The 114,805-nt window shown below is 63.9% G+C and carries 105 protein-coding genes and 1 tRNA gene (2 of these 106 only partly in view); 50 read left to right on the top strand and 56 right to left on the bottom strand.

What is annotated here, in order from left to right:
* The 3 genes from BSG08_RS05750 to BSG08_RS05760 all read left to right on the top strand — a co-directional run.
* Positions 1-982 carry the 3' portion of a hypothetical protein gene (locus tag BSG08_RS05750; RefSeq protein ID WP_245770606.1) on the top strand. The gene continues 551 nt to the left of window position 1, outside the view, so only the last 982 of its 1,533 coding nucleotides appear in the window; the start codon falls outside the window, past its left edge; its stop codon occupies positions 980-982.
* Positions 979-1,950 (top strand): site-specific tyrosine recombinase XerD, encoded by a 972-nt coding sequence (locus BSG08_RS05755; RefSeq protein ID WP_093033493.1) that lies wholly within the window; start codon positions 979-981, stop codon positions 1,948-1,950. Before BSG08_RS05750 ends, BSG08_RS05755 begins: the two co-directional genes overlap by 4 nt.
* A 110-nt stretch (positions 1,951-2,060) precedes the next feature.
* Positions 2,061-3,368, top strand: coding sequence for an HlyC/CorC family transporter (locus tag BSG08_RS05760; RefSeq protein WP_093033496.1), 1,308 nt, complete (start codon positions 2,061-2,063; stop codon positions 3,366-3,368).
* Positions 3,369-3,383: 15 nt separating this feature from the next.
* On the opposite strand, the gene BSG08_RS05765 is transcribed toward BSG08_RS05760, so the two are convergent.
* The 9 genes from BSG08_RS05765 to BSG08_RS05800 all read right to left on the bottom strand — a co-directional run bounded on the left by BSG08_RS05765 (position 3,384) and on the right by BSG08_RS05800 (position 12,448).
* Positions 3,384-4,478, bottom strand: a complete 1,095-nt coding sequence (locus BSG08_RS05765; protein ID WP_093033499.1) for an ABC transporter ATP-binding protein — start codon at positions 4,476-4,478, stop codon at positions 3,384-3,386.
* Positions 4,479-4,606: 128 nt separating this feature from the next.
* A complete protein-coding gene (gene lpxB, locus BSG08_RS05770; RefSeq protein ID WP_093033502.1) occupies positions 4,607-5,758 on the bottom strand; it encodes a lipid-A-disaccharide synthase in 1,152 nt (383 codons plus the stop codon).
* Complete coding sequence (locus tag BSG08_RS05775; RefSeq protein ID WP_093033505.1) at positions 5,755-6,663, bottom strand: LpxI family protein; 909 nt, start codon at positions 6,661-6,663, stop codon at positions 5,755-5,757. The genes lpxB and BSG08_RS05775 overlap by 4 nt, the downstream gene beginning before the upstream one ends.
* A 2-nt stretch (positions 6,664-6,665) precedes the next feature.
* Positions 6,666-7,460, bottom strand: coding sequence for an acyl-ACP--UDP-N-acetylglucosamine O-acyltransferase (lpxA, locus tag BSG08_RS05780; protein WP_093033508.1), 795 nt, complete (start codon positions 7,458-7,460; stop codon positions 6,666-6,668).
* Positions 7,461-7,463: 3 nt separating this feature from the next.
* The gene (fabZ, locus tag BSG08_RS05785) at positions 7,464-7,928 is read right to left on the bottom strand and encodes a 3-hydroxyacyl-ACP dehydratase FabZ (protein ID WP_093033511.1); all 465 of its coding nucleotides are present in this window, start codon (positions 7,926-7,928) and stop codon (positions 7,464-7,466) included.
* 77 nt (positions 7,929-8,005) lie between these two features.
* Positions 8,006-8,608, bottom strand: coding sequence for an OmpH/Skp family outer membrane protein (locus tag BSG08_RS05790; RefSeq protein ID WP_093033514.1), 603 nt, complete (start codon positions 8,606-8,608; stop codon positions 8,006-8,008).
* 1 nt (position 8,609) lies between these two features.
* On the bottom strand, positions 8,610-10,859 hold the full coding sequence (gene bamA / locus BSG08_RS05795) for an outer membrane protein assembly factor BamA (RefSeq protein ID WP_245770617.1): 2,250 nt from the start codon (positions 10,857-10,859) through the stop codon (positions 8,610-8,612).
* A gap of 174 nt (positions 10,860-11,033) precedes the next feature.
* The gene (locus BSG08_RS19795) at positions 11,034-11,159 is read right to left on the bottom strand and encodes a hypothetical protein (protein WP_281248258.1); all 126 of its coding nucleotides are present in this window, start codon (positions 11,157-11,159) and stop codon (positions 11,034-11,036) included.
* A 134-nt stretch (positions 11,160-11,293) separates the two neighbouring features.
* Complete coding sequence (locus BSG08_RS05800; protein WP_093033520.1) at positions 11,294-12,448, bottom strand: pyridoxal phosphate-dependent aminotransferase; 1,155 nt, start codon at positions 12,446-12,448, stop codon at positions 11,294-11,296.
* A 76-nt stretch (positions 12,449-12,524) separates the two neighbouring features.
* On the opposite strand from BSG08_RS05800, the gene BSG08_RS05805 reads away from it, so the two are divergent.
* Positions 12,525-13,850: a M48 family metalloprotease gene (locus BSG08_RS05805; protein WP_093033523.1), complete on the top strand. Its 1,326-nt coding sequence runs from the start codon at positions 12,525-12,527 to the stop codon at positions 13,848-13,850.
* Positions 13,851-13,858: 8 nt separating this feature from the next.
* A complete protein-coding gene (locus tag BSG08_RS05810; protein WP_093034258.1) occupies positions 13,859-14,614 on the top strand; it encodes a DsbA family protein in 756 nt (251 codons plus the stop codon).
* Positions 14,615-14,630: 16 nt separating this feature from the next.
* Here the strand turns inward: BSG08_RS05810 and gndA are convergent, their stop codons facing one another.
* The 4 genes from gndA to BSG08_RS05830 all read right to left on the bottom strand — a co-directional run bounded on the left by gndA (position 14,631) and on the right by BSG08_RS05830 (position 19,714).
* Positions 14,631-16,031: an NADP-dependent phosphogluconate dehydrogenase gene (gene gndA / locus BSG08_RS05815; protein ID WP_093033525.1), complete on the bottom strand. Its 1,401-nt coding sequence runs from the start codon at positions 16,029-16,031 to the stop codon at positions 14,631-14,633.
* Between the two features lie 75 nt (positions 16,032-16,106).
* Positions 16,107-17,033, bottom strand: a complete 927-nt coding sequence (gene argF, locus BSG08_RS05820; protein ID WP_093033528.1) for an ornithine carbamoyltransferase — start codon at positions 17,031-17,033, stop codon at positions 16,107-16,109.
* A 74-nt stretch (positions 17,034-17,107) separates the two neighbouring features.
* A complete protein-coding gene (locus BSG08_RS05825; RefSeq protein WP_093033531.1) occupies positions 17,108-18,283 on the bottom strand; it encodes an aspartate aminotransferase family protein in 1,176 nt (391 codons plus the stop codon).
* Between the two features lie 171 nt (positions 18,284-18,454).
* Positions 18,455-19,714, bottom strand: coding sequence for an MFS transporter (locus BSG08_RS05830; RefSeq protein WP_093033534.1), 1,260 nt, complete (start codon positions 19,712-19,714; stop codon positions 18,455-18,457).
* 178 nt (positions 19,715-19,892) lie between these two features.
* Here BSG08_RS05830 and BSG08_RS05835 point away from each other — a divergent pair, with 178 nt between their 5' ends.
* The 3 genes from BSG08_RS05835 to BSG08_RS05845 all read left to right on the top strand — a co-directional run bounded on the left by BSG08_RS05835 (position 19,893) and on the right by BSG08_RS05845 (position 22,203).
* Complete coding sequence (locus BSG08_RS05835) at positions 19,893-20,798, top strand: DMT family transporter (RefSeq protein WP_093033537.1); 906 nt, start codon at positions 19,893-19,895, stop codon at positions 20,796-20,798.
* 62 nt (positions 20,799-20,860) lie between these two features.
* Positions 20,861-21,253 (top strand): hypothetical protein, encoded by a 393-nt coding sequence (locus tag BSG08_RS05840; RefSeq protein ID WP_093033540.1) that lies wholly within the window; start codon positions 20,861-20,863, stop codon positions 21,251-21,253.
* On the top strand, positions 21,250-22,203 hold the full coding sequence (locus BSG08_RS05845) for a sterol desaturase family protein (RefSeq protein ID WP_093033543.1): 954 nt from the start codon (positions 21,250-21,252) through the stop codon (positions 22,201-22,203). The genes BSG08_RS05840 and BSG08_RS05845 overlap by 4 nt, the downstream gene beginning before the upstream one ends.
* 3 nt (positions 22,204-22,206) lie before the next feature.
* Here the strand turns inward: BSG08_RS05845 and BSG08_RS05850 are convergent, their stop codons facing one another.
* The 3 genes from BSG08_RS05850 to cysS form a co-directional block, all read right to left on the bottom strand.
* Complete coding sequence (locus BSG08_RS05850; protein ID WP_093033545.1) at positions 22,207-23,004, bottom strand: squalene/phytoene synthase family protein; 798 nt, start codon at positions 23,002-23,004, stop codon at positions 22,207-22,209.
* Positions 22,967-24,580 carry a citramalate synthase gene (cimA, locus tag BSG08_RS05855; RefSeq protein ID WP_093033548.1) on the bottom strand — a complete coding sequence of 538 codons (1,614 nt, stop codon included), beginning with the start codon at positions 24,578-24,580 and terminating at the stop codon, positions 22,967-22,969. Before cimA ends, BSG08_RS05850 begins: the two co-directional genes overlap by 38 nt.
* Positions 24,581-24,895: 315 nt before the next feature.
* Positions 24,896-26,302 carry a cysteine--tRNA ligase gene (gene cysS / locus BSG08_RS05860; RefSeq protein ID WP_093033551.1) on the bottom strand — a complete coding sequence of 469 codons (1,407 nt, stop codon included), beginning with the start codon at positions 26,300-26,302 and terminating at the stop codon, positions 24,896-24,898.
* 390 nt (positions 26,303-26,692) lie between these two features.
* Here cysS and BSG08_RS05870 point away from each other — a divergent pair, with 390 nt between their 5' ends.
* The gene (locus BSG08_RS05870) at positions 26,693-28,231 is read left to right on the top strand and encodes a trimethylamine methyltransferase family protein (protein WP_175544705.1); all 1,539 of its coding nucleotides are present in this window, start codon (positions 26,693-26,695) and stop codon (positions 28,229-28,231) included.
* Between the two features lie 64 nt (positions 28,232-28,295).
* Here the strand turns inward: BSG08_RS05870 and BSG08_RS05875 are convergent, their stop codons facing one another.
* On the bottom strand, positions 28,296-28,943 hold the full coding sequence (locus BSG08_RS05875) for a TetR family transcriptional regulator C-terminal domain-containing protein (protein ID WP_139274539.1): 648 nt from the start codon (positions 28,941-28,943) through the stop codon (positions 28,296-28,298).
* 198 nt (positions 28,944-29,141) lie between these two features.
* On the opposite strand from BSG08_RS05875, the gene BSG08_RS05880 reads away from it, so the two are divergent.
* The 6 genes from BSG08_RS05880 to BSG08_RS05905 are packed head-to-tail and all read left to right on the top strand — an operon-like array spanning position 29,142 to position 36,055.
* Positions 29,142-30,758, top strand: a complete 1,617-nt coding sequence (locus tag BSG08_RS05880) for a phytoene desaturase family protein (protein WP_093033562.1) — start codon at positions 29,142-29,144, stop codon at positions 30,756-30,758.
* On the top strand, positions 30,745-32,298 hold the full coding sequence (locus tag BSG08_RS05885; RefSeq protein WP_093033565.1) for a phytoene desaturase family protein: 1,554 nt from the start codon (positions 30,745-30,747) through the stop codon (positions 32,296-32,298). The genes BSG08_RS05880 and BSG08_RS05885 overlap by 14 nt, the downstream gene beginning before the upstream one ends.
* Positions 32,295-33,479, top strand: coding sequence for an aminomethyl transferase family protein (locus BSG08_RS05890; protein WP_093033568.1), 1,185 nt, complete (start codon positions 32,295-32,297; stop codon positions 33,477-33,479). Before BSG08_RS05885 ends, BSG08_RS05890 begins: the two co-directional genes overlap by 4 nt.
* Positions 33,479-34,621 (top strand): aromatic ring-hydroxylating oxygenase subunit alpha, encoded by a 1,143-nt coding sequence (locus BSG08_RS05895; protein ID WP_093033571.1) that lies wholly within the window; start codon positions 33,479-33,481, stop codon positions 34,619-34,621. Before BSG08_RS05890 ends, BSG08_RS05895 begins: the two co-directional genes overlap by 1 nt.
* Positions 34,618-35,835 carry an aromatic ring-hydroxylating oxygenase subunit alpha gene (locus BSG08_RS05900; RefSeq protein WP_093033573.1) on the top strand — a complete coding sequence of 406 codons (1,218 nt, stop codon included), beginning with the start codon at positions 34,618-34,620 and terminating at the stop codon, positions 35,833-35,835. Before BSG08_RS05895 ends, BSG08_RS05900 begins: the two co-directional genes overlap by 4 nt.
* Positions 35,828-36,055, top strand: a complete 228-nt coding sequence (locus tag BSG08_RS05905; RefSeq protein WP_093033576.1) for a hypothetical protein — start codon at positions 35,828-35,830, stop codon at positions 36,053-36,055. Before BSG08_RS05900 ends, BSG08_RS05905 begins: the two co-directional genes overlap by 8 nt.
* A 46-nt stretch (positions 36,056-36,101) precedes the next feature.
* Here the strand turns inward: BSG08_RS05905 and BSG08_RS05910 are convergent, their stop codons facing one another.
* Both BSG08_RS05910 and BSG08_RS05915 read right to left on the bottom strand, forming a co-directional pair.
* Positions 36,102-36,800: an anti-sigma factor family protein gene (locus tag BSG08_RS05910; RefSeq protein ID WP_093033579.1), complete on the bottom strand. Its 699-nt coding sequence runs from the start codon at positions 36,798-36,800 to the stop codon at positions 36,102-36,104.
* Complete coding sequence (locus tag BSG08_RS05915) at positions 36,797-37,327, bottom strand: sigma-70 family RNA polymerase sigma factor (RefSeq protein ID WP_093033583.1); 531 nt, start codon at positions 37,325-37,327, stop codon at positions 36,797-36,799. The genes BSG08_RS05910 and BSG08_RS05915 overlap by 4 nt, the downstream gene beginning before the upstream one ends.
* 190 nt (positions 37,328-37,517) lie before the next feature.
* On the opposite strand from BSG08_RS05915, the gene BSG08_RS05920 reads away from it, so the two are divergent.
* From BSG08_RS05920 to eno, 4 genes are all read left to right on the top strand, one after another.
* Positions 37,518-38,855 (top strand): S8 family serine peptidase, encoded by a 1,338-nt coding sequence (locus BSG08_RS05920; protein ID WP_245770607.1) that lies wholly within the window; start codon positions 37,518-37,520, stop codon positions 38,853-38,855.
* Positions 38,856-38,928: 73 nt separating this feature from the next.
* Positions 38,929-39,249, top strand: coding sequence for a hypothetical protein (locus tag BSG08_RS19430; RefSeq protein ID WP_175544706.1), 321 nt, complete (start codon positions 38,929-38,931; stop codon positions 39,247-39,249).
* Between the two features lies 1 nt (position 39,250).
* On the top strand, positions 39,251-40,510 hold the full coding sequence (locus tag BSG08_RS05930) for a PqqD family protein (protein WP_093033589.1): 1,260 nt from the start codon (positions 39,251-39,253) through the stop codon (positions 40,508-40,510).
* Positions 40,511-40,606: 96 nt separating this feature from the next.
* A complete protein-coding gene (gene eno / locus BSG08_RS05935) occupies positions 40,607-41,884 on the top strand; it encodes a phosphopyruvate hydratase (protein ID WP_093033591.1) in 1,278 nt (425 codons plus the stop codon).
* A 445-nt stretch (positions 41,885-42,329) separates the two neighbouring features.
* Here eno and BSG08_RS05940 read toward each other — a convergent pair whose 3' ends face one another.
* The 4 genes from BSG08_RS05940 to zwf form a co-directional block, all read right to left on the bottom strand.
* On the bottom strand, positions 42,330-42,605 hold the full coding sequence (locus tag BSG08_RS05940) for a glucose-6-phosphate isomerase (RefSeq protein ID WP_093033594.1): 276 nt from the start codon (positions 42,603-42,605) through the stop codon (positions 42,330-42,332).
* Positions 42,606-42,845: 240 nt separating this feature from the next.
* On the bottom strand, positions 42,846-44,444 hold the full coding sequence (gene pgi, locus BSG08_RS05945) for a glucose-6-phosphate isomerase (RefSeq protein WP_093033596.1): 1,599 nt from the start codon (positions 44,442-44,444) through the stop codon (positions 42,846-42,848).
* Positions 44,444-45,127, bottom strand: a complete 684-nt coding sequence (pgl, locus tag BSG08_RS05950) for a 6-phosphogluconolactonase (protein WP_093033599.1) — start codon at positions 45,125-45,127, stop codon at positions 44,444-44,446. Before pgl ends, pgi begins: the two co-directional genes overlap by 1 nt.
* Complete coding sequence (gene zwf / locus BSG08_RS05955; RefSeq protein ID WP_093033602.1) at positions 45,124-46,578, bottom strand: glucose-6-phosphate dehydrogenase; 1,455 nt, start codon at positions 46,576-46,578, stop codon at positions 45,124-45,126. Before zwf ends, pgl begins: the two co-directional genes overlap by 4 nt.
* A 204-nt stretch (positions 46,579-46,782) precedes the next feature.
* On the opposite strand from zwf, the gene BSG08_RS05960 reads away from it, so the two are divergent.
* The 6 genes from BSG08_RS05960 (at position 46,783) to BSG08_RS05985 (ending at position 53,788) form a co-directional block, all read left to right on the top strand.
* Positions 46,783-47,475 (top strand): M48 family metalloprotease, encoded by a 693-nt coding sequence (locus BSG08_RS05960; protein WP_093033604.1) that lies wholly within the window; start codon positions 46,783-46,785, stop codon positions 47,473-47,475.
* Positions 47,476-47,668: 193 nt separating this feature from the next.
* Positions 47,669-48,985 carry a glutamine synthetase family protein gene (locus BSG08_RS05965; protein ID WP_093034264.1) on the top strand — a complete coding sequence of 439 codons (1,317 nt, stop codon included), beginning with the start codon at positions 47,669-47,671 and terminating at the stop codon, positions 48,983-48,985.
* Positions 48,986-49,043: 58 nt separating this feature from the next.
* Positions 49,044-49,721: a type 1 glutamine amidotransferase gene (locus tag BSG08_RS05970; protein ID WP_093033607.1), complete on the top strand. Its 678-nt coding sequence runs from the start codon at positions 49,044-49,046 to the stop codon at positions 49,719-49,721.
* Position 49,722: 1 nt separating this feature from the next.
* The gene (locus tag BSG08_RS05975; protein WP_093033609.1) at positions 49,723-51,090 is read left to right on the top strand and encodes a glutamine synthetase family protein; all 1,368 of its coding nucleotides are present in this window, start codon (positions 49,723-49,725) and stop codon (positions 51,088-51,090) included.
* Between the two features lie 47 nt (positions 51,091-51,137).
* A complete protein-coding gene (locus tag BSG08_RS05980; protein ID WP_093033612.1) occupies positions 51,138-52,442 on the top strand; it encodes an NAD(P)/FAD-dependent oxidoreductase in 1,305 nt (434 codons plus the stop codon).
* A 134-nt stretch (positions 52,443-52,576) separates the two neighbouring features.
* The gene (locus tag BSG08_RS05985; protein ID WP_093033614.1) at positions 52,577-53,788 is read left to right on the top strand and encodes a DegT/DnrJ/EryC1/StrS family aminotransferase; all 1,212 of its coding nucleotides are present in this window, start codon (positions 52,577-52,579) and stop codon (positions 53,786-53,788) included.
* A gap of 63 nt (positions 53,789-53,851) precedes the next feature.
* Here BSG08_RS05985 and BSG08_RS05990 read toward each other — a convergent pair whose 3' ends face one another.
* Positions 53,852-54,427, bottom strand: coding sequence for a YceI family protein (locus tag BSG08_RS05990; RefSeq protein WP_093033616.1), 576 nt, complete (start codon positions 54,425-54,427; stop codon positions 53,852-53,854).
* Positions 54,428-54,509: 82 nt separating this feature from the next.
* Entirely contained in the window at positions 54,510-55,055 is a 546-nt protein-coding gene (locus tag BSG08_RS05995; protein ID WP_093033619.1) for a hypothetical protein, read from the bottom strand.
* Between the two features lie 232 nt (positions 55,056-55,287).
* On the opposite strand from BSG08_RS05995, the gene rpsF reads away from it, so the two are divergent.
* From rpsF to BSG08_RS06020, 5 genes are all read left to right on the top strand, one after another.
* Entirely contained in the window at positions 55,288-55,695 is a 408-nt protein-coding gene (gene rpsF, locus BSG08_RS06000; RefSeq protein WP_093033622.1) for a 30S ribosomal protein S6, read from the top strand.
* A gap of 28 nt (positions 55,696-55,723) precedes the next feature.
* The gene (gene rpsR, locus BSG08_RS06005) at positions 55,724-55,951 is read left to right on the top strand and encodes a 30S ribosomal protein S18 (protein WP_093033625.1); all 228 of its coding nucleotides are present in this window, start codon (positions 55,724-55,726) and stop codon (positions 55,949-55,951) included.
* A gap of 11 nt (positions 55,952-55,962) precedes the next feature.
* On the top strand, positions 55,963-56,583 hold the full coding sequence (gene rplI / locus BSG08_RS06010; RefSeq protein WP_093033628.1) for a 50S ribosomal protein L9: 621 nt from the start codon (positions 55,963-55,965) through the stop codon (positions 56,581-56,583).
* A gap of 189 nt (positions 56,584-56,772) precedes the next feature.
* Positions 56,773-57,504 carry an autoinducer binding domain-containing protein gene (locus tag BSG08_RS06015; RefSeq protein WP_093033631.1) on the top strand — a complete coding sequence of 244 codons (732 nt, stop codon included), beginning with the start codon at positions 56,773-56,775 and terminating at the stop codon, positions 57,502-57,504.
* 123 nt (positions 57,505-57,627) lie between these two features.
* On the top strand, positions 57,628-58,440 hold the full coding sequence (locus BSG08_RS06020; protein ID WP_093033634.1) for an acyl-homoserine-lactone synthase: 813 nt from the start codon (positions 57,628-57,630) through the stop codon (positions 58,438-58,440).
* A 124-nt stretch (positions 58,441-58,564) separates the two neighbouring features.
* On the opposite strand, the gene tig is transcribed toward BSG08_RS06020, so the two are convergent.
* Both tig and BSG08_RS06030 read right to left on the bottom strand, forming a co-directional pair.
* Positions 58,565-59,896: a trigger factor gene (gene tig, locus BSG08_RS06025; protein ID WP_093033637.1), complete on the bottom strand. Its 1,332-nt coding sequence runs from the start codon at positions 59,894-59,896 to the stop codon at positions 58,565-58,567.
* A gap of 140 nt (positions 59,897-60,036) precedes the next feature.
* Positions 60,037-60,121: transfer RNA gene (locus BSG08_RS06030), tRNA-Leu, on the bottom strand.
* Between the two features lie 174 nt (positions 60,122-60,295).
* Between BSG08_RS06030 and BSG08_RS06035 the strand changes: the two genes are divergently transcribed.
* Positions 60,296-60,793: a Hint domain-containing protein gene (locus tag BSG08_RS06035; protein ID WP_093033640.1), complete on the top strand. Its 498-nt coding sequence runs from the start codon at positions 60,296-60,298 to the stop codon at positions 60,791-60,793.
* Positions 60,794-60,795: 2 nt separating this feature from the next.
* Here the strand turns inward: BSG08_RS06035 and BSG08_RS06040 are convergent, their stop codons facing one another.
* On the bottom strand, positions 60,796-62,319 hold the full coding sequence (locus BSG08_RS06040) for an NAD(P)H-hydrate dehydratase (RefSeq protein ID WP_093033643.1): 1,524 nt from the start codon (positions 62,317-62,319) through the stop codon (positions 60,796-60,798).
* A 172-nt stretch (positions 62,320-62,491) separates the two neighbouring features.
* Between BSG08_RS06040 and BSG08_RS06045 the strand changes: the two genes are divergently transcribed.
* From BSG08_RS06045 to BSG08_RS06060, 4 genes are all read left to right on the top strand, one after another.
* On the top strand, positions 62,492-62,830 hold the full coding sequence (locus tag BSG08_RS06045) for a P-II family nitrogen regulator (protein WP_092837247.1): 339 nt from the start codon (positions 62,492-62,494) through the stop codon (positions 62,828-62,830).
* Between the two features lie 32 nt (positions 62,831-62,862).
* Positions 62,863-64,269: a type I glutamate--ammonia ligase gene (gene glnA / locus BSG08_RS06050; RefSeq protein WP_093033646.1), complete on the top strand. Its 1,407-nt coding sequence runs from the start codon at positions 62,863-62,865 to the stop codon at positions 64,267-64,269.
* A gap of 214 nt (positions 64,270-64,483) precedes the next feature.
* Positions 64,484-65,374 (top strand): hypothetical protein, encoded by an 891-nt coding sequence (locus BSG08_RS06055; protein ID WP_245770608.1) that lies wholly within the window; start codon positions 64,484-64,486, stop codon positions 65,372-65,374.
* Positions 65,375-65,464: 90 nt separating this feature from the next.
* On the top strand, positions 65,465-66,280 hold the full coding sequence (locus BSG08_RS06060) for a lytic murein transglycosylase (protein WP_093033649.1): 816 nt from the start codon (positions 65,465-65,467) through the stop codon (positions 66,278-66,280).
* Between the two features lie 42 nt (positions 66,281-66,322).
* Here the strand turns inward: BSG08_RS06060 and BSG08_RS06065 are convergent, their stop codons facing one another.
* Both BSG08_RS06065 and BSG08_RS06070 read right to left on the bottom strand, forming a co-directional pair.
* Positions 66,323-67,087 carry a heme-dependent oxidative N-demethylase family protein gene (locus BSG08_RS06065; protein ID WP_093033651.1) on the bottom strand — a complete coding sequence of 255 codons (765 nt, stop codon included), beginning with the start codon at positions 67,085-67,087 and terminating at the stop codon, positions 66,323-66,325.
* An 18-nt stretch (positions 67,088-67,105) separates the two neighbouring features.
* The gene (locus BSG08_RS06070; protein WP_245770609.1) at positions 67,106-67,564 is read right to left on the bottom strand and encodes a DUF6314 family protein; all 459 of its coding nucleotides are present in this window, start codon (positions 67,562-67,564) and stop codon (positions 67,106-67,108) included.
* A 97-nt stretch (positions 67,565-67,661) separates the two neighbouring features.
* Here BSG08_RS06070 and purB point away from each other — a divergent pair, with 97 nt between their 5' ends.
* Together purB and BSG08_RS19435 are read left to right on the top strand one after the other, a co-directional pair.
* Positions 67,662-68,969: an adenylosuccinate lyase gene (gene purB, locus BSG08_RS06075; RefSeq protein WP_093033658.1), complete on the top strand. Its 1,308-nt coding sequence runs from the start codon at positions 67,662-67,664 to the stop codon at positions 68,967-68,969.
* Positions 68,970-69,003: 34 nt separating this feature from the next.
* The gene (locus BSG08_RS19435; protein ID WP_175544707.1) at positions 69,004-69,171 is read left to right on the top strand and encodes a hypothetical protein; all 168 of its coding nucleotides are present in this window, start codon (positions 69,004-69,006) and stop codon (positions 69,169-69,171) included.
* An 82-nt stretch (positions 69,172-69,253) separates the two neighbouring features.
* Here BSG08_RS19435 and BSG08_RS06080 read toward each other — a convergent pair whose 3' ends face one another.
* On the bottom strand, positions 69,254-70,414 hold the full coding sequence (locus BSG08_RS06080; RefSeq protein ID WP_093033661.1) for a M20 aminoacylase family protein: 1,161 nt from the start codon (positions 70,412-70,414) through the stop codon (positions 69,254-69,256).
* 170 nt (positions 70,415-70,584) lie between these two features.
* On the opposite strand from BSG08_RS06080, the gene BSG08_RS06085 reads away from it, so the two are divergent.
* Positions 70,585-72,816, top strand: coding sequence for a DEAD/DEAH box helicase (locus BSG08_RS06085; RefSeq protein ID WP_093033664.1), 2,232 nt, complete (start codon positions 70,585-70,587; stop codon positions 72,814-72,816).
* 112 nt (positions 72,817-72,928) lie between these two features.
* Here the strand turns inward: BSG08_RS06085 and argE are convergent, their stop codons facing one another.
* Together argE and BSG08_RS06095 are read right to left on the bottom strand one after the other, a co-directional pair.
* On the bottom strand, positions 72,929-74,095 hold the full coding sequence (gene argE, locus BSG08_RS06090) for an acetylornithine deacetylase (protein WP_093033667.1): 1,167 nt from the start codon (positions 74,093-74,095) through the stop codon (positions 72,929-72,931).
* A gap of 2 nt (positions 74,096-74,097) precedes the next feature.
* Positions 74,098-75,918 (bottom strand): ABC transporter ATP-binding protein, encoded by a 1,821-nt coding sequence (locus tag BSG08_RS06095; RefSeq protein WP_093033670.1) that lies wholly within the window; start codon positions 75,916-75,918, stop codon positions 74,098-74,100.
* Between the two features lie 305 nt (positions 75,919-76,223).
* On the opposite strand from BSG08_RS06095, the gene BSG08_RS06100 reads away from it, so the two are divergent.
* From BSG08_RS06100 to BSG08_RS06115, 4 genes are all read left to right on the top strand, one after another.
* On the top strand, positions 76,224-77,927 hold the full coding sequence (locus tag BSG08_RS06100; protein ID WP_093033673.1) for a peptide ABC transporter substrate-binding protein: 1,704 nt from the start codon (positions 76,224-76,226) through the stop codon (positions 77,925-77,927).
* A gap of 89 nt (positions 77,928-78,016) precedes the next feature.
* Positions 78,017-79,024, top strand: a complete 1,008-nt coding sequence (locus BSG08_RS06105; RefSeq protein WP_093033676.1) for an ABC transporter permease — start codon at positions 78,017-78,019, stop codon at positions 79,022-79,024.
* Positions 79,017-79,955, top strand: coding sequence for an ABC transporter permease (locus tag BSG08_RS06110; protein ID WP_093033679.1), 939 nt, complete (start codon positions 79,017-79,019; stop codon positions 79,953-79,955). Before BSG08_RS06105 ends, BSG08_RS06110 begins: the two co-directional genes overlap by 8 nt.
* A gap of 2 nt (positions 79,956-79,957) precedes the next feature.
* Entirely contained in the window at positions 79,958-80,344 is a 387-nt protein-coding gene (locus BSG08_RS06115) for a hypothetical protein (protein WP_093033682.1), read from the top strand.
* Between the two features lie 11 nt (positions 80,345-80,355).
* On the opposite strand, the gene BSG08_RS06120 is transcribed toward BSG08_RS06115, so the two are convergent.
* Positions 80,356-81,246: an NAD(P)-binding domain-containing protein gene (locus BSG08_RS06120; protein ID WP_139274540.1), complete on the bottom strand. Its 891-nt coding sequence runs from the start codon at positions 81,244-81,246 to the stop codon at positions 80,356-80,358.
* Positions 81,247-81,314: 68 nt separating this feature from the next.
* Between BSG08_RS06120 and BSG08_RS06125 the strand changes: the two genes are divergently transcribed.
* Positions 81,315-83,792, top strand: a complete 2,478-nt coding sequence (locus BSG08_RS06125; protein ID WP_093034270.1) for a penicillin acylase family protein — start codon at positions 81,315-81,317, stop codon at positions 83,790-83,792.
* 81 nt (positions 83,793-83,873) lie between these two features.
* On the opposite strand, the gene BSG08_RS06130 is transcribed toward BSG08_RS06125, so the two are convergent.
* The 7 genes from BSG08_RS06130 to BSG08_RS06160 all read right to left on the bottom strand — a co-directional run bounded on the left by BSG08_RS06130 (position 83,874) and on the right by BSG08_RS06160 (position 92,058).
* Complete coding sequence (locus BSG08_RS06130) at positions 83,874-84,662, bottom strand: FAD binding domain-containing protein (RefSeq protein ID WP_093033688.1); 789 nt, start codon at positions 84,660-84,662, stop codon at positions 83,874-83,876.
* 11 nt (positions 84,663-84,673) lie between these two features.
* Positions 84,674-87,037, bottom strand: a complete 2,364-nt coding sequence (locus BSG08_RS06135) for a xanthine dehydrogenase family protein molybdopterin-binding subunit (RefSeq protein WP_093033692.1) — start codon at positions 87,035-87,037, stop codon at positions 84,674-84,676.
* A 124-nt stretch (positions 87,038-87,161) separates the two neighbouring features.
* Entirely contained in the window at positions 87,162-87,647 is a 486-nt protein-coding gene (locus BSG08_RS06140) for a (2Fe-2S)-binding protein (RefSeq protein ID WP_093033695.1), read from the bottom strand.
* Positions 87,648-87,763: 116 nt separating this feature from the next.
* Positions 87,764-88,756, bottom strand: coding sequence for a molybdopterin-binding protein (locus tag BSG08_RS06145; RefSeq protein WP_093033698.1), 993 nt, complete (start codon positions 88,754-88,756; stop codon positions 87,764-87,766).
* Positions 88,753-89,718 carry an XdhC family protein gene (locus BSG08_RS06150; protein ID WP_093033701.1) on the bottom strand — a complete coding sequence of 322 codons (966 nt, stop codon included), beginning with the start codon at positions 89,716-89,718 and terminating at the stop codon, positions 88,753-88,755. Before BSG08_RS06150 ends, BSG08_RS06145 begins: the two co-directional genes overlap by 4 nt.
* Positions 89,719-89,786: 68 nt before the next feature.
* Positions 89,787-91,046: a vWA domain-containing protein gene (locus tag BSG08_RS06155; protein WP_093033704.1), complete on the bottom strand. Its 1,260-nt coding sequence runs from the start codon at positions 91,044-91,046 to the stop codon at positions 89,787-89,789.
* A gap of 58 nt (positions 91,047-91,104) precedes the next feature.
* A complete protein-coding gene (locus BSG08_RS06160) occupies positions 91,105-92,058 on the bottom strand; it encodes an AAA family ATPase (RefSeq protein WP_175544708.1) in 954 nt (317 codons plus the stop codon).
* A 229-nt stretch (positions 92,059-92,287) separates the two neighbouring features.
* Between BSG08_RS06160 and BSG08_RS06165 the strand changes: the two genes are divergently transcribed.
* The 4 genes from BSG08_RS06165 (at position 92,288) to BSG08_RS06180 (ending at position 96,785) form a co-directional block, all read left to right on the top strand.
* Positions 92,288-93,229 carry a phosphoadenosine phosphosulfate reductase gene (locus tag BSG08_RS06165; RefSeq protein WP_093033709.1) on the top strand — a complete coding sequence of 314 codons (942 nt, stop codon included), beginning with the start codon at positions 92,288-92,290 and terminating at the stop codon, positions 93,227-93,229.
* A 51-nt stretch (positions 93,230-93,280) separates the two neighbouring features.
* Positions 93,281-94,318: a dihydroorotase gene (pyrC, locus tag BSG08_RS06170; RefSeq protein ID WP_093034273.1), complete on the top strand. Its 1,038-nt coding sequence runs from the start codon at positions 93,281-93,283 to the stop codon at positions 94,316-94,318.
* A 76-nt stretch (positions 94,319-94,394) separates the two neighbouring features.
* A complete protein-coding gene (locus tag BSG08_RS06175; protein WP_093033712.1) occupies positions 94,395-95,072 on the top strand; it encodes an orotate phosphoribosyltransferase in 678 nt (225 codons plus the stop codon).
* A gap of 225 nt (positions 95,073-95,297) precedes the next feature.
* Positions 95,298-96,785, top strand: coding sequence for a replicative DNA helicase (locus BSG08_RS06180; protein ID WP_093033715.1), 1,488 nt, complete (start codon positions 95,298-95,300; stop codon positions 96,783-96,785).
* 21 nt (positions 96,786-96,806) lie between these two features.
* Here BSG08_RS06180 and BSG08_RS06185 read toward each other — a convergent pair whose 3' ends face one another.
* The 13 genes from BSG08_RS06185 to pyrH form a co-directional block, all read right to left on the bottom strand.
* Positions 96,807-97,646 carry an ATP-binding protein gene (locus tag BSG08_RS06185; RefSeq protein WP_093033718.1) on the bottom strand — a complete coding sequence of 280 codons (840 nt, stop codon included), beginning with the start codon at positions 97,644-97,646 and terminating at the stop codon, positions 96,807-96,809.
* Positions 97,647-98,549, bottom strand: coding sequence for a twin-arginine translocase subunit TatC (gene tatC / locus BSG08_RS06190; RefSeq protein ID WP_093033720.1), 903 nt, complete (start codon positions 98,547-98,549; stop codon positions 97,647-97,649).
* Positions 98,546-99,040 carry a Sec-independent protein translocase protein TatB gene (gene tatB / locus BSG08_RS06195; protein ID WP_093033721.1) on the bottom strand — a complete coding sequence of 165 codons (495 nt, stop codon included), beginning with the start codon at positions 99,038-99,040 and terminating at the stop codon, positions 98,546-98,548. Before tatB ends, tatC begins: the two co-directional genes overlap by 4 nt.
* A 7-nt stretch (positions 99,041-99,047) precedes the next feature.
* Positions 99,048-99,272, bottom strand: coding sequence for a twin-arginine translocase TatA/TatE family subunit (locus BSG08_RS06200; protein ID WP_093033724.1), 225 nt, complete (start codon positions 99,270-99,272; stop codon positions 99,048-99,050).
* 159 nt (positions 99,273-99,431) lie between these two features.
* Entirely contained in the window at positions 99,432-100,559 is a 1,128-nt protein-coding gene (gene prfB, locus BSG08_RS06205; protein ID WP_093033727.1) for a peptide chain release factor 2, read from the bottom strand.
* Positions 100,560-100,623: 64 nt separating this feature from the next.
* The gene (locus tag BSG08_RS06210; RefSeq protein ID WP_093034276.1) at positions 100,624-103,131 is read right to left on the bottom strand and encodes a penicillin-binding protein 1A; all 2,508 of its coding nucleotides are present in this window, start codon (positions 103,129-103,131) and stop codon (positions 100,624-100,626) included.
* A 109-nt stretch (positions 103,132-103,240) separates the two neighbouring features.
* Complete coding sequence (locus tag BSG08_RS06215; RefSeq protein WP_245770610.1) at positions 103,241-104,476, bottom strand: N-acetylmuramoyl-L-alanine amidase; 1,236 nt, start codon at positions 104,474-104,476, stop codon at positions 103,241-103,243.
* A 116-nt stretch (positions 104,477-104,592) separates the two neighbouring features.
* Complete coding sequence (gene rseP / locus BSG08_RS06220; protein ID WP_093033730.1) at positions 104,593-105,942, bottom strand: RIP metalloprotease RseP; 1,350 nt, start codon at positions 105,940-105,942, stop codon at positions 104,593-104,595.
* 9 nt (positions 105,943-105,951) lie between these two features.
* Positions 105,952-107,124 carry a 1-deoxy-D-xylulose-5-phosphate reductoisomerase gene (gene dxr, locus BSG08_RS06225; RefSeq protein ID WP_093033733.1) on the bottom strand — a complete coding sequence of 391 codons (1,173 nt, stop codon included), beginning with the start codon at positions 107,122-107,124 and terminating at the stop codon, positions 105,952-105,954.
* On the bottom strand, positions 107,121-107,900 hold the full coding sequence (locus BSG08_RS06230; protein ID WP_093033737.1) for a phosphatidate cytidylyltransferase: 780 nt from the start codon (positions 107,898-107,900) through the stop codon (positions 107,121-107,123). The genes dxr and BSG08_RS06230 overlap by 4 nt, the downstream gene beginning before the upstream one ends.
* Positions 107,897-108,637, bottom strand: a complete 741-nt coding sequence (locus tag BSG08_RS06235) for an undecaprenyl pyrophosphate synthase (protein ID WP_093033740.1) — start codon at positions 108,635-108,637, stop codon at positions 107,897-107,899. The genes BSG08_RS06230 and BSG08_RS06235 overlap by 4 nt, the downstream gene beginning before the upstream one ends.
* A gap of 2 nt (positions 108,638-108,639) precedes the next feature.
* On the bottom strand, positions 108,640-109,203 hold the full coding sequence (frr, locus tag BSG08_RS06240; protein WP_093033743.1) for a ribosome recycling factor: 564 nt from the start codon (positions 109,201-109,203) through the stop codon (positions 108,640-108,642).
* Between the two features lie 48 nt (positions 109,204-109,251).
* Positions 109,252-109,983, bottom strand: coding sequence for a UMP kinase (pyrH, locus tag BSG08_RS06245; protein WP_093034282.1), 732 nt, complete (start codon positions 109,981-109,983; stop codon positions 109,252-109,254).
* Positions 109,984-110,439: 456 nt separating this feature from the next.
* Here pyrH and miaA point away from each other — a divergent pair, with 456 nt between their 5' ends.
* Positions 110,440-111,321: a tRNA (adenosine(37)-N6)-dimethylallyltransferase MiaA gene (gene miaA / locus BSG08_RS06250; RefSeq protein WP_093033746.1), complete on the top strand. Its 882-nt coding sequence runs from the start codon at positions 110,440-110,442 to the stop codon at positions 111,319-111,321.
* 34 nt (positions 111,322-111,355) lie between these two features.
* On the top strand, positions 111,356-111,964 hold the full coding sequence (locus BSG08_RS06255) for a DUF1989 domain-containing protein (protein WP_093033750.1): 609 nt from the start codon (positions 111,356-111,358) through the stop codon (positions 111,962-111,964).
* Here BSG08_RS06255 and BSG08_RS06260 read toward each other — a convergent pair.
* Positions 111,948-112,562 (bottom strand): histidine phosphatase family protein, encoded by a 615-nt coding sequence (locus BSG08_RS06260; RefSeq protein ID WP_093033753.1) that lies wholly within the window; start codon positions 112,560-112,562, stop codon positions 111,948-111,950. The two genes, BSG08_RS06255 and BSG08_RS06260, sit on opposite strands and share 17 nt — an antisense overlap.
* Before the next feature lie 286 nt (positions 112,563-112,848).
* Between BSG08_RS06260 and BSG08_RS06270 the strand changes: the two genes are divergently transcribed.
* A complete protein-coding gene (locus BSG08_RS06270) occupies positions 112,849-113,049 on the top strand; it encodes a hypothetical protein (RefSeq protein ID WP_093033759.1) in 201 nt (66 codons plus the stop codon).
* A 408-nt stretch (positions 113,050-113,457) separates the two neighbouring features.
* Here the strand turns inward: BSG08_RS06270 and BSG08_RS06275 are convergent, their stop codons facing one another.
* Positions 113,458-114,805: the 3' portion of an acyl-CoA synthetase gene (locus BSG08_RS06275; RefSeq protein ID WP_175544716.1), read on the bottom strand. Its footprint extends 329 nt past the window's final position; only the last 1,348 of its 1,677 coding nucleotides appear in the window; its start codon lies off the right edge, out of view; its stop codon occupies positions 113,458-113,460.

A 114,805-nucleotide genomic window follows, 5' to 3' on the forward strand; every position in this document is an offset into this window, starting at 1 on the left:
CGCCCTTGCGCGCCAGCCGCATTTGACCAACAGCCTTGCATCAAGGATTTTCTGCACCGCAAGGGCGGGCGATTGGGGAACCGCGGCGCTGACATACGACTCGGCCATTGCTCTTGGCGATCTTGAACCCGCCGATCAGACCTTGCTTGCCCTCTTTCTTGATCCTGAGCTTGTCGAGACAAATCCCCCGCCTGCGGTTCCCGACAGCCTCACGCCGCTTCAGTTCCGGCTGTTCGAGGCAATCGGCGCCCCCCTGCCGACCCACAACCTTCCAAGGGTATTCGCCAATGCCGATCTGCGCGGGACGGCGGGCTGGAAAGCTGAACTCGAGGCAGCCGAGCGCCTTGCCCGCACCGGCGCCCTGCCCGCAACACAACTCTTCGGCCTTTATACCGCCCGCAAACCGGCCGCATCGGGCGGCGTATGGGACAGGGTGGCCGCGATCCAGGTGCTCGATGACGCTTTGAACCGCAATGATACAACCGCCCTGACCCGAATTCTGCCAAGAACCTGGACGGCGATGCAATCTCAGCGGCTCGAGGTGGCCTTTGCGGATCTGTTTGCGCCACGTCTCAAGGGGCTGGACCTGCCGGCTGAAATCGAAGATCTGGCGTTCCGGATCACCTTGTTGTCCGGCTCATATGAAACCGCTGCGGAACACCTGAGCACAGTGAATGCACAGCATCGTTTTCTTGCCGATCTGGCGACCGGCCAGCCGCAGGCTGCCCAGGCCACGACCGCACTGGAACAGGCAATCGCCTCGGGCTTTGCGGCAACCGAAGCCGCGGCAGCCCACAAGCCGCTTCTGGATCGTGCCCAACTCGGCGAGGCAATCCTGAGCGCCGCGGCACAACTCGATCAATCCTCCGGCGGCGGGCGCGAGGATATCTCGGCGGCGATCGCCACCCTGCGCACCGTCGGACTGGAAGAGACCGCGCGCCGGGCGGCGATTCAACTGCTGTTGCTCGGGGCGCGGGGATGAGCCGGGACCAGCATTGGATCGCACTCTTTCTCGAGGCGCAGGCCGCCGAACTGGGTGCCACCCATAACACACTCCTGGCCTATCAACGCGATCTGCGTGATTTTGTGAACTGGCTTCGGAATCAGGGGCTTGGTCTCGAAACCGCGACGCAGGACAATGTTGAATCCTATCTGGTGCATTGCGATGAACAGGGTCTGGCCCGCGCCACCCGCGCGCGCCGGCTATCCGCCGTGCGGCAACTCTACCGCTTCGCCTTTGACGAGCGCCTGCGCGCCGACAATCCCGCGATTCGCATCAAGGGGCCGGGACGGGCGCAACGCCTGCCCAAGACGCTGAGCGAAGACGAGGTTAACCGACTGTTGCAGGCGGCACAGCAACATGGCCGGACCGCAAAGGACCGCGTCCGCAACACCTGCCTGATGGCGCTGCTTTACGCGACGGGGATGCGGGTGAGCGAACTGGTATCGCTGCCGGTATCGGCAGCGCGGGGTGATCCGCAGATGCTGCTGATCAGGGGCAAGGGCGGCAAGGAACGCATGGTGCCACTCTCGCCGCCGGCGCGCGACTCTCTTGCCGCATGGCTGGCGCTGCGCGACAGAGACGAAGACCTGGCGCGCAGCAACGGCAAGGCCCCTTCGACATTCCTGTTTCCATCGACCAGCACCGGCGGATATCTCACACGACACGGATTCTACACGATTATCAAGGAACTGGCAGTCAACGCCGGTGTGTCGCCCGCCAAGGTCACTCCGCATACCCTGCGCCATGCCTTTGCCACGCATCTGCTGGCCAACGGCGCGGATCTGCGGGTGATCCAGACCTTGCTGGGCCACGCCGACCTGGCGACAACCGAGATATACACCCACGTGCTGGAGGGACGCTTGCAGGCCCTCGTCGAGGAACATCATCCGCTGGCCAAAGCAGCCCGGCGCAAACAGGCGACCGATGCCGCATCCGATGAGCCATGACAACCGTTCGATCCGCATCGGCAACCAGGCCTGCCGGGTTTGCAACCACCCCTTGAAGCACCCCCGCGCGCCCTGCATAACACCAAGAGGAAAAACCGAAAGCTGCGCCAATGGACCCCGAAACCGCCATCCTTGACCTGACCTTCTGGATCACGATCGGGGCCATCCTCGGGCTATTGGTCCTGTCCGCGTTCTTTTCCGGCAGCGAAACCGCGCTCACCGCCGCCTCGCGCGGCAAACTGCGCGCTCAGGCCGAAAAGGGAAGCAAGGGCGCCGGATTCGCCCTTAAGATAACCGAGGACAACGAACGGCTCATCGGTTCCGTTCTGCTGGGCAACAACCTCGTCAACATTCTTGCCGCCTCGCTGGCGACGGCCCTTTTCACGCGGATATTCGGCGAGAGCGGCGTGGCGCTGGCGACGCTGGTGATGACCCTTCTGGTGCTGGTCTTCGCCGAGGTTCTGCCCAAGACCTATGCCATCACCAATGCCGAATCCGCCGCCGCCCGAACAGCACCGATCATCCTTTTGGTTATAAAGGTTTTTTCACCGGTCGTATCGGCGGTCCGCCTGTTCGTGCGCGGCGTGCTGGCCCTCTTTGGTGTCAAGACCGACCCGGACATCCACATTCTCGCACTCAAGGAAGAAATCGCCGGCGCGCTCTACCTCGGGCAATCCGAGGGCGTGGTCGAAAAAGAGGATCGCGACCGCATACTTGGCGCGCTCGATCTGGGACAGCGGGCAGTCGAGGAAATAATGCTGCATCGCAGCCGGATCGAGATGATCGACGCAGAGGCCGATCCCGAAGCCATTCTTGCACAATGTCTCGAGAGCAACCACACCCGGTTGCCGCTCTATCGGGAAGATCCGGACAATATCATCGGCGTGGTGCATGCCAAGGATCTGTTGCGTGCAATGCACAAACTTGTCACCGGATCAAAAGAGGGTGCCAAGGCACTGAAAGATTTTGATGTTTGCAGCATTGCACGCAAGCCGTATTTCGTACCAGAAACGACCACGCTCGACGATCAGATGCGACAGTTCCTGCGCATGCGCAGTCATTTCGCCCTTGTGGTAGACGAATACGGCACGCTTGAGGGCCTGATCACGCTCGAGGACATCCTGGAGGAAATCGTCGGTGAAATCACCGATGAATTCGATCCGGACGGCGAATATACGATCCGCAAAAGTGAGGACAACCAATTCATCGTCGATGGCGCGATGACGATCCGCGATCTCAACCGCGCGACCGACTGGACCCTGCCGGATGACGCCGCGAACACGGTTGCGGGGCTCGTCATCCATGAGGCGCAGATGATTCCGGCGGTGGATCAGGTGTTCATCTTCCACGGCTTCCGGTTTCAGGTGCTCGCCCGCAAGGACAACCGGATCACCAAGCTCAAGGTTCGCAGACTGTGACCTGACCGCCGCCGTTCAGCGCCGCCTTGCGCCTGCGGGAAAGACGAAACAGCGGTCGCGCCGGATCATCAGCCAGAGCGGCTTGCCGGGTTTGGGCAGAAACACGTTCGGCACCGTCGCCTTGAGAACGGAACCGTCGTGATCCATGCGAAACTCGACCAGGCTTTCCGAGCCCATGAACCGCGCGCGCTCGACCACGCCGCGGGCGGGCGTGCCATCCTGCGACGTCGGGTTGGGTCCACGCCCGTTGCGGTCAAAGTCGATCTTGATGTGCTGCGGGCGGATGACGATCTCGACCTCCTGCCCGTCCGGCACGCCGGGGGCAAGAAAATGACCAAACGGCGTTTCTGTCAGCGCACCGCGCACCGTGCCGCGAATGACATTGATATCGGAAAAGAACGCCACCGCGCTGCGATCCACCGGCGCGTTGTAGATGTTGTAGGGCGCGCCCTGCTGCACGATGCGCCCGTCGCGCATCAGCGCGATCTCATCGGCCATGCGCATCGCCTCTTCGGGTTCATGCGTGACCAGCAGGATCGCGGTATCCTGTTCGCGCAGGATATCGAGCGTCTCGTCGCGGATACCGTCGCGCAGGCGGTTGTCGAGGCCGGAAAACGGCTCGTCCATCAGCATGATGCCGGGTCGGGGCGCAAGCGCACGGGCAAGCGCCACGCGCTGCTGCTCGCCACCAGACAACTCATGCGGATAGGCATTCAGGTAACGGCCCATCCCGACGCGCTCCAGCAATTCCACCACACGGGCGGATTTGGCGGTTCTGTCCCCCGACAGGCCGAAACCCACATTCTGCGCCACGCTGAGATGCGGGAACAGCGCAAAATCCTGAAACATCAGGCCGATATGCCGCCGCTCGGGCGGCACGCGAAAGACCGTGTCGCAGACCAGCCTGCCATCGACATAAATCTCGCCTGAATCCTGCATCTCGACGCCCGCGATCATCCGCAGCGTAGTGGATTTTCCACAACCCGAGGGGCCAAGCAGGCAGGTCACCTGCCCCGGCATCACACTGAGCGACACATCATCCACCACTAGGCGCCCGTCATAGCGCCGCGTGAGGTTCCTGATTTCCAGCCGGGGAGATTGCGTCTGCACCGGGGCCTCTTGTTCTATCCGATCAATTTGATCGGGTTTTTCCCTGTCGCAGATAGCAATCCTGCCCGCCCGGTGCAAGCCATCGGATAGTCCGGTGAAAATATGCCGACCCCGGCCCTTGGGGCGTATCACGCCACCCCGGCACGCCCAAGCACCGCGCGCGCCGCGCGCAGGCCCGGAGGGTCGCCGCCCTCGCCCAGACGCTGCATGGTCAGATCCATCGCCTGCCGCTGACAGTCAGGACGCCCCATGAGGTCGATGAGCGCAGGTGCAATGCGATCAGGGCGGCAATTTCGACCGATAAACTCCGGCACCGCGCGGCTGTCGCTGACGAGATTGACCAGCGTGAGCGTATCGACGCTCAGCAGCCGCGAGATGATCGCACGGCTGAGCCAGTTCATGTCATAGGCGATGATCATCGGGGTACGCGCCGCGGCCAGTTCCAGCGACACCGTGCCCGAGGCGGCAAGCGCCCAGTCGGCGGCGTGAAAGGCGCAGGCCTTGTCCAGCGCGAAATCCGGGCCGGATGGCGCCAGGATCAGCGGCTGTATGGCCCAGTCGCGCGTCAGATCGCGCACCAGGGGGGCGACATGCGCCGTTGTCGGCAGCACAAGGCGGATGCCGGGGCGCGCCGCTGCAATTCGGCTGGCCACTTCTCCGAATACCGGCGCAAGGCGCGTCACCTCGCCCCGGCGCGAGCCGGGCAAGACCAGCAGGAACGGTTGATCACCGAGCGCATGGCGGGCACGGAACTCCGCCTGCTGCTCCGCGCTCGGGTGCTGTTCGGCCACCACCGGGTGACCGACAAAATCGCATTCCATCCCCGCCGCCTGCATGTAGGGCGGCTCGAACGGCAACAGGGCAAGCACATGGTCGATCACGCGGGCCATTTTCTGCGCCCGCCCCGCCCGCCACGCCCAGACCGAGGGGGCAACATAATGCACGGTGCGGATGTCGTTCCGCGCGGCCTTGACGCGCCGCGCCACGCGCAGACAGAAATCGGGACTGTCGATGGTGATAAGCAGGTCAGGCGCGGTGTCGAGAACCGCCGCGACGGTCTGGTTCAGGCGGCGCTTGAGATGCGGATATCTGGGCAGGATTTCCGCAAGACCCATGACGCTGAGATCCTCCATCGGAAACAGGCTGCGCAGGCCCTCGGCCTGCATCAGGGGACCGCCAACACCGTGAAATTCCGGCGTGGCAAGCGATGCGAGCCCCGCCATCAGCGCCGCCCCCAGCTTGTCGCCCGACGCTTCGCCGGCGATGACAAAGACCTTCACGGATCCGCTCCGGGACGAACCCACAGAAACATGCCGCGCGCGGCGAGTGCCGCGCAGACATTCTCGGGTTCCAGCACCATCACGCCACCCGCCACGATCACGATGCCGTCCAGCCCGGCTTCGGCGGCGCGCATCGCTGTCTCGGGACCGATCAGCGGCATGTCTGCGCGCAGATCCTGCCCCGGCTTGGGCGCCTTGTAGAGCAGACCGCCCGCAGGCCGGTCGGGCCCGTTATCCGTGGCACTGAGCCAGTCGGCCACGCCGCCAACCGCCCGCTCCGCAATATCGAACGGATCGAGCGACCAGCCGTCATCTGCCCCCGGCCGGACAAGATCACCCAACATGGCGTCGGTGCCACGATCGTCCTCGCGCGCAATGATGCACCCCGCCCGCACCACCACCGCCTGCCCCAGATCCGCACGCCCCATTTCGGCGAGGACCGCCTCGGCCATTTCGATATCGGCGTCGATCCCGCCCGGCAGCGCACCGCTGAGCAACCCCGGCGCGGGCAACAGCTCCGGCGCAAGCTCCGCCGCGCCGACCACGGCGATACCCTGCTCTTCGACGATGGCGATGATCTCGCGCAGCGTGCCGTCATCGCCCCGCGCCAGTGCCGATTGCAGACGGGGAACGAGAGGCGCGGTGGCAAGGTCGATACGCGCGGCATCGACCGGCGGTCGACGCATGGCCCCGGCCATGCACAGCCGGCTCACCCCCCTGTCGCGCAACGTGTTCAACAGCGTGCCGAAGGTCTCCAGCCGAAAGCCGAGGCGCGGCAGATCGCCGGTGACCTCCGAGGGAAACTGCTCGACCTCGCACAAGAGCGGCACCTCGCCCCGCGCCAGCAGGCTGCGCACCAGATGCGGCGGCAACCCGCCCTGCCCAGCGATCAGCGCCAGCCCCATCCCTACCCCTGACCGGGCGTGAGATAGGAGCGATCGGAATGCGCGGTCACGAAATCGACGATCTGCCGGACATAATCGCTTTCGGTCTCCTCGCCCAGACGGCGGGCGCGATCCTGAAACGCGCCCTCGCCCTGCGCCAGCATCTGAAACGCAGCGCGCAGCGCGGTAATGTCGCTGCGCGACACGCCACGGCGCTTGAGCCCCACAAGGTTGAGACCGTCAAGCTGCCCGCGCGGCGCCTGCACCAGACCGTAGGGGATCACGTCGTTGGTGACCATCGTGACCGCGCCGATGATCGCCCCCTGCCCGATCCGCACCCATTGGTGAATACCCGACAGTCCGCCGATGATGACATCGTCCTCGACAATGCAATGCCCGGCCAGCGCGGCGTTGTTCACCACGATCACCCGGTTGCCGATCTGCACGTCATGCGCCACATGACAGCCCGCCATGAACAGACCGTCATCGCCCACACGGGTGATGCCGCCGCCCCCCTCGGTGCCGGTGTTCATCGTCACATGCTCTCGGATACGATTGCGAGCGCCGATCTCCAGAGATGTCTTCTCACCCCTGAACTTCAGATCCTGCGGCACCTCGCCGATACAGGCAAAGGGAAAGACGACCGTATCCTCGCCAACCTGCGTGTCGCCGGTCACGACCACATGCGACTTGAGCGTCACCCGCGCACCAAGCCGTACCTCGGGGCCGACATGGCAGAACGGGCCGATATGGCAACCCGCGCCGATCTGCGCGCCCGGCTCCACACAGGCCGAGGGATGGATGAGCGTCTCTGTCATGGCTCAGTCTTTCTGCAGGTCCATCATCGCGGTGAATTCGGCCTCGGCGGCCATCTCGCCGGCCACCTCGGCCACGCCCGCGAATTTCCAGACCTTTCCGCCGGGTTTGCCACGCAGCGTGCGCAGCTTCATTTCCAGAACGTCGCCGGGCAACACCATGCGGCGGAACTTGGCGTTCTCGATGGTCATGAAATAGACCAGCATGCCGCGATCCTCCATGCCAAGCGCCGTGCCGACCATGACCGCCGCGGTTTGCGCCATTGCCTCGATGATGGTCACGCCCGGCATGATCGGATGCCCCGGAAAATGACCCTGGAAATGCGGCTCGTTCATGGTGACATTCTTGATCCCACGAGCCGATTGATAGCCGTCGATATCCAGCACCTTGTCCACCAGCAAAAACGGGTAGCGATGCGGGATCAGCCGCTGGATCAGGTGGATGTCCGCAGATTTGAGCGGCTCGGTCATAGGCTATCCTTTCGCGTCGTCACCTGCATCGGTCCCTAGCAACAGCGCCCGGTCGAGGCAAGGCAGGCCATGTTCGGCTAATCTCCGGATACGGTCGGCTCTGCCGGATCCGGGGTCACGTCCTGTGCGCCAGAGAGGGGGGGACCGCTGCCGATCCGTTCATTGATCCGGGCAATCGCCAGATCCGACACATCGGCCACCTCCGAGCGCAGGAGCACGCTGCGCACATCCAGCATCACCACGGCTTCGGTCTCTTGCAGCAGCTCGGACAGAATCGGCTGAATGAGGCGCATGAACTGGATCGGTGCCATATCGCGGCGCCGCTCAAGCTCGCGCGCCATCCGCTCGGCGTCAAGGCGCAACTGCTCGACCTTCTGGTCAAAGGCATCGGCCATCTCGCGGAACTCGTCAGGCGGGATAGTCGCCCGTTTCTCTGTCAGAGCCAGTTCCTCGGCCTCCAGATCCTGCGCCACGCGGTCATTCTGCGCAATAAGACGGTCGCGCGCCGCCTGAAGCTCGGATTGCAGGCGCTGGCCATAGAGCGTCTCGGTCAACAACCGCTCGGGGTCGATCACCACCACGTCGCTCTGCACCACACCCATCTGCTGCGCGCTGATCGGTGTCGGTGATCCAAATGCCAGCAGCGCCGCCAGCCCGGTCAGAGCAAGCGCCACGCGCATGTCAGAAATCCGTTCTGACCGTCAGGTCGAACTGCTGCTCGAAATCGCCCGGCTCTTTCTGCAGCGCGTTGGAAAAATTCATGCGGATCGGGCCAAAGGGCGAGGACCAGAAGACCGAGAAACCGATCACATGGCGCGCCTTGAATCCGGTAGAGGCCAGCGGTCCGGTCGCCGCCGCCTGGTTGCCGATCCCCCAGATCGAACCCACATCATAAAAGGCACCGCCGGTGATTCCGTATTCATCCGGCAACCCGAGCGGAAACTCGGCCTCAAGCTTCAGCGCGGCAAAGTAATCACCACCCAACTGCTCATTACCTTCTGTCGGCCCCATGCCATTCACTTCGAACCCCCGAATGACCTGGCCACTAAAACGGTTGAGGAACCGGCTGTTCTGGCCACTCGAAAATTCGAACGCGCCGCCCTCAAGAATGGCGCGCAGCGTAACCTCTTCGTTCAGCACGGTGGTCTGACCGACAAGCCGGGCCGTCGTCTTGATGAACTCGTTGTCACCGCCAAGCCCGGCATATTCCTGGCCAAAGGACAACAGCACCCCGGCATTGGGATTGAGGCCGGTGCGGCGGGTGTCATAGCTGAACTCATAGCCGACCGAACTGGTCCAGAGCCCCCCCTGATTAACCTCGCTCTGCAGAATGCCCGAAGTGCCGTTGTAATCCGACATTTCCTCGTAGCTTGCATTGTAGAACACACCAAGGCGCGTGTTTTCGCCGGTCGGAAACGTCAGACTTGGCCGGAATGTACCGATAGCGGTGTCGAACAGGCTGTTATCATTGTCGGTTTCCCGAAACGCGAAATCGAGACCAAAGGCAACATCGCGCCCCAGAAAGGCCGGTTCGACAAATCCGAGATTGTAATTGATCGTGTCACCCGTTGCGAGAATCTGTGCGGTCAGTTGCTGGCCGCGACCGATGAAATTGCGCTCGCTGAACCCCAGTTGAATGCCCAGTCCCGCATTGGTGGAAAAACTGGCCCCGACAGAGACGGTGCCGGTTGTGGTTTCCTCCACGTCGGTCTCGATGACAACCTGATCGGGCCGCGAACCTTCGCGGGCATTCACGTCCACATCCTTGAAATAGCGCAGGGCGCGAATCCGGTCTGCGGCCTGACGGATCGCGCGTGGATTGAACGGGTCTCCTTCGACAACGTCGAACTGACGCCGGATCACCCGGTCGAGCGTGGTGGTGTTGCCTTCGATGTCGATGCGCTCGACAAAGACACGCGGGCCGCGTTGCAGCACGAATTCCACGTCAAGCGTTAGATCGCGGTCGTTGCGGGTGATACGCGGCTCGACCCGCAGGAAATCGACGCCGTTCCTGATCCCGAGCCGTTCCATCCGCGCGATGGAATTCTCCACCAGCGTCGGCGAATAGATCACGCCGGGGCGAATTTTCAGGGTGCTGTGATAGTCCTCGGCCTCGACCCCGTTCATCTCGCTGACGGTGGTGATCTCGCCAAAACGGAATTGCTGCCCTTCCTGAACGTTGAAGGTGACGAAATAGGCATCGCGCTCCCGCGCCAGCTCGGCGTTGGTTCCGGTCACGCGAAAATCGACATAGCCACGCGAATTGTAGAAATCGGTCAGAACCTGACGATCGAAATTGATCCGGTCCTCGACAAAGGTATCGCGCTCGATCAGCGCCCGCAAAAGCCCGGTCTGCTTGCTCTCGATCACCCGGCGCAGGCGGCGGTCGGAATAGGCGCGGTTGCCGACAAAGCCGATGCGCTGCACCTCGATCTTGCGGCCCTCGAATATCTCGAAGATCAGATCGACCCGGTTGTCGCTGCGGCGGATCACCTTGGGTGTCACGCGCGCCGCGATACGCCCGTTCTGCACATAAGCCTCGGCAATCGTTCCGGCATCCCGCTCGGCCTGAGAGGGGCTGAAGACCTGACGCACCTTGCTCTGGATGAAACCTTGCAGATCCTCGTCCTTGATCCTGTTGTTCCCTTCGAACGCGATCCGGTTGATGGTGGGAAACTCGATCACCCGGATCAGCAGGGTATTGCCCTGCGGCACCAGCTCCACCTGCTCGAATAGACCCGAGGCCAGGATTTTCTGATAGGCATCGTTCAATTCGCCAGCCGATATGGTGGTGTTGCGCTCAATGCCTGCAAAGTTGAGGATCGTCGCCGGTTCGATCCGCTGGTTGCCCTCGATCACGACCGACGAAAAATTGTAGGACTGCGCCGTTGCGGGCGTGACCGCCCCCAGCAGGATGAACGCCAGAAGCATCACGGCGACTGTGCCGGACAGGGTTTTCACAAAGCAGGAGAGCAAGGGGCGCGAAGGCCCGTCAACGTTATCGTGATTCATTATTCAAACCCGGTCAGACATGCAGATGCAGTTGTCACTACCGCGTCTGTCTGGGCTTGTCAAAACGCGAGTTACCGCAATACCCGGCGGGGTTCAGATGGTGCCGAGATAGCTCACCGCAGCGAGCGCCAGCCCGAGCGTCATCAGGAAAAGCAGCAGATCGGTGTTGATCTCGATCAGCACTCTCAGCCCGCGATATCCGTTTTTCAACTGTTCCATGGCGCTGCCGTGTCTCTTGGATCTTTGCGACTGCTTAACTTTTGCCCCCGAATTTTGACAATATACCGAACGAAACGTGACAGAATTTGGGCAAATACCCATTCACTTTCCTTCAAGTACTCAATTTCCCGGCCTCACCCCACCGCGCTACGCGCCGCCATGAAACGTGCAAGCCGCGCCAGACCTTCCTCGATATCCGCCGTGGCGCGGGCATAGGAAAACCGCAGCGTGCCGGCACCGCGCGCAGGGTCGAAATCGAGACCGGGGGTCACCGCCACGCCTGCATGTTCAAGGATTTCGGCGGCAAGCGCGCGGCTGTCACTGGTCAGGTGACGCACATCGGCATAGATATAGAATGCCCCGTCCGGCGGCGCGATCCGGTCAAAGCCTGCGCGTGGCAAACCGTCGAGCATGAGTGCGCGGTTACGTCGGTAAACCGCCATGTTGGCCTCCAGTTCCGGCGCGCAGTCCATCGCGGTCAGGGCGGCAATCTGACTGGCATGAGGCGGGCAGATAAAGAGATTCTGCGCCAGCCGCTCGACGCTGCGCACATGATCCTCGGGCACCACCATCCAGCCGATACGCCAGCCGGTCATCGAGAAATACTTGGAAAACGAATTGATGACATAGCAGTCATCGCTGATCTCGAGCGCGCTCACCGCCTTGGCCTCATATTCGATACCGTGATAAATCTCGTCGCTGATGAAACTGGCCCCCTGCTCTGCCGTTGCGTCAATCAGACGGGCGAGCGCTGTGCGGTCGAGCATCGTGCCGGTCGGATTCGCCGGGCTCGCCACCAGAAGCCCGCGCAGATCGCGGCCCGAAAGATCGGAGGCGACCGGTTGCAGGCGGTTTTCCGCCGCAGTTTCGATATCGACGGGCACCAGATCGAGCGCCCGCAGGATCTGGCGATAACTGGGATAGCCGGGGGCGCCGATGCCCACACGGTCCCCCGCATCGAACAGCGCCGTAAAGGCCAGAATGAACGCCCCCGACGACCCCGGCGTGATCACCACCCGGTCGGGATTGAGATCAAGCCCGTACCACTCTGCATATAGCCGGGCGATGCGACTGCGCAGTTCCGGCAGGCCAAGTGCCACGGTGTAACCCATGGCGTCAGTGCCCAGGGCGCGACCGAGCGCATCGCGCGCGCCCCGTGGCGCGGGCGTGCCCGGCTGGCCAACCTCCATGTGGATGATGTGGCGGCCTGCCGCCTCGGCGCGGCGGGCCGCCTCCATCACATCCATCACGATGAAAGGGTCAACCTTGGACCGGGCCGAGTTTCGCATTACATTCCTCTCAAGTTTAAAGACATCAGACTAATGACCGTGGCGACGGTTTCACTGGGAAAGGTAGCGCGCGTCAATGCAACTTGTTCGTTTTCTCGCCATTTCGCTGGTCCTGAGCCTGCTGGCGGCGGCTCCGGCCCGGGCGCTGACGCTGCTGCGCGATCCCGACATCGAGCACGCCCTGGGCGAACTGGCCGCTCCCATTCTCAAGGCTGCGGGGCTTAGCCCCGCACGGGTGGGTATTCTGGTGATCGACGATGCCGGGATGAACGCCTTTGTCGTCGATGCCGATACGATCTTCATCCATTCCGGCCTGATCCTGCGCATGCAGACCCCGGCCATGCTGCAATCGGTCATCGCGCATGAGGCCGCGCATATAGCCAATGGCCACCTGATGCGCCGCCCGATCAATGCCCGCAATGCCCGCACCGCCGCCGGCATCGGCAGCGCCCTTGCCGCTGCCGCCGGGATCGCCGCCGGCAGCGGCGAATTCGCCGCCGGGGCGGCGGCGGGGATACAGGGAGCCGCGCTGCGCAGTTTCTTTGCCCATACCCGCGCCGAGGAAAACGCCGCCGATTCGAGCGGCATGCGCTTCATGGCCGCCGCCGGGGTCGATCTGCGCGGCGCGGTCGAGGTGATGGAGATTTTCCGCGGACAAGAGGCGCTTTCGGTCACCCGGCAGGACGCCTATGCGCGCACGCACCCGCTATCGCGCGATCGTTTCCGGCGCATCCAGCAACTGGCAGAGGCGCAGGGCGCCACCGTCCGGCCCGATCCGCAGGCAGAGTATTGGTTCGCCCGCGCCAAGGGCAAGCTCTCGGCGTTCCTGCGCTCGCCGAAATGGACCCTCACACGGGCCGGGGAATCGGGCCACGAGGATATCAGACTGATGCGGCAGGCCATCGCCTATCACCGGCAGGCCGATCTGAAACGCGCCATGGCGGCAATCGACGGCGCCGTCGCGCGCCGTCCCGAAGATCCCTATCTGCACGAGTTGCGCGGCCAGATCCTGATGGAGGGCCGCCAGATCAAACCTGCGGTGGCCGCCTATGCCCGGGCAACCAATCTCGCGCCCGGCAATGCGCTCATTCTGGGCTCTTACGGGCGTTCCCTGCTGGCCGACGGGCAGGTTGCCAAGGCGCAGGAGTTTCTGGAACGCTCGCGCAGCCAGGACGGGCGCGATTCGCGCATTCTGCGCGATCTGGCGGTCGCTTACGCCAAACAGGGCAACAACGGCATGGCTTCGGTCCTGACCGCCGAGAGATATGCGATGGCAGGACGCCTGAAAGATGCTAAGATCCACGCCGAACGCGCGACAGCGCTGCTGCCGCGCGGCTCTGCCGCCTGGCAGCGGGCACAGGACGTGCTTGCCGCTGCCGAAGCCGACGAAAAACGGAGATAGTGAACCTGATGATACGTCCTCTTCTGACCGCCTCTGCACTCGGCTTCGGCCTGGGCATGGCCCTGCCCGGCCACGCCCTCGATCTTGAGAGCCTGAGCGCCAGCGAACGCACGCTCCTGCACGCCGAGATCCGCGCCTACCTGCTGGAAAACCCAGAGGTCATCATGGAAGCGGTCGCAGTGCTCGAACAGCGGCAGGCAGCCAATCAGGCGCAGGCGGATGTCGATCTGGTGCGCGTCAATGCCGAGGCCCTCTTCAACGACGAACGCGATTGGGTGGGCGGCAACCCGGAGGGCGATATCACTCTTGTCGAGTTCATGGATTACCGCTGCGGCTTCTGCCGCCGCGCGCATGACGAGGTGACGGGGCTGCTGGCGGCGGATGGCAATATCCGTTTTGTCGTCAAGGAGTTCCCGATTCTGGGCGAGGAGTCGGTGCTGGCCTCACGCTTTGCCCTTGCCACGCGGCAGGTCGCGGGGGATGACGCCTACAAGGCCGTGCATGACGCACTGATGACCTATAACGGCACAATGAACGAGGTGGGATTCACGCGCCTGGCCGATACGCTGGGGCTTGACGCCAACGTGATCCTGGCCGCGATGGACAGCGAGGCCGTGACACAGGTGATTGCGGCCAATCACGCGCTCGCCCAGCGGATGCAGATCAATGGCACGCCATCCTTCGTGATGGGCGACCAGATGCTGCGGGGTTATCTGCCGCAGGATGCGATGCAGCAGATCGCCGATGAGATACGTTCGCAGTAAAACACCGTGCCTTCGCTCAGCCCCACCACGGCCCGTGATATGTGCCCGACTGCCCCAGACGCTCGAAACCGTGCCGCCCGAATATGTCGCGCTGCGCCTGAATGATATTGGCGCTGCCATGACCTAGACGCATCGTGTCATACCACGCCAGACCCGCCGATAACGCAGGCACCGGATGGCCGCCATGCACGGCGGCGCAGACCACCTGCCGCAAGGCGGGCAGACAGCCCGCAAGAGTTCGCGCAAATCCCGGCGCAAGGATCAGTTCGCCCTGCGGCAGGTCGCCCTGATACGCGGTCGCTATGTCATCCAGCAGCGCAGAGCGGATGATGCAGCCCGCCCGCCAGATGCGCGCGATCGCCGCGAAATCGAGAGACCAGCCAAAGTCTTCAGAGGCCGCGGCCAGGACACGGAACCCCTGCGCATAACACAGGATGCGCGCCGCCAGAAAGGCCTCGGCCAGCGCCTGCGTGCTGCCGTCAAAGGCGCCCACCGCCCCTCCCAGTATGGTCTCGGCAGCCTGGCGCGTGTCCTTCTCGGACGACCAGCCGCGCGCCCCCACGGCGGCCTCGATCATGCTGGCGGATTGCCCCAGGCGCAGCGCCTCGATCACGGTCCATCGCCCGGTGCCCTTTTGCCCGGCGGCATCCTTGATCACGTCGACCATGGGATGGCCGGTGTCGGGATCGGTATAGGTCAGCAATTGGGCGGTGATCTCGACCAGATAGGATTTGAGCGGCCCCCTGTCCCACTCCGCGAACAGCGCCGCGATCTCGGCGGGGGCCATGGCGGCGCCATTGCGCAACAGGCTGTAGATCTCGGCGATCACCTGCATGTCGGCATATTCGATCCCGTTATGCACGGTCTTGACGAAATGGCCCGCCCCGTCAGGCCCCAGGTGCGCCACGCAGGGCACGCCCTCATAGTCGGCGGCAATGGCGGTCAGGATGGGGCGCAACTGCTGCCAGCTGTGATCGCTGCCGCCCAGCATCATCGAGGGGCCATGCCGTGCCCCCGCCTCGCCACCAGAGACCCCCAGACCGACGAAATGCAGGCCTAGCCCGGCCAGTTGCGCGGCGCGGCGGCGGGTATCGTGGAAATCGGCATTGCCGCCGTCGATCACCGTATCGCCGGGGCTGAGCAGCGGGGTGATCTCGGCCAGCATGGCGTCAATCGGCGCGCCGGAGGGGATCATGAACAGGATCACCCGCGGCGTCTTCAGGCTGCCGACGAATTCCGATAGCGCCTCATGCGGATGCAGCCGCACCGCCAGATCGCCCGCTTCTTTCACGAAGACCGCGATCCAGTCGGTCTCGCGGTTGGTCACGGCCACGTCAAAGCCATGCTCCGCCATGTTGAGCGCCAGCGCGCTACCCATGGTGCCCAGACCGTAAACGCCAATCTGCGCCTGCCCCATGCGCCCTCCTGCTATCGCTAACGTCCTTGCGTCAGGCTAAGCGCTTTGGCGCAGGGATTGCAAGCAGCGCCCCGCTCAAACGCCCAGACACCAGCGCAGGATCGCCTTTTGCGCGTGCAGGCGGTTTTCGGCCTCGTCAAAGATCACCGAGGCGGGGCCGTCCATTACCTCCGACGTCACCTCCTCGCCGCGATGCGCAGGCAGGCAATGCATGAACAGCGCATCGGGGTTGGCGGCCTGCATGAGCCGCTCGTTGACCTGATAGCCGCGCAGCATGTTGTGGCGGCGCTCTTTGGTGGACTGGCTGTCATGCATGCTGACCCAGGTATCCGTCACCACCAGATCGGCCCCCTCAACGGCCTTGAGCGGATCACGCTCGATGGTGATCGTGCTGCCCGCCTTGCGCGCCAGACCGATGAATTCCCCCTCGGGATCAAGCTGCATCGGCCCGGTAAAGGTCAGATCAAAACCGAACTGCCCGGCCGCATGCAGAAACGACGCACAGACATTGTTGCCGTCGCCGGACCAGACCACCTTCTTGCCCCTGATCGGGCCGCGATGCTCCTCGTAGGTCATGATATCGGCCATGATCTGACAGGGATGGGTGCGGTCGGTCAGGCCGTTGATGACCGGCACATCCGCATGTTCCGCCATTTCCAGCAGGACGGATTCGTCAAAGGTGCGGATCATGATCAGATCGACATAGCGGCTCATCACGCGCGCCGTGTCGGCGATGGTCTCGCCATGGCCAAGCTGCATGTCCGCCCCCGAGAGCACCATCGTCTGCCCGCCCATCTGCCGCACGCCCACGTCGAACGAGACGCGGGTGCGCGTCGAGGGCTTCTCGAATATCAGAGCCACCATGCGACCTGCGAGCGGCAGATCGTCATCCGGCGTGCCGCGCGGACGGCCCGCGCGCGCGTCCTTCATCGTGCGGGCATTGTCGATGATCCGCCGCAGCTCTTTGGCGGGGGTCTTGTGGATGTCAAGGAAATGGGTCATGTCCGTGTCGCCTCGTTTTGATCGGTGAACCGGGGGCCGACCCCCGGACCCGGAATAATCGGAGCCAATGGAAATCAGGCGGTTTCAAGCTGTGTGGCGGCGGCATCAAGGCGGTTGACAGCCTCTGATATCTCGTCGTCGGTGATCGTCAGCGGCGGCAGCAGGCGAACCACGTTGTCGGCGGCGGGCACGATGGCGACCAGCGCATCATAACCTGCCTGCACCACATCGGCGTTGAGCGCCCTGCATTTCAGACCCAGCATCAGACCGATGCCGCGCACCTCCTCGAAAATCTCCGGATGACCGGCCACCAGCCCTTCGAGCCGCTGACGCAGCAGCCCCGCCTTGCGCGAGACTTCGGCGAGGAATTCGGCATTGGCGATCTGCTCCATCACCGCGCAGCCCACGGCGCAGCCCAGCGGATTGCCGCCATAGGTGGATCCATGCGTGCCCGCGGTCATGGCCGAGGCCGCGTGTTCCGTGGCCAGCACCGCACCCAGAGGAAAGCCGCCACCGATCCCCTTGGCCACCATCATGATATCCGGGGCAATCCCGGCCCATTCATGGGCAAACAGCCGCCCCGTCCGCCCCATGCCGCATTGCACCTCGTCGAGGATCAGCAACATGCCGCGCTCATCGCAGAGCGCACGCAGACCCTTGAGGCATTGATCGGGCAGCGGGCGGATACCGCCCTCGCCCTGCACCGGCTCGATCAGGATGGCGGCGGTATTGTCGTCAATGGCCGCATGCAGCGCATCATGATCGCCCCAGGGCACATGCCTGAAACCGGGCAGCAGGGGGCCAAAACCCTTGGTCATCTTCTCGGACCCCGCCGCGGCGATGCCCGCCGAGGAACGCCCGTGAAACGAACCCTCGAAGGCGATGATATCCGTGCGTTCAGGCTGCCCCGCGTCGTGAAAATGCCTGCGCACCATCTTGACCGCCAGTTCACAGGCCTCGGTGCCCGAATTGGTGAAAAACACCGTATCGGCAAAGGTCGCCGCGACCAGCCGGTCGGCAAGTTCCTGTTGCCGGGGAATCTGATAGAGATTGGATGTGTGCCACAGCGCGCCCGCCTGCTCGGTCAGCGCCGCGACCAGCGCCGGATGCGCATGCCCCAGAGCGTTGACCGCAATCCCCGCCCCCAGATCGAGAAAGCGTCGCCCGTCCGCCTCGATCAGCCAGCTCCCTTCACCTTTGACAAAACTGAGAGGGGCACGATTATAGGTGGGCAGGATCGAGGGGATCATGACGGTTTCCTTGTCAAACAGGCCCTTTGAGTGCCGTAAGGCCGCGGGCAAGTCAATGATATGAGAGGGATTTGGCGCAGACGCGCCGGGATCACAGGCAGCGGTACGTCAGGCGCGAAGGCGTCGGCGTCGGGTCGTGGAATATGAAACACCAGTGATCATGGCCGCGCTTTAGCCGGTTTTGCCCGAGAGGGGAAGCGGAATATGCAAGACCGGCGCCGGCTCCATCTGCACCCGCGCAGCGCCCAGCCTGGGATGCAGGTGCCGCGCCAGATGCCAGCACCCCCAGAGCGCCGCGCCCGCGACCGCGAAAACGCCCGGCAACGGGGCCACCAACAGCACAAGCCAGGCGGCACCCGGCGTCAGGATGCCCGAAACGTCGCGGAAACTGGCATAGACCGCCGACATCTCGGTGCGCTCGGCAGGTCTGACCGCCATCAGAAAGGGCAGGCCCGCAGAGACATCCAGAAGCACCAGAAAGACCGAGGCAAGCGCCAGACAGGCCACCGCCACCCAGGGCAGACCGCCAAGAACCGCCCCAAGGACAAAGAGCGCGCCCGAGAGCAGAAATCCCGTGCGCACCGCATGCCGGATCGAGTGCTGCTGCATCCAGCGCAACATCAGCGGCGTCACGAACAGCATCCCGTTGGAGACCGACAACAGCATCCCCCCCAGATCCTCGCCCAGCCCCCGCTCGACCGCAAAGATCGGCAGATAGACCACATAGACCCACCAGCCGCAGGAGCGGATCACCGCAAAAGTCCATCCCGCCACCAGCCGCGGCTGCGCGAAGAACCGCGGCAGCCATGCCAAAGGATTGGGCGCCGGGCGGCGCGCGCGGGTGATCAGCCGGCCATTGCCAAGACGCATGTAAAGAAAGAGCGCCATCATCGCGAGCGCCGCACCGCCCGCGATCAGGAACGGCAGCGGCCGCCACATCGCCAGAAGCGTCACGCCCAGAAATGGCCCAACCGTCCAGCCCAGGGCACTGTAGAACATGCGCGATGTCTCGCATTGGCCCAACTCCGTCTTGGCGATGTAGTCGAGCACATAGGCGTTGAAACACACAAAGACGGTGACCGTGGCCGAGGTGATCAGCGCAAGCGCCGCGATCATCGCCGGCGCGCCGCCCTGCGCACCCAGGATCGCACCGCAGGCGAACATCGCGCAGCCGGTGACATAGATCCAGCGCCGCGGCAGGAAGCGGCTGACAAAGGGCACCATCAGCCCGACGATCAGCGACAGCAGACCGACAAGAAAATAGACCTCCGAGACGGTGCTGGCGTCCCTGAGCGCGCGGTACATCTCGAGCGGCATCACCGAAATGAGAATGCCGCGCGCCATCGCCTCGGTTCCGGCCAGCATGGCAAAGCCGCGCACCGAGGGTGCGGGCGCATGGCGCAGCCATTCGGGAATACGACGTTGATGCATGCTCTCTCTCGTCCGTCTTTTCGCAGGCTTTTCGCAACGCTGATCACGGATCGCAGCGGCGCGATTGGCAAACGACGACATCCTGTCGTTTTTGGATCGCCTCCCACGAAATTTTGTCGATCGGTGGGGGACGTTTCCGGCTTGCAGCTCCGCTTGCCACGCGGCAATTCTGGCCGCGATGTTCACGCCACGCCCCCATAACCCGGTCCTTGCGGCCCTGCTCACGCTGCTGGCGGCGGCGCTTCTGGCAGGCACGACGCTTCTGGCCAAGGCGCTCGGCACCGGGGCGCTCGGACAGCCGATGCACCCGCTTCAGATCAGCCACGGGCGGTTTCTCTTTGCGCTCATGGCAATCGGGCTGGTCTCGGTCATTGTGCGGCCGCGCTGGACCCGACCGGATCTTGCCACCCATGTCGGCCGGTCCTGTCTCGGCTGGGGCGGGGTCACGCTGATGTTTGCCGCCGCAGCCTTCATTCCGCTGTCGGACGCGACCGCCATCAGCTTTCTCAATCCGGTGTTCGGGATGATTCTCGCCGTGCCGCTCCTGGGCGAGCGGGTCGGTCCGGTGCGCTGGGGCGCGGCGGGCATCGCGCTCGTCGGTGCCGCGATCCTGACCCGGCCCGGCGGCGGGGTGGTCGAGGCCGGCGCGCTTCTGGCGCTTGGCGCGGCGGTCTGCCTGGGGGCGGAACTGATCTTCATCAAGCGCCTGTCGGGGCGCGAGGGCCCCTGGCAGATCCTGCTCATCAACAATGCCGTGGGCCTCGTCATCGCAAGCCTCGCCGCAGTCTGGGTCTGGATCGCGCCCTCTGCCGCGCAATGGGCGGCATTGCTGGGCATCGGCCTGCTGATGGCGCTGGCGCAGACCTGTTTCGTCAACGCCATGGCACGTGGCGATGCAAGCTTTGTCGCACCATTCTTCTACACGGCGCTGGTCTTTGCCGCGCTCTATGACGGGCTGGTATTCGGCGTCCGGCCCGATGCTGTCTCGGTGATCGGTGCGGCGGTCATCCTGTGCGGCGCTGGCCTTCTGGCGTGGCGCGAGGGGCGCAGGCGTCAGACCCCGGCCCCGGTGCCGCCCGCGTGACGCAACGCTACCTTTGACAAATCAACCCGGCTTTTCGCAAATCATCGGCGAGGGAGGACACCATGCCGCTGAGCATTCTTCTGCCGATGGTCGTGACCGGCATCGCGGGAATCGTGGTGCTGTTGCACCTCCTGGGCCTGTCGCGCACCGCAACGCTGACCGATGAAGCGGCGGCAGAGCGCGCATGGCTGCGCGAGTTCCCCGACGACCGCCCCACCCGCATCATCCTCTGCCAGAACAGAACCGCCGCGCTGATCGAAACCGAGAAGGGGCGCGGTCTTGTCTGGCCGATGGGCGCCGATACCACCGCGCGCTACCTGCGCGGGGCGCGGATCACCCGCACCGCGACCGGGCTGTGCATCGCCCTGCCCGATTACACCGCCCCGCGCATTCGCCTGCATCTTGCCGCGCAAGAGGCCGATCAATGGCCCGATTATCTCAAGGAGCCCGCATGACCGACATGATCAGCTTTCCCGACGTGGTGAACTGGGCGGTGCCGTTCTTCATCGCGGCGGTCCTCGCGGAACTTCTCTGGATCGTGATCCGGGGGCGCGGCGGACGGTACGAGACACGCGACGCGCTCACCTCGCTGATGCTGGGGGCGGGCAATGTGGCCGAGGGCATCCTGCTCGGTTTCATTGCCTATGGGTTCTTCATGGTGCTGTGGGAAATAACGCCGCTCGATCTGGGCACATCGCTCTGGGTGATCGCGCTCTGCTTCGTGCTGGACGATCTGCGCTATTACTGGGTGCACAGGTTCGGCCACCGCATCCGCTGGGTCTGGGCCAGCCACGTCAATCACCACTCCTCGCAGCACTACAACCTGACCACCGCGCTGCGCCAGACATGGACCGGCACCTTCACCTTCATGATGATCGTGCGTGCGCCGCTGATCCTTCTGGGGTTTCACCCCGCCATGGTGCTCTTTGTCGGCGGGCTGAACCTGATCTATCAGTTCTGGATCCACACCGAGGCGATCGGACGCATGCCCCGCTGGTTCGAGGCGGTGATGAACACGCCAAGCCATCACCGGGTGCATCACGGGCGCAACCCGCGCTATCTGGATTGCAACTATGCCGGGGTCTTCATCGTCTGGGACAAGCTTTTTGGCACCTTCGTGCCTGAACTGGATGAGGAAAAGGTCGATTACGGGCTGGTGCACAACCTGGGCACGTTCAACCCCATCCGGGTGGCTTTTCACGAATGGGTGGGGATTTTCCGGGACGCCACGCAACCGGGGCTGACATGGCGCGAACGGCTGAACTACTGCGTCATGCCACCGGGCTGGAGCCATGACAACAGCCGCGGCACGTCCGAGACGATCAAGGCGCGCTACGTGGACGCGCATCCCGAACTGGCCGGCACGCCGGGGCTGCCGCCGCGTCCTGCACTGGGCCCGGACTGACAGTCACCACCGGCCTGTCGCGGCGCGCCACATCAGCATCAGACGACTGCGCGCCGCTGAAATCCCCAGCGTGCCCTCAGCCACGGCACGCGGATGGCGGCGGGCCTGTCGCAGGACCGGCCCCGCCTCCCAGAGGGTCAGCAACGCCGGACGCGCGGCAGACGAAACCCCCGACCTGTGCGCACGGGCGCGCGCCAGCCGCCCCAGACCATCAGCGGCCAGCGCCTGCACCGCCGCGGCGCGACCGTCCGGCAGAGGCCTGCGCCCGGCCGCCTCCAGCGCCGGAATGGCGCGAAACCAGTTGGCAAGCCCCAGGGCATATCCGGCATCCCGGATCACCTCCGCCTCCGCCGGGCCCAGCGCCCGCGCCGCCACCTGCATCAGATTGACCGACGTGGCCTCGATATAGCGGTTGAAATCCGCCTCATCGGCAAACGGATCACGGGCGATATCCCATCGCCGCGCCTCGATCAGATCGTCGAGCAACGCCGCCCCCCGCGCATCGAGCACCCGCGCCAGCGGCGTTGCCACCTCATGGCGGCGCACCGAACCACCCGCGCGGATTTCGCCCAGCACATCGCGCCACCATTGCAGGCGCATCTCGGCGATCATCGGCTCTGCCGTGACCCACGGCGCGCGCGCCACCTCGACATTGAACGCATAGATCGGAAACAGCATCGCCCGCGCCGCCACCGGCGCCGCCATCACCGCCTGAAATCGCGGCGGATCGGCCCGGCGCACGATCTCAGCGCAGGCGATCACGTCATCGGTCAGCACGCAGCAGCTTCCAGTTGATCGCATCCAGCAGCGCCTCGAACGAGGCATCCACGATGTTCGGGCTGACCCCCAGCGTGGACCAGCGGCGGCCCTGCCCGTCCTCTGAATCGATGATCACGCGGGTCGCGGCCTCGGTGCCGCCCTGGGTGATGCGCACCTTGAAATCCACCAGCCGCATATCGGCGATCTGCTCCTGATAGGGGCCGAGATCCTTGGCCAGCGCCTTGGCCAGCGCGTTGACCGGCCCCCGGTCGCAACCCGCCTCGTCCATCGACTCGCTGACCGACAGCTTCTTTTCGCCATCGACCTTGACCACGACAACCGCCTCCGACAGGCTGACCATCCGGTCATACTTGTTCTTGCGCCGCTCGACGGTGACCTTGTAGCGCTTGACCTCGAAGAAATCGGGCATCTGCCCCAGTTCCTTGCGCGCGAGCAACTCGAAACTCGCCTGCGCGCTGTCATAGGTATAGCCCTGCTCCTCGCGCGCCTTGATCGTTTCAAGCAGCCGCGCCAGCGCCGGATCGTCCGGTTTCACCACGATCCCGGCCTCGCTCAGCCGCTGGCGCAGGTTGGATTGCCCGGCCTGGTTGGACATCGGAATGATGCGCTGATTGCCGACCGTCGCGGGATCGACATGCTCGTAGGTGCTGGGATCCTTGAGGATCGCGCTGGCGTGCAGCCCGGCCTTGTGCGCGAATGCCGAAGCCCCGACATAGGCCGCCTGCCTGAGCGGCACACGGTTGAGGATTTCATCCAGCTGGCGGCTGATCGCCGTCAACCCGTGCAAGGCCTCCGGCGTCACATCTGTCTCATAACGGCTGGCATAGGGCTCTTTCAGCAGCAAGGTCGGAATGAGCGTGGTCAGGTTGGCATTCCCGCAGCGCTCGCCCAGACCGTTCAGCGTGCCCTGCACCTGCCGCACCCCCGCATCCACCGCCGCCAGGCTGCCCGCAACCGCAAGGCCCATGTCGTCATGCGTATGGATGCCCAGCCGCTCGCCCGGAATACCCGCCGCGATCACCTCGGCCACGATCCGCCCGATCCCGGAGGGCAACGTGCCGCCATTGGTGTCGCACAGCACGATCCAGCGCGCGCCCGCGTCATGCGCCGCCCGCAGACACTCCAGCGCATAGCCGGGATTGGCCCGGTAGCCGTCAAAGAAATGCTCGGCGTCGAACAGCGCCTCGCGCCCCTGCCCCGCCACATGGGCGATGGAGCGCGCGATGTTGTCGGTATTCTCCTCAAGACCGATCCCGAGCGCGGCGGTGACGTGGAAATCGTGGGTCTTGCCCACAAGGCACACCGCCTTGGTGCCCGCGTTCAGCACCGCCGCCAGCACCTCGTCATTCTCCGCCGAGCGGCCCGCCCGCTTGGTCATGCCAAAGGCGGTCATGGCGGCGCGCGTCGCGGGCACAGCCTCGAAAAACGCGCTGTCTGTGGGGTTGGCCCCCGGCCAGCCACCCTCGATATGATCCACCCCCAAACGGTCGAGCGCCTGCGCGATCTGGATTTTCTCGGGCGTGGAAAAACTGACGCCCTGCGTCTGCTGCCCGTCTCGCAGCGTGGTGTCGTAGAGCCAGAGGCGTTCCCTAGCCATCACAGGCCACCCCCCTGCTTCTTCTTGGCGAAAATACCCCGGGGAGCGTGAGGGGCAGGCCCCTCACTCCGCCGCGCGCCACGGGCGGTGTCGCGGCATCCCTTGGACTCCGCCCGCAACTCGCCCGCGCGGAATCAAGGCGCGGTACGCGCCGCCGCGCAGCGCCCGACCGCCCCCCGGGCGGGCGCTTTTGCAACGCTGCACCATGCAACACTGTCGCAGTAGGAGGCACCATAAAGTGCCCGGCAAAAGCGTCGCAGCGCCCCCCCGCGGTCGGACCCTGCGCGGCAGACAGACGTCGTGCAAAAACGCGCGTCACTTCAACGCCTCCAGCTTGGATGCATCAATACTCATGCTCATGTAAGCACTCACGCCTGCGGCTACCGCTCTAAGTTCAACTCCAGCGTCAGAAAGCTCTGTGCGAAGCTTGTCAGCCTCAGAAAAGTGCCTTTCTTTGCGCAATTCTTGCCAACGTTTTGCAACAGAGCGCACGGTCGCAACATGGTCCCATTGTCCTTGTGAACCTGCGACAAATACTCCATCTAGAAGTTCTTCTTTCCACCAATAACCAGTGTCCGGCAAAAGAAGTCCAAGCAGATTTGCCGAAGCAACAAATTGCGCGGGATCTCCCTCGTCTGCGATATCCCTAAGTGCTGTCAGAGCCAAGGAGGTGTTTAGGTCATCAGCAAGGAGCGCAACGAACCAATTTGGCGGGCTTGAGGGTGTGTGTCCCCGAGCAATTTTCTGGAACTCAATCAAAGATTGTTCCGCCTCCCGCGCCTTCTCCGCCGTCCAGTCCATCGGCTTGCGATAGTGCGTCGAGAGGAAAACAAACCGGATCACCTCCCCCGGCACGCCCTGATCCAGCAAATCCCGCACCGTAAAGAAATTGCCCAAACTCTTGGACATCTTCTTGCCCTCGACCTGCAACATCTCGTTATGCAGCCAGTAGCGCGCGAACAGCCCCTCGGGATGGGCACAACAGCTTTGCGCGATCTCGTTCTCGTGGTGTGGGAACATCAGGTCATTGCCGCCCCCATGAATGTCGAAACTCTCCCCCAGCAACTCATGCGCCATCGCCGAGCACTCGATATGCCAGCCCGGCCGCCCCCTGCCCCATGGGCTCTCCCACCCCGGCAGATCATCGCCCGAGGGCTTCCACAGAACGAAATCCATCGGGTTGCGTTTATACGGCGCCACTTCGACCCGCGCACCCGCGATCATGTCATCAACCGAGCGCCCCGACAGCTTGCCATAATGCTCACGCCACGAATCCACGGCAAACAGAACATGTCCCTCCGCCTCATAGGCATGGCCCTTGACGATCAACCCCTCGATCATCGTCACCATCTGCGGAATATACTGCGTCGCGCGCGGCATGTGGTCCGGCTCCAGCGCCCCCAACTCCGCCATGTCGTCCAGAAACCACTGCGTCGTTTCCGCCGTGATCTCGCCAATCGCCCGCCCGCTCTCGGCGGCGCGCGCGTTGATCTTGTCGTCCACGTCGGTGAAATTGCGAACATAGGTGACGTGATCCGCCCCGTAGACATGCCGCAGCAGCCGGCAAAGCACGTCGAACACCACCACGGGCCGCGCATTGCCCAGATGCGCCCGGTCATAGACCGTCGGGCCACAGACATACATCCGCACATTGTCCTTATCGAGAGGCTCGAAAACCTCTTTTCGGCGGGTTCTGGTATTGTGCAGCCTGATCGTCGTCATCTTGTCCTCGCGCGCGGTCCCGCGGCGGGCTTAGCAACTTCGTGATCGCTTGGAAACACAAGACCGGCCCGCCTGAGAGAACTCAGCGGATAATGCAGCAGATAATGCAGGTTCCGGTCGTCATGTCCCCGCTTTAGGGCCATGCTGCGCGTCGGTCAAGCGCGTCGTATCACGGCGCGTTTGCGACATCGGTCGGAAACGGAACAGACAGGCCGCGCAGAATCGGGTGGGCTGATCACGACACAAGGGAGTGGCCACATGCATCCTCGCAGCAAGATTGCGCTGGTGATCCGCACCATCGGGGCGGAACGCGGTCGTGCGGCGCGCGGGCGTCCGGGGCGCGTCTGACGCCCCCACCCTGCCCTGACATTCCATAGGATTTCCAGACCCATGACCGAAACCCAAACGCGCCGCGCCGGTGGCCGCGCCGCCCGCCGTGAAGCCCGCTCCAACCCGCTCGACGCCGCCCTGCGCCCGGTGCGCCCCGGACAGGAGGGCGGCACTTACCACCCGCTCAGCCCGGCGCAGATGGACCGCATCCACCACGCCGTCCTCGACGCGCTGGAAGAGATCGGCCTAGCCGATGCGCCACCCTCGGGGGTGGCCTACCTGACCGGCGCCGGGGCGATCCTCGGCAGCGACGGGCGCATCCGCTTTCCCCGCGCCCTGATCGAGGACACGATCGCGCGCGCCAACAAATCCATAACCCTTTTCGGCCGCGATCCGCGCCATGACATGACCCTTTCGGGCAACCGCGTGCATTACGGCACGGCGGGGGCGGCGGTGCATGTGGTCGATGTCCAGACGCGCACCTATCGCGACAGCACGGTGCAGGATCTGCACGACGCGGCGCGGATTGCGGATCAACTGGACAACATCCATTTCGTGCAACGCCCGATGGTCTGCCGCGACATCACCGACAACCGCGAGATGGATCTGAACACGCTCTATGCCTGCTGTGCGGGCACCACCAAACATGTCGGCACCTCCTTTACCGAACCGGGTTTCGTGGCCGACGCGATGGCAATGCTGCACCTCATCGCGGGGGGCGAGGACAAATGGCGCGAGCGGCCATTTGTCAGCAATTCCAACTGCTTTGTCGTGCCGCCGATGAAATTCGCCACCGAATCCTGCCTGGTGATGGAGGAATGCATCCGCGGCGGCATGCCGGTGCTCCTGCTCAGCGCGGGTCAGGCCGGGGCCACCGCCCCCGCCCCCATCGCCGGGGCAATCGTGCAGGCCACGGCAGAATGCCTGGCCGGATTGGTCTATGTCAACGCGATCAAACCGGGCTTTCCGGCGATCTTCGGCACATGGCCCTTTGTCAGCGACCTGCGCACCGGCGCGATGTCGGGCGGCTCGGGCGAACAGGCGCTGCTGACCGCGGGCTGCGCGCAGATGCACAAGTATTACGGCCTGCCCGGCGGCGCCGCAGCGGGCATTGCCGATGCCAAGCTGCCGGACATGCAGGCCGGCTGGGAACAGGCCACCTCGAACGTCATGGCGGGGCTGTCGGGCCTCAACATGGTCTACGAGGCGGCGGGAATGCACGCCTCGCTCCTCGGGTTCTGCCTCGAATCGCTGATCCTCGGCGATGATCTCATCGGCCAGGCCCTGCGCTGCACACGCGGCATCGAGGTGGACGAGGACACGCTCAGCCTCGACGTGATCCGCGCGACCTGCATGGGCGGTCCGGGGCATTACCTCGGCGCGGCGCAAACCCTCGGGCGGATGCAGACCGACTATCTCTATCCCTGCCTCGCCAACCGCTCCTCTCCCAAGGAATGGGATGAACTGGGCAAGCCGGACCTGATCGCACAGGCGATCGCCAAAAAGGAAAAAATCCTGACCCAACGCGCCGCAGCCCGGTTCGATCCGGCAACCGATGCGGCAATCCGCAAGAGGTTCAAAATCCACCTGCCCGCCTGAGCATCGGCAGGATGACCTGAACCCGCCGCCTCAACGCATCTGACAGGATCGCTTGGGCGCGCGTTCAGGCGTCCTGCATGCTGAAGTGATCGGGAAAGCACAGCGCCACGCCCATCCGCACCGTCCTGAGCGCCTCTTCGCGGGAATAGGGCACGGCCATGGTCATCATGTCCAGCCACACCCCCTCGATCGCAACCCGGATCAGGCGGGCGGTGTGAACCGGATCGCGGCCATAACCGCCCTGCTCCGACAGGCGCGCGCAGATACCCTCAAGCACACGGGTATAGGCGTCGTCCTTGTCGCCACAGCTTGCCTGGTACATCGGTCGGCTCTGCGCCTCGCCCCAGAAACTGCACCATGCCGCAAGCCGCGCGGGCGTGCAGATCCTGGGGTTGAAATCCGCCTCGATCATCGCCCGCAACTGATCCGCAGGATCAGAACCGGCCGCGGCAAGCGCCTCGGTCCAGTTCTGGCGGTATTCCTCGGCCAGATAGGTCAGTGTTTCGGCCAGCAGGTTTTCCTTGGTCGCGAAATGAAACAGCACCAACCCGTGCGAGATGCCGGCAGTGCGTGCAACCTCCGTCAGGGTGGTCCGGGAATAACCACGGGACGCAAGGGTTTCAATCGTTGCTTCGATCAACTGGATGCGCCGCGATTCGCGGCTCATGGTGCGCGGCGGACGCGGGTCATCGGCGTGTTCGGGTCGGGTCAAGCGGGCCCCCTGCGTTGTGCTGACCCCTTTCTAGCGAATGGCGTGCCGGGCCGAAAGGGGATTCTCTGATTGACAATCCAGTCAGTCAAATGGCATCCTGATCCCACACCCCGTTCGCGAGCCTCCCATGTCCGCCACGCCACGCCGTGATCCAGACCAGCCCGGCAGCGCGCGCAGCGCAACCCCGCAGACCTCCGCATGACCTATGACGCGGTCATCATCGGCGCGGGGCATAACGGCCTGGTCGCCGCCTGCTATCTGGCGCGCGCGGGCCTCAGGGTCTGCGTGGTCGAGAAAAACGACTGGATCGGCGGCGCCGCGGTCAGCCGCGAGCTTTACCCCGGCTTCACCTATTCCAACTGCTCTTATGTCTGCAGCCTGTTTCGCCCCGAAATCATGCGCGATCTGGAACTGCCCCGGCACGGGCTTCAGATCCTGCCCTACGAGGGTGGCGCGATGTTCACCGAAACCGGCGGCTATCTGGGCATGTTCCGCGACCACGAGGCCAACCGCCGCGAAATGGCCCGGCATTCGCCGCGCGATGCGGAAAACTATGACCGCTACCTGCGCGACCTCATGCGCCATTGCCGGTTCATCCGCCCGCTTCTGATGCGCCGACCGCCCGACCTGGCCAGCTTCCGGCCACGCGATCTGTCCGAACTGGCATGGCTCGGCAAGCAGATTTCCGGCATGTCAGAGGCCGCGATCTGCGACATGCTGCGGTTCTGGACTATATCGATCTCCGACTATCTCGACGAATATTTCGAGAACCCGGTGGTCAAGGCCTATCAGGCAGTGGGCGCGATCATCGGCACCGCACTGGGGCCGATGTCGCCGGGCACGGCCTATGTGCTCCTGCATCACGCGATGGGCGATGTGGATGGCAATGTCGGCGCCTGGGGCTATGCGCGTGGCGGCATGGGGGCGATCACCCGCGCGCTTGCCGACAGCTTCAGGGCCTCGGGCGGCGAATTGCGCGCGGGCGTGGGCGTCGAGCGGGTTCTGGTGCGCGACGGGCGCGCCACCGGCGTCGTTCTGGCCGATGGCGACGAAATCCGCGCATCGCGGGTGGTGTCGAACATGGACGTGCGGCGCACCTTCCTCGGCCATGTCGAGGCCAACGATCTGCCCGATGGTTTTCTCAAGCGGGTGCGCACCTTCAAGACGCGCGGCTCCTCGGGCAAGCTCAACATCGCGCTTGACGGCCTGCCCCGCTTTACCGCGCTGCCCGAGGGCGCGCCGATGATCCGGGGCGATCTGCATTTCACCGACTCCATCGAAAGGATGGAACTGGCCTATGACGACTGGAAATCCGGTCACTTCAGCCGCGATCCGTTCCAGGACATGATGATCCCCACCACGATTGATCCGACAATGACCCCGCCGGGCAAGCATTTCATGTCCTCCTTCGTGCAATATGCCCCGCCGAAAATCGCGGGAAAGGACTGGACGCATGCCGACCGCGACGCCTTTGGCGAGGCCTGCATCGCGCAGATCGAACGCGCCGCCCCCGGTTTCCGCGATCTCATCCTGCATGTCGAGGTGCGCACCCCGCGCGAGCTTGAGGCCGAGGTCGGGCTGACCGAGGGCAACATCTTTCAGGGCGAGCTGACCTTTGATCAGATGTTCTTCAACCGCCCCGTGCCGGGCTATGCCGATTACCGCAGCCCGATCCGCGGCCTGTGGCTCTGCGGCTCGTCCACCCATCCGGGCGGCGGCGTGATGGGCGCGCCGGGGCGCAATGCGGCGGCAGAGATCCTGCGCGACATGAAACGGCCTCTGGATGACATGAGGGACGCCTATGCCGTCCTTTGACACCATTGTCATCGGCGCGGGGCCGAACGGGCTTGCGGCGGCGCACCGCCTGGCCTCGCGCGGCGACCGGGTGCTGGTGCTGGAGCGCGGGACAACTCCCGGCGGCGGCGCGGCGGGCGCGGAATTTGCCCCCGGATTTGCCGCCATGCCCCTCGCGCATCTGAGCTACAATCTCGATGCCCGCGTGGCCCGCACGATGGATCTGCCGCGCCACGGGTTGCGGTGGGCCAATGCAAATCTCGCCACCACGGCGCTCTCGGCCACGGGCGCGCATCTGCGGCTCGAAGGGCCGCTGGGCCTGACGCTCACGGGCGAGGTCAGCGACAGGGACCGCGCCGCCTGGGCCGGACTGCGCGCGCGTCTCCTGCGCTTTGCCGGGGTGCTGGCGCCGTTGCGCGGGATGACCCCGCCTCGGCTGGCAAAGGGCGTCGGCAACCCGATGGGACAGCTTGCCAAAATCGCCCTGCGCGCGCGCATGATGGGGGCAGACGAGTTTCGCGAGTTGGGCCGCATCTTCCTGACCAATGTGCATGACCTGCTGGACGATGAACTTGAAACGCCGCTCCTGAAGGGCGCGCTTGCCCTCGATGCGACGCTGGGCATCTGGCTGGGGCCGCGCTCACCCAATTCCGTCCTGCCCTGGCTCGATCGTCTGGCGGGGGCCACTGACGGCGCGCAGGCGGCCCTCGGTCTGCCCATGGGCGGAATGGCGACGCTTGGCGCGGCCATGGCGCGGGCGGCAGAGGCGGCGGGGGCGACAATCCGCTGCAACGCCGCCGTGGCGCAGATCCTGACCGACGGCGACACGGTGCAGGGCCTGCGCCTCGCGGATGGCGAGGAACTGAGCGCGGCGCGCATCGTGTCGTCCCTCGCCCCGAAAACCACGCTCCTGTCGCTGGTCGGCGCGCGGCATCTGGATGCGGGCCAAACCACCCGCGCGCGCCACCTCAAGACGCGCGGCGGCGCCGCCAAACTGCATCTGGCACTCAGCGCCGCACCGGACTTCCGGGGTGCCGCTCTTGGCGACCGGCTGGTGATCGCAGGCTCCGAACACGCTGTCGAACGCGCCTTCAATCCGGCGAAATACGGTCGCACACCCCAGGCCCCGGTCATGGAAATCGTGATCCCGACGGTGCATGACCCCACGCTTGCCCCGGCGGGTCAGCACATCCTGTCGGCCATCGTGCAATACGCCCCCCCTGCCCCCGCCGATCCCGACGCCGCGCGCACCGCGATGCTGGACGCGAGCCTCAGGGTGCTGGAGGACCATGCGCCGGGCATCGGCGCGCTGATCCTCAAGGCCGAGATGCTGATGCCCCATGACATCGAGACCCGCTGGGGCCTGCCCGGCGGCAACTGGCATGCCGGAGAACTGAGCGTCGAGCAGATGCTGTTCCTGCGTCCCCTGCCCGGTCTGTCGCAATATCAGGGACCGATCAAGGGCCTGTGGCTCGCCTCGGCAGGCTGTCATCCGGGCGGCGGCGTCTCGGGCACGGCTGGCTGGAACGCGGCGCTGGCGATGGAAAGGGCGGGCAAATGACCGATCTGCGCCATTACCAGACCCCGCTGCGGCAGACCCCGTTTCACCCCCGCACCTCAGCCGCCAACAGGCTGCACGCCTGGGCCCCCTGGGCGGGCTATGCAACGGTCCAGACCTATGACGACCTCGCGATGGAACATTCGGCGATCCGCAATGCGGCCACGCTCTATGACCTCTGCCCGATGATCAAGTACCGCATCGAGGGAACCGACGCCGCCGCCTGCCTCAATCGCCTGACGGTGCGCGACGCGGACAGGCTGGCTGTGGGCGGCGTGCATTACACCGTCTGGTGCGACGATGCGGGCCACCTGATCGACGACGGCACGCTCTTTCGCCTCGCGCCCGACCGCTACCGGCTCTGCTGTCAGGAACGGCACCTGCCCTGGCTGCTCGACTCGGCCTTTGGCTTTGACGTGCGGATCACCGACGAGACCGGGGAAATCGCGGCGCTGGCATTGCAGGGGCCGACCTCGGCCGTGGTGCTGCGCGCGGCGGGGTTCGACATCGACACTCTGAAACCGTTTCGCATGGCCGAATTTCCCTTTGCGGGCGGGCATCTGACGATCTCGCGCACCGGCTTCACCGGCGATCTGGGATATGAATTGTGGACCACTCCCGATCTGGCCCTGCCGCTCTGGGATAGCCTGACGGACGCGGGCGCGCTCTACGGCCTGCGCCCGGTCGGCTCCGAGGCGCTCAACATCGCGCGACTCGAGGCCGGGTTCATCATCGCCGGTCAGGATTTCACCCCCGCCCCGCACTGCCTGCGCGAGGATCGCCTGCGCAGCCCGCTGGAAATGGGGCTTGGCTGGCTGATCGACTGGGACAAGGGACAGTTCACCGGTCGCCGCGCCCTCCTGCGACAGCGCGAGCGCGGCCCGCACTGGGCCTTTGTCGGTCTCGAAATCGAGGGGAATGTCGCCGCCGAGGGCGCGATCCTCTACCACAACCGCAAGACCGAGATCGGCGTCATCACCGGCGCCTGCTGGTCGCCCACGCTCAAGACCAGCATCGCACTCGCGCAGGTCAAGGCGCGGCATGCCAAGGGCGGCAATCTCTGGGCCGAGATCTACGCCCTGCGCGAATTGCACTATGCCCGGATGATGATGCCCGCGCGGGTGGTGGCGCGGCCATTCTTCAACCCGACGCGCAAACGCCAGACACCACCGGGAAAACTGTGATGACCGATCCGCAAACCCCTGCCCGCTCGCCCCGCCTTGATCATTGCCCCGAGGGGCTGCCGCGCGCCGCCTATATCGACCCGGACTGGTTCGGGCGCGAAATGGCCGGGATATTCTCCCGCCACTGGGTGATGGCGGGCCGACTGGCCGATCTGACCCCCGGCACCATGCGCCGCGTTCGCGTGGGGGCCGCCGAGGCCATCCTGTGCCGAAACGCATCAGGTCATCTCGCGGCCTTTCACAACCTCTGCCGCCACCGCGGGGCCGAACTCTGCCGCGGCGAGGTCGAACCCCTGGGCCGCCTCATCACCTGCCCCTATCACGCCTGGGCCTATGCGGCGCAGGACGGGCGGCTGGTCTCGACCGCCTTTGCCAGACCAACCGGGGATTTCCGGCCCGAGGATCACGGCCTCATCCCGCTCTGCCTGCGGATCTGGGCCGGGTTCGTCTTTCTGTCGGCGGCGACGAACCCGCCTGACCTCTGGTCGGACGTGTCGCTTTCCACCCTCGACAACTGGCCGATGCAGGATCTCGTCACCGGGCACCGGCACACCGTCGATCTCGCCTGCAACTGGAAGGTGTTTTGGGAAAACTACTCCGAATGCCTGCACTGCCCCGGCATCCATCCCGAACTCAGCGATCTGGTGCCGATCTATGCCAGCGGCCTGATGGCGCCCTCGGAATCTCTCGACTGGATACCCGGCACAGCCCCCGAACCCGCCCTGAAACCGGGCGCGCAGAGCTGGACCATGACCGGCGCCGCCTGCGGCCCCGCCTTTGCCGACCTGAACGACGAGGAACGCGCCGCCGGTCACAGCTTTGTCACGCTCTGGCCCTCGGCCTTTGTCGTCGCGCATGTGGATCATGTCCGCTCGGTGCGCCTGACGCCGCTTGGCCCGGACCGGACCCGGCTGACCGCAGAGTGGTATTTTGCGCCCCAAACGCTGGCCCGGCCCGATTTCGACGCCGCAGAGGTCGCGGCCTTTGCCAGAACCGTTCTCGCGCAGGACGGTGCCGCCGCCGAGATGACACAGCGCGGCATGGCCTCGCCCGCCTTCACCCATGCGCGCCTCATGCCCGAGGAATATGAAATCCACCGATTTCACCAATGGATCAGGACAGAAATGGAGAACCCGTCATGACCAGACTCCCCTATCCCACCCTCCCCGTGCCAAACGACTGGGACCGCAGGGGCCTGCCGGCATGGACCTATCACTCCGAGGCGATGTTCGCGCTGGAACGCGAACAGCTGTTCCTCACCCACTGGCAACTGGCCGGACACGAATGCGACATTCCCGCCCCCGGCGACTGGCTGGGCTTTGACCTGCTGGGCGAGCGCGCGGTGGTGATGCGCGGCGCGGACGGGGTGGTGCGGGCATTCCACAACCTCTGCCGTCACCGGGGCGCGCGGGTCGTCGCGGGGGACTCGGGCCATTGCAAGGGGGCCATCGTCTGTCCGTTCCACGGCTGGGTCTATGATCTTGACGGGGGCCTGCGCGGCCCCGCCCGGCCATCCTCCTTTGGCGAGATGGAGCGCGCGCAATTCGGCCTCAAGCCGGTCGAGATGGAGATATTTCACGGCTTCATCTTCCTGCGCTTTGCCCCCGGCCCGCAGCCGCCCGTCGCCGATCTTCTGGCCCCCTTCGCCAAGGATTTCGCAGCCTACAAGATATCCGATGTCCTGCCCGCAGGCAGAACGAAATGGGAAAACGATCTGCCGGTGAACTGGAAATCCGTCCGCGACGTGGACAATGAGGGCTATCATGTCGCCATGGCGCATCCCGGCCTGCAAGAGCTTTACGGGCGCACCTACCGCGATCTCAATCTGGCCAACGGGCTGACCGTTTCGGTGGGATGGTTCGGCGATGCGCCGGGGCGCGGCTGGTCGGTGCGGCATTATATCCGCCTGGCCCCGGACCGCCCGGACCTGCCGAAACATCTGCAACGGGCCTGGACCTACTATGGCCTTTTCCCCAACACCGTCATCGCGATGACACCCGAAGGCGCGCAGTTCTATCAGGATCTGCCCCTGTCGGCCAGCGTGACGCGGCTGACCGGGCGGCTCTACCGCCACCCCGACGAAACCCGGCAGGCGCGACTGGCGCGCTATCTGTCCTATCGCATCGACCGCGACACCTCTGTCGAGGATCAGCAGCTCTCGATCTGGTCCAACGAATCGATGAAATCCTCCTCCTTCGAGGGATTTCATCTCTCGGATCTCGAATACGGCCTGCGTTGCCACCATGACGGGCTGCGCCACCTCATGCCGGTCATGACGCTGCCCGACGCTCCGCCCGAGCACGATATCGCGCGACGGAATGCCGAAATGTCACAACTTTCAGCACCCGATGCATAGGCAGCGCCGCGTCACCCCGTCTGATCCATTCACCCTCCTGCGCACGCCTCTGGGCAAGGCCGGATCGGGGCGGGTGCGCTATGGCGCGGCAATGGCGCTCTGGCGCGACGGGCATATGAACGAGGCGCAGTTGGAGGTCTATCGCGAGGCCTCCGCCCATGACGACCGCAATCCTCTGGTCATGCTGCACGATCGCGGCCTGCCCGCAGTATCGACATGACTCGAAACTCGCCCCCTCCAGCCCGCACCGGATGACAGCCCGCGCCTCAGCGCAATGCTTCAGCCTCGGCAACAGGGTCCAGCGCGGCACCGGCGCCAAGCGCGTCCAGAAAGCGGTCGATCATTTCGGTCCCAACCTCTGACGCCGCGCGATAGCCCTCGCCGCCGCCGTCCGAAACGCTCAGCGCCACCTGCCACCCTTCCGGCGTCTGGCAGGCGACAAGCCGCGTCCGCCCCGCCTCCGCCGCGATCAGGCGGCAGAGACCGCGCTCCGTCTCGAACGTGCCCAGCACCCGCGCCGTGCCCAGCCCCGCCACATCGGCGGTTTCACCAGTGGAAACCCCGGCGAGCGCCTCCGCCACCTCCTGCAGGCCCGTCGCAGAGGGCGGCGCATCCCGCAGACCCCACCCGATCCCGACCCCGACGACCAGAGAGGCGGCCAATGCCATCGGCCAGACCGCACGAACCAGGCGATGCGGTCGAATCTCGACCACGCGCGGCGCGGTGTCGTCCCGTGCGGCAGATACCGCATGAACCGCCGCGACCAGCCGCCCGGGCACCGGCCCCTGGACAAAGGCGTCGCGCAACGCCTCTCGGGTGTCGGCAAATACCGCGTAGCGCGCGGCCAGCGAGCCGTCCCGCGCGATCCGGTCGCGCAACGCCATGGCGTCGGCATCCTCCATCTCACCATCCGCAAGGGCCATCAGCATCTCGTCACTCACTTCTTCCTGCATGCGCTCGCTCATCGCGCCTCTCCTTTTCTGCGCCTGCCCTCCGCGCGACGCGCGTCAAGACCAATATCTCCGGCCAGCGTCATGCGGGCGCGCGCCAGACGGCTCATCACCGTGCCAACCGGCATGTCGAGCGTCTCCGCCACCTCCCGATAGCGCAGACCCTCAACACAAACGAGCATCAGAACTTCGCGCTGATCCTGCGGCAGCCGATCCATCGCGGCCCGCACCCGCGCCAGATCCAGCCGTGCCTCGGTCACCTGCCGCCCGTCCACGCCCATCAGCTCGCCTGTAGACTCATCGTCCAGACGCACCATCGGACGCGCCGCCCGATACTGATCGATCCAGGTGTTGCGCATGATCCGGAACAGCCAGCTGTCAAGCCGCGTGCCCGGCTTGAAACTGTCAATACTGCGGAGTGCCTTCTCGACTGTCAGCTGCACCAGATCATCGGCCTGATCCCAGCCCGGGGCGAGCGAACGGGCAAAGGCCCGCAGCCGGGGCAGCAGGATCACGATCTGATCTCGAACAGTCTCGGCCACGCGCTATTTCCTTCACGCAGGGTTGGCTGACATGCACCACAAAGGGAACAACGCTGCCGATACAGGTTTAATCCCGATCTCACCGGAGAAATAGTTTGACGGGACGTGAATGAAACCGGGCGTTTTCGCGTTACTGTCTTTCGGGGAGCACCGCACTGTGCGCACCGCGCAGGAAAGGAACCGATGACCGATGAACGATGACCAGAATGATCGCCCCGACCCGCGCCGCCGCCAACTGCTCCAGCGTATCGGCCTGGCCGGTGTGACAGCCTACACCGCCCCCGCCCTGACACATCTGGGCATGGCACATGCCTCCGGTGGCGGCGGCAGCGGCGGTAGTGGCGGCGGCGATCAGGGCGGCTCCGGGCCATCGCGACCATGGCCATTCCAGCGGCGCAGGCGCATCCAGCGGCGCGCGCCCCAAAGGGCTACGCCCCCGCCACCGCCCGAAATCATCCTTTACCTGCCCTCTGGCGCAACCGTAGACGCCGCTGTCGCGGAGGGCTACGCCATACGCGACAGCGCACCGAACGCGGCGATGGCAGGCACGCTCTACCGCCTGTCCCTGCCCGAGAACCGCAGCCTCGACGCAGCCCGCGCCGAGCTTTCGGCCTTGCTCCCCGCCGGGATTGCGGATGAAAACCACTATTACACCCCGGATGATTTCCTCTGCGACACCGACGGCTGCGCAGCCCACGCGATGATCGGCTGGGATGGCTGGCCCGGCATCCATGCCCCGCGCATCGGGATGATCGACACCGGCATCAATGCCGACCACCCGGCGCTCGAAGGCCAGGCGCTGACCGTCCATCAGGCCGATCTGGGCGGGCGCGATCCCGCCGGACGAAAACATGGCACGGCGATCGCCTCCATGCTGATCGGGCGGCTGGATTACCGCGTGCCCGGTCTCCTGCCCAACGCCGAACTGATCGCGGTCGAGGCCTTCCACAACGGCTATTACGGCGAACAGGCGGATGTGTTTTCGCTGGCCGGAGCCATCGACATTCTGCTCGGCAGCAATGTCAGCGTCATCAACATGAGCTTTTCCGGCCCGCACAACGCGGTGCTGGAGCAGGTGATCGCCCGCGCCGCCGAGGCCGAGGTTGCCATCGTCGCCGCCGCGGGCAATGACGGACCCGGTGCCGACCCGGCCTATCCCGCCGCCTTCGAGCGGGTGCTGGCCGTGACCGCCATCGACGCGCAACAGCGCCCCTACCGGCAGGCCAATCGCGGCCCCTACATCAATTTCGCCGCCCCCGGCGTCCGAATCTGGGCGGCCGCTTCGCTGTCGGGCGGGCGGTTGCATTCCGGCACCTCCTACGCAGCCCCTTTCGTGACTGCCTCGCTGGCGGTTCAGCGGTTGCGCGCGCCCGCCCTGCCTCTCGGCCAGACCATCGCCGAGATGTCGCGCTGCGCGCGGGATCTGGGGGATCCGGGGCATGATCCGGTCTTTGGTCATGGCCTGGTGGCCGCACCCGGGCAATGTTTCGCCGATGACGCACAGGTTCTTCCGGCCTCGGGGGAATAAACGGGGATCAGGGCCGTTTTCATGAGGACCACCGGATGCGGTGGCCGGAATGAAAACCAGGGAGATTGATAGGATGACACAGCAAGATACACCCGACCTGTCGCGGCGGCGCGCGCTGACCCGGCTGGGCCTCGCAACCGGGCTGGCCTATGTGGCGCCGGTGATGATGCATCTGGGTGCCGCCCACGCCTCTGGCGGCGGCGGTGGAGGCGGCGGAGGTGGTTCCGGCGGCGGCGGCTCCGGCGGAGGTTCAGGCGGCGGTTCCGGGGGTGGTTCCGGCGGCGGTTCAGGCGGTTCCGGTCCCTCGGGCAGAGGGCGGGACGGGCGCGCGGGAACACGCGGCGTCGTCGACGGTGTGCGCGGCGCGCTTCGCGGTCTGGGGGTCATACGCTGACATGCCCGACCTCGTCCGCACCATCACCGCTCTGGGGGCGCGCCATCACCGCGCCCCCGATCCGCGACTAGGCCACCTGACAACCGGCAAAGCGCCCCACGCGATAGCCCTGCAGGGGGCCGCGCGGATCGGCCCTGCACTCCAGACGGTCATGCCCGGCTGGGGCCTGACCGTCGTGCCCGACGCCGCGCCGCCCGACATGCCTGCCAGCACCATCCGTCAGAGCGGCCCCCGGCACTACGAATTCCGGTCCTGGTGGGGCGGCGCCCCGCTGACCGGGATGGGCCTTGCCGGGGCCACCTGCGGCGCGGTGGCCGATCTCTGCCAGAGCTATTGTGACAACCGCCCCGGCATTCTTGGCCTGCACTGTGGCGCTGTGCGTATCGGCACGCATCTGGTGGCCTTCACCGGCCCTTACCGGGCTGGCAAGACCACTCTTGTCACCCGTCTGGGGGCGGACCCCGACGTGACCCTCTTTTGCGATGACGTACTGCCGGTCCTGCCCGACGGGCAGGCCGTGGCGCTTGGCATCCAACCCCGCCTGCGCCTGCCGCTGCCGGGGGGCATGTCGCCCGCCTTTCGCCGCCATGTCGCGCGCAACCTGACCATCCGCGACCGTCGCTACGGCTATGTCCGGACCTTGCATCAGGCCCCCCATGGCACCCGCGCACCGCTGACAGCGCTGATCGTGCTGTCGCGGCAGGACGATGGCCCCGCCCGCCTGCACCACATGCAGCCCGGCGATGCCGCCGCCCACCTGATCCGTCAGAACCTGGCCGATCCCGGCGAGACCGAGACCCATTACGACCGGCTTGCCGCCATGGTGGAACGGTTGTTCTGCCTGACGCTGGTCTATTCCGATCTCGAGGACGCCGTCGCCCTGATCCGCCGGACCTTCGACAGCGCCCGCCTGCCTGCCCCCGGCATTGAAATCGGCCCGCCCCTGCCCCCCGCTCCGCTCGAATCGCCCGCCCCCGCCGCCGACCTGCGGCAGACCTTTCACCGCGCACAGGACGTGACCGACCGGGTGATCGGCGGCGACACCTTTCTGTGGCAGATGGCCGGGCGCAACTTCTTTCGCCTCAACCCGGTGGCGGGGGCGGCATGGACCCTGCTGGAATGCTCGACAACGGGCGCCCGGATCGCCGCAACGCTGACCGAAGTTTTCCCCGACACCCCGCCCGAGAGAATCTCTGGTGATCTGGCGGATCTGCTGGGTCACATGATGTCGCGCGATCTGATCCGCGCAACGAACAGATAGGCCCGCAGCGCGCCCCCTCACGGCCTGCCGCGTTTGCAAACCCCGCAAAACTTGCTAAGGCAGGCGCAACCCTTTCCCAGCCAAGGATTCCCGCCCATGAGCAGCATCATCGATATTCACGCCCGCGAAATTCTCGATAGCCGGGGCAACCCGACGGTAGAGGTGGACGTGACGCTTGAAGACGGCACCATGGGCCGCGCCGCCGTGCCCTCGGGGGCCTCGACCGGCGCGCATGAGGCGGTCGAACGCCGCGACGGCGACAAGACGCGCTATCTGGGCAAGGGCGTGCTCGACGCCTGTGCCGCCGTCAATGGCGAGATCGCCGAAGCACTTGCCGGCATGGACGCCACCGAACAGGTGGCCATCGACATGGCGATGATCGACCTCGATGGCACCCCCAACAAGGGCCGCCTCGGGGCCAATGCCATTCTCGGCGTCAGCCTCGCCTGCGCCAAGGCGGCGGCGGATTACTCCGGCCAACCGCTCTATCGCTACGTGGGGGGCACCTCGGCGCGGGTGTTGCCGGTGCCGATGATGAACATCATCAACGGCGGCGAGCATGCGGACAACCCGATCGACATTCAGGAATTCATGATCATGCCGGTCGCGGCAGAGAATATCCGCGACGCGGTGCGCATGGGCGCAGAGGTATTCCACACGCTGAAAAAGGAATTGTCTGCGGCAGGTCTCGCCACCGGCGTGGGTGACGAGGGCGGCTTTGCCCCCAACCTCAACTCCACCCGTGACGCGCTTGATTTCATTCTGAAATCCATCGAAAAGGCAGGTTACAAGCCGGGCGGGGACATCTGCCTTGCCCTCGACTGCGCCGCCACCGAATACTTCAGGAACGGTCAGTATCTTATTGCCGGTGAAGGGAAAACACTGACATCTGACGAAAACGTCGCCTATCTTTCCGCACTGGTGAACGATTATCCGATCATCTCGATCGAGGACGGCATGGCCGAGGATGACTGGGACGGCTGGAAGGCCCTGACCGACGCCATCGGCGACCGCGTGCAACTGGTGGGCGACGATCTCTTCGTCACCAACCCCGACCGTCTCGCCGTGGGGATCGAACGCGGCTGCGCCAATTCGATGCTGGTCAAGGTCAACCAGATCGGCACCCTAACCGAAACCCTGAAAGCTGTCGACATGGCGCATCGCGCCCGCATGACCAATGTGATGTCGCACCGCTCGGGCGAGACCGAGGATGCCACCATCGCCGATCTGGCCGTGGCCACCAATTGCGGTCAGATCAAGACCGGCAGTCTCGCCCGCTCGGACCGGCTGGCGAAATACAACCAGCTGATCCGCATCGAGGAAATGCTGGGCGAGACCGCGCAATACGCCGGACGCGCCATCCTGCGGGCCTGAGACACTCCGCAACACATGTGAAAGGGTGCCCATATTTCAGGGGCACCCTCAGATGGCTGACACTCCCCTGCTGTTCCTTCGAGGGGCTGACGCGCCGGATATCCGCCGTCTGAGTCCTGCCTGCCCCCCTCGGGCTCTGGACCGTTCAGCGACTCCAGCCCTGTCCTTTTGGTCCCGACCCTTGCCACCTGCCTGACATGACATGTCATATATGACATGTCATCCGGGACAGGTCACAGCCCCCTGCCATTTCCGGCAGGGGGCCGGTGCGTTGGAGGGGCTGCCGCTTGAGTCCGCCTGCGTCCTGTCCGGAGCTTTTGCCCCCGGCCTTTGTCAACGACACGAAAAGGCCCCTATATCAGGGCACCCTTTCGTTGGCCCGCAATTCTGATATCGACTCATGCCCCGACTGTTAACGCCGGGGCATGCTGAGAGCGTTTTGAGATCACGGGCAGGGCGCACGGTAATAGGTGCCATCGCCCCGGGCATAGGCGCAGTTTCCGGTTGCGGTATTCTGCGCCACCACGGTCCCGGCTGCGGCCCCCGCCAATGCGGAAATCAGGCGCCAGTTGCTGTCGGCACCCAATGCCTCCGCCGTCAACAGCCCGGCTGCAGCGCCACCCGCCACCCCGGCAACGGTTCGCGACTCCGGTGTCATGTTTTCGCAGCCCGCCAGAGCCAGAATAAAAATGCCTGCCGAAATTACCTTGTGATGTAGCATTTGCCTTTCCTTTCCTTCTTGGTGACGCCTCAATCCGGGCGATCCAATAGATCGGGGCGCTGCCCCCGAGACAATATAGCGATCATTGCAGGACTTTGCTTTGCGCCGGGCAGGTTGCGCCCAGGATGCGCCGGAATCCGCCGGTCGTCTGTCCTGAATTTATCTGTTTGCAATCAATGTGGTCCCCTGGCAGCGCCGATCCGGCGATTCCGAAGACCGGACCGGACCCTGCCCGATTCCTCAACGCGCGGCGCGGACAAACTCCACCAGCGCCCGCGTCGATCCGTCCTTGCCCGATGTATCCCCGCCATCCAGCAGCGGCTCCATCTCCTGCGCCAGCACCTTGCCCAGTTCCACCCCCCACTGATCGAACGAATTGATCCCCAGGATGACACCTTCGACAAACACCCGGTGCTCGTAAAGCGCCAGGATCTGCCCCAGCCGCCGCGGTGTCAGCCGGTCGCAGATCAGCGTCGTCGAGGGCCGGTTGCCCGGAAACACCCGATGCGCCGCCTGCCGCTCCAAGTCCGCGCCGTCAAACCCCGCCGCGCGCATCATCTCGCGCGCCTCGTCCATCGAGCGCCCGCGCATCAGCGCCTCGGACTGCGCCAGGCAATTCGCCACCAACAGCCGGTGATGATGTGCCAGATCCGGCTCATGCCCCGTCGCGGCCAGGATGAACTCGCAGGGAACCACCGCCGTCCCCTGATGGATCAGCTGATAGAACGCATGCTGCCCGTTGGTCCCCGGCTCGCCCCAGACCACCGGACCCGAGGACCGTTCCAGCGGCGCCCCCTCCATCGTCACGCCCTTGCCGTTACTCTCCATTTCCAGCTGCTGAAGATAGGCGGGCAGACGCCGCAGCCGCTGGTCATAGGGCAACACCGCGCGCGTCGCGTATCCACAGCCCTGATGGTGCCAGATACCCACCAGCGCCAGCATGACCGGCATGTTCTCCAGCGGCGGTGCCTCCTGAAAATGCCGGTCCATCGCTTCGGCCCCGGCCAGAAACTCGCCAAACCGTTCCGGGCCGATCGCGATCATCACCGGCAGGCCGATCGGCCCCCAGACCGAATAGCGCCCGCCCACGTAATCGCCAAATCCGAACACCCGCTCCGGCGCGATACCCCAGTCGGCGGTCCGCTCCGGCGCCGAGGACACGGCGACGAACTGCGCGCCGGGATCGTCCACCGCCCGCGCCATCCAGTCGCGCGCGGTGGCGGCATTGGTCATCGTCTCGATGGTGATGAATGTCTTGGACGCCACGATCACCAGTGTCCGCCCCGGATCGAGACCGGCCAGCGTGTCGGCAATATCCGCCCCGTCCACGTTCGACACGAAATGACAGCGTGGCCCGTCGTGACAGGGGGCGAGCGCCAGCGTCGCCATCTCCGGCCCCAGATGCGAGCCGCCGATGCCGATATTGACCACATCGCTGATCGGCCCGCCTGCACCCGTGATCCGGCCCGCGCGGATATCTCCGGCGAATGCCGCCATCCGCGCCCGTGTTTCGCGAATGCCGGGCATGATGTCGCGGCCGTCCACCATCACCGGCCCGCCCGTCAAATTGCGCAGCGCCGTGTGCAGCACCGCGCGTCCCTCGGTCTGATTGATCGGCTCCCCCGCGAACATCGCCGCACGCCGCGCCGCCAGATCGCACGTCCCGGCCAGCCGGATCAGGGCCGCGCGCGCCTCCAGCCCCAGCGCGGTCTTGGAATAATCGAACAGCATCCCGTCAAAGCGCACCGAAAACGCCGCCGCCCGTCCCGGCTCGTCAACGAGCCCCAGGATATCCGTGTCCCGCGCCGCGCGGGCCAGCTGCTCGATCTCCGGCCACATCACTCGCCTTCCTCGGGCGCCCAATGCACCACCGCCCCGTCCAGCACCGCCGCCACCGGGGCTTCGATGGGCCGCATGTGCCGCGCCCGCTCGATCGCCGCGCGTTTGCGGGCGCCGGTGATCACGATATGCTTGGCGATCGCCCCGTCCAGCACCCGCGCCGACAGCGTCACACGCGGCTCTTGCGCCCCCGGCGCGCGCATCGCCACCAGAACCGGCGCGTTGCGGCTCAGCGCCTCTTCCAGCCGATCCGCGCCGGGAATGAGCGAGGCCGTGTGCATATCCGCCCCCATCCCCAGCAGACAGACCGCAATCGGCAAGGCGGGCACGATATTGGCCTCCAGTTCCGCCAGCACCGCCTCGGGCTCCGCCGCCTTGGCATAGAGCGGCAGATACCGCGCCGCCGCCGCACGCCCCACAAGCAGCCGCTCGCGAATCAGCCGGGTGTTGGAACGCACATGCACCTCCGGTCGCCAGCGTTCGTCAGACAGCAGCACATCCACTCGCGCCCAGTCGAGATCGGCGTCACAGAGCGCGTCAAAGACCGGACCCGGCGTGGTGCCCCCCGGCACGACAAAGAGCGCGCGATCATTTGCCCCGAGAGCGACACGCAACTCGCCTGCCAGCACATTCGCCAGATCGATCGCCATCATCTCGGCATCGGCATATTCTGTCAGATTCATGGTCTTATCTCCCGCCAGCGACGTCCGTCCCGATGCATCAGCATCAGCGCATCATCCGGGCCGGACGACCCGGACGCATAGGGCAGCGGCGCCGCGCCCTCATCTTCCCACTCTGCAATCACCGGATCGGTCCAGGCCCAGGCCGCCTCGACCTCGTCACCGCGCATGAAGAGCGTCTGATTGCCCCGGATCACATCCATGATGAGCCGCTCATAGGCGTCCGGAAAATCGGCCTCCTCCGGCCCCAGCGCCTCGGCGAATGTCATGTCGAGCGGCACGTCGATCAACCGCATACCCCCCGGCCCCGGTTCCTTGATCGTGACACCCAGTTCGATCCCCTCGTTAGGCTGCAACTTGATCGTCAGGATGTTGCGGTGCCGGCCGGCCTCGGGGCCGAAAATCGAATGTGGCGCATCCTTGAATACCACCGCGATCTCGCTCGCGCGCTCGCGCAGCCGCTTGCCGGTGCGCAGATAGAATGGCGTGCCCGCCCAGCGCCAGTTGCTGATATGCACCTTGAGCGCCACGAAACTCTCGGTCGTGCTTTCCGGGTTGTCCACCTGCACGCGATAGTCGGGCTTGTCCTCCTGCGCCTCATACTGGCCGCGCACCACATCCGCGCCTTTCACCGGATCGAGCGCACGAATGACCTTGAGCTTTTCATCGCGCACCGCATCGGGATCGAACTTCGCCGGCGGCTCCATCGCGATCAGGCACAAAAGCTGCATCATGTGATTCTGCACCATGTCACGCATCGCACCCGATTTGTCATAATAGTCACCGCGCCCGCCCACGCCCACGGATTCGGCCACCGTGATCTGGATATGATCGACATACTGGCTGTTCCACAGCGGCTCGAACAGGACATTGCCAAACCGGATCGCCATCAGGTTCTGCACGGTCTCCTTGCCGAGATAGTGGTCGATCCGGTAAATCTGGCGCTCCTCGAAATGCCGGGCCAGCACGCGATTCAGGTCGCGCGCGGTCTCCAGATCGCGGCCAAACGGCTTTTCCACCACGATCCGGCTGGCCGCATCGGCCATGCCGTGCTTGTGCAGCCGCTTGGCAAGATCGCCAAAAAGCGCGGGCGCGACCGAGAAATAGAACGCCCGGATGCGGTCCTTGCGCATCTTGCCCGCCAGATCTGACCAGCCCGCCGTGCCGCGCGCATCGACCATCACGTAATCCAGCAGGTCGAGAAAGGCCGCCAGATCCTTCTTGCGCCTTGCCTCCTCGCCGCCGAACTCGGCGATCGCTGCGCGGACCATGGCACGGTAAGCGGCGCGATCCATCTCGCTGCGCGCCGCCCCGATCAGGCGCACGTCGCCCTCGATCTGACCGGCCACGAACCGCCGGAACAACGCCGGGAATATCTTGCGCCGCGCCAGATCCCCGGTGCCGCCGAAAATCACCAGATCGAACGGATCGACCGGGATCACCCGAGACGCCATGTGCTGCCTCCTTGCCTGGCGCATGCCCGTTCCGCGAACAGCGCGTGTCGCGACAACTCTAACATGTCGTGAAGGCTTCACAATGGCATCGGCGACGTTTACGCCTCTGCCTTGGACAATCTGGCGATGGCATGAACGCCTGCTGCCGCCGATGCTGCTTCGCTGGCGCTTGCCAGCCTCCTCCGGTCACCCCATATTCCGCTCATGTTCAAGTTCACGCCAATCCTGCTCGCAATCCTCTACGCGCTCGCCATGTATCGCTTCTCGGTCTGGCGCACGACGCGCGAGCTGGACGCGCGCTCGACCGAACTGGCGGATCCGAATCTCAAGGCGATGACCGACCGTCTGGCGCGCGCCCTCGATATCCCCCGCGTTCGCGTCCATATCTACGAGATCGACCCTGTGAACGGCCTCGCCGCCCCGGACGGGAGGATTTTCATCACCCGTGGCTTTTACCGCAAGTTTCAGACGGGCGAAGTCACCGCCGGTGAAATGGCCAGCGTGATCGCGCATGAACTCGGTCATGTCGCCTTGGGCCACTCCCGGCGGCGGATGATCGACTTTTCCGGTCAGAACGCCCTGCGCACCGCGATGGCCATGTTGCTCTCGCGGTTCCTGCCGGGCGTCGGCGTCTGGATCGCCAACATGCTCACCACGCTTCTCGCCGCCCGCCTGTCGCGCGGCGACGAATACGAGGCCGACGCCTATGCCGCCGCCCTGCTGACCAAGGCAGGCATCGGCACCGCGTCTCAGAAATCACTCTTCACCAAACTCGAGGCGCTGACCAGCGGCGCGGGCGGCGCGATGCCCGCGTGGCTGCTCAGTCACCCCAAGGCGCCCGAGCGGATCGCCGCCATCGAACGGCTCGAGTCCCGCTGGCAGCGCACCGTCACCTGAGCGGCGCGAAAGGCTGCTGCGCACGCACCGTCATCCCTCGTGATTCCCCGCCTCAGAACCGCGTACCAAACCCGCGTACCGGCAGTGCGCGATGAACCTTTTCCGTTGTTGCAATTTTTTGATCAAATTATCATTGGCAAATGATATACCGGCGAGGTAGGTTGTGAAAATCAACGATCAGGACGATTTTCAAATGGATCTTTCACAGTTCCAGACCTTCCGCGTGGCCGCCTGCGATCTCAACGGCCGGATGCGCGGCAAGCGTCTGCCCGGCAGCCATGCCAACAAGCTGCAGGACGGCAGCGTGCGCATGCCGCTCTCATCACTCAATGTCGATATTTTCGGGGCGGATATCGACGACTCGCCACTGGTTTTCGACAGTGGCGACATCGACGGACGGCTCCTGCCCACCGATCGCGGCCCGGTGCCACTGCCCTGGCTCGACGTGCCGCAGGGCCTGGTGCCGATGGTGATGCATAACGAGGACGGCACCCCCTTTGCCGGCGACCCGCGCCATGCCCTCGCGCGGGTTCTGGAGCGCTACGCCGCACGCGGCTGGAAAGTCTATGCCGCCACAGAACTGGAATTCACGCTGGTCGACGACAAGGGCCGCGACCTCAAAACCGTGCGCGATCCGCGCAGCGGGCGACGGATGCGGGCGCCGGGCATCCTGTCACTGGGCCAGATGGATGCCTTTGACGAGTTTCTGAGCGAGCTCTACAGGGCCGGGGCCGAAATGGATCTGCCGGTGGAAACCGCAGTCAGCGAGGCCGGCATAGGTCAGTTCGAACTGACCCTGCATCATCAGCAGGCGATGCGTGCCGCTGATGATACATGGCTCTTCAAGACAATGATCAAGGGGCTGGCGCGAAAACATGGGTTTGTGGCCACCTTCATGGCCAAACCCTTTGCCGACGATACCGGCAATGGGCTGCACATGCATTTCTCGGTGTTCGACGCCGATGGACGCAACATCTTTGACGATGGCGGAGACGCCGGCACCGATCTGCTGCGCGCGGGCGTCGCCGGGTGCCTCGCCGCAATGCCGCCCTCGACGCTGATCTTCGCACCACATGCCAACAGCTACACAAGGCTGGTGCCCGGTGCGCATGCACCCACCGGCGCAGGCTGGGGCTATGAAAACCGCACCGTGGCGGTCCGCATCCCCGGCGGCCCGCATTCCGCACGCCGGATCGAGCATCGCGTGGCGGGCGGCGACATCAATCCTTACCTCACCTTCGCCGCCATCCTGGGCGCGGCAATCACCGGGATCGAGGACGGCATGATCCCGCCACCGCCCATCAGCGGCAATGCCTACGAGCAGAAGATGCCGCAACTGGCCCCCGACTGGCGCAGCGCCATCGACCTGTTCGAGAAAGATCCGTTGATCGCGCGGATCTTCGACGCCGAACTGATCCGCAACCTTGTGATGACCAAACGGCAGGAGTTGGACCGCATGTCGGACATCCCGCGAGATCAGCACTGGAAGACCTATCTCGAAACGGTGTAGCGTCGCGGATGAAGGCCCGATAACGGCGTCGATAATTTGATCATATAACGAGCGGTCCATGAAAATAGGAATTCTCAAAACCGGCCACGCCCCCGACATCGTGTTGGGGGAACTGGGCGATTACGAGGTGATGTTCGCCGACCTTCTGGCCGGTCACGGCTTTGAGTTCGAGGCATACAACATCGTCGATGAGGAATTTCCTGACGGACCGGACGCTGCCGACGGCTGGCTGATCACCGGATCGAAACACGGCGCTTACGAGGATCACCCGTGGATCCCGCCGCTTGAACAACTGATCCGCGACATCTATGCGGACGGACGCCCCCTGGTGGGGGTCTGCTTCGGGCATCAGATCATTGCACAGGCGCTCGGCGGCAAGGTCGAGAAATTCGCCGGCGGCTGGCAAGTGGGCGTGACGGACTATGAAATCGAGGGGCAAACCCTGCCGCTCAACGCCTGGCATCAGGATCAGGTGACCGCGCTGCCGGAGGGGGCCGAGGTGGTGGGTACCAGCGATGCCTGCCAATACGCGGCCCTGCTTTATGGCAACCGCATCTACACGGTGCAGCCGCATCCGGAATTCACCGCCACCATGGTGGACCGGCTGATTCACCACCGCGCGCCCGGCGTGGTTCCGGATGATTTGCTGAAAGAGGCGGTGGCAAAGCTCGATCGGCCGACCGCAAATGATGTTATTGCCGCCCGCATGGCGGAATTTCTGAAACGAGGTGCCTGACATGGCCGACCTGACCGATCTGACCAATGCCCTGCCCGCTCCGGCGCGGGCCTATCTTGAAAACCGCCGTCTGGATGAGGTGGAATGCATCATCTCCGACCTGCCCGGCATCGCCCGCGGCAAGGCCGTGCCCGCATCCAAATTCACCCGCCAGGCCTATTTCCACCTGCCGGATTCGATCTTTTACCAGACCATCACCGGCGATTGGGGCGAGGCGGCAGGCGAGGACGGGTTCATCGAACGCGACATGATCCTGAAACCCGACATGTCCACCGCCACCGCGGCCCCCTGGACCGCCGACTGGACATTGCAGGTGATCCACGACGCCTATGACCGCGAGGACGCGCCAATTCCCTTCAGCCCGCGCAACGTGCTGCGGCATGTGGTGGATCTCTACAAGAAGCACGGCATGAAACCCGTGGTCGCCCCCGAGATGGAATTCTTTCTTGTTGCCCGCAATCTGGATCCGGCGCAGGAAATCAAGCCGATGATGGGCCGATCCGGTCGCCCCGCCGCCGCGCGTCAGGCCTATTCGATGACCGCCGTGGACGAATTTGGCCCGGTGATCGACGATATCTACGATTTCGCCGAGGCGCAGGGGTTCGAGATCGACGGGATAACTCAGGAGGGGGGCGCCGGACAGCTGGAAATCAACCTGCGCCACGGCGATCCGATCAAGCTTGCCGACGAGGTGTTCTATTTCAAACGCCTGATCCGCGAGGCGGCGCTGCGCCACGATTGCTTTGCCACCTTCATGGCCAAACCGATCGAGGACGAACCAGGCAGCGCCATGCATATCCACCACTCGATTCTCGATATCGAGACGGGCCGCAACCTCTTCGCCGGACCGCAGGGTGGCGAGACGGATGCGTTTTTCCACTTTATCGGCGGGTTGCAGAAGCACCTGCCCTCGGCCATCGCGGTGCTGGCCCCTTACGTCAATTCCTATCGCCGCTACGTCAAGGATCATGCCGCCCCGATCAATCTGGAATGGGGCCGCGACAACCGCACCACTGGCATTCGCGTACCGCTTTCTGGGCCAGAGGCGCGCCGGGTCGAGAACCGGCTGGCGGGAATGGATTGCAACCCCTATCTGGGCATCGCGGCAAGCCTCGCCTGTGGCCTTTTGGGCATTCTCAAGGAGGAATGGCCGCGCAAGCAGTTCAGGGGCGATGCCTATTCCGGCGAACCGGATATTCCCAACGTCATGGGCGACGCGCTCGACATGTTCGCGGAGGCGACGGATCTGCATGACATTCTTGGACCGGAATTCGCCCGCGTCTACGGTATCGTGAAACGCGCCGAATACGTCGAATTCCTGCAGGTCATCAGCCCGTGGGAGCGCGAGCATCTGCTGCTCAACGTCTGATCCGGTGGTGATCGCGGGACAATGGGTATTTTTGCCAAGAAGAAACAATGAACCTGCTCTATGCCAATGACCGGCGCGGCGAATATCCCGAGAGCTGGTATGCCGCCACCACCCGTCCCTTGCCCCGGTTCGATCCGCTGCGTGGCCGGGTGCGGGCAGATGTCTGCGTGGTGGGCGCGGGCTATACCGGCCTCTCGGCGGCGCTGCATCTGGCCGAGGCGGGCATGGATGTGGTGCTGCTGGAGGCGCAGCGCGTCGGCTTTGGCGCCTCGGGGCGCAACGGCGGGCAACTGGGAAGCGGCCAGCGGATGGGGCAGATGGCGCTCGAGCGGCTGGTCGGGCACGAGGATGCGCTCAGACTCTGGCACATGGCCGAAGAAGCCAAGGATCTGGTCAGATCGCTGGTGGCGCGACATGACATCGACTGTCAACTGAGGCCCGGCGTAGCGCATGCCTGTTTCTCGGATCGCGAAGTGGCCGGGGAACACGCCTATGCCGATTACCTGGCCGAACGCTACGGCTACAGCCATCTGGAAAAGCTCGATCACGACGCGATGCAGGCGATCTGCCCCTCGCCCGCCTATCGGGGTGGCACGCTCGACATGGGCGCAGGTCATCTGCACCCGCTGGCCTATGCTCTGGGGCTGGCGCGGGCGGCAAAAGCGGCGGGGGTGCACATCCACGAGGGATCGGCGGTACATGCCATCACGCGCAGCGCGCAGGCGCGGGTAGCGACCGATGCCGGCCATGTCGAGGCCGACCACGTGATCCTGGCCTGCAACGGCTATCTGGGAGGGCTTGATCGCAGGGTAGCTGCCCGCGTTATGCCGATCAACAATTTCATTGTCGCAACCGAGCCCCTGGGCGATGACGCGACGCGCGTGCTGACGCGCGATGTGGCGGTGGCCGATACGAAATTCGTGGTGAACTACTTTCGCCTCAGCCACGACAGACGGCTGCTGTTCGGCGGCGGCGAGAGTTACGGCTACCGCTTTCCTTCCGACATCCGCGCGACGGTGCGCAAGCCGATGCTGGAGATTTTCCCGCATCTGCACGATGCGCGCATCGACTACGCCTGGGGCGGCACGCTGGCAATCACGATGCGGCGCATGCCCTATCTCGCGCGGCTCGCACCCAACATGCTGAGCGCGTCGGGTTATTCCGGTCATGGCCTGGGCGCCGCCACCCATGCGGGCAAGCTCATGGCCGAGGCGGTGCGCGGTCAGGCCGAGGGTTTCGACACCATGGCGCGGGTGCCTGCCCCGCCCTTTCCTGGCGGAACGGCGCTGCGCAACCCGCTTCTGGTGCTGGCAATGACCTGGTTCTCGCTGCGCGACCGGCTGGGTATCTGACGCCCTTCACGCCTTGCGAAAAAGCCACAATCCGCACAGCAGAGTAGCGGGATGCGGAATCTTTTGGCATTCTGTTACATTTTCGGGCTACATGTTCTGAAAATCCGAAACTAACATTCAGGAAGTCTGAAAATATGACCCTTACCCCGAATGTCTATGACGCAGAGTCCATTCCCGAAGCCGCCCGCGCCGAGATTGACCGGATGCTGCAATCAGGGGATCTCTTTCGTTATACCGCACCCGAGAACGCGCCGGTGACTCTGCTTGAACAAGAATTCGCGGCGCTGATGGGTTCGAAATACGCACTGGCCGTTTCGTCCTGTTCGGCGGCGCTGTTTCTGTCGCTCAAGGCGCTCGGTCTGCCGCGCGATGCGCGGGTGCTGATTCCCGGTTTTACCTTTGCTGCCGTGCCCTCTTCTGTCATTCACGCCGATTGCGTGCCCGTGCTCTGCGAGGTCGGCGGGAATTACCGCGTCGATCTGGCGGATTTCGAGGCGCGGCTGGATAACGCGATCGCCGCAGTCATCATCAGCCACATGCGCGGCCATACCTCGGACATGGACCGGATCATGGCGCTTTGCGACGCACGCAGCATCCCCATCATCGAAGACGCCGCACATTCGCTGGGCACCACCTGGGGCGGACGCAATATCGGCACGATCGGTCGGATCGGCTGTTTCAGCTTTCAGTCCTACAAGCTGGTCAATGCCGGTGAAGGCGGGATCATGGTCAGCGACGACCCGGAGCTGATCGCCCGCGCGGTGATCATGTCGGGCGCGTATGAGCATAACTGGGCCAAGCATCTGACTGCGCCAGATCCGGCGCTCGAGGCGGCGTTCGCCCGCGCGCAGAACAGGCTGCCGCTCTATAATCTGAGGCTGAACAACCTTTCGGCGGCAATCATCCGCCCGCAACTGCCCGAGGTGACGCGGCGAGTCGCGCAGGGTCGGGCCAATCACGATCACGTGGCGGCACGGCTCAACGCCTCGCCCTGGCTGCATGTGCCCGAAAAGCTGGCGCCAGAGGAACGTGCGCCGGATTCGATCCAGTTCAATCTCGTGGACATGACCGATACCGAGACCCGCGCCTTTGCCGCTGCCGCAGCGGCGCGCGGCGTAAAGGTGCAGGTGTTTGGTCAGAGCACGGACAATGCCCGCGCCTTCTGGAACTGGCAATTTCTGCCCGGCGCCACGCCGGATCTGCCAAAAACGCGCGCTATGCTGATGCGCGCCTGTGATACCCGCCTGCCCGCCCGCCTGACCAGGACCGAACTCGACATGATCGCCGAGGCGATCCTGATGGCCGCTACGGATGTCATGGGCAACAGCCGCGCCTACGGCACATGATCCCGAAAAAAGGGCCGCTTGCAGACGATGCAAGCGGCCCTTTTCATTACGCGGACTGGAGTGTCACTCGGCCTTGCCCGCCTCTATGGAAATGCGCACCTCGACCTCGTCGCTGACATAGGGCGCAAACTTGTCCACACCGAATTCCGAGCGCAACAGCGTGGTGGTCGCGTCAAAACCCAACCACGGCTTGTTTTCCATCGGATGCGCATCCGCCTTCTGGTTCAGCGTCGTATCCAACACGACGGATTTGGTCACCCCGTTCATCGTCAGATCGCCCGTGATCCTGGCGGTCATCTCGCCGGTCACCTCAATGCCGGTAGAGGTGAAGGTGACCATATCCCCTTCGCTCGCACCAAAGAAATCCTCGGACATGAAATGCTCTTCACGCTTTTCCCAGCCGGTGAACATCGACATTACGGGCATGGACACGCTCACCGAAGACGCGGCCGGATCCTCGGCATCGAACATGATCTCGCCTTCAAAGCCGGAGAACATGCCGGTAGTGGTTGAAAATCCGAGGTGGTTGTAGCTGAACACAACCTGGCTGTGGCTGGGATCGAGATTGTATTTTTCTGGCGCGGCCAACGCGCCTGTTGCGGTCAGCGCAAGCGCTGCGGCAAGCAAAGTCTGTTTCATACTGAGAGCCTCCAAGGCGGAAAATGTGTATCTTACGGTCACACAAATTGGCCCTGATCGTCCAAAGGACAATCCCGCAGTTTCAAACAAGCCCTGTGGATTGGCGAACACCTGACAGTTCGGCGCCGGGGTCAAGCGCGCGGCGCAGGGCTGCCTGCGTGTCCTGATCGGCGACATGCAGCGCGACGACAACCTGCCCGTTGGCATCGCGGGCCGTCAGCACGCTGTCGTGCAGAGATACCTCGGCGAGTTCGTCAATGTCATGTACCGCAACCAGAGGCTTGTCCGCGTCCATGCCGGGTCCGATGATTCTGATCTGGCGCGTTTCGGGATCAAACTGGATCTCGGACGGGCGATCATCGGTTTGACGGGGTATCAGGAAAACCAGCCCCAGACACAGCATTGTCACTGAAATCACGAGCTTGATCAGCATCATTGCCCCATCCCCGGGCGCCGAGGAAACCACCCACAGGCCCAGAGACGCTAGCACCAGCGTACCTCCAGTGAACAGCCGCAGCGCGCGGCGCAGGTGATATTCCGGGGTGGCATCCTCTGACTGCGCAACGGTATTCCCCGCCCCTTCCAAAGCGTTGACTCGCGCACGCAGAAGACCGGTCAATGCGACCATGATCGCTTCCTTTCTGCTGAAACATGTCTTAATAACACCGCGAAAACGTCCGAAATGCGGCAGACAGACGGCAATCTGCTGGCGGGATCAAAGCGCCTTGCACAGCCCCCCGTGCCGATGTATACGCGCCCAACCTTTCGCATCTGATTTATACCGCGCAGTCTCTCGTGGATGGGCCGCGAAAGGGTTTGGCCCCTCCTATGAAATGCGCCTTGATAGAAATGGAGACGACATGCCCCTCTATGAGCATGTGATGATCGCGCGTCAGGATCTGTCCAACGCGCAAGCCGAAGGCCTGATCGAACATTTTGGCGCCGTGCTGGCCGACAATGGCGGCACCCTCGTGGAAAGCGAGTATTGGGGCGTGAAGACGATGGCCTACAAGATCAACAAGAACCGCAAGGGTCATTATGCCTTTCTCAAGACCGACGCGCCGTCGGTCGCGGTTCAGGAGATGGAGCGCCTGATGCGCCTGCATGACGACGTCATGCGCATTCTGACCATAAAGGTCGACGCGCATGAAGAAGGTCCGTCTGTCCAGATGCAAAAGCGCGATGAGCGCAGCGACCGGGGCGACCGGGGCGACCGTCCGGATCGTGGCGAACGCAGCGATCGCGGCGAACGCCGCGAGCGCCGCTGATCCATCCCTGAAGAAAGGACCATAAACCATGGCTACCAAACCGTTTTTTCGCCGCCGCAAGGTCTGTCCCTTCTCCGGTGACGACGCCCCCAGGATCGACTATAAGGACACGCGCCTGTTGCAGCGCTACATTTCCGAACGCGGTAAGATCGTGCCGTCGCGCATCACCGCCGTGTCGGCCAAGAAGCAGCGTGAGCTGGCCCGCGCCATCAAGCGCGCCCGCTTCCTCGCCCTGCTTCCCTATGCCGTGAAATAAGGAGAGAAACGATGCAAGTTATCCTTCTTGAACGCGTGGCCAAGCTTGGCCAGATGGGCGAAGTTGTTGATGTAAAGGCAGGCTTTGCCCGCAACTATCTCCTGCCACAGGGCAAGGCGCTGTCGGCATCGGCCAAGAACATCGCCGACTTCGAATCCCGCAAGGCACAGCTTGAAACCCAGAACCTCGAGACCCGTAAAGAGGCCGAGGCGATAGCCGAAAAACTGAACGGCCAGCAATTCGTCGTGATCCGTCAAGCATCGGACGGCGGCGCGCTCTACGGCTCGGTCAGCACCCGCGACGCTGCGGATGCCGCCAGCCAGAACGGCTTTACCGTTGACCGCAAGCAGGTCGCATTGACCCGCCCGATCAAGGAGTTGGGCCTTCATGACGTGATCGTCACGCTGCACCCCGAGGTCGAGGCGCGGATTCAGTTGAACGTGGCCCGCTCTGCCGAAGAGGCGGAACTTCAGGCCTCGGGCAAATCGATTCAGGATGCCGCCGCCGAGGCAGATCAGGCCGCAGATTTCGAGATCGCGGAACTGTTCGAGGATATTGGTGCCGCTGCATCCGAGGATGATTACCTTGGCCAGGCCGTGCGGTCCCCCGAATCGGACGACGATAACGCCTGATCTGGCTCATTGTTTCCGGAATGAACGCCGCGCATGTCCATGCGCGGCGTTTCCCTTGATGGTCGTCTCGACAAGCCATGCCGAGGAATGTTAGCGTTGGCTCCTGTCGGTTGGGCATGCTACGATGGCATGTCCGACATGTTACGATTGCACGTCAGGTCCCCCCTCTCGAACGGGCGAAGGCTGCGGATGCACAAACTACCGGGTGTCTATCTAGACTACGATCTGTTCGATCTTGGTGCTCTTCCCGATGCTTCCGAGGACTTTGTCGGCTTTCTCTTCAACATACGCGAAAAATTCGGCCTGGATGATGTCGCCTATGCCGGCATGAATCCGATAAACGGCAGCGTTTTCGGACATGTTACCTATGGGGATGCCTGGAAAATGCACTATGTCGAACACGGATTCCACCGGATTGACCCCACACTCCAGAAAGCGCGGCGCAGTATCGCTCCGGTTGACTGGTCGCGTCTCGAAAGGGATCAGGACTTTCGCCGGGTCTTTGACGATGCCCGCGATTTCGGCATTCACGATCAGGGCCTTACCATTCCTGTGCGCGGCCCTTACGGTGACATAGGCGGCCTCAGCGTGACCAGCAGCCTGTCGCGCACGGAATGGAACAAGCTCAAGAGCGACGTCATCGTCGGCCTGCAATCCGTTGCGGTGCATGTGCATGATATGGTCATCCGATCCGACAGCCTGTCGAACCTGCTCAAGACACCCAACCTGTCGCAGCGGGAAATCGAAGTGCTGCAATGGATCTCGGCAGGCAAATCGCAGCAGGATATCGCGGATATCCTGACGATCTCGAACAGAACGGTCGAGGTCCACCTCAGGTCCGCCCGCCACAAGCTCTATGCGCTGACCACGGCCCAGGCGGTCGGGCGGGCAATTTCAATGGGCCTGATCTATCCCGGCTGATCGGCCGTCCTCCCCCGAGAATCACGATAAATTCAACTACGGGATTTCCCCAATAGCGTCCCGTGGCGTTTCGCATACTCTTTTGCGCACGATCCATCACTTACAACGGCATGGGGAAGTCCGATGATCATAGTTATCGACGCACTGAACAGACACAAGTTTCCGAAACTGCTGGACGAAATGTTCAAACTGCGGGCAAGGGTATTTGGCGACCGGCTCGGCTGGGATGTGAATATCGTCAATGGACGCGAACGGGACCATTTCGATGACCTTGATCCGGCTTACGTGATCGGTCTCGATGACGATGGCGACGTCGTTTCCTGCGTCCGGGCTCTACAGACCACGGGGCCGCACATGCTGGCCGATGTATTCTCGGCCATTCTCGACGGCGAGCCGCCGATCCGCAGTGCCACGATCTGGGAATCGACACGCTTTTGCGTCGACACAAAGCGTCTGGCGCGCGGCACGGGGCGTAATACCGTATCCTACGCCACCTGCGAACTGATGCTCGGCTCGCTCGAATATGCCCAGGCGTCCGGGATCACCGATATCATCACGGTGATCGACCCGCTCATGGACCGCGTACTCAAGCGCTCCGACAACGCACCTTACGATTATGTGGGGAAGATCGCGGACATGGGCAAGGTGCCAGCCCTGGCCGCGCTGCTCGACTGCACCGACGAGCGCATAACCCGGCTGCGCAATTTCGCAGGCATTCACCACGATGTGTTTGTCGCCGAAGACGAGATTGCGGCCGCCGAAAACTTTGACAGCGCGGCAGAGAACAACGCGACCCCGAGGGTCTGTGCGGATCTTGCGCAATATTGCGATGATCAGATTTCGACCGCCGCCACCGAAAAGGAAAAATACGCGGCGCTGCGCCTCAGGGCCGCGCTGGCAGACAGGATTCGTTCGGGCTCCGGGATGCGCGCCTGATCCCCATGGGCGTGCGTGCCTTGCGCAGTCAGTTGGCACTGCTGAGCGCAGGAGCACAGGAACGAAAAGGGCCGCTCCATTCTCCCCGGAGCGGCCCTTCATACTTCAGACGTCTCCGTGACGATTATTCGTCGCTCATGGCTTCGATGGCTTTTTCGAGATCGTCCTTGGAGATCTCCTTTTCGCTCACCGTCGCCAGTTCGACGACGTAATCAATCACCTTGTCTTCAAAGATCGGCGCGCGCAGCTGCTGCCGCATCTGCGGGTTTTTCTGCACGAATTCAAAGAATTCCCGCTCATGCCCCGGATATTGCCGCGCCTGCGTCATGACCGCCTGTGTCATTTCCGCATCCGACACCTCGACCTTGGCCTTTTGCCCCAGATCGGCGAGAAGCAGCCCCAGACGTACCCGGCGTTCGGCCAGTCTGGTATGCTCGTCGGTCACCTCGATCTCGGGATGATCATGACCGTGAACGTCCGGATTCTCTTCATGCCAGAGTTGGTGCGCGATCTGCTTGGCCTCGGTTTCAACCATGGTCGGCGGCAGATCGAAACTTACCATCTCGTCCAGCTTGTCGAGCAGATTACGCTTGAGAATCGCGCGCGCAGCTCCGGCATATTCCTGCTCCAGACGCTCGGCAATCTGCGTCTTGAGCGCGGCCAGATCCTCGGCACCGTATTTCTGGGCCAACTCATCGGTAATCTCTGCGGCGACCGGCTGACGCACGGCTTTTACGGTGCAGTCGAACACCGCTTCCTTGCCAGCGAGATGCTCGGCCTGATACTCATCGGGAAAGGTCACGGTGACGGCCTTTTCCTCGCCCGCCTTGACGCCGACCAACTGACTCTCGAAACCGGGGATAAAGCTGTTGGAGCCAAGCACCAGCGGATAATCCTCGGCGCTGCCGCCCTCGAACGCCTCGCCATCGACCTTGCCGACAAAGTCGATGACAACCTGATCGCCATCCTTGGCCTTGGTGCCCGCCTTGCGGTCCTTGAAATCCTGCGCGCTCTCGGCAAGGTTCTTCAACGCCTCATCCACCGCCGCGTCATCGGCTCTGGCGACCAGACGCTCCAGCGTCACGGACTTGAGATCAACCTCGGGCACCTCGGGCAGCGCCTCGTAGCTCAGTTCAATCTCGACATCGTCGCCCTCTTTCCAGTCCTGATTGGCCATCTTGACATCGGGCTCAAAGGCGGGGCGCTCGCCCTTTTCCTCGAAATGCTTGGACATCGCGCCGTCAACGGCCTCTTGCATCGCCTCGCCCAGCACCCGCTGGCCGAATTGTTTTTTCAGCAGAGGCAGCGGCACCTTGCCCTTGCGAAACCCCTTGATCTCGATCTCGGGTTGGGCCTCTTTCAGCTTTTCATTCACCTTGGCGTCCAGATCCGTCGCCGACAGGATCATCTTGTAGCCGCGCTTCAGGCCTTCGTTCAGGGTCTCGGTGACCTGCATGTTCGTCCTCATCCATTGCATTCGGGCCGCGGAGGCGTCCGCAGCGGTCAAAATCAGGCGTCTTCTAGGGGCACCCCTGCCCGCGCGCAAGAGCAAAGCGCCGCTGATCCGGCGTCAGAACCCCCTGCAACTGGTCAATCTGGTGCGGGTGGAGGGACTTGAACCCCCACGCCTTGCGGCGCCAGAACCTAAATCTGGTGCGTCTACCAATTTCGCCACACCCGCACGAGCCACCGCTCTCGCGGATCGCTGGCGCGGTGTCTAGCAAAGCGCGACCGCCGATGCGAGGGGAAAATGCCCACGGCAAGGCCACGGGGCGCGCTAAAAATGGCGCGGCATTAACCCAATCTTGACATAAAGTGATGGAAAGATCGAGGCAGCAAAACAGCGGGAAACGCCATGAAACCCAGAACGGGCGGGCGGGCATGTGGCGGATTGATCGTCACGCCCCCGGCGGACAGGACCGGCCTGAGCGCCGACAGCATCGTACTGACGCTCGACGGTGAAAAGAGCCTGGCCGATATCCGACCCGGTGATCGTGTGATCACCCGCGATACCGGCATCGCCGTGGTGCAATGGATCACCATCGCCAGACATCTGACGCGCATCATCCGGATCAGGGCCGGATCACTCGGCCACACCCGTCCGGACCGGGACGTGACCCTGCCCGCCGCCCAACCGATCCTCGTACGCGACTGGCGGGCGCAGGCGATCTTCGGGGCGCCGCAGATCATCGTGCCCGCCTCGCGGCTTGTGGATGGCGAATTCGTGACTCTCCACACCGCGCAGGAGATCCTGCTTTGCAGCCTTGGCTTTGATCATCCGCATGTCCTTTATGTGGACGGGCTGGAACTGGCCAGCGGCCCCGCAGCGGCGCTGACAGCCGCGGGGGTCTGAACTCAAAGTCCGCGCAGCACCTTTGGCAATTCCTCTGGCAGATCCTCGGCAATCAGACCCGGGCCGAATGAACGCGCGCATTCCACATGCAGCCACGCCGCCGTCTCTGCCGCCCGCATCGGATCAAATCCGCGCGCCAGCAGTCCGGTGATGAATCCCGCCAGCACATCGCCCGACCCCGCGGTCGCCAGCCAGGGCGCCGCGCGATCGTATTGGGCCGAATTGACGCCACACCGCCCGTCCGGTGCCGCGATCACCATATCCGGCCCCTTGAACAGCACCACACATCCCGCCTGCCTTGCCGCCACGCGCGTTGCATCCACTTTGGAATACGCCGGGCCCTTGACGGCGGGCGCGTTCAGCTTGTCGACGATATCCGGGAACAGGCGCGCAAACTCGCCCGCATGAGGCGTCAGCACACAGCGCTCGTGCAGCATGGCAAACAGCTCCTCCGGCGTGTCGCCAAACGCTGTCAGCGCATCCGCGTCCAATACCGTAGGACGAGGTTCCGCTCCGCCGCACACCACCTCAACCAACTCCCGCGCGCGCGTCACACCCAGACCTGGCCCCAGACACAGCGCATTGATTCTGCGATCCGCAAGCAGCGCTGCAAGTTCGGCACCATCCTCCAGCCGCTGCAACATCAGCGCGGTGATCTGGCGGGCTACCTCCTGCTGCGCGCTGCCGGGCACAGCCAGCGTCACCAACCCTGCTCCTATCCTCAATGCTCCCCGCGCCGCAAGCCGCGCCGCGCCGGTGCGCCCTGCCCCCCCCGTCAGGATCAGGGCGTGACCGTTCGAATACTTGTGTGCGTTCGCTGATTTTGTCAGGCAACCTGCTCCGGGCGCCGTCACAAGAGTCAGCCCGCCATTCGCTGAAACAGGTCGCAGACCTATATCCACCACCACGAACCTGCCGCAATGCTCCGGACCGCTGGCCAGATGATGACCCAGCTTCGGCGCATGAAAACTGACGGTCAGTGCCGCGCGCACCGCCGCATCGCCCAGGCGCCTTCCGCTGTCGCTGCACAGGCCCGAGGGCAGATCGATCGCCACTGTTCTTGCGGCCCTGCCAGTGTTCCAGGTCCGGATACACTCCAGCGCCGCCCCCTCCAGCGGTCGCGTCAGCCCAATACCAAAAAGCGCGTCCACATAGAGATCGGCGGCGAAATCCCCCTCCCGCGCCCGGTCCGGTGGCGCGAGTCCCGCCATGGCGCACCACCGCTCGCAATTCACCCTGGCATCGGGCGGCAGTCTGGCAGGATCGCCGTAGAGAAAGACCTTGACTTCCCACCCCCGGGCCTTCAACAGCCGCGCCACGACAAACCCATCCCCTCCATTGTTGCCCGGCCCACACAGCACCATAGCCTTTTGTGGCGCGCTGATCAGCTCCGGCCATTGCGCGAAAACCGCCTCGACGACGCCGCGCCCGGCGCGCTCCATCAACTCCAGCCCGGTCACCTCACCTGACTCGATGGCCGCCCGCTCAATCGCCCGCATCTGCGCGGCTGTCAGCAATTCCTTCATTTCCGGCGTCCCGCGATTCACTTTCGATTATTCTGAGGTCTTATTGCCTATTTTTTAAGCATAAATCATGCCCGATCCTGATCTCATGCCCAATGCTCAGCCTAACCGATTGAGCCCGCCCCTGAGAAGTGGTCTGCACATCCCGAAACATTATTCCGGGAGGCCAGAGCCGATGAAAAAGATCGAAGCGATCATCAAGCCGTTCAAGCTTGATGAGGTCAAAGAGGCGCTGCAGGATGCTGGCATCCAGGGTCTTTCGGTCATCGAGGTCAAGGGCTTTGGTCGCCAGAAGGGCCATACCGAGCTCTATCGCGGGGCCGAATATGTGGTGGACTTTCTGCCCAAGGTGAAAATCGACGTGGTGCTCGACGACGATCAGGTCGACGCCGCAATTGAGGCCATCATCGACGCGGCCAAGACCGACAAGATCGGGGACGGCAAGATTTTCGTCAGCCCCGTCGAACAAGCCATTCGCATCCGCACCGGCGAAACCGGCTCGGACGCGCTCTAACCCCCTACTCCAATTAAGAAAAGGACAAGAGAATGAGCAAGGACGCAGTTCTCAAACTGATGAAGGACGAGGATGTCGATTATGTCGATATCCGCTTTACCGACACGCGCGGCAAGCTGCAGCATGTAACCGTGGTGGCAGATCTGGTGGATGAGGATTTCCTTGAAGAGGGTTTCATGTTCGACGGCTCGTCCATTGCCGGCTGGAAATCCATCGAGGCATCGGACATGAAACTGATGCCCGACACCGAGAGCGCCTATCTCGATCCCTTCTATGCCGAAAAGACGCTCTGCCTTCACTGCTCGATCGTCGAGCCGGATACGGGCGAATCCTATGCCCGCGACCCGCGCGGTACGGCGGAGAAGGCCGAGGCCTACCTCAAATCCTCCGGCATCGGAGACGCGGCCTATTTCGGCCCCGAGGCCGAATTCTTCATCTTTGACGACGTGCGCTTCTCGAACACGATCAACAAGGTATCCTATCAGGTCGATGCGGTCGATGCCTCGTGGAACACCGACACCGAGTACGAGATGGGCAACACCGGCCACCGCCCCGGCCTCAAGGGCGGTTATTTCCCGGTGAACCCGGTCGATGACGCCCAGGACATCCGCGCCGAGATGCTGAGCACCATGAAACGCATGGGGATGAAGGTGGACAAGCATCACCACGAAGTTGCCAGTTGCCAGCACGAGCTTGGCCTGATCTTCGGCACGCTGACCAAACAGGCGGACGAGATCCAGAAATACAAGTATGTGATCCACAACGTGGCGCATGCCTACGGCAAATCGGCGACCTTCATGCCCAAGCCGATCTATGGCGACAACGGGTCCGGCATGCATGTGAACATGTCGATCTGGAAAGACGGCAAGCCCCTGTTCGCAGGCGACAAATACGCCGATCTCAGTCAGGAGGCGCTGTGGTTTATCGGCGGGATTCTCAAGCATGCCAAGACCCTGAACGCCTTTACCAACCCCGGCACCAACAGCTACAAGCGGTTGATTCCCGGCTTCGAGGCCCCCGTGCTGCGCGCCTATTCCGCGCGCAACCGTTCGGGCTGCGTCCGCATTCCATGGACCGAAAGCCCCAAGGCAAAACGTGTCGAGGCGCGTTTCCCCGACCCGAGCGCCAACCCCTATCTGGCCTTCGCCGCGCTGCTGATGGCCGGTCTTGACGGGATCAAATCCAAGATCGACCCCGGAGAGGCGATGGACAAGAACCTTTACGACCTGCCCGCCGAAGAGCTCAAGGATATCCCGACGGTCTGCGGCAGCCTGCGCGAGGCGCTCGACTGCCTGGCTGCCGATCACGATTTCCTGCTGGCCGGCGACGTGTTCACCAAGGACCAGATCGAGGGCTATATCGCGCTCAAGATGGACGAGGTTCACAAATACGAACATACCCCGCATCCGGTCGAATTCGGCATGTATTACAGCTGCTAGGCAGCTGTCCTGAGCTGACATCGAACCACAGACCAAGGCGTCCCGCTCGGGGCGCCTTTTTCGTCTTTGAATGCCGTTGCCGGATGGGAACCAAAACCCCGGAATTATCCCGATTGCCCCCCCGATTGCCCCAATGTGTTCATATTTGAAACAAACTGGCTCCACCTTCGTCCGGCATAGTGGGATGAGGAAATAAAAAACAACGGGTGCCACGATGACCAGAACCGCTGACCAGGTTACGGCAGGGCTAGTATTTCTCGGTACGAGAAACTTTGACATTGTCCGGATCGGCAACCGGGTATGCGCCGCGCTGGACCGGCTGGACGAGCAGATCGCGGGCTTTCGGGTTCTGTCCGATACGGTCGTGACCCTGCGCACTGCGACTTATACGCTGAACATCGAAGTCGAGACTGACCGCCCGGTGCCCACGCTGGAGCGTCCCGCGGCGCATTATCTGGCGCTGACGCTGGTGCGCGCCGATGCACAGCCGATGGATGAAACGGACTTGTCACTGTCCATCATGGCTCATGCGCTGCAAGCGCTGCACAAATCCCTGGCACCGGATTATGTGCAATGGGTCGATCCGCTCGCGGTTCTCAGCAGCGCCGATTTTCACATGGCAACCACATTGCCCGAAGAAGAACTGACCACCTATCCAGGTGAAATGACTGCGGCACAGACACCGGTCTCGGACTCGCCCCCCGAACCGTCGCGGCGCGAAACCCTGCCGGATATCGAGGAAACCAACACGGCCCTGCTCGCGCGGCTGATCGAGAAAGATGCGCAGAACGCAAGCAAAGGCGTCGACGGGGCGCTGCGGTCAGCGTTCCGGAAAAACCCCGATGGCACGCCGATTCTGCAACCCGGGCAGACGTTCGACAAGGAAGAAAGCGCATTGCTGCGTCTCTCCGTCTGGCTGTTCACCATCACGCTCGGCCTCTTTGCGCTGCCGGTTGCCGTGGCGCTGGCCGTGTTTAACCTGCTGCGCGGCGAGAACCTGCGGCTGACCTCGCAGACCACGGCGCTGACCGGCACCTTCATCGCCCTACAGGCCACCGGCAGCACGGCGCAGGCGATGATCACTGTACAGAGCCTTCTCGGATAACGCCGAATTGCACTTTGCGCGTACCTGGCTCTTGTGGCACGGGATCGAGCCGCTACACTCTCACCTGTCCAGTCAGAACGGAGCGTTGCGATGTTGCCCCCCGGTCGATCCCTTGTCCTGCTGCCTGCTCTTGGCCTTTTTGTTGGCCTTGCGGCACCAGCCCTGGCCGCTGCCTGTGGCAATAGCGCCGATGGTTTCACCGCATGGAAATCCGCCTTTGCCGCAGAAGCCGCCGCCGCGGGCGTAGGCCAGCACGGCCTCGCCGCCCTGGCCGAGGCGCAATATTCCAGCAGCACCATCGCCGCCGATCGCAACCAGAAAAGCTTTCGCTTCACCCTTGAGAAATTCATGCAGGTGCGCGGGGCCGACACCATCGTCGCGCAGGGCCGCAAGCGGCGCAGCCGCGACGCCGCCTTTTACGATACTCTGGAACGGCAATACGGCGTGCCCGCCGGCGTCCTGATCGCCATTCACGGCATGGAAACCGGATTCGGCGGCTTCATGGGCGACACATCCGTGGTCTCGGCCATCGTGACGCTGACATATGATTGCCGCCGCTCGGATTTCTTCCGCCCGCATGCCATCGGCGCGCTCAAACTGGTCGATCAGGGAACGATCACGGCCCAGACCAAGGGGGCCAGGCACGGAGAACTTGGCCATACCCAGTTTCTGCCCGGCAATGCGCTGGCCTATGGTGTCGATGCCAATGGCGACGGCCGCGTGGATTTCTACAACCTGACCGATGCCATGGCCTCGACCGCCAATTTCCTGCGCCAGAAGGGCTGGCAACCGGGCGTCAGCTATCAGGAGGGTCAACCGAATTTTGCCGTGATCCAGCAATGGAACGCGGCGGGCGTCTATCAAAAGGCGATTGCCATCATGGCGGCGCGTATCGACAGCGGCTGAGAGTCTGGCCCTGCCGTCACCGCTCGGCGCGGGACTACGGAACTATATCGCCGCGCGCAATCCAGGTGAGCCGTTCAGCCTATCCGCCCCGGCAATCACATAGGTGTGGATTGAGAACACGCAGGCGCGGGTTTCAGGCAGACGCAGCACGCACTGCCGTTCCGAGCGCAGATAAGGATAGACCGCATCCGCCACGGGTTGTACTCGCCGACGCGGTTGATGCAGCGTCGCATCCGCGTAACGCAAGGCGTTGAACCGCCAGAGCGGTCGCCCCTCGCGCACCCCGTCAAACAGCCGCTGCACCCGCTGGGCAATGTCCGGATCATAGGCCGCGACCGGTGCATGAATCGTGATCAGCGGGCGACCGATCTTATCGACCAGCCGCCAGCTTGCCGGAAAGCACAGCACGGCGGCGGTCAGCACATGCTCATCCCCGCGCTTTTCCATCAGGCACAGATCCTCCTGTACCAGATGCCCCAGCGTTCCCATCGGATCGGTGCGGTCTATCTCCACCTCCACCTCATCGGGCCGAACCACGCGATCTTGCTCGACCGCATAACCCGGCGCGTGGTCCCGCAGCCAAACCAGCACGTAATCCAGCAACTCTTGCGCCGCCGCCGTCCCCTGGGGCGTCACCGCCAGCACATCCTCGCGCCGTTCGGCCAGCAGTCGGGCGCGCTCGGCCATCTGCGCGCCAAAGGCTTCGTCAACCAGCAGCCATTCGGCCATGTCGAGTGGCGCGATTCCCGGCAGAGGCCGCCGGTTGGTTACATCATAGGGCAGGCTGGTCTGAAATATTCCTATCATGGCCTGACCTTAGCCAGATCAATTCCCGTCTGCATCCCCAAAATACCCGGTGCCGCCCTCGCGCCAGTAGCGGGTGTGCATCCGGTAATCCTTGCGCGGTCCGTGCACCCGCCAGACCACCGCAAAGGCAGGCCAGTCGCTGAAATCGTAGGTGCCGTCATAATGGTCCGGGTCGCACCAGTGGGATACATCCCCCCCTTCACCCGGCACCCGGTGAAAGAACCGTCCATCGGCAAACCGCACCGTCAAGTCCGCCTCCCACCGATAGCGCCGCGTGACCTGCATCGGCGCATGGCTCGGCAGGTGCATCTCGCCGGTCTCGTCGCAGATCAGACCGCCATCGGCGGGCAACCAGACCGCATGCCCGGCAACCAGCACCCTGCCGCCCTGCGTCTCGACGATCTCACGCCGAAAGGCCCATGCGCCCTCGAAATCCGACAACTGCCTCGACCGCATATCCTGTTTCCTGTCTGCCATGCGCATCGTCAATCCCATGCGCCGGGTTGCCGCGCCCCGTGTCACACTCTAAAAGCGCGGCAATTCCAGTTCCATCCGCCAATTGCAAGGATCGCCGATGATTCCCCGCTATTCCCGCCCCGACATGGTTGCCATCTGGGAACCCACCACCAAATTCCGCATCTGGTACGAGATCGAGGCCCATGCCTGCGACGCCATGGCCGATCTGGGCGTGATCCCGCGCGAGAATGCCAAGGCCGTATGGAAGGCGAAGGACGTGGAATTCGACGTGGCCCGCATCGACGAGATCGAGGCCGAGACCAGGCATGACGTCATCGCCTTTCTCACCCATCTGGCCGAGCATGTTGGCTCTGACGAGGCGCGCTTCGTGCATCAGGGGATGACAAGCTCGGACGTGCTCGACACCTGCTTCAATATTCAGCTCACCCGCGCCGCCGATATCCTGATCGCGGACATGCAGGGGCTGCTCGCCGCCCTCAGGCGCCGCGCCTATGAGCACAAGAACACGATCCGCATCGGGCGCAGCCACGGCATCCATGCCGAACCCACCACCATGGGCCTGACCTTTGCCCGCTTCTACGCCGAAATGGACCGCAATCTCACACGCCTGCGCACCGCGCGCGATGAAATCGCCACCGGGGCCATTTCCGGCGCGGTCGGCACCTTCGCCAATGTCGATCCACGGGTCGAGGAACATGTCTGCGCACAGCTTGGCCTGACCCCTGAACCGATCAGCACACAGGTAATACCACGCGACCGGCACGCGGCCTTCTTTGCCGCGCTTGGCGTTGTTGCTTCTTCGGTCGAAAACGTCGCCATCGAAATCCGCCACATGCAGCGGACAGAGGTTCTGGAGGCCGCCGAATTCTTCTCGATGGGGCAAAAGGGCTCGTCCGCCATGCCGCACAAGAAGAACCCGGTATTGACCGAAAACCTCACCGGGCTGGCGCGGCTGGTGCGTATGACGGTGATCCCGGCGATGGAAAACGTGGCGCTCTGGCACGAGCGCGACATCTCGCATTCCTCGGTCGAGCGCAACATCGGCCCCGATGCCACGATCACCCTCGATTTCGCCCTCGCACGGCTGACCAATGTCATCGACAAGCTGTTGGTCTACCCTGAGAACATGCTTGCCAACATGAACCGGTTTCCCGGCCTCGTCATGTCGCAGCGCGTGCTTCTGGCGCTCACGCAGGCCGGCGTCAGCCGCGAGGACGCCTATCGACTGGTGCAGCGCAACGCGCTCAGGGTTTGGGAAACAGGCTGCGATTTCAGGACCGAGCTATTGAACGATGCCGAGGTGACGGCGGCGCTCAGCCCTGCGGAAATTGATGAAAAATTCGACATCGGCTACCACACCAAACATGTCGATACGATCTTCCGTCGAGTTTTCGGGGAATCATGATATACTGTCGCCATGTCCAACAGGGAGACAAGCGATGAAGCTCAAGATCGGTCTTGCCGCCCTCGCTATTGTCGCCATGCCGTCGCTCGCTCTCGCAGCGGGCGGCTGCAATTACGGCAGCCAGAAACAGGCGATCTCATGCGCTGACGGCACGGTCTGGGACAGCGCATCGAATACCTGCGTCTCGCAGGTTTCGAGCTGATCCAGGAAACTCAGGGGCGGGTCATTTCCCCCGCCCCTTGTTCATATTGCCATAAAGACTCATGTCCGGGACGCCGCCGCGCTCAGGCAGGCATGCGCTCCTCGACCAGCCCCGCCCACCAGCTGCACCCAGCCGGGATCGCCTGATCGTTGAAATTGTAATCAGGGCTGTGCACCATGGCGGTGTCACCATTGCCGATCAGGATATAGGCGCCGGGCCGTTCCTCCAGCATGAAGGCGAAATCCTCGCCTCCCATCACCAGCGGCGCATCCTCACAGGTGCCGCTGATCCTGGCGGCGACCGAGGCCGCGAATTCGGTCTGCTCCTCGTGATTGATCATCACCGGATAGCCCCGGTGATAGGTCACTTCGGCTTTGCCGCCAAACCCCGCCGTCACATGTTCGCAGAGCGCGCGAATGCGCGTTTCGGCCAGATCGCGCATTTCGGGACTCATTGTGCGCACCGTGCCGCGCAGATGTACGCCCTGCGGGATCACATTGAATGCGCTCGACGATGTCTGGAACGAGGTTACAGAGACCACCACCTGATCCACCGGATCGGCATTGCGGCTGGCGATGGTCTGCAGCATCGTCACCAGATGCGCGGCCATAACAGTCGTATCGACCGTCTCATGCGGCTTGGCGGCATGGCCACCCTTGCCCGTCAGCGCGATGTCGAACTGATCGGTGGCGGCAAAGAACGCACCTGCGCGAATCGCGAAACTGCCCACCGGCTTGCCCGGCCAGTTGTGCATGCCGTACACTTCCTGAACGCCAAAGCGGTCCATCATTCCGTCGTCGCACATCGCCTTGCCACCCGCGCCACCCTCTTCGGCGGGCTGAAAGATCACAACGGCGGTGCCGTCGAAATTGCGCGTCTCGGCCAGGTATTGCGCGGCCCCGAGCAGCATCGCGGTATGCCCGTCATGGCCGCAGGCATGCATCGCTCCGGGGGTCTTGCTGGCATAGTCGACCCCCGTCGCCTCGTGGATCGGCAGCGCGTCCATATCGGCGCGCAGCCCGATGACCCTGCCCGATCCGGTGCTGCGACCCTTGATTACCCCCACAACCCCGGTGCGCCCGATGCCGGTCACCACCTCGTCACAGCCAAACGCCTTCAGCTTTTCCGCCACAAGCGCGCTGGTCCGGTGCGTTTCATACAGGATTTCGGGATGGGCATGAATGTCGCGGCGCCATTCGGTGATGTCATTGTGCAATTCTGCAAAGCGGTTCTTGACGGGCATCGTGTCGCACTCCTGTCTGCATGTTCGGGATTTGCCCTACCGTGGCGCATTCGTGACGGGACCACAAGGGGGCCAGACCTGTGCATTTGCCATATACAAGCGCAGCCGACTCCGCTATGCGTCCCGGCTTGACGCGCAAGCCGCACCCCTTTTCGGAACCGACCTCTCCCATGATCCTGCCTGCCCTTTCCAATGCCCTCGCCGCGCGCGGCTATGAAACCCTGACGCCGGTGCAGGAGGCGGTGACCGACCCCGCGCTGAACGACGCCGACCTTCTGGTTTCGGCCCAGACCGGCTCTGGCAAGACCGTGGGCTTTGGCCTGGCCATCGCGCCCACATTGCTGGATGGCGCAGACCGCCTGCCGCCCGCCGCCGCCCCCCTGGCGCTGATCGTGGCGCCCACGCGCGAACTGGCCATGCAGGTGATGCGCGAGTTGAGCTGGCTCTATGCCGAGGCGGGTGCACGGCTGGCAACCTGCGTCGGCGGCATGGATGCGCGTGACGAGCGCCGCGCGCTGGAACGCGGCGCGCATATCGTGGTGGGCACACCCGGACGCCTTTGTGATCATATCAACCGTGGCGCGCTCGACATGACCAGCCTGCGGGCCATCGTCCTCGACGAGGCCGACGAGATGCTTGATCTCGGCTTTCGCGAAGACCTGGAATTCATGCTCGCAGCCGCGCCCGAGAGCCGGCGCACGCTGATGTTCTCGGCCACCGTGCCGCCGATGATCGCCAAGCTGGCCGAGAAATTCCAGCGCGACGCGCAGCGTGTGACCACCCTCACCGGTGCCAGACAGCATGCCGATATCGCCTATCAGGCGCTGAGCGTGGCCCCGCATGACGCCGAAGGCGCAGTGATCAACCTGCTTCGCTATCACGATGCGCAAAACGCCATCGTTTTCGCCAATACCCGCGCCATGGTGGCACGCCTGACCGCGCGGCTGGCCAATCGCGGCTTTGCCGTGGTGTCGCTATCTGGCGAACTCAGCCAGGCCGAGCGCACCCATGCCCTGCAGGCGATGCGCGACGGGCGGGCGCGGGTCTGTGTGGCCACCGATGTTGCCGCACGCGGCATCGACCTGCCCAATCTTGACCTCGTGGTGCATGCCGAATTGCCCACCAATTCCGAAGGCCTCCTGCATCGCTCGGGCCGCACAGGCCGCGCCGGGCGCAAGGGGATCTCTGCCCTGATCGTGCCGGTCAGGGCTCAGAAAAAGGCCGAGCGCCTGCTGAAATTCGCCAGAATCACAGCGGAATGGACCACGCCGCCCACGCCTGAGGATATCGAGACGCGCGACCGCGAGCGGCTCCTGTCCGATCCGGTCTGGTCCGAAGCACCAAGCGAGACCGAGGCCGCCTTTGCCGCCGAATTGCTGACACTGCACAGCCCAGAGGAAATCGCCGCCGCCTATCTGCGGCTCTACCAATCACGCTGGTCCGCCCCCGAGGAACTGAGCGCGCCCGACGCCCGCGCCCCCGCCCGCGAGCGCACACCCTTCGGCCCGAGCCGCTGGTTCGCGCTCTCGGTCGGAGGCAACGACCGGGCCGAGGCGCGCTGGCTGCTGCCGCTGCTGTGTCGGGCCGCCAACATGGACAAATCCGCCATCGGCGCGATCCGGGTGCAGGCGACCGAGACCTTTGTGGAACTGGCCGAGACCGCGGTGCCCGGTTTCATGGCCGCCATTGGCGACGATGGTCAACTGGACGAAGGTATCACCGCGCGGCAACTCGACGTCGCGCCCGATCTGGCCCCAGCCCCCCCCCGCCCGCCGCGCGAGGATCGTAGCCCGCGCACACCACGCGAAGAGCGTGCGCCGCGTCCGGCACCTCGCATCGATGCCCCGCGCCCGACGTCCAAACCGCGCCCCAAACCACAGCCCGCCCCGGACGCAATGGCCCGGGCTGTCGAGGATGGGGCCGTGACCGCCTATCGCAAACCGCGCAGCGATACCGATAACACGCCGCCCCCTGCTAGGAAGCCGTGGGGCGCCGACAAGCCCAAGGGCAAGCCGACCGGCGACCGCAAACCGAGCAAACCCTTTGGCAAGCCCCATGGCAGGACAGACGCGAAGCCGGGGGCGAAACCCCATGGCAAACCGGGCGCAAAGCCTGCGGGCAAGCCGTTTGACAAGCCCCGAAGCAAACCCGCGCCGTCAGTCGCAGATGCCGCGCCCCCCAAACCCAACCTTGCAGCAGATACCTCCAAACGCTTTACCCCGCCGGGCAAACCTGCAAAACCGGGCAAGCTGGGGACGGGCAAGCCGGGGACGGGCAAGTCTTTTGCAGGCAAACCGGGTTCTGGCAAATCGGGCATGGGCAAACCCAAAGGCAAGGGCGCGGCCCCCAAGACCCGCTCGGGCTATGGCGGCACCAATCCGCCGAAACGCGGCAAACCGTAAGCGAAGTCAGGTTCAGGTATCCTCCGAACGGGAGAACCTGGCGGACATCCGGCACTCCGGTGAAAAGCCGCGCGAGTGGCAAACTCAACGACCGCTCCAGACTAATCCCAACCTACGCCCGCCCCAACCGTTCCAGCAGCGCGCGCATGAAATCATGCCCGGCCTCGAACTGTTCCACCGTCATATATTCATCCGGCTGATGCGCCTGCGCAATATCGCCCGGCCCGCAGATCACCGTCGAATAGCCGCGTTCCTGAAACTGCCCGGCCTCGGTGCCATAACTGACCACATGTGAACCGTTATCTCCGGTCAACTGCCGCACCAGCGCCTCTGCCGCGCCATTCGCCTCGGGCTTCAGCCCCGGAACGACAAACTTGGGCGTTACCTCGATGCGGGTATCGGGATGCACCGCCTGCATCGCGGCCTCGGCCTGCGCCACCTCCGCCAGAAAGCGCGCGCCCCATTCTTCCGGCTCCTCGCCCGGCACGATACGGAAATCCATGCCGAAACGGCATTCCTTGGCGGTGATGTTATGCGCCGTGCCGCCCGCGATGGTGCCGACATGCAGCGTGGTCCAGGGCGGCTCGAACATCGCCGCCAGATCCGAGGGTCGGCGCGCCCTGTTTTCTGCATTGCACGCATTCGCCCAGTCTATGAGCGGTGCCGCGGCCATGATCGCGTTGACACCGCGATGCATGATCGAACTATGCACCTCGAATCCCACGGCACGAACGTCATAGCCCAGCCCACCCTTGTGACCCGTTACCGCCTGCATCATTGACGGCTCGCCGATGATTGCCACATCCGCCCTGGGCAGCACCTCAAGCATCCGTTCGATCATCGGTGGCGCACCGGTGCAGCCGATCTCCTCATCGTAACTCAGCGCCAGTTGCAGCGGTCGGGCGACGCCCCGGTGATGCGCCTCGACCAGCGCCCAGATCGCCAGCGCGTCAAAGCCCTTCATGTCGCAACAACCGCGTCCGTAATATTTCCCGTCGCGCTCTACCACCGAGAACGGATCCGAGGTCCAGGGCTGACCATCGACCGGCACTACATCGGTATGTCCCGACAGCACCACACCGCCCGCCACCTCCGGCCCGGCATGGGCAAAGATTGCAGCCTTCTCGCCTGTCTCGTTGTAATGGCGATGCGCGGGAATACCGTGGCCGGCCAGATACTCCTCGACCCAGTCAACCAGCAGAAGGTTGCTGTCGCGGCTGACGGTGGGAAAGCTCACCAGCCTTTCCATGACCTGATAAGGCGTCAGTCTGGCGACCATGCTCAATAGCCGCTCTCGGAGGTCAGCACGAAGTGGCCCGGATCGACCTCCTTGTAGACCGACGGCCCCGGCTCGTATCCCACCGGGTGAATCGGCGAGGGAATCGGCTTGAAATTCAGATCCTTCTCGGTTTTTCGTCGGCGCAGATCGGCGATCGGAACGGCCTTCATCAACGCCTGCGTGTAGGGGTGCTGCGGGTTCTCGAACACCGCCGCGCGCGGGCCCCGTTCGACGATCCGGCCCAAATACATCACGCCCACGTCGTGACTGACGCGCTCGACCACGGCCATGTCATGACTGATGAAGAGGTACCCCAGACCCAGATCCGCCTGCAACTCCAGCATCAGGTTCAGCACCTGCGCCTGCACGCTGACATCAAGAGCGCTCACAGCCTCATCCGCGACGATCAGCTTCGGATTGAGCGCCAGCGCGCGCGCAATCGCCACCCGCTGCCGCTGCCCTCCGGACAGTTCATGCGGAAACCGCCGCAGGAAAGAGCGCGGCAGTTCCACCCGGTCAAACAACATCGCCACCCGGTCATCCATCTCCGAGCGGTTGACCAGGCCATAATTGCGCATCGGCTCGGCCACCTGCGCCGCCAGCTTCATCTGCGGGTTGAGCGAGGCGAAGGGATCCTGAAACACCATCTGCATATCCACTCGCGCGCGTCGCAGCGCGCCCGGCGCAAGCGCCATGATATCCGTGCCATCCAGCACCACCTCGCCCGCAATCGGTTCGACCAGCCGCAGGATCGAGCGCCCGGCAGTGGATTTTCCGCATCCCGATTCCCCCACAAGGCTGAGCGTGCGACCCTTGTTGAGGGTAAAGGAAACATCCTCGACCGCATGCACATTGGCCACCGTGCGGCGAAAGAACCCACCGGTGACCGCGAAGCGCGTGGTCAGCCCCTTGACACGCAACAAAAGATCGTCGCTGCCCACAATCGGCTTGATCTCGTGCTTGTCCGAACCCAGTAGCTTCATCGGTTCTGGCCAGGATTTGCCGCGCATCTCGCCCAGCTTGGGCACGGCGGCCAGCAACACCTTGGTGTAATCGTGGGCCGGGGCCTCGAATATCTGCTCGACCGTCCCCTCCTCGACCTTGTTGCCGCGGAACATCACCACCACGCGGTCCGCCATCTGCGCCACCACCGCCATGTCATGCGTGATGAACACCACCGCCGTCCCGGTCTCGCGTTTCAGGCGGTCGATCAACGCAAGAATCTCTGCCTGAATGGTCACATCGAGCGCCGTCGTCGGCTCGTCCGCGATCAGAAGGCGCGGCGCGCAGGCCAGTGCCATGGCGATCACCACCCGCTGCCGCATGCCGCCCGACAACTCGTGCGGATACTGGTCCAGCCTCCGTTCGGCCTCGGGAATGCGCACCTCTTTCAGCAGGTCCAGCGCCCGCGCCCGCGCCTGCGCCCTGGACATGCCACGATGCACGCGCAACCCTTCGGTCAGTTGCCGCCCGACCGTAAACACCGGGTTGAGCGCGGTCATCGGCTCCTGAAAGATCATCCCGATCTCATTGCCGCGAATCGTGCGCATCAGGCTCTGATCGGTTTTGGCGAGGTCGATCTCACCGCCCTCCTTGCGGTCAAAGATCAGCCGCCCGCCCGCGATCGTACCGCCGCCATATTCCACCAGCCGCATCAGCGACAAAGACGAGACGGATTTGCCCGACCCCGATTCGCCCACGATACAGACGGTCTCGCCCGCGTTGACGCTAAACGAGACATCCTCGACCCCGACAACCGGTCCGTCCTTGGTCTCGAACTCGACCCGCAGATTCTCGATCCGGGCAATCGGGGTATCCAGCATGCACCTTGGCCTTTGCAACTTGGAGGACAATGCTCAGACGCTACTCACTTTGCGCCGTCCCTGTCAAACGGCGTGGGGTCCGGACGGCGATGTTAAGCAAATGTGCAAATGGAATGCTTGCATTTTATCCTGATCCGGTCTGTGATGCCGGGGCTGTCCGGGGATGCAGTGCGATCGCACAGGCGTGCGCCGCGTACTATTTCCGGCATGGCAGACCGCCTTGCCCCGCGTCCCGCGCGGGCTGGCAAGAATGAAACGAGACGGCCCTTACAAACCGCTGTCCAACACCGGAGGACTATTCACCAATGACCCTGAAATCCCTATTGCTTGGCGCAACCGCCGTGACAGGTCTTGCGTCGGCTGCCTGGGCCGAGCGCGGCGCGGACGGCCATGTCAACCTGATCTACTGGCAGGCGCCGTCGATCATGAATCCCTACCTCTCGGGCGGCACCAAGGAGGTCGAGGCAGCCAGCCTCGTGATCGAACCTCTGGGCCGCTACAACACCAAGGGCGAGATGGTGCCCTATCTGGCCGAGGAAATCCCGACCGTTGGCAACGGCGGCGTGTCCGAGGATCTCAAGTCGATCACCTGGAAGATCAGGCCCGGCATCGTCTGGTCGGACGGCACCGCCTTTACCGCCAACGATGTGAAATTCACCGCCGAATACTGCATGCACCCCGAAGGCGGCTGCGCGCAACTGGCGAAATACGAAGGCGTGGCCTCGGTCGAGGTGATCGACGACCTGACCGTCAAGGTCAATTTCACCGACGCACAACCCAACCCCTACGGCCCCTTCATGGGTGGTCAGGCTCCGATCATTCAGGCGGCGCAATTTGCCGACTGTCTCGGGGCAAAGGCGCAGGAATGCACCGATGCCAATTTCAATCCGATCGGCACCGGCCCGTTCAAGGTGGACGAATTCCGCCCCAATGACGTGATCTCGCTTTCCGCGAACCCGAACTACCGCGACCCGGCCAAGCCGCGCTTTGCCACCATGACCTTCAAGGGCGGCGGCGACGCCACGGCGGCGGGCCGTGCGGTTCTGGAAACCGGCGAATTCGATTATGCGTGGAACCTGCAACTCGCGCCCGATGTGATCGCCAACATGGCCGCCGCGGGTAAGGGCGTCGCCATGTCGGCCTTTGGCACCCTGGTCGAACGGATCGAGATGAACATGACCGATCCCTCGCCCGACCTGCCCGAGGGTGAGCGCGCCACAGCCAAACATCCGCATCCGATCCTGACCGACATGCGCGTGCGCAAGGCGCTCAGCATGGCCATCGACCGCAATCTACTGGTCGAAATCGGCTATGGCCAGGCCGGGCGCCCCACCTGCAACCTCGTACCCGCACCTGCCGCCTTTGCCTCGGACAACACCGAATGTCTGACGCAAGATATCGAAGGGGCCAAGGCGCTTCTGGAAGAGGCCGGCTGGACCGTGGGCGCAGACGGCATCCGCGAAAAGGATGGCAAGAAGCTGTCGCTGACCTACCAGACCTCAACCAATGCAGTGCGTCAGGACTTTCAGGCACTGATCAAGCAGTGGTGGAGCGAAATCGGAGTTGAGACCGAACTGCGCAACATCTCGGCCTCGGTGTTCTTTGGCGGCGATCCCGGCAGCCCGGACACGTTCCAGAAATTCTATTCCGACGTGGAAATGTATGCCAACAACTTCGACGGCACCGATCCGCAATCCTATCTCGCCTCCTACACCTGCAACAAGGCGCCACGCCCGGAAACGCAGTGGCAGGGCGAGAACATCAACCGCTTCTGCGATCCGGCCTATGACGAACTGGTCAAGGAACTGGGCCGCACCGCGGAACTGGAGAAACGCGGCGAGATCGCGAAAAAGCTCAACGACATGCTGACCAAGGACAGCTATACTATCGTGCCGCTGGTCGATCGCGGTCGTGTCTCTGCACGCTCCAACACGCTGGGCGGGGTCGAACTGAACACCTGGGATACCGAACTGTGGAATGCCGCAGACTGGTACCGGATCAAGGAATAACCTGACCCGGACACCGCCCCGGTTTCCGCGACCGGGGCGGCCCCCTTGCCGACAAAAACAATAAGAACGACCCCCAAAAGGCGCCGCGCATGCTGACCTATACGATCCGACGGCTCGTCCTCGCGATTCCGACGCTGCTCTTCATCAGCCTTGTCATATTTCTGTTGCTTGAACTGGCGCCCGGCGATCCGATGGCGCAGGTGCCACTCACCGTGCCCCCCGAAGTCAAGGAGAAGATGCGCCTCGCACTTGGCCTGGGCGAGCCGACGCATATCCGTTTTCTGAAATGGATGTGGCAGTTTTTCGTGGTCGAGCCGATGATGTTCTTCGACTGGCTTTTCGGCACCGCCCTCGCCGAAGGCCAGCAGCGCGTGCTCAGCTGGCAATTCCGTTCGCCGGTCATGGATGTGATCGTGCAGCGCATGCCGCAGACCCTCTGGGTGGTGGCGATGTCCTATGTGGTGGGTATCCTGATCGCCCTGCCCATCGGGATCTACTCGGCCTACAGACAGTATTCCGTTTTCGACCAGACCGGAACATTCGTTACTATGGTCGGCTATTCGGTGCCGCCGTTCTTTTCCGGCGTGCTCGTGATCGTGATCTTCTCGGTGCAACTGGGCTGGCTGCCCTCAATCTATGACACCACGCTGGTGGTGGTGGACTGGGCCACGTTCAAGCAGCAATTGATGCAAATGGTCATGCCCGTGATGGTGCTGGCGCTGCAGACCACTGCGCAGATCAGCCGCTTCATGCGCGCCTCGATGCTCGACAATCTCAATCAGGACTATGTGCGCACCGCCCGCGCCAAGGGCCTGTCGGAATGGTCGGTGATCATGGTCCACGTGCTGCGCAATTCGATGATCCCGGTGGTGACGGTTATTGCGCTTGGCGTGCCCAGCATCTTTGGCGGGGCGATCATCACCGAGCAGATATTCAAGGTGAATGGCCTTGGCCAACTCCTCATCACCGCGATCGAGGCCAATGACCTTCCGATGGTGCAGACCGTGACCTTTATCATCGCGGTGCTGATCGTGTTCTTCAATATCGTCGCCGACGTGCTCTACGGCGTGCTCGACCCGAGGATCCGCTATGACTGACGCCCCCGATCCCAAACCCATCGCAGCCCTCGCCGACAAGGGCCCCACCGCCCCTCCGCGCAGCCAGTGGCGCGACGTCTGGGATCAGTTCAAGACCCATCGCGGCGCGCTCGCGGGCGGAATCGTGCTCTTGTTCATCATCGTCACGGTGTTCGTCGGCCCCTATCTCTGGCCCTATGACGCCACCTTCATCGATATCCGCGCACGCAATCAGGGGCCAAGCCTGACGCATCCCTTTGGCACCGATCAGTTGGGCCGCGACATGCTGGCGCGGATGATGGCCGGCGGACAAACCTCGATCGCGGTGGGACTGACGGCGATGCTGCTGGCGCTTGGGCTGGGCAGCCTGATCGGCGTACTGGCGGGCTTCTTCCGACGCCTCGACGGGCCGCTGATGCGGCTCACCGACCTCTTCCTATCGCTGCCGCTGCTGCCGCTGCTTCTGGTGATGGTGCTCCTGTTCCGCGAAACGCTCAGCGGGATTCTCGGACCCGAGACTGGCATTTTCATCCTCATTGTCGTGGCCATCGGCGTCACCAGCTGGATGCCCACGGCAAGGATCGTGCGCGGCGACGTGCTGGCACTCAAGGAACGAGAGTTCATCCTCGCCGCGCGCTCGATCGGAACCACGAATTACAACCTCATCACCCGGCATATCCTGCCCAATGTGATGTCGCCGATCATGGTCTCCGCCACCCTCGGCATCGCCAATGCGATCATCACCGAGAGCGCGCTTTCCTTTCTCGGCCTCGGCTTTCCGCCCGATTTTCCGACCTGGGGGCGGCTGCTGAACGACGCGACGCAATATCTTCAGGATTACCCCGAGCGGGTGTTCTGGCCCGGTCTTGCCATTTCGCTCACGGTGCTCAGCATCAACTACATGGGCGACGGGCTGCGCGACGCGCTCGATCCGCGCATTCGTGGACGCTGAGCATGATCGCCGCGATCTGGCGCAGCTTTCGCCGTCTGCCGCTCCGGGTGCAAATATGGGTGGCGATGATCCTCGTGTCGGTCAACGCCGCCTCCCTTCTGTGGTGGGATGCCCCCATGGGTGCATGGGTGGCGGGCATGGCGGTGGGCGCGATGCTGCTCAACGGCGTGCTCATGCTGATCGAGCGCGGCTTCTCACGCGCCATGGCGCTGCCGCACGTGCTGATCTGGACGCCGCTCATGGCGCTGGTGATCTGGCTGCTGTCACAGCATATCGCGACGGGCTATCGCCGTTACCTTCTGGTCCTGCTGGTGGTGGATGGGATTTCGCTTGCGCTCGACTATGCCGACAGCTGGAAATGGTGGAAAGGCGACCGCAGGATCGCCTGACACCCGCGCTTTCAGCCCAACTTGCGCAGCCGCGCGAACAGGCTCGAGGTATCCCAGCGCCCGCCGCCCATCTTCTGCACATCCTTGTAGAACTGATCGACCAGCGCCGTCACTGGCAGGCTGGCGCCGGTCTCATCGGCGGTGTCAAGGCAGATGCCCAGATCCTTGCGCATCCAGTCCACGGCAAAGCCGTGGTTCCACTTGTCATCCAGCATGGTCTGGTAACGGTTGGCCATCTGCCAACTTCCGGCGGCGCCCTGACTGATGACCTCGACCACGGCGCGCCCGTCAAGCCCCGCCTTCTCGGCGAAATGCAGCGCCTCCGCCAGACCCTGCACCAACCCCGCGATGGCAATCTGGTTGCACATCTTGGTCAACTGTCCGGCACCGCTCTCGCCGATCCGGCGGCAGAGCTTGGCATAGATCTGAATCACCGGCTCGGCCGCCGCATAGTCCGCCTCGTCACCACCACACATGATCGACAACTGGCCGTTCTCGGCCCCCGCCTGCCCGCCGGACACGGGAGCATCGACAAAACCCAGCCCCGACGATCTGGCCTGATCATACAGCTCAGCCGTCACCCTGGACGACACGGTGGTGTGATCGACAAAGATCGCGCCCTTCCTCATGCCGGCAAACGCCCCGTCAGCCCCCTGACACACGCTGCGCAGGTCATCGTCATTGCCGACGCAGGCCATGACGAATTCCGCACCCTCCGCAGCCTCGCGCGGCGTGGCCGCCGAACGCCCGCCATGCTGGGCCGTCCATTTTCCGGCCTTGGCCGTAGTGCGGTTATAGACGCAGACATCATGCCCCGCCGCCTGCAAGTGCCCCGCCATCGGATAGCCCATCACGCCAAGCCCCAGAAACGCCAGTTTCGCCATTGTCCTGTCCTCTCCCATTGTCTCGCCCCGGTTTTCTGACTATCCCCAGAAGCTGATGCAAGTGGAAAATGGAGCCGGATCCGACCATGTCAACGTTGATCATATGGTTGCTGCGCCTCGCAGGCGGCGCGGTTCTGCTGGCGGTGATCGCCATCGCGGGCGTCTATTTCCTGCTCTCCCGCTCGCTGCCCGATTACGACAAGACCCTTGAGGTGTCCGGTCTTTCCGCCCCGGTCGAGATCGTGCGCGACAACGCCAATGTGCCGCATGTCTTTGGCCGGACCGATACCGACACCTTCTTTGGCTTGGGCTACGCGCATGCGCAGGACCGGCTCTGGCAGATGATCATGCTGCGCCGCACCGTTCAGGGACGCCTGTCCGAAGTCTTCGGCCCCCGCACCCTGGAAATCGACCAGGTGCTGCGCCGGTTCGACCTCTATACGCTGGCGCGTCAGTCGGTGGCGGTGCAGGATGCCGAAACGCGGGCCGCGCTCAAGTCCTATTCCGACGGGATCAACGCCCGGCTGACCGAGATCAACCGCGATGCGCTTGGTCGTGGCGCGCCAGAACAGTTCCTCTTCAACGCTCCTGTGGCCCCGTGGCAGCCAGCGGACTCCATCGCGTTGATCAAGCTGATGGCGGTGCAGCTCTCGGCGCATCTGTCCAACGAGGTGCTCTTTGCCCGCACCTCTTTGGCGCTCGAAGATCCCGCGCGGCTCGACGATATCCTGCCGCTCGCACCGGGCAGCGGAATCGCCGCCCTGCCGGAATATGCCGCCCTCTTTCCGGATACCGAGTGGCCCCGGATGGCGCGGGCGCAGGACACACCCAAGCATCCGCTTTCACCCTTTCATCGACCGGCATTTGCCGGAGCCTCCAACGCCTTTGCCGCCGCGCCCACGCGCTCGGCCTCGGGCGGCACGCTTTTGGCCAATGACCCGCATCTGGGCTTCTCCGCACCGAATATCTGGTATCTCGCCCGACTGGAGTTGCAATCGGGCGGCGTGATCGGTGCCACAATCCCCGGCATCCCGGTGATCCTCACGGGGCGCAGCGCCAGTCTCGGCTGGGGCATAACCTCGTCCTACATGGACGATCAGGATCTCTTCATCGAGGAACTCAATCCCGACAACCCGGCCGAATACCGCACGCCGGACGGCTACAAACCCTTTCGCACCACCCGCTCGATCATCGAGATCAAGGGGGCCGACCCCGTCACCCTCACCCTGCGCTGGACCGAAAACGGCCCGGTCCTACCCGGCAGCCACTACAATCTGGCAGAGGTGACACCGCCTGGCCATGTGGCGTCGCTGAGCTGGACGGCGCTCAGCGCCGAGGATACCACGATGAGCGCCGCCATGACACTGATGCGCGCCGGATCGGTCGAGACGGCGCTTGAGGCGGGTCGGCTCTATATCGCACCCTCCCAGAACCTGACGCTGGTCGATCAGGACACGATCGCGCTCAAGACCGTCGGCGCAGCCCCCCGCCGCGACGCCCGCCACGAAAGCGAGGGCCGCATGCCTAGCCGGGGCTGGCTGACCGAGAACCGCTGGCAGGGCACCCTGCCCTATGCCGCGAACCCCGAGTTCATTGCACCCCGAGGCGGAATCCTGGGCAACACCAACAACAAGATCGTCGACCGCCCCTTTCCGATGCATGTGAGCCACCTCTGGGGTGATACGCAGCGCGTGCATCGCTGGCAGCGCCTGATGCAGGGGCGCGGCGTGCATACCCGCGACAGCTTTGTCGAGGCGCAGCTTGACACGGTCAGCTTCACCGCCCGCTCGCTCCTGCCGCTGATCGGTGCCGATCTGTGGTTCACAGGCGAGGCCGCGCCCGACGGCTCGCCCGAACGCCTGCGCCAGAGGGCACTGACAATGCTCGCCGACTGGAACGGCGAGATGAACGAACACCTGCCCGAGCCGCTGATCTACGCCGCCTGGATGCGCGCCCTGATGGACCGCTTGATCCGCGACGATCTGGGTCCGCTCTCACGGGAATTCGACCACCCCGACCCGGTGTTCATCGAGCGCGTGTTCCGCGATGTGGACGGCGCCTCGGCCTGGTGCGATGTCAGGCAATCGGCCGCCACAGAGACCTGCACCGACATCGCGCGCATGGCGCTTGATGATGCGCTGATCTGGATCTCCGAACGTTATGGAAGCTCACTGGAAAGCCTGCGATGGGGCGAGGCGCATCAGGCCACCCATGACCATCAGGTGCTGGGCAATGTCCCGCTCCTGCGCCATTTCGTCAACATCCGGCAATCCACCTCGGGCGGCGACCACACGCTCCTGCGCGGGCGCACGCGCGGCGGCGATGGCCCCGACCCGTTTCAGAATGTGCATGGTGCGGGCTATCGCGGGGTTTACGATTTCGCCGACCCCGACAGCAGCGTGTTCATCATCGCAACCGGCCAGTCTGGTCATTTCCTCAGCCGCCATTACGACGATCTCTCGCAACTATGGCGGCGCGGCGAGTATATCCCGATGTCGCTCGATCCCGCACTGGCGCGCGCGGCGTCGGTGGGTGTGACCGTGCTCGCGCCAGAAACTCCCTGACCCGCAGCCTTCGTCAATCACCGGGCCGCTTTCCCTGCAGGAAAGCGGCCCGGAACCCGTTTGTATTGTCCTGTCCTGCTATCAGCCCGCCGCAGCCACTGCCCGGCGCGTCATCACCCCGGCCAGATGCGCGCGATACGCGCCCGACCCGTGCAGGTCGCTGATCATGCCATCGGCCGAGAGGGCAAGCCCCTTCAGCGCCCCGGGTGCGAAATTCGACGAAAGCGCCGCCTCCGCCTCCGACCAGCGGAACACGCCACCTTCAGAGGCCCCGGTCACCGCCACGCGCACACCTGTGCCGTATTTCGCGACAAACACCCCCACGAGCGCAAAACGCGAGGCGGGTTGCTCGAACTTCTGATAGCTGGCCTTTTCCGGCACCGGGAAACGCACCTCGGTGATGATCTCGCCATCCTCGAGCGCCGTGGTGAACATCCCCTGAAAGAAATCATCCGCCGCAATCTCGCGATTCGAGGTGATCACCACCGCCCCCGATCCCAGCGCCGCCGCCGGATAACAGGCCGAAGGATCGTTATTCGCCAGACTACCGCCGATGGTGCCGCGATTGCGCACTGCCGGATCGCCGATATGCCCGGCCAGCGCGGCCAGCGCCGGATAGGCCCCCGCGCCCGCCGCAACTGTGGCATGGGTGGTCCCGCCACCAATACAGAGCGCGCCGTCATCGGCGGTGCAGATGCCCTGCATCTCCTTGATGCCCGACAGGCACACCAGCCTTTCCGGGGCCGCCAGCCGCTGTTTCAGCGTGGGGATCAGCGTCTGACCGCCGCCCAGCGCCTGCGTTTCCCCGGAACCAAGCGCCTTGATCGCATCGGCAATTGTTGCGGGGCGTTCGATATCGAATGCATACATGATCGCTCTCCTTACCCTTGCATCGCTTGCCAGACGCGCGACGGCGACAGTGGCATGTCGATATGGGTGACGTTCTTTCCAACCGATTGCAGGGCGTCGATCACCGCATTGACCACCGCGGGCGGGCTACCGATGGCACCTGCCTCGCCACAACCCTTCACCCCAAGCGGATTGTGGGTACAGGGCGTCTGGCAGGAATGATCCACCCGGTAGAACGGCACGTCATCGGCACGCGGCATCGCGTAATCCATGTAGCTGCCGGTCTGTAGTTGGCCGTTCTCATCATAGACGCAGGATTCCAGCAACGCCTGTCCAATCCCCTGACCGATGCCGCCATGTACCTGACCCGAAACGATCATCGGGTTGATGATATTGCCGAAATCATCCGCCGCCGCGAATCGCTCGATGGTGACGCGGCCGGTTTCGGGATCTACCTCTACTTCGCAGGCATAGGCCCCTGCCGGGTAGGTAAAGTTTGACGGATCGTAAAACGCCGTCTCCTCCAGCCCCGGCTCTACCTCCGCGAGTGGATAATTATGCGGAACATAGGCGGCGAGGGTTACATCGCCCCAGGCCACGGATTTGTCCGTGCCTGCAACGCTGAACTGCCCATCTTTCAATTCGATGTCGGCCTCCGAAGCCTCCATCAGATGTGCCGCGATCCTCTTGGCCTTGTTGATGATCTTCTCGGTAGCCCGCACCATTGCAGAACCGCCCACGGCAATGGAACGGCTGCCATAGGTGCCCATGCCCATCGGCGTGTTGGCAGTGTCGCCATGCACGATCTCGACCATACTGGCGTCAATCCCGATCATCTCGGCCACCACCTGCGCAAAGGAGGTCTCGTGCCCCTGTCCGTGGGAATGCGAGCCGGTCATGACCACAAGGCCCCCGGTGGCATTCACCCGCACCGTCGCACTCTCATAGAGCCCGGCCCGCGCGCCCAATTGCCCCACAAGGTTCGAGGGTGCGATGCCGCAGGCCTCGATATAACAGTTGATGCCAAGGCCACGCAGCCTGCCCTTGGCCTCGCTCGCCTTGCGCCGCGCGGCAAAGCCCTTGAAATCCGCGATCTCTTCCAGCTTGTCCATCGTGGCGTGGTAATCGCCGGTGTCATATTCCACCGCCACGGGTGTCGCATAGGGGAATTCGGTGATGAAATTCTGCCGGCGCAGCGCAATCGGATCAACGCCCAATTCGCGCGCCGCCTTGTCGATCACCCGTTCCAGTTGGAACGTGGCCTCGGGCCGCCCGGCCCCGCGATAGGCGTCCACGGGAACGGTATTTGTGAACACCGCCTTGACGTTCACATAAATGAGCGGCGTCTTGTAATTGCCGGCCATCAGCGTGCCATGCAGCCATGTGGGCACCGAAGGGGCAAAGGTGCTCAGGTAAGCCCCCATGTTCGCATGGGTATCCGTGCGGATCGCGATAAAGTTGTTGTCCTTGTCCAGCGCCAACTCGATCTTGGTCACATGATCGCGGCCATGTGCATCGGTCATGAACGCTTCGGAGCGCGAGCAGGTCCATTTCACCGGGCGGTTGAGTGCCTTGGCGGCAAAGGTGCAGAACGCCTCTTCCGCATAGTGAAAGATCTTGGAGCCAAAACCGCCGCCCACATCGGGGGCCACGACCCGCAACTTGTGCTCGGGGATACCCAGCACGAAGGCCCCCATCAACAAGCGGATTACATGCGGGTTCTGGCTTGTGGTGTAGAGGGTCGAGTCGCCCGTCGAGCGGTTGAAATCGCCCACCGCCACGCGCGGCTCCATCGGGTTCGCGACCAGCCGCTGATTGACCAGTTCCAGCGTGGTGACATGCGCGGCCTTCGCAAAGGCCTCGTCCACCGCCGCCTTGTTCTCCTCGACGAACCCCCAGTCATAGCAGAGGTTGCTCTTGAGCTCGTCATGCACCTTTGGCGCGCCCTCTTTCAGCGCCGCCTTCATGTCCACGACCGCCGGCAGTTCCTCTATATCGAGCACGATGGCCTCGGCCGCATCGCGCGCCTGTGCGTAGGTCTCGGCCACTACGGCGGCGATGGGATCGCCCACATGGCGCACCTTACCCTGCGCCAGTACCGGATGCCCCGGCTCCTGCATCACCTCGCCGAAACGATCCGTCACCTGCCAGCCGCAGGGTAGCCCGCCCACCCCTTCGAAATCCTTGCCGGTAAAGATGCGCAGCACGCCGGGCATGCCCTCGGCATCGCCGGTATCAACCTTGTTCAACCGCCCATGCGCCACATCCGAGCGCAGGAAATGCACATAGGCCTGCCCGCGCAGATTGATGTCGTCGGTGTAATTGCCATTCCCGGTCAGAAACCGGATATCCTCGCGCCGCTTTGTGCTGGCGCCGATACCTCCGTCTTTGGGCATGTCATTCTCCTCCCTGATCGTCCGGGGTCACCCCCCATGAACACCCGACCCGCAGCCCTTTCACTGTTCCCGAAATACTCCGGGCGAGCGCTGCAGGCGTGGGGGCCGCGCCCCCGAATGCACCTTATTCCGCCGCGATGCGACTCACGTCCTGCCCGCTGGCCGCCAGTATCGCCTTCACGATATTGTGATAGCCCGTGCAGCGGCAGAGATTGCCCTCAAGGTAATCGCGCACCTCGGCCTCACTCGGCGTCGGGCTCTCGGCCAGCAGGGCCGCCGCCGACATCACCATCCCCGGCGTGCAGAAACCACATTGCAACCCGTGGTGATCCTGGAACGCCTGCTGGATCGGGTGCAGCGTCCCGTCGGCCTCGGCCATCCCCTCGATGGTCTTCACCTCGGCGCCCTCGGCCTCGGCAGCGAACATGGTGCAGGCCTTGACCGCTCGCCCGTCCACATGCACCACGCAGGCCCCGCACTGGCTGGTGTCACAGCCCACATGCGTGCCCGTCAGACCCAGGTTCTCTCGCAGAAATTCGACAAGAAGCGTGCGGCCCTCGATCTGGCCCGACGCTGGCTTGCCATTCACGGTCATCTTGACCTCTGGCATTGGCTCCTCCCGGTTGGCTTGGTTCTGTCTCCCTGTCAGACCTAGCAGGCTCGGTCCGACTGTCCAGTGCGACTAAAGCACGGCTCACGCATGTTGAGAACCCGGTATTTTGCGGCTCACCTGCGACCCGCGCTGCGCGGCTGTGGCCGGGTCGGGATTTCCTTCAGCAGCCCCCCCACCCCCATCGCGGCGATTTCCGCTGCACCGCATGGCAGCCCGCAGGCCACCCGCGCCAGCACCCAGTCCGCACCATGCAGCACCGGACTGCGCGCAGAGCCCGGCAGGCCGATCACCGGCTTGCCGCCAAGACTACCAAGAAACAGCAGGTTTCCCGGATCGACCGGCATGCCGAAACGCTCCACTTGTCCCCCGGCACGGCGCAATGCCTGTGGTGCTGTATCATGAGGATCCGACGTCGCCGAGGCGGTGAGGATCAGCACGATATCCCCCCTCGCGGCCCCGATCGCATCAGCCAGCGCCGCCTCTTCATGGGCGCAGATAACGGTCTCGGCCATCTCCATGCCCAGCCCCGTGACCCGCGCCGCGATCGCCTCGGCCCCCTTGTCGCCCGGTCCGCCGGGTGTATCGGTGATGATCAGGCTGGCATTGCGATATTGCGCCACCGCCAGCCGCACCGCGCCGCGCGCCAGATCCGCCGCCCGCGCCAGCGCCGCACCCGATACGCCATAGGCGATGATCTTGACCGTCGCGATCATGCCCCCCGCCCGGATCTGATGATGGTCCGGCACCGTCGCCACCGTGATCATCGGATCGACCGCATTGGCCGCGTTGATCGCGCCGGTATCGAGACAGACCACCCCCGGTCGCTCCGCCAACAGGTTGACCCGCCCGGTGAATGGTGCACTAATCGCGATGCCTGACGCCGTGCCGCGCAGAGCCTGCGCCAGCATCTCCGCTGCCCGATCCTCGTGCAGATCGCCTGTTTCCAGCCGGGCGACCGTCACCTGCGCATAACCCGCCGCACGCAACGCCCCTATCTGATCCGTGCCCAGCACGGCCCCCTTGCGCAGCCGCCCGCCCGCCACCTGCTCGGAATGCGCCAGAATCGCCCCCTCGGCCTGATCCAGCGGAACGGGTCCGAATTTCACGCGTCCAACCTCAGCACGCGCGTCATTTCCGCAAGGATCGCCACCGCGATCTCGGATGGTCCCGCCGCTCCGATATCCAGACCGATAGGTCCGTGTATCCTTCCGATCTCGGCCTCTGTAAACCCGGCCTCGACCAACCGCGCCACCCGCTTTGCATGCGTCCGGGCTGATCCCAACGCACCGATATAAAAGACCTCAGAGCGCAGCGCCTCGATCAGCGCCGGATCATCCAACTTGGGATCATGCGTCAGGAGCACCAGCGCCGTGCGCCCATCCAGCCCAAAGACGCGTACCCCCTCGTCCGGCCAGTCGTGCAGCACCGTCTCGCCGGGAAACCGCGCCTCGCTGGCGAAACTCTCGCGCGGGTCGATCAGCAGTGGGTCATATCCGGCAATCCGCGCCATCGGCACGAGGGCCTGCGCGATATGTACCGCCCCGACGACGATCAGCCGCAAGGGCGGATTGTGAATGGCGACAAAGGTCGCGCCATCCTCCTCGAACCCCGAACGATCCATACGAAAACGCACCGCGTGGCCATCCCGCTCCAGCCGCCGCTCGACCTCCAGGCCCGTGACATAGGCCACCGGCACCCGCGCCTCACGGGCCAGCACCAGATCGGCCAGCAGAGCCTCGGGCATCACCGTGCCCACCGGCTCGACCAGCACCCGGATCGTACCGCCGCAGGCCAGCCCCACGGCAAAGGCATCGCCATCCGACACACCATATTCCAGCAGCACCGGCTTGCCCGCCTCGATCGCGTCCAATGCCTCGGCCACCACCGCGCCCTCGACACAGCCGCCCGAGACAGAGCCTGCAATCTCGCCCTCGCCCGAGATTGCCAGTTGGCTGCCCACCCGGCGCGGCGCGCTGCCCCAGGTCTCGACCACCGTGGCCAGCGCCGCGCCCTTGCCCGCGCGGTGCCAGGTCAGCGCGGTTTCGGGAATGTCGTCAAACCTCTGCATGATCCTCTCCCATTGCTGCGTTCATCTAACACCCGCATCCCGATTTCCGGCAGAAAAATCGCACCCCGTCAGCCGTGCAGGGCCGCCATCAAACGGGCCTTTTCTCCGTCATCATCCCGGCGCGAAATCGCTTCGGCCAGATCCTCCAGCGTGGCGATGGAATGGCCGGCGCGGAATGCGTCCACATGCGGCAGCATGGCACGAATACCCTGCGCCTTGGGCGCGAACCCTTCCCACCGGAGCAGCGGGTTGAGCCATATCAGCCGCCGCGCGCTCAGATGCAGTCGTTCCATCTCATGCGCCAGCGCGTCGGGGTCGTCCCGGTCCAGACCGTCAGTGATCAGCAGCACCACCGCCCCCTGCCCCATGACCCGACGCGACCAGTCGCGGTTGAACGCATGCAGACAGGCCCCGATCCGGGTGCCACCCTCCCAGTCCTGCGCCTGCCGCCCGGCAGCAGCCAACGCCGCATCCACATCCCGTGTCGCCAGTTGCCTTGTAATATTGGTCAGCCGCGTGCCAAAGGTAAAGGCATGCACCTTTGCCCAGCCCGCCCCTTTCTGATTGGCGACAGCGTGGAGAAAGTGCAGAACCATGCGGCTATACTGGCTCATCGAGCCGGAAATATCGCACAGAACCACCAGATTGGGCCAGCGCTCGCGTGGCTTCTTGCAATGAATGCGCCGCATCTCGCCGCCATGGCGCAGCGCGCCGCGAAACGAGCGCCGCATGTCGATCCGCGTGCCCTGCGGGCTGACCATGCCCCGGCGCGAGGCAAGGGGTTTGACCGGCAGCGTCAGCCGCGCCAGCATCCGCCTGGCCTGCCGCATCTCTGCCGTGCTCATCTGTTCGAAATCGAGCTGTCGCAACCGCTCGTCGCCCGACATCGTGGCGCTTGCATCGACCTCGACCTGCACCTCGTCGCCATCTCGCTCGTCGATCGCAGGCGCATCCCGCGTCACCCCGTCAAGCAGCGCCTCCGCCGCCCGCTTTTCGCCCGCCTGCGCCGCCCGATCCTCCTGCACGCCGCGAATGGCAGGCAGCATCATCGCCATCATATGCTCGACATAACGCGGATCGCGCCAGTAAAGGCGGAACACCTGCGCAAAAACCACCAGATGCTCGGGCCGCGTCACCAGACAGGCGCGCAGAGTGTAGAAAAAATCCTCGCGGCTGGAAAATCCCGCCGCCGCGACAGCGCGCACCGCGTCGATCACCCGGCCGGAACCAATGGTCAGGCCCGCCGCGCGCAGGGCGCGCGCGAAATGGGTGATGTTATGGGTAAGTTTCGGGTCGTCCGGCAGATCGAGGGGGGCGTATTCGGTCATGCCGCGCCGTGGGGGCGCCGCCCCCACACCCCCGGGATATTTGAACCAGGAAGAAACATCAGGCGGGTTCCAGACTTGCCCGCACCTCATCCAGAATCCGCTTGGCCTCCGACCCCTGCAATTTGGCAATATCGTCCTGATATTTCAGGATCGCGCCCAGCGTGTCAGCGATCACCTCGGGGCTGAGGCTGATCACGTCCAGCGCCAGCAGGCATTTGGCCCAGTCGATCGTCTCGGCCACACCCGGTTTCTTGAACAGATCCTCGGTGCGCAGCCGCTGAACGAACGCCACCACCTCGCGGCTCAGCACGCCCGCCGCCTCGGGCGCGCGCGCGTGCAGTATCTCGATCTCGCGCTCGAATGTCGGATAATCAACCCAGTGATAAAGACAGCGGCGCTTGAGCGCGTCATGCACCTCGCGGGTGCGGTTCGAGGTCAGGATCACAATGGGCGGCTCGGGCGCCCTGATCGTGCCCAGTTCCGGTATCGTGACCTGAAAATCGCTGAGCGCCTCCAGCAGGAATGCCTCGAACGGTTCGTCGGTGCGGTCGATCTCGTCGATCAGCAGCACCGATGCGCCGCCGGGTTGCGGACGCATCGCTTGCAACAAGGGCCGCTCGACCAGATAATCCTCGGTAAACAGCTCATCCTTGAGATGTCCGCGATCCACCCCGCCCGAGGCCTCCGCAGCACGAATCGCAATCATCTGACCGGCGAAATTCCATTCATAGACCGCACTCGCGGCATCCAGCCCCTCATAGCACTGCAGTCGGATCAGCCTGCGGCCCAGCCCGGCGGCCAGCGCCTTGGCGATCTCGGTCTTGCCGGTCCCGGCCTCACCCTCCAGAAAGAGCGGCCGCCCGAGCCGCAGCGCCAGATAGGTCACCGTGCCAAGCGCCCGCCCGCAGACATAATCCTGCCCCGCCAGCAGGGTCTGCACCGCGTCAATGGATGTGGGGTTCTGCACGCTCTCGCCTCCGCCATCTGTTCTCCTGGCAGAACTGCATGCCATGCGGCATTGGTCAAGGGCGCGCACCACAGGTCGCGACGCGAGACAACCGTCGAAAACAACCAAAGGGAGAACATTCCGACACCCGGACTGCACAAGGTGGTCAAGGATGCGCAGGTGCCGCAAACGTGCTAGATGATTCTCCATGCTGCCTGACAGAGACCGGATTGCATGCGGAGCGGATCATCGGGTGTCGGCAGAGTGGGTTTGAAGTTGAAGGGTTGCCGTGGCCATGCAGAACAGTTCCACCATCATAAGCAGTGATCTCTCGGGCCTCGGCTGGCAGGCGTGGCGTGACCGCGCCGCAGAACTGGTGGAACGCGAAGGCTATGCCGTGCCCCTGGGGCGCAAACACGCCGCGATTCTGATCAGGCGGAAATCCACCTTGCTCGTCACCTTCGAAACACATGCCCGCATGGCCGAACTCTCGCCCGAGGCGCATCCCCTGGGCTGGACCATGGTCAAGGGGCTGGAGTGGTCGCATCTCTGCCTTGTCAGCGAGGAGGACACATGGTTCCGCGACCAGCGGGTCTATGGCTTTTTCGACCGGCTGATCGACGAGGGGTTCTTTGACAATTTCGACCAGGTGATCTTTTACGGCGCAGGGCCCTGCGGCTATGCGGCGGCGGCCTTTTCAGTCGCGGCCCCGGGAGCCAAGGTGGTGATGCTGCGGCCACAGGCAACGCTCGATCCCGAGCGCAGCGAATGGGATGACCGCTATATCCGCATGCGCCGCACCAGTTTCACCGACCGCTTCGGCTATGCGCCCGACATGCTCGACGGGGCGGCAGAGGCCGTGCTGCTCTATGATCCCGAGGTCGAGCTTGACGCCATGCACGCCGCTCTCTTCTCGCATCCGAAACTGCTCCGGTTCCGCACCCGTTTTCTTGGCTACCGGATCGAGCCGGAGCTTTTGCAGATGCGGGTGCTGCTGCGCATCCTGGCGCAGACGGCCAGCGGCAAGCTGACCCGGTCGAGCCTGGCAAGACTGTTTCGCGCCCGCCGCAATGCGCCGTGCTACCTGACGCGCCTGCTGCAAGAGCTGATGGCCGAAGAGCGTGATCATCTCACAATCCTGCTCTGCCAGAACGTGCTGGCACGCGAACTGGGCGGGCCGCGTTTCCGAAAGGCGCTGCAACTCGCCGAAACCCGGCTGCAGGTGCAGCAGGGCTGAGAGCGCAGGAGTCTCTGGCCTTGACCCGCGCGATTGTGTATGCGCAGCCCCATGAGCCAGACCCTGATCCTACGCCGCCCCGATGACTGGCACCTGCATCTGCGCGATGGCGCGATGCTGCGCGCCGTGCTGCCCGAAACCGCGCGCCATTTCGCCCGTGCCATCGTGATGCCAAATCTGGTACCGCCGGTGGTCACGAGCGGTGACGCCCGCGCCTATCGCGACCGTATCCTCGCCGCTCTGCCCGAAGGTGCGGATTTCACACCGCTGATGACGCTCTACCTGACAGAGAATACCGACCCCGAGGATGTCGCCGCCGCCCATGCCGCGGGCCTCATCACAGCGGTCAAGCTCTACCCGGCAGGGGCCACCACCAATTCGGCCAGCGGCGTGCGCGATTTCGACGCCGTGCGCCCCGTGCTCGACAGGATGGCCGAGATCGGCCTGCCGCTCTGCGTGCATGGCGAGGTGACCGATCCCGCCACCGACATCTTTGACCGCGAGGCGGTGTTCATCGACCGCGTGCTCGATCCCATCCGCCGCGCCACGCCGGGTCTGCGCGTGGTGATGGAACATATCACCACCTCGCAGGGCGTCGATTATGTTGGATCGCAGGACCGCGACCTCGCCGCCACCATCACCACGCATCACCTCGTGATCAACCGCAACCACATGCTGGCGGGCGGGATCAGGCCGCATTACTACTGCCTGCCCGTGGCCAAGCGCGAAGAGCACCGCCTTGCTCTGCGCGCCGCCGCCACAGGCGGCGACCGGCGCTTTTTCCTCGGCACCGACAGCGCGCCCCACACCGATCCGCTCAAGGAAAACGCCTGCGGCTGCGCCGGTTGTTTCACCGCGCCCAACACGCTCTCGATCCTCGCACATGTCTTCGAGGACGAAGGCGCGCTCGACCGACTCGAGGGCTTTGCTTCGTTGCACGGCTCCGCCTTCTATGGTCTGCCCCCCAACGAGACGCGGATCACGCTGACCAGGGGCGCGCCCGTCCACTACCCCGCCCGGATCGAGACGGGCGAGGGCCCCGTCACCGTCTTCGACCCCGGATTTCCCCTGCACTGGCATGTGACCTGAGCCTCTTCTTGGCGAAAATACCCCCGCCGGAGGCATTGAAACTCTTGCGCGGAACAACCGCAAAAAGGACCAACCGATGATCCCCAGCACCTACCCTCCCAAAGAGGAAATCGCCCGCCTCACCGCCCGCATGCTGCTGGAGATCGAAGCAGTGCATTTCAACGCGGAAGAGCCTTTCACCTTCGCCTCGGGCCTGCGCTCGCCAACCTATGTCGACTGCCGCAAGCTGGTCAGCTACCCGCGCATCCGCGCCACGCTGATGGATTTTCTCACCATCACCATCATGCGCAACGCCGGGTTCGAAGCGTTCGACAACGTCGCGGGCGGCGAGACGGCGGGCATTCCCTTTGCCGCGCTGGTGGCCGAACGCCTCGGGTTGCCGATGACCTATGTGCGCAAGAAACCCAAGGGCTACGGGCGTAATGCCCGCATCGAGGGTGTGATGACCGAGGGGCAGCGCGTGCTTCTGGTCGAGGATCTGACGACCGACGGCGGCTCCAAGCTCTCTTTCGTCGATGCGATCCGCGAGACCGGCGCTAATTGCGCCCATACGGCGGTGATTTTCTACTACGGCATCTTCCCCGAAACCGAGAAGGTTCTCGGCGATCATGGGGTCGCGCTGCACCATCTGTGCACCTGGTGGGACGTGCTGGCCGAGACCCGCGCGCAGGGTAGTTTCGACGTCCGGACACTCGACGCGGTTGCCGAATTCCTGAGTGACCCACGTAAGTGGCAGGCGGCAAACAAGAAATAAACTTATCCCCAGAGCGTTAGAATTCTGCCATCTCGAATCGCAATCGCACCCGAAATATGGTAGGATTTTTCTGCACAATCACACCATGTGGCAGTTGCAGACGCGCGTCAGGCTTATCCACCGGCTTTTCCCTCTGATCCTCCACAGGGTTATACCAGTGGCGGTCCATGCGGGGTTCGCCTAAGAATACCAAGCACAAAAAACCGAAAAACGGGGACAGCAGGCATGAACGAAATCACCGCTTTCAATCCGACCGGGGCCGAAATCGAGGCCGCCGAGACGATGCCGCATTCGATCGAGGCCGAACAACAGCTTCTGGGCGCGATCCTGACCAATAACGATGTTTATGACCGCGTCGCACAGATCATCGGACCACAGCATTTCTACGACCCCGTGCATGCCCGCATTTTCGAGACCGCCGCCGCGCGCATCGCCAAGAATGCCCTTGCCTCGCCCGTCACCCTGCGCGCCTTTCTGGAGAATGACGAGGGCCTCAAGGAACTGGGCGGTCCCGCCTATCTGGTGAAACTCGCCGGTGCCGCGATCTCGACCTTTGCGGCGCGCGATTACGCGCAGATGATCTATGATCTGGCGATCCGCCGCGAACTGATCGCTCTGGGCCATGAAATCGCCGGCAAGGCAGCGCGCGTCGATGTCGACAGCGAGCCGAAGGACCAGATCGTCGAAGCTGAGCAGAAACTCTACCAACTCGCCGAACAGGGTCAGTCTGAAACAGGATTTCAGAGCTTTCTCAAGGCAGTAACAGACGCAGTTAATGTTGCTAACGCGGCCTATCAGCGCGAGGGCGGGCTGGCGGGCATCGCCACCGGCCTTGTCGATCTCGACAGCAAGCTGGGCGGCCTGCACAAATCCGACCTGCTGATTCTCGCCGGTCGCCCGTCGATGGGCAAGACCTCGCTGGCGACCAACATCGCCTTCAACATCGCCCGCGCCTATCGCCGCGGCACTCTGCCCGACGGCTCCGAAGGGGCGGTTGACGGTGGCGTGGTGGGTTTTTTCTCGCTGGAAATGAGCGCCGAACAGCTGGCGGGCCGGGTGTTGGCCGAAGCCTCGGAAATCTCGTCGCACAAGATCCGCCAGGGCGACATGGACGAGGTTGAATTCCGCCGTTTCGTCGATGCCGCCAAGACGCTCGAATCCTGTCCGCTCTATATCGACGATACCGCCGCCATCCCCATCGCTCAGCTTGCCGCCCGTGCCCGCCGCCTAAAGCGCACGCATGGGCTGGATGTGCTGATCGTCGACTACCTGCAACTGGTGCGCGGCTCGGCCGACAACCGCGTGCAGGAAATCGGCGAGATTTCCATGGGCCTCAAGGCCATCGCCAAGGAGTTGCACATCCCCGTCATTGCGCTCTCGCAGCTCTCTCGGCAGGTCGAAAACCGCGAGGACAAGCGCCCGCAGCTATCGGATCTGCGCGAATCCGGATCCATCGAGCAGGATGCCGATGTGGTCATGTTCGTGTTTCGCGAGGAATACTACAAGGAGCGTGAAAAGCCCGGCGATCACGAGATGGACAAGATGGCGGAATGGCAAGAGGCCATGGCGCGTCTGCATGGCAAGGCCGAGGTGATCATCGGCAAACAGCGCCATGGTCCCATCGGCACCGTCGAGTTGAGCTTCGAGGCGCAATTCACTCGGTTTGGCAATCTTGTGAAGCCCTGGCAACAGGGCAGCGGACAGGACTTCTGACGCGCACCCTCCGGATCGTCCTCAGACCCGGACGCCGCGCCGCCCGGCCAGATCGGTGAAATACTGCCAGGCCACCCGCCCCGACCGCGCCCCGCGCGTCGCCTGCCACTCGATCGCCTCGGCGCGCAGCGCAACATCGTCGATCCCGACGCCGTAGGCGTCACAATAGCCGCGGATCATGGCAAGGTATTCATCCTGATCACACGGATGGAACCCCAGCCACAACCCGAACCGATCCGACAGCGACACCTTTTCCTCTACCGCCTCGGAGGGGCTGATCGCCGACGAGCGTTCGTTCTCGATCATGTCCCGCGGCATCAGGTGGCGGCGGTTCGAGGTGGCGTAGAATACCACATTGTCGGGCCGCCCCTCGATGCCGCCATCCAGAACCGCCTTTAGCGATTTGTAATGCTGGTCGTCATGGCTGAATGACAGGTCATCGCAAAACAGCAGGAACCGCGCGTCGCTGCCCCGCAGCAGGTTGAGCAGACGCCCGACAGAGGGAAGATCCTCGCGCTGCAATTCCACGATCTTGAGCGGCAGACCCTCGGCCCGCACGGCACCGTGCACGGCCTTGACTAGGCTCGACTTGCCCATGCCGCGCGCGCCCCACAAGAGCGCATTGTTGGCGGGCAGGCCACGGGCGAACTGCCGTGTATTGGCCAGCAACGTATCGCGCGCCCGCTCAATCCCGACCAGCAGCGACATATCCACCCTGCTGACCTGCGCCACCGGCTCCAGCCGATCAGGACCGACATGCCAGACAAAGGCGTCCGCCGCGTGGAAATCCGGCGCGCTCAGCGGTGCGGGGCTCATCCGCTCCAGCGCCGCGGCAATTCGCTCCAGAGGATCAGTGGTCATTCAGCTCTTGCTCTTGTCGGTCTCGGTGTCGGCGAGCGGCTCGTCGGGATCGAATTCCGGGGCGTCCTCTTCGTCCTCGAACCACAGGCCCTGCTCGCGCAATTCCTTCTCGCGCTTCTTCTCGACGCGCCTGACCAACTGAATGGACGCCTCGTAAAGACCATAAACCACGATAAAGAGAATGATCTGCGTGATCACATCCGGCGGCGTCACCAATGCGGCCAGCACCAGAATGCCCACCACCGCATATTTGCGCACCGATCTGAGTCCGTCCGCACTCACCAGCCCGGCCTTGCCCATCAGGGTCAGCAGCACGGGCAACTGAAAGCACATGCCAAAGGCCACGATGAACTTGACCGTGAGGTTCAGATATTCCTGCGCCGAGCCCTGAAACACGACCGACAGCGGAGCCGCGTTCATGCCCCCATCAATCGCCTCTCCCTCGCCGCCGAACTGCTGAAACCCGAGGAAAAACTCATAGGCCAGCGGTGTGACCACGTAAAAGGCGAAGGCCGCCCCGAGAAAGAACATGAACGGCGAGGCCACGAGAAACGGCAGGAACGCGCCCTTTTCCGACTTGTAGAGCCCCGGCGCCACGAACCGCCACATCTGGTTGGCGATATAGGGAAAGGCAAGAATGAACCCGCCCAGAAGCGAGACCTTGATGGCGACAAAGAACCCCTCTTGCGGGCTTATGAAGATCAGATCGCAATCCTGGCCGCGTTCGGCCAGTACGGAACATAGCGGTGCAGTCAGGAAATTGAAGATGGGCGTGGCCACGGTAAAGCAGATCACCATGCCGATGATGAAGGCCACCACGGAATGGATAAGCCGCGTGCGCAACTCCGCCAGATGCTCGATCAGCGGCGCGCTGCTGTCCTCGATCTCGTCGTTCGGGGTCATGCCTGATCCTTGGCCTTGGCTCTGGCCTTCGCCTTGGACTTCGGCGCCGCCTTGGGTTTCGGAGCGCTGGCGGTCGTGGCCGCCTTATCGCCCGGCGCCGCCACGGCGGCCTCTGCCTCGGCAGTTTTACGCGCACTTGCCATGTCGGCAGCTTTCTCCCGGATCTTGTCTGCCTGGGCCTGCCGTTCTTCGCTGAGTGCGGGTTTGGCGCTGTCCTTGAGGTCGCGCGTTACGCTGTCGGTGGTCTTGCGCACCTCATCCATAGCCGATTTCATCGGGTTGGATGCCTTTTTGAACGTGTTTGTGATATCGTTCACGCCCGATTGATCGGCGGCGTCGTTCATCGCGCGGCTGAATTCACGGGCCATGCCCTTGGCCTTGCCGATGAACTTGCCTACCGCGCGGAACATTCCGGGCAGATCCTTGGGGCCCACGACGATCAGCGCCACGATGCCAATGAGCAAGAGCTCGGTCCAGCCCAGGTCAAACATTTATGGCTCAGGCCTTGTCTTTTTGGTCAGCCGGGGTCACGTCGCGTGCCTCGTCCACCGCAGATTTGCTCTCGTCCTCAAGCTCTTTACTACCTTCGGCCACGCCCTTCTTGAACGAGGTGATGCCCTTGCCAACCTCGCCCATCAGCGACGAAATCTTGCCGCGACCAAAAAGCACGAGCACCACCACGGCAATGAGCAGAAGGCCGGGTAGGCCGATATTGTTCAGCATGTCTGTCTCTCCCTTGCTCGGGGGGCGTAAACAGCCCCCGCGAATATCATTGGTCTATCTAGTAGCTCACAGCAGCCATTAAAAGCACCAAAGCCGTGCGCGGTCCTCAATTCGTGACAATTTTTGCGATCCCACCCTATGCGCGGGTGCAAGTCCGGGTCAATCGGCGCTCTGCGCCTCCGCGCGGCTCTTGCCGCTCACATTCATCGCCAGCGTCGCGGCCATGAACTGATCAAGATCGCCGTCAAGCACCCCTTTCGTGTCCGATGTCTCGACCCCGGTGCGCAGATCCTTGACCATCTGATAGGGCTGCAGCACGTAAGACCGGATCTGATTGCCCCAGCCCGCATCGCCCTTGGCGTCATGCGCCTCGGTGATGGCGGCATTGCGGCGGTCCAGTTCCAGCTGATAGAGGCGCGATTTCAACGCCTTCATGGCAATATCACGGTTCTGATGCTGGGATTTCTGCGACGATGTCACCACGATGCCGGTTGGCATGTGGGTGATCCTGACCGCCGAGTCGGTGGTGTTCACATGCTGCCCGCCCGCACCGGAGCTTCGATAGGTGTCGATGCGGATATCGGCCGGATTGACCTCGATCTCGATATTGTCATCGACCACCGGATAGACCCAGACCGAACAGAACGACGTATGCCTCTTGGCCGCCGAGTCGAAGGGCGAGATACGCACCAGACGATGCACCCCCGATTCGGACTTCAGCCAGCCATAGGCATTGTGGCCACTGATCTTGTAGGCGGCGGACTTGATTCCCGCCTCATCGCCCGCACTCTCGGATTGCAGCTCGACCGTGTAGCCGCGTTTTTCCGCCCAGCGCACATACATCCGCGCCAGCATCGAGGCCCAGTCGCAGCTTTCTGTGCCGCCAGCACCTGCGTTGATCTCCAGAAACGTGTCATTGGCATCGGCCTCGCCATCCAGCAGCGCCTCCAGTTCCCTGGCCGCTGCCACCTTGGCCAGCGCTCGTAGCGCCGCTTCGGCCTCGGTCACGACCTCGACATCGCCTTCCATCTCGCCCAGTTCGATGAGACCGATATTGTCTTCAAGCTCCTGCTTGATGCTGTCATGGGTATCCAGCGCATCGACCAGAGCCTGCCGGTCGCGCATCAGCTTTTGCGCATTGGCCGGATCATCCCAGAGCGCCGGATCCTCGACCCGCGCATTGAACTCCTCCAGCCGATGTTTCGCGGTCTCCCACCCCAGCCGCTGGCGCAGCAGGTCCAGCGACTTTTCGATCTCCGACACGAGGTTCTGGGTTTCTGCGCGCATTTACATGTCCTTGGCTGGTCAGTGGCGCGTGATAGCGCAGCGCACCGGCACGGGCAAGAGAGCCTTAATACAATCCGCCCGAACTCATGCTGCCAAAACTGGCCTTGCCGCCCACCTGCGCCTTTTCGCCGGTCGAGGTGGTGACCTCCTCCACATTTTCCCGCTCGCCCGCCTGAAACAGATCAAGATCGGTTCCCATCGCAAAACCGCCGTCATACATCAGCCCGAATATCGGCTCTTCGCCATCCCGGAAATATTCGGCCACCACAAACTCGCCCTCCGCATCGTCCGGCAGACGGGCGCCGCTGTAGCGGTCGATCTTGATGAAATGACCGCCCGGCGGCACTTCGAACGGGCCGCCGCCGTATTTCTGGACGGCCTCCGTCATGAACTCCTGGAACACCGGGCCGCACAACGATGACCCATAGGCCGCACGACCCAGACCGCGCGGTTGATCGTGGCCGATATAGCAGCCCGCCACGATATTGCTGGTAAAGCCTATGAACCACACATCGCGCGCGTCATTGGTGGTGCCGGTCTTGCCCGCCACCGGCACCGGCAGATTGATCGCCCCCGAAGCGGTGCCGCGATCCACCACGCCCTTGAGCATCGAGGTCAACTGATAGGCGGTGACTGCATTCATGACCTGCTCGCGGTCCGATACGATCCGCGGGCCGCGCGTGGCCGGGATGGTGGGATCGTCACAATCCACGCAATCGCGCAGATCATGACGATAGATCGTCTTGCCATAGCGGTCCTGCACCCGGTCCACCAGCGTCGGGCGCACCCGCTCGCCGCCATTGGCGAACATCGCATAGGCCGCCACCATATTGTAGAGCGTGGTCTCCTCCGACCCCAGCGAATTGGCCAGAAACTGACCCATGTTCTCGTAAACGCCAAAGCGTTCGGCATAGCGGGCCACCACATCCATCCCCACCTCCTGCGCAAGTCGGATGGTCATCAGGTTGCGCGACTGCTCGATGCCGGTGCGCAGCGGCGTGGGGCCGTAGAACTTGTTGGTCGAATTGCGCGGCCGCCACAGCCCCTGCGGCGTGTCGATCTCAATGGGCGCGTCGATCACGATGGTGGCGGGGCTGTAGCCGCTGTCGAGAGCGGCGGCATAGACGAACGGCTTGAAGGACGAACCCGGCTGCCGCATCGCCTGCGTGGCGCGGTTGAACACCGAGGCCTGATAGGAAAACCCGCCCTGCATCGCGATCACACGGCCCGAATTCACATCCATCGCCATGAATCCGCCCTGCACTTCGGGAACCTGCCGCAGGCTCCAGTTGGCAAAGGTGCCGTTGTCATCGGTCGCGCGGCGCACATGCACCACATCGCCCGGCGTGAATGTCGCCCTGAAATCGCCGCGCAGCCAGGAAATATCCTTGCGCGGCACCTCGTGGATGCCCTCAACCCCCTCAATGCCGATCCGCATCGCCTGATCGCCCGGTTCCAGCACCACCGCCGGATACCATTGCCCGTCCAGATCAATATCCCGAGGCACCGACAGCGCACTCAGCGCCTCACGCCACCCGGCCTCGCTGTCCAGCGCCTCCGGCGGCAGCACCAGCCCCGTGCCCCGCCAGCGTCCCCGTCCCCGGTCATAGGCTTCGAGCTGCCGACGCAGGGCGCGGGCGGCATGCACCTGCATCTCCGGTTCGATGGTGGCGCGCACGCTCAGACCGCCGGTAAAGAATTCGCCCTCGCCGAAATCCTGACTCAACTGTCTACGGATTTCATCGGTGAAATAATCGCGCGGCGGCAGTTCCGCGCTGAACGGGGCAAAATCGCCATTCTGCACGCTGCGCAGCGGCTGCGCACGTTCGGCCTCATACTCCTCTTCAGTCAGATAGCCGTTTTCCCACATCTCCCTCAGCACGAAATTGCGCCGGTCCAGCAGGCGCTCTTTCTGGCGCACCGGGTGAAAATCGCTGGGTGCCTTCGGCATCGACGCCAGCATTGCCGCCTCATGCGGCTCCAGGTCGCGCAGGCTCTTGTTGAAATAGGTCTGCGCGGCGGCGGCCACGCCATAGCTGTTCTGGCCAAGGAAAATCTCGTTGAGATAAAGCTCAAGAATCTTCTCCTTGCTCAGCGTCTCCTCAATCCGCGTGGCAAGAATGATCTCCTTGATTTTGCGCTCCATCTGGCGGTCGCCGGACAACAGAAAGTTCTTCATCACCTGCTGGGTGATGGTCGAGGCCCCACGCAGATTGCGCCCGCGCGACTTGACCGCATCGACCAGCGCCGAAGCAATGCCCACGGCGTCATAACCGCCATGCGTATAAAAATTCTTGTCCTCGGCGCTGATGAATGCCTGCTTGACCAGATCGGGAATATCGCTCGCCGGGGTGAACAGCCGGCGCTCCTGCGCGAATTCGTCGATGATCCGCCCCTCGCCGGAATAGATCCGGCTGATCGTGGGGGGCGTGTAATTGGCCAGAGATTCGTGGCTGGGCAGATCCTGACCATATATATGCAGGACCGCGCCAAGGCTCAGTCCGACGACCACCACAACGAGGGTGATCAGACTGAACAGTGTCCCCAAGAGACTTAGAATCGGACGTAGCACCGCGGCCCCCGCAAATCTTATGCGCCCGATATAGGCATCCCAGCCGTCCGGGTCAAAAGAGAATAACCCTGACGCCGCGCCGATCTCTGTACAAAGGCCCGGTTCCGGCTCATTGCCGCACCAACCCGGTGCGCGCCGCGTCATCCTGCCGCCACGCGCCCAGCGCATCGCGCAACGCCTCGGCCATGCGCATGCGCCAACCCGGATCGTTCAGATTCGCCAGATCGCGCGGGCTGGACAGATAGCCCAGTTCAACCAGCACCGACGGAATATCCGGGGCCTTGAGCACCGAAAACCCGGCACCGCGCAGCGGTCGCGTCAATAGCGGCAGATCACGCGCCTTCAGCGTATCGATCAGCACCCCGGCCAGCCGTTCGGCGCGCGGCTGGGTCTCCATCCGCGCGAGATCAATCAGCACACCTGCCACGATGTCGTCCTTGCCGCTCAGATCGACCCCCGCCAGAATATCCGCACGGTTGTGACGTTCGGCCAGGGCAGCACTCGCCGCGTCCGAGGCGCTGTCGGACAGGGTATAGACCGAAGCGCCGCGTGCCCTTGCATCGGAAAACGCATCGGCATGCAGCGAGATGAACACATCCGCCGCCGCCCGGTGCGCCAGCGCCACGCGCCTCTCAAGCGACACGAACTCATCCGACTCGCGCGTCAGCACCACGTCGAACCCGCCCGCGCGCAAAAGGGTCTCGCGCAGTTCCTGCGCGAATTGCAGCATCAGATCTTTTTCGCTGGTCCCGCCCACCTCGGCACCGGGGTCAATGCCGCCATGGCCGGGATCGAGTACTACCGTCAGCGACCCGTCATCGGGCGCACGCGGCGCTGCCCTGAGTGCTGTCCGTGGATCCGGCAGATCCCAGCCCGGCAGGTCGGGCGTGCCCGCAGAGGCGGCAAAGGCCCCGGCATCCGCAGGCCCGAGCCGCACCCGCAAATCGGCCACGCCGGTCTGCCGGTCGACACTCAGCCCCGCCTCCTCCAGAACATGCGGGGCGGCCAGATCGACCACCATCCGCGACCATCCGGGCCGGATTTGACCCAGTCTCAGCCCCTTGGCGCGCGCGCTCCCGATAAGCTCCGCCGCCCCGGTCCCCCGCCATTCCACCTCGCGGAAATCGAGCACCAGGCGCGCGGGTTCGTCGAGGGTGAACACCCGGTAGGGCACCCCCTGACTCAGCCGCAGATGCACCTCCAGCCCCTGCCTTGTATCGGTGATCGCACTCGCCGCCGCGTCAAGCCGCGCCAGCCCGCTGAACCCCGCCCCTTCGGCGCGTGCCAGCGAAGCGCTCAGAACCGCCACCACAATCGCCAGAAAATTGAAAAACCTTCTGCTCACGCCCGTTCTCCGGTTTCCTGTCACGGCAGGCTATACCAGCGCACTGTCCCAAAAAACCCTGCGCCCTCACTGTTCCCCCAAATACTCAAATCACACCGCATTCCCAGGTGTAGCGTTCAGGGGCAGACGATGTCGTTGAAGAGCGCGAACATCATCAGCGACAGCACCAGCGTCAAGCCAATGCTCATCAGCACCTTCAGCGCCCGGTCGCTCGGCGGACGGCCTGTGGCCGCCTCGTAGGCGTAAAACACCAGATGCCCGCCATCCAGCACCGGCACCGGAAAGAGATTGAGCAACCCCACAGCCGTCGACAGTACGGCGATGAACCATATAAAACTCTCCGCGCCCTGGCTGGCCATCGCCCCCGAGACCTGCGCGATACCGATGGGGCCGGACATGTTGCAGCTGCTGATCGCGCCGGTGACCATGTGATACAGCCCCGAAAGTGACCCCTGAATGATCCGACCGGTCTGTGCAACCCCGGCACTCACCGCCGAGAGCGGATCCAAACGCTGCGTCGCCGGCTCGAACGCCAGCCCGCCCATGATACCGACCCGCCATTCGGTGCTAAAACCGCCCTCGTCCTGCGGCTCGTCCACCCGACGCGGCGTGATCGGAACCACCAGCGTCTCGCCGCCCGGACGCCAGAGATGCAGATCGAACGTCGCACCGTCCGAACCCTCGACAAAGGAGCGCAATTCGGAAAAGGTGACGATGGGCGTATCGTTGATCGCGGTTATCACATCGCCCGTCCGCATGTCCGAGGCAAAGGCTGCCGATTGCGGTGCCAGACCATTGACCAGCGGCGGCATGAGTTGTGGCCCCTGCACCCGCAGTCGGCTGCCGTCGCGCACCACCTCGTAATCGAGCAATGCGCGCCTGGGCAGATCGTCGATGAAACCACCAAACCCCTCGCCCTCTCCGAACGCGGGCAGCACGCGATCCTCGATCGCCAGCACCTGGTCACCCGGTCGCAGGCTCACCCCCTCGACCGGCAGCGGTCTGAGCGCGCCCACGGTCAGCGGCTCGGCAGTCTCGCCCTGGGACATCATGACCACGGCAAAAACCAGGATCGACAGGATGAAATTGAACACCGGCCCCGCCGCCACCGTCACCGTGCGCGCCCAGAGCGGCGCACCATGCATGGTCTGGCGCAGACGCTCGGGCGGGGTTGTGGCCATCGCCGCGGCATCCTTGCCGCTCGCCGCATCCGCATCACCCAGAAATTTCACGAACCCGCCAAACGGCAACAGCGCCACCTGCCAGCGGGTGCCATGCCGGTCCATGCGCGACCAGAGCACCGGGCCGAACCCGAGCGAGAATACCTCGGCCTTGATGCCGGACCAGCGGCCAACGATGTAATGGCCGTATTCATGCACCGCCACGATCACCGAGAGCGCCACGACAAAGGCCAGTATCGTCATGAAAAGATTGCCGAACTGCGGCAGAAGGTTCAGAATGTCCACGCTGTATCCTTATGTTCTTCGTGCAGTAACAACCTGATCGGCGCGCATCCTTGCCAGATGGTCCATCCGGGCCACAACATCAAGGGTCAACCCGGCACCGCACGCCTCGGGCGTATCGGAAAGCGCTTCCAGAACTTCCTCCACCACCATGCTCATATCGGTGAACATGATCCGCCCCGCGACAAAATGATCCAGCGCACGTTCCTTGGCGGCGTTGAAGACCGCTCCAGACAATCCCCGCCGCCTCATCACCTCGCGCGCCAACCGCAGCGCAGGATAGCGCGCCAGATCCGGTGCCCGGAAATCCAGCCTGCCGACAGCCGCCAGATCCAGCGCCTCGACGGGCAGCGCCTGTCGCTCGGGCCAGTTAAGCGCGTAGCCGATCGCATGGCGCATGTCGGGTGGACCGACATGCGCCATCAGCCCGCCATCGCGGAACCCCACCAGCGCATGCACGATGGATTGCGGATGAATGAGCACCTCGATCTGATCGGGAGCAAAGTCAAAGAACTCGCGCGCCTCGATCATCTCGAGCGCCTTGTTGAACATCGAGGCGCTGTCGATCGTGATCCGCTGCCCCATGTCCCAGTTGGGGTGGGATGACGCCTCTGCCACCGTCGCCTGCGCCAGCCGGTCCAGCGGCCAGTCACGGAACGCTCCGCCGCTCGCCGTCAGGATCACCCGCGAAACGGCGTCCCGGTCCTCGCCCGCCAGCGCCTGAAAGATCGCCGAATGTTCGCTATCCACCGGCAGGATGCGCGCGCCGGAGCGTCGCGCCGTCTCGATCATCAGCGGCCCGGCGGTGACCAGCGATTCCTTGTTCGCCAGCGCCAGTGTCGCGCCCTCCTCCAGCGCCGCCAGACCAGGAGCCAGCCCCGCAGCGCCGACGATCGCCGACATCACCCAATCCGCCGGGCGGCGGGCGGCCTCGATCAGCGCCGCCGGACCCGCCGCAGCAGCAATACCCGATCCCGTCAGCGCGGCGCGCAGATCGGCCAGCAGATCGTCATGCGCGGTCACCGCCACCTCGGCGTTCAGTGCCACGGCATCCGCCGCCAGCCGCGCAATGTTGCGCCCACCGGTCAGCGCCACGACCTGATACTCTTCCGGCGCGCGGACAATCAGATCGATCGTGCTCTGCCCGACAGAGCCGGTCGCGCCCAGAATGGAAATCCGTTTCATGCCACACCCGGCAACAGGCCGAGAACCCACAGGATCACCACCACCAGCGCCGCGCCCAGCATCGCATCGAAGCGGTCCAGCACGCCACCATGACCGGGAATGAGGTTTGAGCTGTCCTTGACCCCGCGCAGGCGCTTGACCGCGCTCTCGGCAATATCGCCCATCTGCCCGGCAAACCCCACCAGCACCGACACCGGTACCAGCGCCAGCCCCGCTCCGGTAGGCGCGGCAAAAATCAGGCCGATCACCGCCGCCCCGACCCAGCCCGCAACAGTGCCCGACCATGTTTTCCTGGGGCTGAAACGCGGCCAGAATTTCGGCCCGCCGATCATCCGCCCCGCGAAATAGCCCGCCACGTCAGAAATCACCACGACCGCCACCAGCCAAAGCACCCAGATCAACCCCGCCTCGGCCCGTAGCATGCCCATGGCATAGCATCCCAGGAGCGACCACAGTGCAAGAGCCAGAAACGGGCCCCGTTCGCGCTCGATGCTGCTTGCCGCCACCAGCCCCGCCGAGACGAGCAGCGGCAACACCAACATCCCCGGCAGCCAAAGCGCCAGCGCCATTGCGACCACCGCCAGCACACCCGAGCGCATGGAATCTGGCGCGCCGAACATCCGCGCACCCTCCCATATCATCAACCCGGCCAGAACACAGACCAGCGCCGCGAACACCACCCCACCGATCCAGATCGCCCATGCCCCGAGCGCGATCATCGCCACCCCCGACAGCATCCTCGGGGCAAGGTCAGACCAGCGCGCCGATACGCTCATGCGGACACAGCGCCGAACCGGCGCTCGCGCGTGCCGTATTGCAGCAGCACCTCGGCAAATATCTCGGCCGTGAAATCCGGCCAGAGCGTGTCGATGAATTCATATTCCGCATAGGCCGACTGCCAGAGCAGAAAGTTGGAAATCCGCGCCTCGCCGCTGGTGCGGATCACCAGGTCGGGATCGGGCAGCACGCAGGTATCCAGATAACGCGGCAGTGTTTCCAGATCGACATCTTCGGGCTTCAGCCGCCCCTCGGCCACATCGAGCGCCAGCCGTTTTGTGGCGCGCGCCACCTCGTCACGTCCGCCGTAATTAAGCGCGATGGTCAGGTTCAGCCCGGTGCAGGCTTCGGTCATCGCCTCGGCCTCATCCATCAGCACGCGCAGCTTGGAATCCAGCCGGTGCCGGTCGCCGATGAACCGAACGCGCACATTCTCGCGCACGAATTCCTGCATTTCCTTCATGATATACCGACGGAAAAGGCTCATGAGACCCGCAACCTCGGTCTGGGTCCGCTTCCAGTTCTCGGTGGAAAAGGCGAATATCGTCAGATACCTGACCCCAAGGACCGGACATGCCTCGACGATCTCGCGCACCCGCCGCGCACCGGCGTGATGCCCGTAAAGCCGCGGTCGCCCGCGCGCCTGCGCCCAGCGGCCATTGCCGTCCATGATGATCGCCACATGCCGCGGACCATCACTGCCAGACTGTTTTTCTGCCACAGGCGCATACGTCATGGTCAGACCTGCATGATTTCGGCCTGCTTGTGGTCCAGCGCCTCATCCACCAGCTTGATAAACCTGTCGGTCAGATCCTGCACCTCAGTCTCCCAGAATTTCTGGTCATCCTCCGACATGCCGTCCGCCTTGGCCTTCTTTATCTGATCCATCCCGTCGCGGCGCACATTGCGCACTGCCACGCGCGCATGTTCGGCATATTGCGAGGCCACCTTGGTCAGTTCCCTGCGGCGCTCCTCGTTCAGTTCGGGAATGGGCAGCATGATGATCGTGCCGTTGAGTTGCGGATTGATCCCCAGACCACTCTCGCGGATCGCCTTCTCGACCTTGCCCACCAGCCCCTTGTCCCAGACGTTGATCGTGACCATGCGCGGCTCGGGCACGTTCACGGTGCCCACCTGATTGATCGGCGTCTTCTGGCCATAGGCATCAACCATCACCGGTTCCAGCATCGAGGCAGAGGCGCGACCGGTGCGCAGCGAGGCGAATTCTGTCCTCAGGGCGCTGATCGCCCCTTCCATCCGCCGCTCCAGCGCGCCCGTGTCGATTTCGATATCTTCCGCCATAGTCGTACAGTCCCTCTTGCGGTCACGTCAGTTGCACCCTCTTTAGCCTCAACCGTGGACGGTTGTATAGGTGCCCTCACCCGCCAAAATTCCCTTGAACCCGCCCGGCTCATCCAGCGAAAACACGATGATCGGCAGGTTATTGTCGCGCGCCAGCGCAATCGCAGAGGCATCCATCACCCCCAGATGCTGCGCCAGAACCTCGTCATAGGTGACGCGGTCGAACCGCCTGGCATCGGCATGCTTGATCGGATCCTTGTCGTAAACCCCGTCCACCTTGGTCCCCTTGAAGATCGCCTCGCAGGCCATTTCATTGGCGCGCAGCGTCGCCGCCGTATCGGTAGTGAAATAGGGATTCCCGGTGCCCGCAGCAAAGATGCAGACGCGCTTTTTCTCCAGGTGGCGCACGGCGCGACGGCGGATATAGGGCTCTGCCACCTCATCCATGCGAATTGCGCTGATCACCCGGCAGAACACGCCCAGCTTTTCCAGTGCGCTCTGCATCGCCAGCGCGTTCATCACCGTGGCGAGCATTCCCATGTAATCGGCGGTCGTGCGCTCCATCCCCTGCGCGGAGCCCTGCAGGCCCCGAAAGATGTTGCCGCCGCCGATCACCATGCAGATCTCCACCCCCAGATCATGCACGATCTTGACCTCGCGCGCGATCCGCTCGACCGTTGGCGGATGCAGGCCATAGCCCAGATCCCCCATCAGCGCCTCACCGGAAATCTTGAGCATGACGCGGCTGAACTTGGCTCGGACAGGGTCGGGGCTGGTCATGGTGATCTCCGCTGCGTCATATTGGTCGCGCGCAAAATGTCGCAAATGTCACCAAGGTGCAATCGCGGAAACCGGCGGGCATCTGGAAAAGGCGCAAAAGCGCTCCGGGCTGCCATCCGGGGTCGGGGTCGAAAAGTCCGGGCGGAAGTCTCTGAGCGCTCCAGAGCACGAGAGAGAGGGCGGACAGGACTCGAAACGGCTGGCTTTCAGCGTTCCCCCTTGCCGGACATGGCGGGCGGTTATGACCTGCCCCGGATGACATGTCATCGCAGGCAGGGGCCAAAGACCGGGGCGCAAGGTCAGTGCAGGAGGCGCAGGGCGGTCCGGAGCCGGAGAGGAGTAAAAGGGCCTCAAGCAGGAGACATCTGACATTCTGACAGGACCGGCAGGAGGGTGTCACCGATCTGAGGCGCAAAGCATCTCGTCAAACGGCCCCATCTTGGATAACCGGGACATATGGAGATCCCGCAGGACATAGACCCGCGCCGCCCGTTGCTGATCGCCGGCCCCACCGCCAGCGGTAAATCAGCGCTCGCCATGGCGATCGCGCAAGCGCAGGGTGGCGTGATCGTCAATGCCGATGCGCTTCAGGTCTATGCCAACTGGCGGATTCTCAGCGCGCGGCCAGACCCCGCAGACGAGGCGGCGCTGCCGCATGCGCTCTATGGCCATGTCCCGCCAGAGACAGAGTATTCCACCGGCCACTGGCTGCGCGAACTCGCAGCACTACTGCATGGCCCCGAGCGCCTCATTATCGTGGGCGGCACCGGACTCTATTTTTCGGCCCTGACCGAAGGTCTGGCCGATATACCGGCAACACCCGCCGAACTGCGCGCCAAGGCCGACCGCCTGCGCCAGACCGAGGGGCTGGACAGGCTACTTTCGGATATCGACGACGAAACCCGCGCCCGCATCGACGCCCGCAATCCGATGCGCGTGCAACGCGCGTGGGAGGTGCTGCACGCCACCGGGCGCGGTCTTGCGACATGGCAGGACGCGACACCGCCCCCCCTCCTGCCGCCCGACGCCTGCACGCAGCTGCTGGTCGAGGCGGGCAAGGACTGGTTGAATGCCCGCATCGCCCGCCGCTTCGACGCCATGCTTGCGGCGGGCGCACTGGACGAGGTACGCGCCAACCTTGCCGGATGGGACGCCGCTCGCCCAGCCTCCAAGGCCATCGGTGCGCCGGAACTCGTGGCGCATCTGCGTCGCGAGATCACGCTGGATGAGGCGCGCGAGGCCGCCACCATCGCCACCCGCCAATATGCCAAGCGGCAACGCACATGGTTTCGCGCAAGAATGAAAACATGGCGGCACATCGCCGCCGAAACATTGTAGACTGCCGCGAACCGACATTACAGAAAGGCCCGACATGACCCCGACCCGTTACACCATCCCCGCCCGCCGCGGCAAGGCCGCCCGCCTCAACGCGGGCGAGGCGATCCGCATCATCAACACCCACGGCGCGCAGGTGGTGGACACCTGGGCCTTCAGCGCCGATGACATGACCGAATTCATGTCGATGGAACATATCCGCCCTACCCTAGGCCGCATCTTTCCACGCTCTGGCGACGCGCTCGTCACCAACCGCCGCCGCCCGATCCTGCATCTCGAGAAAGACACCTCGCCCGGTCGTCACGACACCCTCATCGCCGCCTGCGACGATTACCGCTACGGCCTTCTGGGCTGCACCGAATATCACGACAATTGCACCGACAACCTGCACGCCGCCCTGCGCCAGCTTGGCCTGACCGCGCCCGAATGCCCCAGCCCGCTGAACCTGTGGATGAACATTCCCGTCGATGGGGCTGGCAACACCGCCTGGGGCGAACCGCTCAGCAAGCCGGGCGATTACGTGGTGCTGCGCGCGGCGATGGATTGCGTGGTCGCGATGTCCGCCTGCCCCCAGGACATCCTGCCGATCAACGGCGCGTCACTCGCGCCCACCGAGGCGCATTTCGAGATCATCGGGCGCGGCTGACAGGCCCGGACAGCGCCGCCTGATCCAGCACCCGCTGCACGCCGCCCGCAAGGTGATACACCACCCCCTGCCCGCCGCCAATGCGGTCGATCTCCGACAGGGGCCGCCCCGTCAGCAGAAGCCGCAGCACGCGCGAGGTGACGCCATGGGTCACGATCACCATCGGCGTGCTGCGGTCCCGCAAAAAATCGCGGCACCGCGCCTCCAGCGCCGCCAGCCCCTCGCCACCCGGCGCCAGATCATAGCCCTGCAACCCGACGCCATCCGCATCCTCCGCCCCGGCAAGCTCCGGGATCTCCCGCCGCAGCCGCCCCTCCCATTCGCCCACACCGATCTCGCGCAGCCGGTCATCGGTGCGGACATGCGCCACCCGCCCCACCACCGCAACCGCCGCCGTGGCGATCGCGCGCCCCTGCGGGCTGCACCACGCCTCAAAGCCATTCAGATCGCAGCCCGCCAGGATCCGCCCCTGCCGCACCGCCTGCGCCCGGCCCTCGCCGGTAAGCGCGCTGTCCTGCCCGCCCTGCATGCGCCCGACGGCATTCCATTCTGTCTGCCCATGGCGCAGCACATAGACTTCGGGCCAGCCGACCGGCATTAGCCCCTCCTCCCCGGCGCCTGCATATCTGACACCGGACCGGGGGCGTGGATTTCATCGCGAAGCTGTAACACCTTTTCTGTCCGATCCTGCATGGCCTGCGCACCGGATTGCGCAATCGTGCCGTTGTCAACGCGCAGAATACCAGCGCCCGCCGCATGATCAAAGATCCGCCGGCATGGCATTTCCCGCATTACGGGATTTCCCCAATACGTAAACGCGCAATGGGATGCTAACTTCATTCCCGGTGGAAAGAAATCGGGGATGATCCGAGGGGAGAATCACAATGGGCAAGGTATTCCGGTTTGGTGATGACAGAACGGTTGATGGCGCGTTGCTGGAGCGTATCGACAAAATGGCCGCGCAGAGGATCGAGGAACGTCCGTTTTCCCAACCAACCGACAAGACGAAACCTCTCTCCGATAGCATCGCCGCCCGCTCCGCAGACAAGCTGCAACGCCTCGTGGCCCGGAAATACCGCTGGTAACACAGGCAAGGCGCGATCCGGCTCAGCCGCGTCGGGGCCCTGGCACATTGGAGTCGGGCGAGACCGGCGAGTAAAGGCATGGCCCGGCGGTTTCTGCCACGCACTGACGACCAACGGCCAGGTCGGGGACCAGACCCGGGGCGTGCCTTTCCAGCGCCCGGTCATCGCGGCCTGTTACAAAAAGACATTTTCCACATCGCCGGTCTCGCCCCGGAAAAAAACTCCGGCCATGTGGGGTGAAATGGCCAGCATGGGCAAGACCCTGCCATCGAACGACGGTTGGTCAGGCCACGCGCCTCGTTGCCGCTTCGAGAAAACAGACGATGCAAATCGGTGCATGTGCAGGTTGGAAGAGCGCCTGACTTGGTCATCAACGCTTTGCAGGCTGCGCGGGCGGCCAGCGCCGCATCACCCTGCCGCGCCGTCCCTCTCATGCTGGCGAGCGCTCCGGGGCTGTTCCAGATCCTTCACCCGCTCGCGGAGAACGAATTTCTGGATCTTGCCGGTCGCGGTTCTGGGAATCGGCATAAAGACAAAACGGCTTGGCACCTTGTAGGGGGCAAGATAATCGCGGCACCATTCCCGCAATGCGTCTTCCTCAACAGTTTGTCCCATGGCCAGTTCGACAAAGGCACAGGGCGTCTCACCCCATTTCTCGTGCGGCATAGCAACGACAGCGGCGACCGCGACGGCCGGGTGACGGTAAAGCGCCTCCTCGACCTCGATCGAGGAAATGTTCTCGCCGCCCGAGATGATGATGTCCTTCGACCGGTCCTTGAGCTGGATGTAGCCATCCGGATGCACCACCCCCAGATCACCGGAATGAAACCAGCCCCCGGCAAAAGCCTTTTGCGTGGCCTGCGGATTGCGGAAATATCCCTTCATCACCACGTTGCCGCGAAACATCACCTCGCCCATCGTTTCACCGTCAGACGGGACCGGAGCCATGGTTTCGGGGTCCATGACCTCCAGCCCCTCCAGCGGCAGATAGCGCACTCCCTGACGGGATTTGAGCATGGCCTGCTCTGTGGGAGGCAGATCGGACCATGCACCGTGCCATTCGTTGACCACCGCCGGGCCGTAGGTCTCGGTCAGACCATAGAGATGGGTCACGCCGAACCCCGCTGCCTGCATGTCCGCCAGCAATTTTTCGGGCGGCGGAGCAGCGGCGGTAAAGAACTGCACCCGATGATCCAGCCGTCGCTTGACCTCTTCGGGTGCCGAGATGAGCAGCGACATCACGATGGGCGCACCACACAGATGCGTCACGCCTTCCTGGGTCAGGGCCTGCCAGATCGGCTCTGCCCGCACCTGCCGCAGGCAGACATGCGTGCCGATGATCGCCGACAAGGTCCAGGGAAAGCACCAGCCGTTGCAATGAAACATCGGCAACGTCCACAGGTAGACGGCGTGTTTCGCCATCGAGGTGGTCAGCGCATTGCCCTGCGCCAGCAGATACGCGCCCCGGTGATGCGACACCACGCCCTTGGGATCGCCCGTCGTGCCCGAGGTGTAGTTGATCGCAATGGCGTCCCACTCATCCTCCGGCATCAGCCATGCGAATTCGGGATCTCCCGACGCGAGGAATTGCTCGTAATCCAGCGCATCGTCACAGCCCCCCGGCCCGGAGAATTCCGGATCATCGTATTGGATGACCAGCGGCGTCACCTTGGTCAGCGCAAGCGCCTCCTGCATCAGCGGTATGAACTCGCGGTCCACGATCACGATGCGCGTCATCGCATGATCGAGTTGAAAC

Source organism: Roseovarius azorensis (genome assembly GCF_900109455.1).
Classification (GTDB): Bacteria; Pseudomonadota; Alphaproteobacteria; order Rhodobacterales; family Rhodobacteraceae; genus Roseovarius; species Roseovarius azorensis.

What these genes read in the sequence shown, in the direction of transcription:
- BSG08_RS05755 (WP_093033493.1), top strand. Translation starts at nt 979, where the DNA reads ATGAGCCGGGACCAGCATTGGATCGCACTCTTTCTCGAGGCGCAGGCC.
- BSG08_RS05760 (WP_093033496.1), top strand. Translation starts at nt 2,061, where the DNA reads ATGGACCCCGAAACCGCCATCCTTGACCTGACCTTCTGGATCACGATC.
- BSG08_RS05775 (WP_093033505.1), bottom strand. Translation starts at nt 6,663, where the DNA reads ATGGGGCTGGCGCTGATCGCTGGGCAGGGCGGGTTGCCGCCGCATCTG.
- lpxA (WP_093033508.1), bottom strand. Translation starts at nt 7,460, where the DNA reads ATGACAGAGACGCTCATCCATCCCTCGGCCTGTGTGGAGCCGGGCGCG.
- fabZ (WP_093033511.1), bottom strand. Translation starts at nt 7,928, where the DNA reads ATGACCGAGCCGCTCAAATCTGCGGACATCCACCTGATCCAGCGGCTG.
- BSG08_RS05790 (WP_093033514.1), bottom strand. Translation starts at nt 8,608, where the DNA reads ATGCGCGTGGCGCTTGCTCTGACCGGGCTGGCGGCGCTGCTGGCATTT.
- bamA (WP_245770617.1), bottom strand. Translation starts at nt 10,859, where the DNA reads ATGCTTCTGGCGTTCATCCTGCTGGGGGCGGTCACGCCCGCAACGGCG.
- BSG08_RS19795 (WP_281248258.1), bottom strand. Translation starts at nt 11,159, where the DNA reads ATGGAACAGTTGAAAAACGGATATCGCGGGCTGAGAGTGCTGATCGAG.
- BSG08_RS05800 (WP_093033520.1), bottom strand. Translation starts at nt 12,448, where the DNA reads ATGCGAAACTCGGCCCGGTCCAAGGTTGACCCTTTCATCGTGATGGAT.
- BSG08_RS05805 (WP_093033523.1), top strand. Translation starts at nt 12,525, where the DNA reads ATGCAACTTGTTCGTTTTCTCGCCATTTCGCTGGTCCTGAGCCTGCTG.
- BSG08_RS05810 (WP_093034258.1), top strand. Translation starts at nt 13,859, where the DNA reads ATGATACGTCCTCTTCTGACCGCCTCTGCACTCGGCTTCGGCCTGGGC.
- gndA (WP_093033525.1), bottom strand. Translation starts at nt 16,031, where the DNA reads ATGGGGCAGGCGCAGATTGGCGTTTACGGTCTGGGCACCATGGGTAGC.
- argF (WP_093033528.1), bottom strand. Translation starts at nt 17,033, where the DNA reads ATGACCCATTTCCTTGACATCCACAAGACCCCCGCCAAAGAGCTGCGG.
- BSG08_RS05825 (WP_093033531.1), bottom strand. Translation starts at nt 18,283, where the DNA reads ATGATCCCCTCGATCCTGCCCACCTATAATCGTGCCCCTCTCAGTTTT.
- BSG08_RS05830 (WP_093033534.1), bottom strand. Translation starts at nt 19,714, where the DNA reads ATGCATCAACGTCGTATTCCCGAATGGCTGCGCCATGCGCCCGCACCC.
- BSG08_RS05835 (WP_093033537.1), top strand. Translation starts at nt 19,893, where the DNA reads ATGTTCACGCCACGCCCCCATAACCCGGTCCTTGCGGCCCTGCTCACG.
- BSG08_RS05840 (WP_093033540.1), top strand. Translation starts at nt 20,861, where the DNA reads ATGCCGCTGAGCATTCTTCTGCCGATGGTCGTGACCGGCATCGCGGGA.
- BSG08_RS05845 (WP_093033543.1), top strand. Translation starts at nt 21,250, where the DNA reads ATGACCGACATGATCAGCTTTCCCGACGTGGTGAACTGGGCGGTGCCG.
- BSG08_RS05850 (WP_093033545.1), bottom strand. Translation starts at nt 23,004, where the DNA reads ATGCGATCAACTGGAAGCTGCTGCGTGCTGACCGATGACGTGATCGCC.
- cimA (WP_093033548.1), bottom strand. Translation starts at nt 24,580, where the DNA reads ATGGCTAGGGAACGCCTCTGGCTCTACGACACCACGCTGCGAGACGGG.
- cysS (WP_093033551.1), bottom strand. Translation starts at nt 26,302, where the DNA reads ATGACGACGATCAGGCTGCACAATACCAGAACCCGCCGAAAAGAGGTT.
- BSG08_RS05870 (WP_175544705.1), top strand. Translation starts at nt 26,693, where the DNA reads ATGACCGAAACCCAAACGCGCCGCGCCGGTGGCCGCGCCGCCCGCCGT.
- BSG08_RS05880 (WP_093033562.1), top strand. Translation starts at nt 29,142, where the DNA reads ATGACCTATGACGCGGTCATCATCGGCGCGGGGCATAACGGCCTGGTC.
- BSG08_RS05885 (WP_093033565.1), top strand. Translation starts at nt 30,745, where the DNA reads ATGCCGTCCTTTGACACCATTGTCATCGGCGCGGGGCCGAACGGGCTT.
- BSG08_RS05890 (WP_093033568.1), top strand. Translation starts at nt 32,295, where the DNA reads ATGACCGATCTGCGCCATTACCAGACCCCGCTGCGGCAGACCCCGTTT.
- BSG08_RS05895 (WP_093033571.1), top strand. Translation starts at nt 33,479, where the DNA reads ATGACCGATCCGCAAACCCCTGCCCGCTCGCCCCGCCTTGATCATTGC.
- BSG08_RS05900 (WP_093033573.1), top strand. Translation starts at nt 34,618, where the DNA reads ATGACCAGACTCCCCTATCCCACCCTCCCCGTGCCAAACGACTGGGAC.
- BSG08_RS05905 (WP_093033576.1), top strand. Translation starts at nt 35,828, where the DNA reads ATGCATAGGCAGCGCCGCGTCACCCCGTCTGATCCATTCACCCTCCTG.
- BSG08_RS05910 (WP_093033579.1), bottom strand. Translation starts at nt 36,800, where the DNA reads ATGAGCGAGCGCATGCAGGAAGAAGTGAGTGACGAGATGCTGATGGCC.
- BSG08_RS05920 (WP_245770607.1), top strand. Translation starts at nt 37,518, where the DNA reads ATGAACGATGACCAGAATGATCGCCCCGACCCGCGCCGCCGCCAACTG.
- BSG08_RS19430 (WP_175544706.1), top strand. Translation starts at nt 38,929, where the DNA reads ATGACACAGCAAGATACACCCGACCTGTCGCGGCGGCGCGCGCTGACC.
- BSG08_RS05930 (WP_093033589.1), top strand. Translation starts at nt 39,251, where the DNA reads ATGCCCGACCTCGTCCGCACCATCACCGCTCTGGGGGCGCGCCATCAC.
- eno (WP_093033591.1), top strand. Translation starts at nt 40,607, where the DNA reads ATGAGCAGCATCATCGATATTCACGCCCGCGAAATTCTCGATAGCCGG.
- BSG08_RS05940 (WP_093033594.1), bottom strand. Translation starts at nt 42,605, where the DNA reads ATGCTACATCACAAGGTAATTTCGGCAGGCATTTTTATTCTGGCTCTG.
- pgi (WP_093033596.1), bottom strand. Translation starts at nt 44,444, where the DNA reads ATGTGGCCGGAGATCGAGCAGCTGGCCCGCGCGGCGCGGGACACGGAT.
- pgl (WP_093033599.1), bottom strand. Translation starts at nt 45,127, where the DNA reads ATGAATCTGACAGAATATGCCGATGCCGAGATGATGGCGATCGATCTG.
- zwf (WP_093033602.1), bottom strand. Translation starts at nt 46,578, where the DNA reads ATGGCGTCTCGGGTGATCCCGGTCGATCCGTTCGATCTGGTGATTTTC.
- BSG08_RS05960 (WP_093033604.1), top strand. Translation starts at nt 46,783, where the DNA reads ATGTTCAAGTTCACGCCAATCCTGCTCGCAATCCTCTACGCGCTCGCC.
- BSG08_RS05965 (WP_093034264.1), top strand. Translation starts at nt 47,669, where the DNA reads ATGGATCTTTCACAGTTCCAGACCTTCCGCGTGGCCGCCTGCGATCTC.
- BSG08_RS05970 (WP_093033607.1), top strand. Translation starts at nt 49,044, where the DNA reads ATGAAAATAGGAATTCTCAAAACCGGCCACGCCCCCGACATCGTGTTG.
- BSG08_RS05975 (WP_093033609.1), top strand. Translation starts at nt 49,723, where the DNA reads ATGGCCGACCTGACCGATCTGACCAATGCCCTGCCCGCTCCGGCGCGG.
- BSG08_RS05980 (WP_093033612.1), top strand. Translation starts at nt 51,138, where the DNA reads ATGAACCTGCTCTATGCCAATGACCGGCGCGGCGAATATCCCGAGAGC.
- BSG08_RS05985 (WP_093033614.1), top strand. Translation starts at nt 52,577, where the DNA reads ATGACCCTTACCCCGAATGTCTATGACGCAGAGTCCATTCCCGAAGCC.
- BSG08_RS05990 (WP_093033616.1), bottom strand. Translation starts at nt 54,427, where the DNA reads ATGAAACAGACTTTGCTTGCCGCAGCGCTTGCGCTGACCGCAACAGGC.
- BSG08_RS05995 (WP_093033619.1), bottom strand. Translation starts at nt 55,055, where the DNA reads ATGGTCGCATTGACCGGTCTTCTGCGTGCGCGAGTCAACGCTTTGGAA.
- rpsF (WP_093033622.1), top strand. Translation starts at nt 55,288, where the DNA reads ATGCCCCTCTATGAGCATGTGATGATCGCGCGTCAGGATCTGTCCAAC.
- rpsR (WP_093033625.1), top strand. Translation starts at nt 55,724, where the DNA reads ATGGCTACCAAACCGTTTTTTCGCCGCCGCAAGGTCTGTCCCTTCTCC.
- rplI (WP_093033628.1), top strand. Translation starts at nt 55,963, where the DNA reads ATGCAAGTTATCCTTCTTGAACGCGTGGCCAAGCTTGGCCAGATGGGC.
- BSG08_RS06015 (WP_093033631.1), top strand. Translation starts at nt 56,773, where the DNA reads ATGCACAAACTACCGGGTGTCTATCTAGACTACGATCTGTTCGATCTT.
- BSG08_RS06020 (WP_093033634.1), top strand. Translation starts at nt 57,628, where the DNA reads ATGATCATAGTTATCGACGCACTGAACAGACACAAGTTTCCGAAACTG.
- tig (WP_093033637.1), bottom strand. Translation starts at nt 59,896, where the DNA reads ATGCAGGTCACCGAGACCCTGAACGAAGGCCTGAAGCGCGGCTACAAG.
- BSG08_RS06035 (WP_093033640.1), top strand. Translation starts at nt 60,296, where the DNA reads ATGAAACCCAGAACGGGCGGGCGGGCATGTGGCGGATTGATCGTCACG.
- BSG08_RS06040 (WP_093033643.1), bottom strand. Translation starts at nt 62,319, where the DNA reads ATGAAGGAATTGCTGACAGCCGCGCAGATGCGGGCGATTGAGCGGGCG.
- BSG08_RS06045 (WP_092837247.1), top strand. Translation starts at nt 62,492, where the DNA reads ATGAAAAAGATCGAAGCGATCATCAAGCCGTTCAAGCTTGATGAGGTC.
- glnA (WP_093033646.1), top strand. Translation starts at nt 62,863, where the DNA reads ATGAGCAAGGACGCAGTTCTCAAACTGATGAAGGACGAGGATGTCGAT.
- BSG08_RS06055 (WP_245770608.1), top strand. Translation starts at nt 64,484, where the DNA reads ATGACCAGAACCGCTGACCAGGTTACGGCAGGGCTAGTATTTCTCGGT.
- BSG08_RS06060 (WP_093033649.1), top strand. Translation starts at nt 65,465, where the DNA reads ATGTTGCCCCCCGGTCGATCCCTTGTCCTGCTGCCTGCTCTTGGCCTT.
- BSG08_RS06065 (WP_093033651.1), bottom strand. Translation starts at nt 67,087, where the DNA reads ATGATAGGAATATTTCAGACCAGCCTGCCCTATGATGTAACCAACCGG.
- BSG08_RS06070 (WP_245770609.1), bottom strand. Translation starts at nt 67,564, where the DNA reads ATGGCAGACAGGAAACAGGATATGCGGTCGAGGCAGTTGTCGGATTTC.
- purB (WP_093033658.1), top strand. Translation starts at nt 67,662, where the DNA reads ATGATTCCCCGCTATTCCCGCCCCGACATGGTTGCCATCTGGGAACCC.
- BSG08_RS19435 (WP_175544707.1), top strand. Translation starts at nt 69,004, where the DNA reads ATGAAGCTCAAGATCGGTCTTGCCGCCCTCGCTATTGTCGCCATGCCG.
- BSG08_RS06080 (WP_093033661.1), bottom strand. Translation starts at nt 70,414, where the DNA reads ATGCCCGTCAAGAACCGCTTTGCAGAATTGCACAATGACATCACCGAA.
- BSG08_RS06085 (WP_093033664.1), top strand. Translation starts at nt 70,585, where the DNA reads ATGATCCTGCCTGCCCTTTCCAATGCCCTCGCCGCGCGCGGCTATGAA.
- argE (WP_093033667.1), bottom strand. Translation starts at nt 74,095, where the DNA reads ATGGTCGCCAGACTGACGCCTTATCAGGTCATGGAAAGGCTGGTGAGC.
- BSG08_RS06095 (WP_093033670.1), bottom strand. Translation starts at nt 75,918, where the DNA reads ATGCTGGATACCCCGATTGCCCGGATCGAGAATCTGCGGGTCGAGTTC.
- BSG08_RS06100 (WP_093033673.1), top strand. Translation starts at nt 76,224, where the DNA reads ATGACCCTGAAATCCCTATTGCTTGGCGCAACCGCCGTGACAGGTCTT.
- BSG08_RS06105 (WP_093033676.1), top strand. Translation starts at nt 78,017, where the DNA reads ATGCTGACCTATACGATCCGACGGCTCGTCCTCGCGATTCCGACGCTG.
- BSG08_RS06110 (WP_093033679.1), top strand. Translation starts at nt 79,017, where the DNA reads ATGACTGACGCCCCCGATCCCAAACCCATCGCAGCCCTCGCCGACAAG.
- BSG08_RS06115 (WP_093033682.1), top strand. Translation starts at nt 79,958, where the DNA reads ATGATCGCCGCGATCTGGCGCAGCTTTCGCCGTCTGCCGCTCCGGGTG.
- BSG08_RS06120 (WP_139274540.1), bottom strand. Translation starts at nt 81,246, where the DNA reads ATGGGAGAGGACAGGACAATGGCGAAACTGGCGTTTCTGGGGCTTGGC.
- BSG08_RS06125 (WP_093034270.1), top strand. Translation starts at nt 81,315, where the DNA reads ATGTCAACGTTGATCATATGGTTGCTGCGCCTCGCAGGCGGCGCGGTT.
- BSG08_RS06130 (WP_093033688.1), bottom strand. Translation starts at nt 84,662, where the DNA reads ATGTATGCATTCGATATCGAACGCCCCGCAACAATTGCCGATGCGATC.
- BSG08_RS06135 (WP_093033692.1), bottom strand. Translation starts at nt 87,037, where the DNA reads ATGCCCAAAGACGGAGGTATCGGCGCCAGCACAAAGCGGCGCGAGGAT.
- BSG08_RS06140 (WP_093033695.1), bottom strand. Translation starts at nt 87,647, where the DNA reads ATGCCAGAGGTCAAGATGACCGTGAATGGCAAGCCAGCGTCGGGCCAG.
- BSG08_RS06150 (WP_093033701.1), bottom strand. Translation starts at nt 89,718, where the DNA reads ATGCAGAGGTTTGACGACATTCCCGAAACCGCGCTGACCTGGCACCGC.
- BSG08_RS06155 (WP_093033704.1), bottom strand. Translation starts at nt 91,046, where the DNA reads ATGACCGAATACGCCCCCCTCGATCTGCCGGACGACCCGAAACTTACC.
- BSG08_RS06160 (WP_175544708.1), bottom strand. Translation starts at nt 92,058, where the DNA reads ATGGCATGCAGTTCTGCCAGGAGAACAGATGGCGGAGGCGAGAGCGTG.
- BSG08_RS06165 (WP_093033709.1), top strand. Translation starts at nt 92,288, where the DNA reads ATGCAGAACAGTTCCACCATCATAAGCAGTGATCTCTCGGGCCTCGGC.
- pyrC (WP_093034273.1), top strand. Translation starts at nt 93,281, where the DNA reads ATGAGCCAGACCCTGATCCTACGCCGCCCCGATGACTGGCACCTGCAT.
- BSG08_RS06175 (WP_093033712.1), top strand. Translation starts at nt 94,395, where the DNA reads ATGATCCCCAGCACCTACCCTCCCAAAGAGGAAATCGCCCGCCTCACC.
- BSG08_RS06180 (WP_093033715.1), top strand. Translation starts at nt 95,298, where the DNA reads ATGAACGAAATCACCGCTTTCAATCCGACCGGGGCCGAAATCGAGGCC.
- BSG08_RS06185 (WP_093033718.1), bottom strand. Translation starts at nt 97,646, where the DNA reads ATGACCACTGATCCTCTGGAGCGAATTGCCGCGGCGCTGGAGCGGATG.
- tatC (WP_093033720.1), bottom strand. Translation starts at nt 98,549, where the DNA reads ATGACCCCGAACGACGAGATCGAGGACAGCAGCGCGCCGCTGATCGAG.
- tatB (WP_093033721.1), bottom strand. Translation starts at nt 99,040, where the DNA reads ATGTTTGACCTGGGCTGGACCGAGCTCTTGCTCATTGGCATCGTGGCG.
- BSG08_RS06200 (WP_093033724.1), bottom strand. Translation starts at nt 99,272, where the DNA reads ATGCTGAACAATATCGGCCTACCCGGCCTTCTGCTCATTGCCGTGGTG.
- prfB (WP_093033727.1), bottom strand. Translation starts at nt 100,559, where the DNA reads ATGCGCGCAGAAACCCAGAACCTCGTGTCGGAGATCGAAAAGTCGCTG.
- dxr (WP_093033733.1), bottom strand. Translation starts at nt 107,124, where the DNA reads ATGAAACGGATTTCCATTCTGGGCGCGACCGGCTCTGTCGGGCAGAGC.
- BSG08_RS06230 (WP_093033737.1), bottom strand. Translation starts at nt 107,900, where the DNA reads ATGAGCGTATCGGCGCGCTGGTCTGACCTTGCCCCGAGGATGCTGTCG.
- BSG08_RS06235 (WP_093033740.1), bottom strand. Translation starts at nt 108,637, where the DNA reads ATGACGTATGCGCCTGTGGCAGAAAAACAGTCTGGCAGTGATGGTCCG.
- frr (WP_093033743.1), bottom strand. Translation starts at nt 109,203, where the DNA reads ATGGCGGAAGATATCGAAATCGACACGGGCGCGCTGGAGCGGCGGATG.
- pyrH (WP_093034282.1), bottom strand. Translation starts at nt 109,983, where the DNA reads ATGACCAGCCCCGACCCTGTCCGAGCCAAGTTCAGCCGCGTCATGCTC.
- miaA (WP_093033746.1), top strand. Translation starts at nt 110,440, where the DNA reads ATGGAGATCCCGCAGGACATAGACCCGCGCCGCCCGTTGCTGATCGCC.
- BSG08_RS06255 (WP_093033750.1), top strand. Translation starts at nt 111,356, where the DNA reads ATGACCCCGACCCGTTACACCATCCCCGCCCGCCGCGGCAAGGCCGCC.
- BSG08_RS06260 (WP_093033753.1), bottom strand. Translation starts at nt 112,562, where the DNA reads ATGCCGGTCGGCTGGCCCGAAGTCTATGTGCTGCGCCATGGGCAGACA.
- BSG08_RS06270 (WP_093033759.1), top strand. Translation starts at nt 112,849, where the DNA reads ATGGGCAAGGTATTCCGGTTTGGTGATGACAGAACGGTTGATGGCGCG.